This is a genomic window from Thermogymnomonas acidicola (assembly GCF_014646795.1).
Taxonomy (GTDB): domain Archaea; phylum Thermoplasmatota; class Thermoplasmata; order Thermoplasmatales; family Thermoplasmataceae; genus Thermogymnomonas; species Thermogymnomonas acidicola.
Window position 1 is genome coordinate 56,631 of sequence record NZ_BMNY01000001.1, and the last position, 112,312, is coordinate 168,942.

At 56.0% G+C, this 112,312-nt stretch carries 124 protein-coding genes and 2 tRNA genes (2 of these 126 only partly in view); 75 read left to right on the forward strand and 51 right to left on the reverse strand.

Features of this window, described 5'->3' with window-relative positions:
* The 3 genes from IEW66_RS00300 to IEW66_RS00310 all read right to left on the reverse strand — a co-directional run.
* Nucleotides 1-338: the 5' end (the start) of a hypothetical protein gene (locus tag IEW66_RS00300; protein ID WP_188679319.1), read on the reverse strand. The gene continues 709 nt to the left of window position 1, outside the view; only the first 338 of its 1,047 coding nucleotides appear in the window; the start codon lies at nt 336-338; its stop codon lies beyond the left edge, outside the window.
* Nucleotides 331-1,683, reverse strand: coding sequence for an FAD-dependent tricarballylate dehydrogenase TcuA (gene tcuA / locus IEW66_RS00305; protein WP_188679322.1), 1,353 nt, complete (start codon nt 1,681-1,683; stop codon nt 331-333). Before tcuA ends, IEW66_RS00300 begins: the two co-directional genes overlap by 8 nt.
* Before the next feature lie 448 nt (nt 1,684-2,131).
* The gene (locus IEW66_RS00310) at nt 2,132-3,244 is read right to left on the reverse strand and encodes a site-specific DNA-methyltransferase (protein ID WP_229657393.1); all 1,113 of its coding nucleotides are present in this window, start codon (nt 3,242-3,244) and stop codon (nt 2,132-2,134) included.
* A gap of 740 nt (nt 3,245-3,984) precedes the next feature.
* Between IEW66_RS00310 and IEW66_RS00315 the strand changes: the two genes are divergently transcribed.
* From IEW66_RS00315 to IEW66_RS00345, 7 genes are all read left to right on the forward strand, one after another.
* A tRNA-Leu gene (locus IEW66_RS00315) sits at nt 3,985-4,069 on the forward strand.
* A gap of 163 nt (nt 4,070-4,232) precedes the next feature.
* Complete coding sequence (locus tag IEW66_RS00320; protein WP_188679323.1) at nt 4,233-4,511, forward strand: hypothetical protein; 279 nt, start codon at nt 4,233-4,235, stop codon at nt 4,509-4,511.
* Between the two features lie 106 nt (nt 4,512-4,617).
* The gene (locus IEW66_RS00325; protein ID WP_188679325.1) at nt 4,618-5,010 is read left to right on the forward strand and encodes an Lrp/AsnC family transcriptional regulator; all 393 of its coding nucleotides are present in this window, start codon (nt 4,618-4,620) and stop codon (nt 5,008-5,010) included.
* Between the two features lie 95 nt (nt 5,011-5,105).
* The gene (albA, locus tag IEW66_RS00330) at nt 5,106-5,375 is read left to right on the forward strand and encodes a DNA-binding protein Alba (RefSeq protein ID WP_188679327.1); all 270 of its coding nucleotides are present in this window, start codon (nt 5,106-5,108) and stop codon (nt 5,373-5,375) included.
* Nucleotides 5,376-5,488: 113 nt separating this feature from the next.
* The gene (locus IEW66_RS00335) at nt 5,489-6,481 is read left to right on the forward strand and encodes a polyprenyl synthetase family protein (protein ID WP_229657394.1); all 993 of its coding nucleotides are present in this window, start codon (nt 5,489-5,491) and stop codon (nt 6,479-6,481) included.
* Nucleotides 6,482-6,486: 5 nt separating this feature from the next.
* Complete coding sequence (locus tag IEW66_RS00340) at nt 6,487-7,647, forward strand: ArsA family ATPase (RefSeq protein ID WP_188679329.1); 1,161 nt, start codon at nt 6,487-6,489, stop codon at nt 7,645-7,647.
* A gap of 2 nt (nt 7,648-7,649) precedes the next feature.
* Nucleotides 7,650-7,853, forward strand: a complete 204-nt coding sequence (locus IEW66_RS00345) for a hypothetical protein (RefSeq protein WP_188679331.1) — start codon at nt 7,650-7,652, stop codon at nt 7,851-7,853.
* Nucleotides 7,854-7,859: 6 nt separating this feature from the next.
* On the opposite strand, the gene IEW66_RS00350 is transcribed toward IEW66_RS00345, so the two are convergent.
* Complete coding sequence (locus IEW66_RS00350; protein ID WP_188679334.1) at nt 7,860-8,192, reverse strand: winged helix-turn-helix transcriptional regulator; 333 nt, start codon at nt 8,190-8,192, stop codon at nt 7,860-7,862.
* A complete protein-coding gene (locus IEW66_RS00355; RefSeq protein ID WP_188679336.1) occupies nt 8,189-8,674 on the reverse strand; it encodes a hypothetical protein in 486 nt (161 codons plus the stop codon). Before IEW66_RS00355 ends, IEW66_RS00350 begins: the two co-directional genes overlap by 4 nt.
* Nucleotides 8,675-8,930: 256 nt before the next feature.
* Here IEW66_RS00355 and IEW66_RS00360 point away from each other — a divergent pair, with 256 nt between their 5' ends.
* The 13 genes from IEW66_RS00360 to IEW66_RS00420 all read left to right on the forward strand — a co-directional run bounded on the left by IEW66_RS00360 (nt 8,931) and on the right by IEW66_RS00420 (nt 19,931).
* Nucleotides 8,931-9,653, forward strand: a complete 723-nt coding sequence (locus IEW66_RS00360) for an isopentenyl phosphate kinase (RefSeq protein ID WP_188679338.1) — start codon at nt 8,931-8,933, stop codon at nt 9,651-9,653.
* On the forward strand, nt 9,650-10,696 hold the full coding sequence (fni, locus tag IEW66_RS00365; protein ID WP_188679340.1) for a type 2 isopentenyl-diphosphate Delta-isomerase: 1,047 nt from the start codon (nt 9,650-9,652) through the stop codon (nt 10,694-10,696). The genes IEW66_RS00360 and fni overlap by 4 nt, the downstream gene beginning before the upstream one ends.
* Nucleotides 10,693-11,223: a ZPR1 zinc finger domain-containing protein gene (locus IEW66_RS00370; protein ID WP_188679342.1), complete on the forward strand. Its 531-nt coding sequence runs from the start codon at nt 10,693-10,695 to the stop codon at nt 11,221-11,223. Before fni ends, IEW66_RS00370 begins: the two co-directional genes overlap by 4 nt.
* 202 nt (nt 11,224-11,425) lie before the next feature.
* Nucleotides 11,426-11,656: an ATPase gene (locus tag IEW66_RS00375; protein WP_075056789.1), complete on the forward strand. Its 231-nt coding sequence runs from the start codon at nt 11,426-11,428 to the stop codon at nt 11,654-11,656.
* A gap of 6 nt (nt 11,657-11,662) precedes the next feature.
* The gene (locus IEW66_RS00380) at nt 11,663-12,229 is read left to right on the forward strand and encodes a V-type ATP synthase subunit E family protein (protein WP_188679344.1); all 567 of its coding nucleotides are present in this window, start codon (nt 11,663-11,665) and stop codon (nt 12,227-12,229) included.
* Nucleotides 12,230-13,291, forward strand: coding sequence for a V-type ATPase subunit (locus tag IEW66_RS00385; RefSeq protein ID WP_188679346.1), 1,062 nt, complete (start codon nt 12,230-12,232; stop codon nt 13,289-13,291).
* A 2-nt stretch (nt 13,292-13,293) separates the two neighbouring features.
* Nucleotides 13,294-13,623 (forward strand): V-type ATP synthase subunit F, encoded by a 330-nt coding sequence (locus tag IEW66_RS00390; RefSeq protein ID WP_188679348.1) that lies wholly within the window; start codon nt 13,294-13,296, stop codon nt 13,621-13,623.
* 7 nt (nt 13,624-13,630) lie between these two features.
* Complete coding sequence (locus IEW66_RS00395; protein ID WP_188679351.1) at nt 13,631-15,385, forward strand: V-type ATP synthase subunit A; 1,755 nt, start codon at nt 13,631-13,633, stop codon at nt 15,383-15,385.
* A 1-nt stretch (nt 15,386) separates the two neighbouring features.
* Nucleotides 15,387-16,769 carry a V-type ATP synthase subunit B gene (locus IEW66_RS00400; RefSeq protein WP_188679353.1) on the forward strand — a complete coding sequence of 461 codons (1,383 nt, stop codon included), beginning with the start codon at nt 15,387-15,389 and terminating at the stop codon, nt 16,767-16,769.
* A 5-nt stretch (nt 16,770-16,774) separates the two neighbouring features.
* Nucleotides 16,775-17,422, forward strand: a complete 648-nt coding sequence (locus IEW66_RS00405; RefSeq protein WP_229657395.1) for a V-type ATP synthase subunit D — start codon at nt 16,775-16,777, stop codon at nt 17,420-17,422.
* A complete protein-coding gene (locus IEW66_RS00410) occupies nt 17,406-17,585 on the forward strand; it encodes a hypothetical protein (RefSeq protein ID WP_188679355.1) in 180 nt (59 codons plus the stop codon). Before IEW66_RS00405 ends, IEW66_RS00410 begins: the two co-directional genes overlap by 17 nt.
* A 1-nt stretch (nt 17,586) precedes the next feature.
* Nucleotides 17,587-17,910 (forward strand): hypothetical protein, encoded by a 324-nt coding sequence (locus tag IEW66_RS00415; protein WP_075056704.1) that lies wholly within the window; start codon nt 17,587-17,589, stop codon nt 17,908-17,910.
* Nucleotides 17,911-17,915: 5 nt separating this feature from the next.
* Nucleotides 17,916-19,931 (forward strand): V-type ATP synthase subunit I, encoded by a 2,016-nt coding sequence (locus IEW66_RS00420; protein WP_229657396.1) that lies wholly within the window; start codon nt 17,916-17,918, stop codon nt 19,929-19,931.
* A 9-nt stretch (nt 19,932-19,940) separates the two neighbouring features.
* Here IEW66_RS00420 and IEW66_RS00425 read toward each other — a convergent pair whose 3' ends face one another.
* Together IEW66_RS00425 and IEW66_RS00430 are read right to left on the reverse strand one after the other, a co-directional pair.
* Complete coding sequence (locus IEW66_RS00425) at nt 19,941-20,495, reverse strand: YceI family protein (protein WP_188679357.1); 555 nt, start codon at nt 20,493-20,495, stop codon at nt 19,941-19,943.
* 127 nt (nt 20,496-20,622) lie between these two features.
* Nucleotides 20,623-21,297: a hypothetical protein gene (locus IEW66_RS00430; RefSeq protein WP_188679359.1), complete on the reverse strand. Its 675-nt coding sequence runs from the start codon at nt 21,295-21,297 to the stop codon at nt 20,623-20,625.
* A 9-nt stretch (nt 21,298-21,306) separates the two neighbouring features.
* Between IEW66_RS00430 and IEW66_RS00435 the strand changes: the two genes are divergently transcribed.
* Nucleotides 21,307-23,130, forward strand: coding sequence for an alpha/beta hydrolase family protein (locus IEW66_RS00435; protein ID WP_188679361.1), 1,824 nt, complete (start codon nt 21,307-21,309; stop codon nt 23,128-23,130).
* Nucleotides 23,131-23,132: 2 nt separating this feature from the next.
* Here IEW66_RS00435 and IEW66_RS00440 read toward each other — a convergent pair whose 3' ends face one another.
* Entirely contained in the window at nt 23,133-24,074 is a 942-nt protein-coding gene (locus IEW66_RS00440) for an NAD-dependent epimerase/dehydratase family protein (RefSeq protein ID WP_188679363.1), read from the reverse strand.
* A 109-nt stretch (nt 24,075-24,183) separates the two neighbouring features.
* On the opposite strand from IEW66_RS00440, the gene IEW66_RS00445 reads away from it, so the two are divergent.
* On the forward strand, nt 24,184-25,335 hold the full coding sequence (locus tag IEW66_RS00445; protein WP_188679365.1) for a M20 family metallopeptidase: 1,152 nt from the start codon (nt 24,184-24,186) through the stop codon (nt 25,333-25,335).
* Nucleotides 25,332-26,261: a S66 peptidase family protein gene (locus IEW66_RS00450; protein WP_188679367.1), complete on the forward strand. Its 930-nt coding sequence runs from the start codon at nt 25,332-25,334 to the stop codon at nt 26,259-26,261. Before IEW66_RS00445 ends, IEW66_RS00450 begins: the two co-directional genes overlap by 4 nt.
* Nucleotide 26,262: 1 nt before the next feature.
* Here IEW66_RS00450 and IEW66_RS00455 read toward each other — a convergent pair whose 3' ends face one another.
* The gene (locus IEW66_RS00455) at nt 26,263-26,919 is read right to left on the reverse strand and encodes a winged helix-turn-helix domain-containing protein (RefSeq protein WP_188679369.1); all 657 of its coding nucleotides are present in this window, start codon (nt 26,917-26,919) and stop codon (nt 26,263-26,265) included.
* A 68-nt stretch (nt 26,920-26,987) separates the two neighbouring features.
* Between IEW66_RS00455 and IEW66_RS00460 the strand changes: the two genes are divergently transcribed.
* From IEW66_RS00460 to IEW66_RS00470, 3 genes are all read left to right on the forward strand, one after another.
* The gene (locus IEW66_RS00460) at nt 26,988-27,800 is read left to right on the forward strand and encodes a metallophosphoesterase (RefSeq protein WP_188679371.1); all 813 of its coding nucleotides are present in this window, start codon (nt 26,988-26,990) and stop codon (nt 27,798-27,800) included.
* Between the two features lie 357 nt (nt 27,801-28,157).
* A complete protein-coding gene (locus tag IEW66_RS00465; protein WP_188679373.1) occupies nt 28,158-28,760 on the forward strand; it encodes a sulfite oxidase-like oxidoreductase in 603 nt (200 codons plus the stop codon).
* 85 nt (nt 28,761-28,845) lie between these two features.
* Nucleotides 28,846-29,418 carry a hypothetical protein gene (locus IEW66_RS00470; RefSeq protein ID WP_188679375.1) on the forward strand — a complete coding sequence of 191 codons (573 nt, stop codon included), beginning with the start codon at nt 28,846-28,848 and terminating at the stop codon, nt 29,416-29,418.
* A gap of 1 nt (nt 29,419) precedes the next feature.
* On the opposite strand, the gene IEW66_RS00475 is transcribed toward IEW66_RS00470, so the two are convergent.
* The gene (locus IEW66_RS00475) at nt 29,420-29,713 is read right to left on the reverse strand and encodes a DUF4364 family protein (RefSeq protein WP_188679377.1); all 294 of its coding nucleotides are present in this window, start codon (nt 29,711-29,713) and stop codon (nt 29,420-29,422) included.
* A 253-nt stretch (nt 29,714-29,966) separates the two neighbouring features.
* On the opposite strand from IEW66_RS00475, the gene IEW66_RS00480 reads away from it, so the two are divergent.
* The 9 genes from IEW66_RS00480 to IEW66_RS00520 all read left to right on the forward strand — a co-directional run bounded on the left by IEW66_RS00480 (nt 29,967) and on the right by IEW66_RS00520 (nt 41,680).
* The gene (locus tag IEW66_RS00480; protein WP_229657516.1) at nt 29,967-31,028 is read left to right on the forward strand and encodes a glycosyltransferase family 4 protein; all 1,062 of its coding nucleotides are present in this window, start codon (nt 29,967-29,969) and stop codon (nt 31,026-31,028) included.
* On the forward strand, nt 31,003-32,469 hold the full coding sequence (locus tag IEW66_RS00485) for a hypothetical protein (protein ID WP_188679382.1): 1,467 nt from the start codon (nt 31,003-31,005) through the stop codon (nt 32,467-32,469). Before IEW66_RS00480 ends, IEW66_RS00485 begins: the two co-directional genes overlap by 26 nt.
* Nucleotides 32,436-33,797, forward strand: a complete 1,362-nt coding sequence (locus IEW66_RS00490; RefSeq protein WP_188679384.1) for a hypothetical protein — start codon at nt 32,436-32,438, stop codon at nt 33,795-33,797. The genes IEW66_RS00485 and IEW66_RS00490 overlap by 34 nt, the downstream gene beginning before the upstream one ends.
* Nucleotides 33,798-34,397: 600 nt before the next feature.
* Nucleotides 34,398-37,400 (forward strand): thermopsin family protease, encoded by a 3,003-nt coding sequence (locus IEW66_RS00495; RefSeq protein ID WP_188679385.1) that lies wholly within the window; start codon nt 34,398-34,400, stop codon nt 37,398-37,400.
* A 101-nt stretch (nt 37,401-37,501) separates the two neighbouring features.
* Complete coding sequence (locus IEW66_RS00500) at nt 37,502-38,248, forward strand: glycosyltransferase (RefSeq protein WP_188679387.1); 747 nt, start codon at nt 37,502-37,504, stop codon at nt 38,246-38,248.
* Nucleotides 38,249-38,338: 90 nt separating this feature from the next.
* The gene (locus IEW66_RS00505) at nt 38,339-39,280 is read left to right on the forward strand and encodes a hypothetical protein (RefSeq protein ID WP_188679389.1); all 942 of its coding nucleotides are present in this window, start codon (nt 38,339-38,341) and stop codon (nt 39,278-39,280) included.
* Nucleotides 39,281-39,325: 45 nt separating this feature from the next.
* The gene (gene gmd / locus IEW66_RS00510; RefSeq protein ID WP_188679391.1) at nt 39,326-40,378 is read left to right on the forward strand and encodes a GDP-mannose 4,6-dehydratase; all 1,053 of its coding nucleotides are present in this window, start codon (nt 39,326-39,328) and stop codon (nt 40,376-40,378) included.
* 277 nt (nt 40,379-40,655) lie between these two features.
* A complete protein-coding gene (locus tag IEW66_RS00515; RefSeq protein WP_188679393.1) occupies nt 40,656-41,333 on the forward strand; it encodes a hypothetical protein in 678 nt (225 codons plus the stop codon).
* A gap of 56 nt (nt 41,334-41,389) precedes the next feature.
* On the forward strand, nt 41,390-41,680 hold the full coding sequence (locus IEW66_RS00520; protein WP_188679395.1) for a hypothetical protein: 291 nt from the start codon (nt 41,390-41,392) through the stop codon (nt 41,678-41,680).
* Nucleotides 41,681-41,955: 275 nt separating this feature from the next.
* Here the strand turns inward: IEW66_RS00520 and IEW66_RS00525 are convergent, their stop codons facing one another.
* Both IEW66_RS00525 and IEW66_RS00530 read right to left on the reverse strand, forming a co-directional pair.
* Nucleotides 41,956-42,786, reverse strand: coding sequence for an alpha/beta fold hydrolase (locus tag IEW66_RS00525; protein WP_188679397.1), 831 nt, complete (start codon nt 42,784-42,786; stop codon nt 41,956-41,958).
* Nucleotides 42,787-42,949: 163 nt separating this feature from the next.
* A tRNA-Thr gene (locus IEW66_RS00530) sits at nt 42,950-43,022 on the reverse strand.
* 330 nt (nt 43,023-43,352) lie between these two features.
* On the opposite strand from IEW66_RS00530, the gene IEW66_RS00535 reads away from it, so the two are divergent.
* The 3 genes from IEW66_RS00535 to IEW66_RS00545 all read left to right on the forward strand — a co-directional run bounded on the left by IEW66_RS00535 (nt 43,353) and on the right by IEW66_RS00545 (nt 46,592).
* Complete coding sequence (locus IEW66_RS00535) at nt 43,353-44,786, forward strand: APC family permease (protein WP_188679398.1); 1,434 nt, start codon at nt 43,353-43,355, stop codon at nt 44,784-44,786.
* A 216-nt stretch (nt 44,787-45,002) separates the two neighbouring features.
* The gene (locus IEW66_RS00540; protein WP_229657397.1) at nt 45,003-46,310 is read left to right on the forward strand and encodes an MFS transporter; all 1,308 of its coding nucleotides are present in this window, start codon (nt 45,003-45,005) and stop codon (nt 46,308-46,310) included.
* 57 nt (nt 46,311-46,367) lie between these two features.
* On the forward strand, nt 46,368-46,592 hold the full coding sequence (locus tag IEW66_RS00545; RefSeq protein WP_188679401.1) for a hypothetical protein: 225 nt from the start codon (nt 46,368-46,370) through the stop codon (nt 46,590-46,592).
* 12 nt (nt 46,593-46,604) lie between these two features.
* On the opposite strand, the gene IEW66_RS00550 is transcribed toward IEW66_RS00545, so the two are convergent.
* Entirely contained in the window at nt 46,605-47,276 is a 672-nt protein-coding gene (locus IEW66_RS00550) for a GntR family transcriptional regulator (RefSeq protein WP_188679404.1), read from the reverse strand.
* A 112-nt stretch (nt 47,277-47,388) separates the two neighbouring features.
* Nucleotides 47,389-48,522 carry a cation:proton antiporter gene (locus tag IEW66_RS00555; RefSeq protein ID WP_188679406.1) on the reverse strand — a complete coding sequence of 378 codons (1,134 nt, stop codon included), beginning with the start codon at nt 48,520-48,522 and terminating at the stop codon, nt 47,389-47,391.
* Between the two features lie 137 nt (nt 48,523-48,659).
* Here IEW66_RS00555 and IEW66_RS00560 point away from each other — a divergent pair, with 137 nt between their 5' ends.
* Nucleotides 48,660-49,022, forward strand: coding sequence for a hypothetical protein (locus IEW66_RS00560; protein ID WP_188679408.1), 363 nt, complete (start codon nt 48,660-48,662; stop codon nt 49,020-49,022).
* A 5-nt stretch (nt 49,023-49,027) separates the two neighbouring features.
* Here the strand turns inward: IEW66_RS00560 and IEW66_RS00565 are convergent, their stop codons facing one another.
* Nucleotides 49,028-49,384, reverse strand: a complete 357-nt coding sequence (locus IEW66_RS00565; protein ID WP_188679410.1) for a DUF6015 family protein — start codon at nt 49,382-49,384, stop codon at nt 49,028-49,030.
* Between the two features lie 109 nt (nt 49,385-49,493).
* Entirely contained in the window at nt 49,494-50,420 is a 927-nt protein-coding gene (locus tag IEW66_RS00570; protein ID WP_188679412.1) for a nucleotidyltransferase family protein, read from the reverse strand.
* Nucleotides 50,421-50,685: 265 nt separating this feature from the next.
* Here IEW66_RS00570 and IEW66_RS00575 point away from each other — a divergent pair, with 265 nt between their 5' ends.
* From IEW66_RS00575 to IEW66_RS00585, 3 genes are all read left to right on the forward strand, one after another.
* A complete protein-coding gene (locus tag IEW66_RS00575; RefSeq protein ID WP_229657398.1) occupies nt 50,686-52,017 on the forward strand; it encodes an MFS transporter in 1,332 nt (443 codons plus the stop codon).
* 327 nt (nt 52,018-52,344) lie between these two features.
* On the forward strand, nt 52,345-53,193 hold the full coding sequence (locus IEW66_RS00580) for a CBS domain-containing protein (protein ID WP_188679414.1): 849 nt from the start codon (nt 52,345-52,347) through the stop codon (nt 53,191-53,193).
* The gene (locus tag IEW66_RS00585) at nt 53,183-54,640 is read left to right on the forward strand and encodes a glycine--tRNA ligase (RefSeq protein WP_188679416.1); all 1,458 of its coding nucleotides are present in this window, start codon (nt 53,183-53,185) and stop codon (nt 54,638-54,640) included. The genes IEW66_RS00580 and IEW66_RS00585 overlap by 11 nt, the downstream gene beginning before the upstream one ends.
* Here the strand turns inward: IEW66_RS00585 and IEW66_RS00590 are convergent.
* From IEW66_RS00590 to sufC, 6 genes are read right to left on the reverse strand one after another with little or no spacing between them, the layout of a single operon-like run.
* The gene (locus tag IEW66_RS00590) at nt 54,637-54,849 is read right to left on the reverse strand and encodes a ferredoxin (protein WP_188679418.1); all 213 of its coding nucleotides are present in this window, start codon (nt 54,847-54,849) and stop codon (nt 54,637-54,639) included. The two genes, IEW66_RS00585 and IEW66_RS00590, sit on opposite strands and share 4 nt — an antisense overlap.
* The gene (sufU, locus tag IEW66_RS00595) at nt 54,850-55,227 is read right to left on the reverse strand and encodes a Fe-S cluster assembly sulfur transfer protein SufU (RefSeq protein WP_188679420.1); all 378 of its coding nucleotides are present in this window, start codon (nt 55,225-55,227) and stop codon (nt 54,850-54,852) included.
* Nucleotides 55,224-56,480 carry an aminotransferase class V-fold PLP-dependent enzyme gene (locus IEW66_RS00600; protein ID WP_188679422.1) on the reverse strand — a complete coding sequence of 419 codons (1,257 nt, stop codon included), beginning with the start codon at nt 56,478-56,480 and terminating at the stop codon, nt 55,224-55,226. The genes sufU and IEW66_RS00600 overlap by 4 nt, the downstream gene beginning before the upstream one ends.
* Nucleotides 56,473-57,702: a SufD family Fe-S cluster assembly protein gene (locus tag IEW66_RS00605; protein WP_188679424.1), complete on the reverse strand. Its 1,230-nt coding sequence runs from the start codon at nt 57,700-57,702 to the stop codon at nt 56,473-56,475. The genes IEW66_RS00600 and IEW66_RS00605 overlap by 8 nt, the downstream gene beginning before the upstream one ends.
* 3 nt (nt 57,703-57,705) lie before the next feature.
* The gene (gene sufB, locus IEW66_RS00610; protein ID WP_188679426.1) at nt 57,706-59,148 is read right to left on the reverse strand and encodes a Fe-S cluster assembly protein SufB; all 1,443 of its coding nucleotides are present in this window, start codon (nt 59,146-59,148) and stop codon (nt 57,706-57,708) included.
* Nucleotides 59,149-59,892: a Fe-S cluster assembly ATPase SufC gene (gene sufC / locus IEW66_RS00615; protein ID WP_188679428.1), complete on the reverse strand. Its 744-nt coding sequence runs from the start codon at nt 59,890-59,892 to the stop codon at nt 59,149-59,151.
* Between the two features lie 102 nt (nt 59,893-59,994).
* Between sufC and IEW66_RS00620 the strand changes: the two genes are divergently transcribed.
* A complete protein-coding gene (locus IEW66_RS00620) occupies nt 59,995-60,663 on the forward strand; it encodes a helix-turn-helix transcriptional regulator (RefSeq protein ID WP_188679430.1) in 669 nt (222 codons plus the stop codon).
* An 8-nt stretch (nt 60,664-60,671) separates the two neighbouring features.
* On the opposite strand, the gene IEW66_RS00625 is transcribed toward IEW66_RS00620, so the two are convergent.
* Entirely contained in the window at nt 60,672-61,280 is a 609-nt protein-coding gene (locus IEW66_RS00625; protein ID WP_188679432.1) for a MarC family protein, read from the reverse strand.
* A gap of 113 nt (nt 61,281-61,393) precedes the next feature.
* On the opposite strand from IEW66_RS00625, the gene agl3 reads away from it, so the two are divergent.
* The gene (gene agl3 / locus IEW66_RS00630; RefSeq protein WP_188679434.1) at nt 61,394-62,593 is read left to right on the forward strand and encodes a UDP-sulfoquinovose synthase; all 1,200 of its coding nucleotides are present in this window, start codon (nt 61,394-61,396) and stop codon (nt 62,591-62,593) included.
* Here agl3 and IEW66_RS00635 read toward each other — a convergent pair.
* Nucleotides 62,563-63,297, reverse strand: coding sequence for a sugar phosphate nucleotidyltransferase (locus tag IEW66_RS00635; RefSeq protein WP_188679436.1), 735 nt, complete (start codon nt 63,295-63,297; stop codon nt 62,563-62,565). The two genes, agl3 and IEW66_RS00635, sit on opposite strands and share 31 nt — an antisense overlap.
* 154 nt (nt 63,298-63,451) lie before the next feature.
* On the opposite strand from IEW66_RS00635, the gene IEW66_RS00640 reads away from it, so the two are divergent.
* From IEW66_RS00640 to ftsY, 3 genes are read left to right on the forward strand one after another with little or no spacing between them, the layout of a single operon-like run.
* Nucleotides 63,452-64,699: a phosphoglycerate kinase gene (locus IEW66_RS00640; protein ID WP_188679437.1), complete on the forward strand. Its 1,248-nt coding sequence runs from the start codon at nt 63,452-63,454 to the stop codon at nt 64,697-64,699.
* Between the two features lie 2 nt (nt 64,700-64,701).
* Complete coding sequence (gene pfdA, locus IEW66_RS00645; protein WP_188679439.1) at nt 64,702-65,109, forward strand: prefoldin subunit alpha; 408 nt, start codon at nt 64,702-64,704, stop codon at nt 65,107-65,109.
* Between the two features lie 2 nt (nt 65,110-65,111).
* Nucleotides 65,112-65,999 (forward strand): signal recognition particle-docking protein FtsY, encoded by an 888-nt coding sequence (ftsY, locus tag IEW66_RS00650; RefSeq protein WP_188679441.1) that lies wholly within the window; start codon nt 65,112-65,114, stop codon nt 65,997-65,999.
* Here the strand turns inward: ftsY and IEW66_RS00655 are convergent.
* From IEW66_RS00655 to IEW66_RS00670, 4 genes are all read right to left on the reverse strand, one after another.
* Nucleotides 65,988-66,662, reverse strand: coding sequence for a helix-turn-helix domain-containing protein (locus IEW66_RS00655; RefSeq protein ID WP_229657399.1), 675 nt, complete (start codon nt 66,660-66,662; stop codon nt 65,988-65,990). The two genes, ftsY and IEW66_RS00655, sit on opposite strands and share 12 nt — an antisense overlap.
* A gap of 103 nt (nt 66,663-66,765) precedes the next feature.
* Nucleotides 66,766-67,968: a DUF1015 family protein gene (locus IEW66_RS00660; RefSeq protein ID WP_188679443.1), complete on the reverse strand. Its 1,203-nt coding sequence runs from the start codon at nt 67,966-67,968 to the stop codon at nt 66,766-66,768.
* Nucleotides 67,965-68,831, reverse strand: a complete 867-nt coding sequence (locus IEW66_RS00665) for a deoxyribonuclease IV (RefSeq protein WP_188679446.1) — start codon at nt 68,829-68,831, stop codon at nt 67,965-67,967. Before IEW66_RS00665 ends, IEW66_RS00660 begins: the two co-directional genes overlap by 4 nt.
* Before the next feature lie 47 nt (nt 68,832-68,878).
* Nucleotides 68,879-69,589, reverse strand: coding sequence for a TrmB family transcriptional regulator (locus tag IEW66_RS00670; RefSeq protein ID WP_188679448.1), 711 nt, complete (start codon nt 69,587-69,589; stop codon nt 68,879-68,881).
* A gap of 235 nt (nt 69,590-69,824) precedes the next feature.
* On the opposite strand from IEW66_RS00670, the gene IEW66_RS00675 reads away from it, so the two are divergent.
* The 3 genes from IEW66_RS00675 to IEW66_RS00685 are packed head-to-tail and all read left to right on the forward strand — an operon-like array spanning nt 69,825 to nt 72,164.
* Complete coding sequence (locus tag IEW66_RS00675) at nt 69,825-70,238, forward strand: PaaI family thioesterase (RefSeq protein ID WP_188679451.1); 414 nt, start codon at nt 69,825-69,827, stop codon at nt 70,236-70,238.
* A complete protein-coding gene (gene coaBC, locus IEW66_RS00680; protein ID WP_188679453.1) occupies nt 70,225-71,421 on the forward strand; it encodes a bifunctional phosphopantothenoylcysteine decarboxylase/phosphopantothenate--cysteine ligase CoaBC in 1,197 nt (398 codons plus the stop codon). Before IEW66_RS00675 ends, coaBC begins: the two co-directional genes overlap by 14 nt.
* Nucleotides 71,418-72,164: a carbon-nitrogen hydrolase family protein gene (locus tag IEW66_RS00685; RefSeq protein WP_188679455.1), complete on the forward strand. Its 747-nt coding sequence runs from the start codon at nt 71,418-71,420 to the stop codon at nt 72,162-72,164. The genes coaBC and IEW66_RS00685 overlap by 4 nt, the downstream gene beginning before the upstream one ends.
* Here the strand turns inward: IEW66_RS00685 and IEW66_RS00690 are convergent.
* The gene (locus IEW66_RS00690) at nt 72,143-72,853 is read right to left on the reverse strand and encodes an alpha/beta fold hydrolase (RefSeq protein ID WP_188679458.1); all 711 of its coding nucleotides are present in this window, start codon (nt 72,851-72,853) and stop codon (nt 72,143-72,145) included. The genes IEW66_RS00685 and IEW66_RS00690 overlap by 22 nt on opposite strands.
* Nucleotides 72,854-72,998: 145 nt before the next feature.
* Here IEW66_RS00690 and IEW66_RS00695 point away from each other — a divergent pair, with 145 nt between their 5' ends.
* Nucleotides 72,999-74,429 (forward strand): menaquinone biosynthesis decarboxylase, encoded by a 1,431-nt coding sequence (locus IEW66_RS00695; protein WP_188679460.1) that lies wholly within the window; start codon nt 72,999-73,001, stop codon nt 74,427-74,429.
* 3 nt (nt 74,430-74,432) lie between these two features.
* On the forward strand, nt 74,433-75,299 hold the full coding sequence (locus tag IEW66_RS00700; protein WP_188679461.1) for a UbiA-like polyprenyltransferase: 867 nt from the start codon (nt 74,433-74,435) through the stop codon (nt 75,297-75,299).
* Here IEW66_RS00700 and IEW66_RS00705 read toward each other — a convergent pair.
* From IEW66_RS00705 to IEW66_RS00715, 3 genes are read right to left on the reverse strand one after another with little or no spacing between them, the layout of a single operon-like run.
* Nucleotides 75,276-76,508 (reverse strand): MDR family MFS transporter, encoded by a 1,233-nt coding sequence (locus tag IEW66_RS00705; RefSeq protein ID WP_306789762.1) that lies wholly within the window; start codon nt 76,506-76,508, stop codon nt 75,276-75,278. The genes IEW66_RS00700 and IEW66_RS00705 overlap by 24 nt on opposite strands.
* 19 nt (nt 76,509-76,527) lie before the next feature.
* Nucleotides 76,528-76,839, reverse strand: a complete 312-nt coding sequence (locus IEW66_RS00710) for a hypothetical protein (RefSeq protein ID WP_188679463.1) — start codon at nt 76,837-76,839, stop codon at nt 76,528-76,530.
* Entirely contained in the window at nt 76,832-77,380 is a 549-nt protein-coding gene (locus IEW66_RS00715; protein ID WP_188679464.1) for an inorganic diphosphatase, read from the reverse strand. The genes IEW66_RS00710 and IEW66_RS00715 overlap by 8 nt, the downstream gene beginning before the upstream one ends.
* A 160-nt stretch (nt 77,381-77,540) precedes the next feature.
* Between IEW66_RS00715 and IEW66_RS00720 the strand changes: the two genes are divergently transcribed.
* Nucleotides 77,541-78,746: a methionine adenosyltransferase gene (locus tag IEW66_RS00720; RefSeq protein WP_188679465.1), complete on the forward strand. Its 1,206-nt coding sequence runs from the start codon at nt 77,541-77,543 to the stop codon at nt 78,744-78,746.
* Nucleotides 78,747-78,768: 22 nt separating this feature from the next.
* Here IEW66_RS00720 and rimI read toward each other — a convergent pair whose 3' ends face one another.
* Complete coding sequence (gene rimI / locus IEW66_RS00725; protein ID WP_188679466.1) at nt 78,769-79,230, reverse strand: ribosomal protein S18-alanine N-acetyltransferase; 462 nt, start codon at nt 79,228-79,230, stop codon at nt 78,769-78,771.
* Between the two features lie 525 nt (nt 79,231-79,755).
* Here rimI and IEW66_RS00730 point away from each other — a divergent pair.
* Nucleotides 79,756-79,932 (forward strand): hypothetical protein, encoded by a 177-nt coding sequence (locus IEW66_RS00730; protein WP_188679468.1) that lies wholly within the window; start codon nt 79,756-79,758, stop codon nt 79,930-79,932.
* 31 nt (nt 79,933-79,963) lie between these two features.
* On the opposite strand, the gene IEW66_RS00735 is transcribed toward IEW66_RS00730, so the two are convergent.
* The 4 genes from IEW66_RS00735 to IEW66_RS00750 form a co-directional block, all read right to left on the reverse strand.
* Complete coding sequence (locus IEW66_RS00735) at nt 79,964-81,766, reverse strand: chloride channel protein (RefSeq protein WP_188679470.1); 1,803 nt, start codon at nt 81,764-81,766, stop codon at nt 79,964-79,966.
* A 375-nt stretch (nt 81,767-82,141) separates the two neighbouring features.
* Entirely contained in the window at nt 82,142-84,004 is a 1,863-nt protein-coding gene (locus IEW66_RS00740; RefSeq protein WP_188679472.1) for an ATP-dependent DNA helicase, read from the reverse strand.
* 5 nt (nt 84,005-84,009) lie between these two features.
* Nucleotides 84,010-84,708 carry a tetratricopeptide repeat protein gene (locus IEW66_RS00745; protein WP_188679474.1) on the reverse strand — a complete coding sequence of 233 codons (699 nt, stop codon included), beginning with the start codon at nt 84,706-84,708 and terminating at the stop codon, nt 84,010-84,012.
* A gap of 110 nt (nt 84,709-84,818) precedes the next feature.
* Nucleotides 84,819-86,183: an acetyl ornithine aminotransferase family protein gene (locus IEW66_RS00750; RefSeq protein WP_188679476.1), complete on the reverse strand. Its 1,365-nt coding sequence runs from the start codon at nt 86,181-86,183 to the stop codon at nt 84,819-84,821.
* A gap of 156 nt (nt 86,184-86,339) precedes the next feature.
* Between IEW66_RS00750 and IEW66_RS00755 the strand changes: the two genes are divergently transcribed.
* The 9 genes from IEW66_RS00755 to IEW66_RS00795 are packed head-to-tail and all read left to right on the forward strand — an operon-like array spanning nt 86,340 to nt 90,974.
* Nucleotides 86,340-87,326, forward strand: a complete 987-nt coding sequence (locus tag IEW66_RS00755) for a VIT1/CCC1 transporter family protein (protein WP_188679478.1) — start codon at nt 86,340-86,342, stop codon at nt 87,324-87,326.
* Entirely contained in the window at nt 87,323-87,889 is a 567-nt protein-coding gene (locus IEW66_RS00760; protein WP_188679480.1) for a class I SAM-dependent methyltransferase, read from the forward strand. The genes IEW66_RS00755 and IEW66_RS00760 overlap by 4 nt, the downstream gene beginning before the upstream one ends.
* Nucleotides 87,890-87,909: 20 nt before the next feature.
* Nucleotides 87,910-88,488: a class I SAM-dependent methyltransferase gene (locus IEW66_RS00765; RefSeq protein WP_188679482.1), complete on the forward strand. Its 579-nt coding sequence runs from the start codon at nt 87,910-87,912 to the stop codon at nt 88,486-88,488.
* A 36-nt stretch (nt 88,489-88,524) separates the two neighbouring features.
* Nucleotides 88,525-88,980, forward strand: coding sequence for a 30S ribosomal protein S19e (locus IEW66_RS00770; protein WP_188679484.1), 456 nt, complete (start codon nt 88,525-88,527; stop codon nt 88,978-88,980).
* A gap of 10 nt (nt 88,981-88,990) precedes the next feature.
* A complete protein-coding gene (locus IEW66_RS00775) occupies nt 88,991-89,338 on the forward strand; it encodes a DNA-binding protein (protein WP_075056793.1) in 348 nt (115 codons plus the stop codon).
* Nucleotides 89,338-89,493, forward strand: a complete 156-nt coding sequence (locus tag IEW66_RS00780; protein WP_075056771.1) for a 50S ribosomal protein L39e — start codon at nt 89,338-89,340, stop codon at nt 89,491-89,493. The genes IEW66_RS00775 and IEW66_RS00780 overlap by 1 nt, the downstream gene beginning before the upstream one ends.
* A 10-nt stretch (nt 89,494-89,503) precedes the next feature.
* A complete protein-coding gene (locus IEW66_RS00785; protein ID WP_075056794.1) occupies nt 89,504-89,776 on the forward strand; it encodes a 50S ribosomal protein L31e in 273 nt (90 codons plus the stop codon).
* 2 nt (nt 89,777-89,778) lie between these two features.
* Nucleotides 89,779-90,432: a translation initiation factor IF-6 gene (locus IEW66_RS00790; protein WP_188681117.1), complete on the forward strand. Its 654-nt coding sequence runs from the start codon at nt 89,779-89,781 to the stop codon at nt 90,430-90,432.
* Nucleotides 90,433-90,479: 47 nt separating this feature from the next.
* Nucleotides 90,480-90,974 carry a hypothetical protein gene (locus tag IEW66_RS00795; RefSeq protein WP_188679486.1) on the forward strand — a complete coding sequence of 165 codons (495 nt, stop codon included), beginning with the start codon at nt 90,480-90,482 and terminating at the stop codon, nt 90,972-90,974.
* Here the strand turns inward: IEW66_RS00795 and pyrE are convergent.
* Nucleotides 90,948-91,484 carry an orotate phosphoribosyltransferase gene (gene pyrE / locus IEW66_RS00800; protein WP_188679488.1) on the reverse strand — a complete coding sequence of 179 codons (537 nt, stop codon included), beginning with the start codon at nt 91,482-91,484 and terminating at the stop codon, nt 90,948-90,950. The genes IEW66_RS00795 and pyrE overlap by 27 nt on opposite strands.
* A 185-nt stretch (nt 91,485-91,669) precedes the next feature.
* Between pyrE and IEW66_RS00805 the strand changes: the two genes are divergently transcribed.
* Nucleotides 91,670-92,935: a cobyrinate a,c-diamide synthase gene (locus tag IEW66_RS00805; RefSeq protein ID WP_188679490.1), complete on the forward strand. Its 1,266-nt coding sequence runs from the start codon at nt 91,670-91,672 to the stop codon at nt 92,933-92,935.
* Here the strand turns inward: IEW66_RS00805 and IEW66_RS00810 are convergent.
* Nucleotides 92,929-93,261, reverse strand: coding sequence for a hypothetical protein (locus IEW66_RS00810; protein ID WP_075056774.1), 333 nt, complete (start codon nt 93,259-93,261; stop codon nt 92,929-92,931). The genes IEW66_RS00805 and IEW66_RS00810 overlap by 7 nt on opposite strands.
* Nucleotides 93,262-93,542: 281 nt before the next feature.
* On the opposite strand from IEW66_RS00810, the gene hisS reads away from it, so the two are divergent.
* The 5 genes from hisS (at nt 93,543) to rpsB (ending at nt 97,152) form a co-directional block, all read left to right on the forward strand.
* A complete protein-coding gene (hisS, locus tag IEW66_RS00815; RefSeq protein ID WP_188679492.1) occupies nt 93,543-94,871 on the forward strand; it encodes a histidine--tRNA ligase in 1,329 nt (442 codons plus the stop codon).
* Nucleotides 94,872-94,901: 30 nt separating this feature from the next.
* Entirely contained in the window at nt 94,902-95,135 is a 234-nt protein-coding gene (locus IEW66_RS00820; RefSeq protein ID WP_075056775.1) for an Lrp/AsnC family transcriptional regulator, read from the forward strand.
* A gap of 13 nt (nt 95,136-95,148) precedes the next feature.
* Nucleotides 95,149-95,466: a hypothetical protein gene (locus IEW66_RS00825; RefSeq protein WP_188679494.1), complete on the forward strand. Its 318-nt coding sequence runs from the start codon at nt 95,149-95,151 to the stop codon at nt 95,464-95,466.
* Between the two features lie 49 nt (nt 95,467-95,515).
* Nucleotides 95,516-96,451 (forward strand): glutamine-hydrolyzing GMP synthase, encoded by a 936-nt coding sequence (guaA, locus tag IEW66_RS00830; protein WP_188679496.1) that lies wholly within the window; start codon nt 95,516-95,518, stop codon nt 96,449-96,451.
* Between the two features lie 89 nt (nt 96,452-96,540).
* A complete protein-coding gene (gene rpsB, locus IEW66_RS00835) occupies nt 96,541-97,152 on the forward strand; it encodes a 30S ribosomal protein S2 (protein WP_188679498.1) in 612 nt (203 codons plus the stop codon).
* Nucleotides 97,153-97,280: 128 nt separating this feature from the next.
* On the opposite strand, the gene endA is transcribed toward rpsB, so the two are convergent.
* Both endA and IEW66_RS00845 read right to left on the reverse strand, forming a co-directional pair.
* The gene (endA, locus tag IEW66_RS00840; RefSeq protein ID WP_188679500.1) at nt 97,281-98,183 is read right to left on the reverse strand and encodes a tRNA-intron lyase; all 903 of its coding nucleotides are present in this window, start codon (nt 98,181-98,183) and stop codon (nt 97,281-97,283) included.
* The gene (locus IEW66_RS00845) at nt 98,176-98,706 is read right to left on the reverse strand and encodes a GTPase domain-containing protein (protein WP_188679502.1); all 531 of its coding nucleotides are present in this window, start codon (nt 98,704-98,706) and stop codon (nt 98,176-98,178) included. Before IEW66_RS00845 ends, endA begins: the two co-directional genes overlap by 8 nt.
* 96 nt (nt 98,707-98,802) lie before the next feature.
* Between IEW66_RS00845 and IEW66_RS00850 the strand changes: the two genes are divergently transcribed.
* Both IEW66_RS00850 and IEW66_RS00855 read left to right on the forward strand, forming a co-directional pair.
* Entirely contained in the window at nt 98,803-100,008 is a 1,206-nt protein-coding gene (locus IEW66_RS00850; protein ID WP_188679504.1) for an aminotransferase-like domain-containing protein, read from the forward strand.
* A gap of 1 nt (nt 100,009) precedes the next feature.
* On the forward strand, nt 100,010-100,996 hold the full coding sequence (locus IEW66_RS00855) for a pantetheine-phosphate adenylyltransferase (RefSeq protein ID WP_188679507.1): 987 nt from the start codon (nt 100,010-100,012) through the stop codon (nt 100,994-100,996).
* Between the two features lie 23 nt (nt 100,997-101,019).
* Here the strand turns inward: IEW66_RS00855 and IEW66_RS00860 are convergent, their stop codons facing one another.
* Nucleotides 101,020-101,667, reverse strand: coding sequence for a phosphoribosyltransferase (locus tag IEW66_RS00860; protein ID WP_188679508.1), 648 nt, complete (start codon nt 101,665-101,667; stop codon nt 101,020-101,022).
* A 159-nt stretch (nt 101,668-101,826) separates the two neighbouring features.
* Between IEW66_RS00860 and IEW66_RS00865 the strand changes: the two genes are divergently transcribed.
* The 3 genes from IEW66_RS00865 to IEW66_RS00875 all read left to right on the forward strand — a co-directional run bounded on the left by IEW66_RS00865 (nt 101,827) and on the right by IEW66_RS00875 (nt 103,629).
* Nucleotides 101,827-102,342: a zinc-ribbon domain-containing protein gene (locus tag IEW66_RS00865; protein WP_188679510.1), complete on the forward strand. Its 516-nt coding sequence runs from the start codon at nt 101,827-101,829 to the stop codon at nt 102,340-102,342.
* Between the two features lie 46 nt (nt 102,343-102,388).
* Nucleotides 102,389-102,694: a metal-sulfur cluster assembly factor gene (locus IEW66_RS00870; RefSeq protein WP_229657401.1), complete on the forward strand. Its 306-nt coding sequence runs from the start codon at nt 102,389-102,391 to the stop codon at nt 102,692-102,694.
* 380 nt (nt 102,695-103,074) lie between these two features.
* Nucleotides 103,075-103,629 (forward strand): TATA-box-binding protein, encoded by a 555-nt coding sequence (locus IEW66_RS00875; RefSeq protein WP_188679514.1) that lies wholly within the window; start codon nt 103,075-103,077, stop codon nt 103,627-103,629.
* Here IEW66_RS00875 and truD read toward each other — a convergent pair.
* Nucleotides 103,626-104,879, reverse strand: a complete 1,254-nt coding sequence (gene truD / locus IEW66_RS00880; protein ID WP_306789763.1) for a tRNA pseudouridine(13) synthase TruD — start codon at nt 104,877-104,879, stop codon at nt 103,626-103,628. The two genes, IEW66_RS00875 and truD, sit on opposite strands and share 4 nt — an antisense overlap.
* The gene (gene mqnC, locus IEW66_RS00885) at nt 104,870-105,964 is read right to left on the reverse strand and encodes a cyclic dehypoxanthinyl futalosine synthase (RefSeq protein ID WP_188679516.1); all 1,095 of its coding nucleotides are present in this window, start codon (nt 105,962-105,964) and stop codon (nt 104,870-104,872) included. The genes truD and mqnC overlap by 10 nt, the downstream gene beginning before the upstream one ends.
* A 100-nt stretch (nt 105,965-106,064) precedes the next feature.
* Here mqnC and IEW66_RS00890 point away from each other — a divergent pair, with 100 nt between their 5' ends.
* Complete coding sequence (locus IEW66_RS00890; protein ID WP_188679518.1) at nt 106,065-107,180, forward strand: radical SAM protein; 1,116 nt, start codon at nt 106,065-106,067, stop codon at nt 107,178-107,180.
* On the opposite strand, the gene IEW66_RS00895 is transcribed toward IEW66_RS00890, so the two are convergent.
* The 7 genes in view from IEW66_RS00895 to IEW66_RS00925 are tightly spaced (at most 4 nt apart) and all read right to left on the reverse strand, a layout consistent with a single transcriptional unit that may run on beyond the window.
* Complete coding sequence (locus IEW66_RS00895) at nt 107,164-107,919, reverse strand: HesA/MoeB/ThiF family protein (protein WP_188679520.1); 756 nt, start codon at nt 107,917-107,919, stop codon at nt 107,164-107,166. The two genes, IEW66_RS00890 and IEW66_RS00895, sit on opposite strands and share 17 nt — an antisense overlap.
* Nucleotides 107,906-108,355: a molybdopterin-guanine dinucleotide biosynthesis protein B gene (locus IEW66_RS00900; protein ID WP_188679522.1), complete on the reverse strand. Its 450-nt coding sequence runs from the start codon at nt 108,353-108,355 to the stop codon at nt 107,906-107,908. Before IEW66_RS00900 ends, IEW66_RS00895 begins: the two co-directional genes overlap by 14 nt.
* The gene (locus tag IEW66_RS00905) at nt 108,343-109,995 is read right to left on the reverse strand and encodes a molybdopterin molybdotransferase MoeA (RefSeq protein WP_188679524.1); all 1,653 of its coding nucleotides are present in this window, start codon (nt 109,993-109,995) and stop codon (nt 108,343-108,345) included. The genes IEW66_RS00900 and IEW66_RS00905 overlap by 13 nt, the downstream gene beginning before the upstream one ends.
* The gene (locus IEW66_RS00910; RefSeq protein WP_188679526.1) at nt 109,988-111,166 is read right to left on the reverse strand and encodes a molybdopterin molybdotransferase MoeA; all 1,179 of its coding nucleotides are present in this window, start codon (nt 111,164-111,166) and stop codon (nt 109,988-109,990) included. The genes IEW66_RS00905 and IEW66_RS00910 overlap by 8 nt, the downstream gene beginning before the upstream one ends.
* Nucleotides 111,167-111,169: 3 nt before the next feature.
* On the reverse strand, nt 111,170-111,655 hold the full coding sequence (locus IEW66_RS00915) for a MogA/MoaB family molybdenum cofactor biosynthesis protein (RefSeq protein WP_188679528.1): 486 nt from the start codon (nt 111,653-111,655) through the stop codon (nt 111,170-111,172).
* Nucleotides 111,639-112,088: a cyclic pyranopterin monophosphate synthase MoaC gene (moaC, locus tag IEW66_RS00920; protein WP_229657403.1), complete on the reverse strand. Its 450-nt coding sequence runs from the start codon at nt 112,086-112,088 to the stop codon at nt 111,639-111,641. Before moaC ends, IEW66_RS00915 begins: the two co-directional genes overlap by 17 nt.
* Before the next feature lie 4 nt (nt 112,089-112,092).
* On the reverse strand, nt 112,093-112,312 hold the 3' portion of the coding sequence (locus IEW66_RS00925) for a MoaD/ThiS family protein (RefSeq protein ID WP_188679530.1). Its footprint extends 26 nt past the window's final position; the window shows 220 of its 246 coding nt (coding positions 27-246); the start codon falls outside the window, past its right edge; its stop codon occupies nt 112,093-112,095.

Consider the following 112,312-nt stretch of genomic DNA (forward strand, 5'->3'; position numbering starts at 1 on the left):
ATGGCCAGGCTGGACAGTGCAAAGGCCCAGGGGTGATCGATCAGCCTCACCATCGAGGGAGGCCAAACACTTTCCCTGTAGCTCCTGAGCCTGGACTGGCCCAGTACCCTGGGGATGTTCAGCCTGTACTCATGCAAAGGCTCGTTGAACGGACAGGCGTAATAGCAGTCCCTACAGTCGTGGCAGAGGTTCGCAATATAGGGTATCTCCTCCAGCCGGAGTGTGTGCCTGAACTCTATGGCATCCCAGACGGCACAGAAGCCCTCACAGTAGCGGCAAGCATTGCAGATGGTCAGCTGCCTCAACGCCTCACCGTAGACCCCGGGTACTTCACTCACCTTCCCACCCCCCAGCTATCCTGCCGAGCACAGAACCTATGGTAAGGCCAAAGCCTGCAAGGTAACCCGAACTGAGGACGTTTCCAGACGCTATCTCACCTGCCGCAAAGCCGTTCTCGATCTCGCCGTCCTGCGAGAGGATCATGGCTTCACTGTTGATCGCGACCCCCTGGTACGTGAAGGTCAGTCCAGGCCTCACCGGGAAGACCATGTACGGTGGGGTGTTGATGGGTACCGCCCAGTGGGACTTTGGCGGTTCTACGCCAGTGGTGTGCCACATGAAGGGATCGTTTCCTTCCATCACGATGCCCCTGTTGAAGCGATCAAGCGTCCCGATCAGACCGTCCCTATCTATTCCGAAGGCATCCGAGACCTCGGAAAGCGAGTGTGAGGTGAATGGAGGGTAAGCGGTTGGCATATACCTCCCGACAGTCTTTTTGTCTGTGATGACATAGGCAGTGCACCCCTTCTGCTCTGCAACCAGCCTGCCCCATATGGCATACCTCTTGGGCCAAATGTCCTCACCCTCGTCGTAGAACCTCTCCCCGCTGGAGTTGACCGCCACACCCCAGGGGATCGCATCTATCCTTGTCACAATACCTCCATCGTAGTCTGGGCCCCTGGCGTCCACCGCCACCATGTGTCCAGACCTCTCCAGCCCAGCGGGAATGGCTCCAGCATCGAGCAGTGCCCTGAGCGGGAGGCCAGTGTTGTACCTGCTACCCCTGACCTTTATGAGTTGCGATGCCTCGCCCCAGAACTCAGAGAGCCATTCCCTGTTGGCCTCGAAGCCACCGGAGGCAAAGACAAACCTGTCTCCTTCAATATTTACACTGCCACCGGGGACTGTTGCCCCGACATGTGTGATCCTGTTCCCCCTTATACCGACAGACACAACCTGTGTCTCGTAGAGCACCCTGACCTTCAGCTTGGAGAGATAACTATAATAGGTGTCGACAAGGAACTTACCGCCACCCATGAAAAAAGCGTTGGTCCTGTTGAGGTCAAGGGTACCCCTGATCTCCCTCTTGAACCTCACCCCGTGCCTGTGCATCCACTCTGGTATTAACTCGGAGCGCTCAACCACCATTTCCGCCAACGATGAACTGAAAGAGCTGCCTGAAACCTTTCTCAGGTCTTCCAGCAGTTCCCTCCTCGGATATTCACCGCTGGTGAACCTGTCCTCACCGTGGGCATACCTGATATCCCTTGTGTACTTCGAGTTGCCTCCCCTCAGCGCCTCTGGGGAGGCCTCGATGAGGATCACCTCAGAACCCCTCTCAGCGGATTCGATAGCTGCACAGAGCCCGGCGTTACCCCCACCTATTACAACAACCCTTTCCATCTTGCCCCCTAAGTCACTTCAATTCATTTATTTCTGATCCTGTATCTGTGCACTCAGTACTGGCACTTGGCTGACCAGCCATGAGATCAAGATTCATGGCCACCTCTGAAGAGAATTGTTCTCCTGGACCACCCAATCGTGACACCTGAAAATGGCTGACAGTCTCATGCCCAGAGGTGCCTCGCTTACAGCCGCAGCAGAAATGTAGGCTGGGCTGGTTGGAGCGTTCGGGCTCTAGTAACTGGGCATGGAGGGGAAAATGGAGACCTGTTCCGACCTCGTCCCGGAATGCAAGCAAAGCTTTCGGTTGGGCTGAGGACAGTAGGTGCATACTTTGCAAAGCTACAGGTCCAAGGGCGAGAACTACCCTGTGGGGGCGAACCAGTTAGATGCTGATACTTCCTTCTGTGTTACTTATCCCATATGCCGTCTGGTGGTGAGCGGCCATTCATGCCTGTTGTGGAGGTTCACCCCCATCCCTGATGGCACGTTGCCTGAGCTCGTCTATGCTCACCATGGTGCCTTCCCTCTCCACGAACCAGAAGTGCCAGCCGTTGTTCGCATCCTTGCCTAGGAGCTGGGCACTGACCCTGTGGATCGAGCCAGTTAATCCACCACAGGTCACTGTGGCGTCTGCCATCACAGTGGCCCGGTAAGTCCGGTCAGGTGAGTAAATGAACTCACCTGGTAAGATGTAGCCACGCTCTATAAGTTCGCCGAATGGCACCCTCCTTGGCCTCTCCTCCAGCCGGTTTGGCAGAATATCTTCCGGGTATGGCACTGTCCTGCGCAGCCTCTCCTCACAGACCCTGAGGTAGGCCTCGTTCTTCTCTATGCCTATGTACCTCCTGCCAAGCCTCTTGGCCACGGCCAGAGTCGTCCCAGTCCCTGCAAAGGGATCTAGAATGATATCACCTGGCTTTGTGCATGACGTTATGACCCTGTAGAGCAGTGCCTCGGGCTTCTGTGTCGGGTGCGCCTTCCTCCCACCTATCCTGACCCTTTCCTTCCCCTGGCACACCGGGATGTGCCAGTCGCTCCTCATCTGCAGGTCGTCGTTGTAGGCCTTCATGGTCCTGTAATTGAATGTATACCTCGATTCCCTGTCCCTGGCAGCCCATATCAGCGTCTCGTGCGCGTTGTTGAACCGTGTGCCCCTGAAGTTGGGCGTGGGGTTCGCCTTGATCCAGACAACATCGTTGAGTATCCAGAAGCCCAGGTCCTGCATTATCTTGCCGACCCTGAATATGTTGTGGTAAGTGCCGATGGCCCATATGGTACCGTCTTCCTTCAGTAGCCTCCTGCACTCCCTGAGCCAGCTTTCGGTGAACGCATCGTACTCCCCAAATGACGCGAACCTGTCCCATTCCTCGGAGACGCCCTCGAACCTTTCCTGGTTGGGCCTGTAGAGGGGGTCCTGGAGCATTAGGTTATAGGGTGGGTCTGCGAAGATCATGTCCACGCTTCCGCCCGGGATGCGCCTCATCACCTCCAAAGCGTCGCCTAGGAAGACCCTGTTGACGAACTCGACCTGTGAAAACCGGGCATTGCCTTCCTTCATTGGGAGAGCACCCTCTATTGCCATTCACCTGTATGTCCAGGCAGTATGTATACTACACCCCACAGGTCACCCTGCCAAGCCAGATCGGATTGCGTACAGTCCCACCCGGATAAGCGCCCCTCTGTTCGCCTGAATTTCCGACGCTCAAGATCGGGGTTCCACGCCCTATTTAAACTGGCAGGCACCGTGGGGCCTCGGATATAGCGAATGGTGCATGGGAGGTGTTGTTTCATGGGCTTCAGCAGGTGCGGTCTTTACGGGCACATGACTCCATACCGGCCTGAAGCACAGCATGCCGGAGTCCGGGCATTTTTTGTACCCCTGGAGCCACAGGGCCAACATGCGGTTTCACTATGGCATGCCATGGCCACCGGTTACCTGCAGTACTCTGGGAGGGGCGGGTGTCCTCCCGGTCTAGAGGCACCCGGTCACGGCTCGGGTGCGTTCGGCCCAGGTTGGAGGTGGCAGCATGTGCCAGTTGGCCCTGGAGGCCACCCATATCAGGCCGCAAATGTATTCACATAACTACCGGTACAAGGGGTCCAGTATCCGCATCCCGTGTTTTCCCTGTGATCGGGGAGGCATGGTGATGGATAGACACCAATGCTTTGAATCAGGATAGCCGTGACATATTGTCTGGGAGGAGTGGAAGAGTCAAACAAAAGGCACCGGCTACCCCCTGAAAAACCCAGCACCGGGCGGGTCTGAACCTTTAATACACGATTCATATTATCCTCTGGGCGAGGGTAACTAAGCCTGGCCAACAGTGCAGGACTTAAGATCCTGTCCCGAAGGGGTTCGTGGGTTCAAATCCCACCCCTCGCATAGCCGCCTAGGATCGATGCGCAGTCGCACCTGGTATCGGCGGACATAAAATGAGTATTGCAGGAGCAAAAGGTATTGCTGCCGTACCACTCCCTACGTGTGCGATCCCAAAGGCGCTGCGTGAAAGACATAGTTTTATAACTCACAGGTAACTTACAAGACTATGGCATTTCCCGGTGGGTTCCCTGCGGGTGGAGAACTTGTGGAGTTCGAGACGGAGAAAGAGCCTGAGTGGATAACGGTCAAGCTGAAGGACGGCTCTGTGATACAGATTAAGATGGAGATCGTGGCCATAATGAGAAACGGGAACGACATGAACACAGGTCTGCCGATCTACATGGTGCAGGCCACAAACATAATAAGGATGGTTAAGGTCCCGCCGGAGCTGATACAGAGAAGGAGGCCACAGGACGACAGCAAGGGGCCCACGATGTACAGGTAGGAAGTGCAACTGCAGGTATCGGAAAAAATACTCCAGATTTAAATATGCATTCGCATTTTCCGTGGAAATTCTTTTTAATTCTATGTACATCTATGCATGAAGTTCTTTGGACGACAAGGACTGGCAGATAATCAGGCTGCTTCGTGAGAATTCCCGCCTCTCAAACTCAGAGATAGGCCGCATCCTGAACGTTTCCGAGGGTACAGTGAGGAAGAGGATATCAAGGATGCTGGCCACAGGGGCCATAAAGAAGTTCACAGTCGTTACAGGGAACGAGGGGGTCGACGCAATAATCCTCGTGAGGCTGGAGTCGAAGAAGACCAAGAACGTCATAGAGGAGATCAGGAAGAGGTTCGATGAGATATACGAGTACTCCGGCAGGGTGGACCTGGCAGTCAAGATAAACTGCTCCTCTCTCGATGAGCTCAACAGCATAGTGGACAGCATAAGGGCGATTGACGGGGTCAGGGGGACAGATACCCTGATAAGGCTGAAGTGAGTGGCCGCAGTGCGCTTTTTTTCCGCCCGTCCAGTCCAGAGAGCACTGGCTAAGGGTTATATACATTTTTAAGATAGGGCAAAGGAGGTACAACCATGGCAGAGGAGAACGTGATCTTCGTCGGAAAGAAGCCAACAATGAACTACGTGCTGGCCGTTGTCACACAGTTTAACAACAATGTGGACAAGATAATAATAAAGGCCAGGGGCAAAGCCATCAGCAAGGCCGTGGACATAGCTGAGATCACAAGGCACAAGTTCATACAGGATGCAAAGTACGCGGAGATCAGGATCGACACCGAGACCCTCCACGGGGAGAGGGGAGAGAGCAACGTCTCCTCCATAGAGATAACACTCACGAGGTGATCTGGGCACCTTCATCCGGGTGGCCCAATATATTTTATTGTATCAACGGGCAAAAACACAACCATTTTGTTACAAAGGGTTAAATTGGCATTGGTAATATTAAAAGTGTTAGCATGAATGGCCTGGGTGACTTCCTGGAGTGGCAGAAGAACCTTTCCACAAAGATCGAGAAGATAAACGCCAGGCTCCTGGAAACTGTTTATTGCGAGCAGGAGGAACTCTACAGCTGGGCCAGGTACACAATTGAGGCGGGCGGAAAACGTTTCAGGCCACTTCTCACGATACTCGCTTACGAGATAGGCTGTGACAGGCCATACGAATCCATACTTGACCTTGCAGCTGGCTACGAGCTGATACACACGGCCAGCCTCATACACGATGACATAATTGACAATGCTTCCTTCAGGCGTGGCCTGCCCACGCTGAACGTGAAGATAGGAGTGAACAACGCCATCGTTGTCGCTGACTACCTGTTCGCAAAGGCTTACGAGCTGGGCTCGAGGTACGGGCCCGTTGTGTCGAAGGTCATGGCCGATGCATCTACGAAGCTAGCCGAGGGCCAGATACTCGAAGCAATAAACCTAGGAAACCTCTCGCTACCGGAGGAGACCTACCTGAAGATCATAGAGAACAAGACTGCCAGGTTCTTTGCGGCCTGTGCACTGGGCGCAACGATAGCTGCAGGTGCCCCGGAGAACGTCAGGAAGAACCTCACTGACTTCGCCTACAACCTCGGGATGGCATTCCAGATAACCGACGATATACTCGATATAGTGGGCGACCAGAAGAAGATAGGCAAGCCAGTGCTCACCGACATAAGGCACAGCGCCATAACCCTTCCCATCATCGTGGCGCTGAGGAACGCCAGCTCTGCCAAGAGGAAGGTCCTGACGGATGCCCTGAGGGGTGCCCAGGACATGATAGAGCCAGACCTGCTCAGGTCCGTGTTCATAGAGACGAATGCCATAGACTACTCCTTCGACATGGCTAGGAAGTACACGGAGAAGGCCATGGAGAGCCTCAGGGGTACAGGCAAATCGCCTGACCTCAACCTCCTGATGGAGCTGGCCATGATAGTCATAGAGAGGATAGAGGCAATGAGCTGATTGCCATGGCGAGGATAATACTCTATACGGGAAAGGGCGGCGTTGGCAAGACGTCCATAACAGCCTCAACGGCTGCGCTCATGGCGGAGATGGGGAAGAGGACCCTGGTCATATCCACAGACCCTGCACACAGCCTGTCTGACGTCCTGGCGATGGATATCGGCCCGGAGATTAAGGAGGTGGACACCAACCTATACGCCCAGGAGATAAGCGTCAACGATGCCATAAACCACCACTGGCAGGAGCTGAAGGGCTACCTGACCGGCCTCTTCCAGTCCCAGGGGCTTGACCCTGTTTCCGCTGAGGAGATAGCTACCCTCCCAGGGTTTGACGAGGCGGCCCAGCTGCTCTACGTGAAGGAGTACTTCGAATCGGAGAAGTACGATTACATCCTCATGGACAGTGCACCGACCGGTGAGTCGCTGAGGCTCCTCTCGTTCCCGGAGGCCATGACATGGTACATGGAGAAACTCTTCCCCATAGGCAGGACAACTGCCAAGGTCTTCAGGCCCATTGCAAGGCCCCTCGTGAACATACCCCTTCCCGAGGACTCGGTGTTCGAGAGCCTGGAGAGGCTGTACAGGAGCCTGCGTGAGGTCAGGAACCTCCTCACAGATCCTGAAACAACGAGCATAAGGCTGGTGTGCAACCCTGACAGGATGTCTCTAAACGAGACAAAGAGGGCCTACACGTACCTGATGCTCTACGGCTACCCGGTGGATGCCCTTGTCGTTAACAAGATATACGGGGAAGACACGGGCGAGTTCTTCAAAGGATGGAGGGAGCTTCAGGCACAGATGCTGGCAGAGATAGATTCTTCCTTTGCGGACCTGAAGGTGTTCAGGGTGGAGCTCGAGAAGGAGGAGCCCATAGGCCTGAAGAGCCTGAGGGCGTTCGCCAGGAAGATCTACGGGAGCGAGGACCCTTCAAGGCAGTTCGGGGTAAGGAAGAGCATAGAGTACGAGAAGGTCGGGGACGAATACCTGGTCAAACTGAGCCTGCCATTCGCTAACAAGAACAGGCTGAACCTCTACAACAAGGGCGGGGAGCTTGTCATTGAGGTGGACAACTGGAGGAGGGTGTTTTACCTCCCGCAGGCACTGGCCGAAAAGAGACCGGTGGCAGCAGAGTTTATTAACGGCAAACTTAATATAACGATGGGATAGGCATGGCCAAGGAAGATAGGGAAACCGGAAGGACAATAACAATCGAGATAAACCTGAGGATGCCACAGATGCCTTCCACCCTGATGCGGGTTGCAAGGCACCTGATGAATGCCGCGGAGGAGATCATGAAGGCCGGCCAGGAGGTCTCGCCCGTGAAGATAAGGAGCTCAGGTGAGGGAGAGGTCAGGAAGATAGAGATAAAGTGATGCACATCACAGGACCATAATCAACCTGATGAGGGCCTCCCTCACAAGCCTCCCCTTTTCTGTCAGGCTGTACTGGATGTGCCCGCCCTCCGCCCGCCTCTCGATGAGGCCCTGCTTCTCGAGGTCCCTGAGGCGTGAGGCCAGGAGCACCCTTCCCGCCTCCGGTATGTCCCTCGAGATCTCGTTGAAGTTCCTTATGCCTATGTCCTTTCCTAACAGGATCAGGATCTGTGCGCTGTACTTCAGGCCGAGCACCCTTAGGCCCGGCAGGAAAGGGTCTATGCACACCTGGGTGCCCTCGAACTCGACATAGCATGACTTCTCCCTGCTTCCCCTCACCTCTCACCCCTCCTTCTCAGGATCTGGAACATGTCGGACAGCGTGAGGACACAGAATATGAGGCCCACAAGCAGTGAGAGGAAAAGGAATATCATGAGGTATGTGAAGTACCTGGTCTGCTCAACGTTGCTCACCCCCACGGTGAAGGTGGTGAGCATGAGCACTATGCCCACTATTATCGTGAAGGAGAAGAGCCTGTTCACCTGCGAGAAGATGGGCTGCCTCAGGCTCTCATGGTGGAAGTTCGGTATCATGGTCACGAAGACGGCGTACGCTGCCAGTAGAAGCCCTATTATGCTGCCATAGAAGCTTATGAGGGACGTCTGGGAGAAGAATGCCTGGAACCTCTCGACTATGATGAGGCCACCGAAGGCATCTATGTACCTATTCACTATCAGTACGGTGGCCGCTGCCGATATTATTATCACCGTCCTGGTCTTGTAGACGCTCTCGAGCCTGCCCTTTATCCTGATCTGTGCCACGGTGTATAGGCTCGTGCAAGTATAATTAACTTCTCAGGCACAGGCAGGTGTGCACAGAAGCAAGGATCCACTGCCCGGAGGGCCAGAGCCTGTTGTGGCAGAGCCCGCCACTGGAACTCCGCAGATGGTTTCCCTTGCAGTACCTGCACCGTGTCCCTGGCAACACGCACCCCTCCTGAGAGAGGGCAAGCAATCGGATCTGCACCTAATGTGGAGAGACTAGCAAAGATAAATTACAGGAAAAGATAACAGTCCATTGAAGATCTTCAAGATCGGTGGCAGCGTAATAACGGACAAAGCCATATACAGGAAAGCGAAAATGGAGACGATAGAGAGGATCGCCGGTGTCCTCTCAGGCATGGGTGAGATGGTCATAGTACACGGGGGTGGCTCCTTCGGGCACATAAAAGCGAGGGAGTTTGGCTTTCCAGGCCGGCTGGACGAGGGGAACAGGATGGGTGTGGCCATAGTTCACAGGGACATGGTGGACCTCAACTCGCTGGTTTCCAGTGCCCTGATTAAGAGGGGCGTACCGGCAGTCCCATTTTCCATCATTGAGCACTACAGGGACGGCGCGGTAGATTACTCCATCCTGCCGTCCCTGCTAAGGGCCGGGCTCACGCCTGTCCTCTTCGGGGACACATACGTCTCCGGGGACTACTGCGGCATATACAGCGGGGACAGGATAATGAGGGACCTTGCGGAGATGCTGAGGCCGGAGGAGGCCGTTTTCATGACGGATGTTGATGGCATATTCGAGAGCGACCCCAAGAGGGACAGCAGGGCCAGGCTGATACCGCGCTTCTCGGGCGAGGGGGCATTGCTGGGCGGGAGCGGGGACGTCACCGGCGGTATGAGGGCCAAGGTTAAGGAGGCCCTGGAAATTAAGAGGTTCTCAGGCAGGGTGGTCATAATGAACGGTAATTTCCCCGAGAGGCTGCTCCAGAACGGAGCTTTTCTGGGAACGGTGATAGAATGATATCGAACAGGAAGGAGGAGCACATAAGGATCGCGGAGAACGAGAAGGTGGAATCGGAACACAACTTCTGGGACGACATAAAGATCATACACAGGGCAATGCCTGAAGTAAACTTCGATGAGATCGACCTGAGCGTGGACTTCCTGGGTAAGAAGATAGGCGCACCAATGATAATATCATCGATGACAGGGGGCGTAGAGGTAGCGAAGAAGATAAACAGGAACCTGGCAGCGGCTGCGGAGAAATTCAACATACCCATGGGGGTCGGCAGCATGAGGGCTGCGGTTGAGAAGAAGGAGCTGGCGGATTCGTTCTCCGTTATCAACGATTTCAACATACCCGTGAGGTTCGCTAACATAGGCGCGCCGCAGCTCATAGACCAGGCCAAGCCGGCCTTCAGGGACGCCGACATAGACTACGTCATGGACCTGATTCACGCTGACTTCCTGATAATACACTTCAACTTCCTGCAGGAGATGATACAGCCAGAGGGTGACAGGAACGGGAAGGGAGTGAAGAAGAGGGTCAGCGAGATCGCATCAAGCTACCCGGTCATTGTCAAGGAGACCGGGAACGGCTTTTCGAGGGAGGACGCACTTGAGCTTAAGGATGCCGGCGTGAGGGCCATCGACGTGGGGGGCCTAGGCGGCACATCCTTCGCGGCAATCGAGTACTACAGGGCCCTGAAGGCCAACGACGAGGAGAAGGCTAACTCTGGCCTCTCTTTCTGGAACTGGGGGATCCCGTCCCCTGCCGCCATAAAGTACTGCGACGTCGGAATTCCGGTGATAGGCTCCGGGGGCCTCAGGACGGGCCTTGACCTCGCAAAGGCCCTGATGCTAGGGGCAGTTGCGGGCGGCTTCGCCAGGACGCTCCTCAGGAGCGCTGACGACTCCCAGGAGAGCATATTCAAGAGGGTGTCATTCATCCTAAGGGACCTTAAGATAGCGATGTTCCTCACCGGCCAGACAAGGCCGTACGGGCTGAGGAGGGTAAAGTATTTTGTCCTGGAGCCGCTGCGGTCATGGATGGAGGCCGTATGAACCCTGACGATGAGCTGCCGGCTGATGAGGAGACCGAGATAGAGTGCCCGCAGTGCAGGACCCACCTTCACTTCATAAGGTACACGACCAGGATCGCTTTCGAGGGAGAGATAACCATACAGACCTACTACTGCCCTTCCTGCCAGTACAGGCACACCGATACGATCAGGAAAGTGGACAGCAGGCCCAAGAGGACGTGGATAAGCGTGAGGTCCTCGGATGACCTCCGCATCATAGTCTACAGGTCACCTGAGGGGAAGATAACTATACCGGAGATGGGCGCGGAGATAGAGCCAGGGATAGCGTCCACGGGAGAAATAACGACAATAGAGGGTATCATGGCCAGGATAAGGGAGCACATGTGGATCGCCTTCAGGGACTACGGGGAATCGCAGGCCGAGAGGGATCTGGACGACATACTTGCAGGCAGGGTGAAGCCATTCACACTCGTCATTGACGACCCTACGGGAAAGAGCACGATCAGGAGCAGCAGGGCTGTGGAGGTAATGCTCACAGATGGGCCATGATGGCCATCAGCGAGCCCTGTGGCGTGGTTTCCTGCCATACACTCGGAAAACTCTGCAGCCTCCCGGTATTATACGTATTATGACCGGAAGAGATATATATAAAACTTTTTAATATATACGGTTTGAGAGGCAAGTTAGAACACATAAACGTGTTAAAAACATCTTTAAATAATACTCAAGAATGATCGTTCGGTGGATTTTAATGGCCATTGACTATACTTCAGCGTTACTCGCTATTGCTGCCTCGATTTCAATAGCAGGTGGCTTAATAGGCACAGGTATGGCACAGCAGGGCATCGGAGCGGCAGGAATGGGGATCATAGCGGAGAAGCCGGAGAAGTTTGGTCAGGTCCTTATATTCTTCGTCATACCGGAGACGCTCTGGATCATAGGCTTTGTTCTTGGTCTGATACTGCTCCTGCACATCATATGATCGAAGATGACAGTTGAAGACATCATAAGGGAAATCGAGGAGAGGAAGAACAGGCAGATAGAGCAGATTAGGTCTGAGTACGAGGGCCTCCTCGAAAAGGCAAAGCAGGAGAACGAGGAGAGGAAAAGGAGGGCCGTGGAGGAGTACGAGAAGAGGAAGAGCCAGCAGGGCAGCATGAAGAGGGAGCAGATCCTGGACGAGGCCCTGGTCCAGGCCAGGAGGATGGTCTCGGAGAAGAAGGACGAACTGGTCAAACAGGCCCTGGCCAGGGCCCTCTTCTACGTGGACAACATCAGGGCATCCAGGGACTACCCCAAGCTCCTGAGGAAGATGGTGGACATTTCCAGGTCCCTGATCGGCCCGGATGCGGAGGTCCTCTGTGCCAGGGAGGACTTCGCACTCCTCAAGGGCGTTGTGACAGGCAAGCTCACCGAGCACCCCGGTATAAGTGCAGGCATAATCGCGAGGAGCCCCGATGGGAGCCTTGAACTCAACCTGACTGCCAGCAGGATCAGGGAAGACCTGAAGCCTGAGATAGAGAAGCATCTCTTCATGAGGATAAGCGGTGAATAGATGGATTCCACATACTCTGGCACCTACGGAAAGCTCAAGGCCTATTACCCTGATTTCCTCTCCCGGCAGTTCATTGATGACCTCATCTCCTCACCGAACCTCGACGATATCCAGGGGAGGCTCGCAAGGACTGTGTATGGGGAGCACATCAACCACCTGGCCTCGCTCTACAGAAACCCTGAGCTGCTTGAGATAGCGGTGAACAGGGAGCTGGTGAGGAAGAACCGGATCGCTCTGTTCGCCGTGCCACCTGCCTCCAAGAACAGCGTCCTCGCATACCTTGCCAAGTGGGACATCGAGAACATAAAGTCGATACTCTCATCCAAATTCATGGACTACCCTCTGAGGGAGAGCGACGCTTTCCTCATAAGCTTCAGGGACGTGCCCATGGGTATATTCGCCGGCACGCTGAGGGACGAGGACTTCAAGGCCATGCTGTCCAGGGGCTCCGTGGAGGACGTCATAAACTTTCTCTCGCCAACGCCTTACGGCACAGCAATGCTCTCGCAGATTGACCAGTACAGGAAAACTAAGGACCTCTCGGTACTCTTCTTTGCTCTTGATGTGTACTATTACACAAACCTCCTGAACACCATACTCTTCTACAATGGCGATGAAGGGCCGGTGCTCAGGCTCGTAAGGGAACTGATAGATGTGCACAACCTCGATGTCCTGATCAAGGGCAAGTCCATGGAGGTTGAGTTCAGCAGGATCATAAGGGGCCTCATAGCCGGTGGGAACATAGGCGTGGAGAGGCTGAGCGACCTCTACAGGTCACAGGATGTCGAGCAAATAGCGAAGAACAACGGCCAGTTCGACCTTGGCCCGGCTGTGGAGAGCTTCAGGCAGGACGGGAACATGCTGCACTTCGACCTGGAGATGAGGAGGCAGGTCTACTCAAAGTACATGCCGGTCATATCCTCAATGTCGCTCTCCCTCGGTTCCATGTTCCACTTCATGATTATGTCGGAGGTAGAGAGGGAGAACCTCAGAACTATAATACTCGGAAAGCACTACGGTCTGAGTGAGGAGAGCCTGAGGAAACTGATCCTCCGGTGGTAGGCATGCCGTTAAAGGATTCTTTTTCAGGCAACATTGCGATCGTGGCTGAGAGGGAGATAGCACTGGGCTTCAGGCTGATAGGCATAGAGGACTCCTTCATAGGGACAGGGGAGGAGGGAGTTAGGAAGTTCGAGGAGCTCTACAGGAGCGGCAAGTACTCACTCATAATGCTCTCCGAGAACCTGCAGAGGTTCATGGACAGACGAATGCTCAACATGGTCAACATGTCCACCAGGCCACTGGTGGTATTCATCCCCCTGCCGGGGGGGAAGGAGGAGGAATCCGTGGCGGAACTGGCCAAGAGAGTTCTTGGCGTGGAAATAGGAAGGTGATGGGGTTTTGGGCAAGATCGTTAGGATTTCCGGTCCTGTTGTGATCGCTGAGGACGTAGAGGACGTGAAGATGTACGATGTGGTCAGGGTAGGTGAACTGGGCTTGGTGGGGGAGGTGATAAGGCTCTCCTCCGGCAGGGCCACCATCCAGGTCTATGAAGATACCAGCGGAATAAGGCCAGGGGAGAGCGTTGTCACGACCGGGAGGCCGCTCTCGGTTGAACTTGGCCCAGGCCTCCTGACCTCAATATACGACGGCATACAGAGGCCCCTGGACGTCATAAGGGCCAAGACTGGAGACTTCATAAGGAGAGGGTACACGGCACCCCCACTGGACGAGAACAGGGAGTGGGAATTCGTTCCCCTGGTCAAGAAGGGCCAGAAGGTCTCCCAGGGCCAGGTCATAGGCGAGGTCCAGGAGACTGGCATAATAAAGCACAGGATCATGGTGCCCCTGGGCGTCAGTGGTGAGGTCAAGGACATATCAGGTGGCAAGTTCAGGGTATCCGACACAGTGGCTTACCTGAACGCGTCCGGGAAGCAGGTGGAGGTGAAGCTGAAGCAGAGCTGGCCAGTGAGGGTGCCAAGGAGGGTGCTGAGGAAGCTGCCTCCCGAGATACCCCTTGTGACCGGCCAGCGCGTGGTCGATACGTTCTTCCCCGTCGCAAAGGGAGGCACAGCGGCGGTACCGGGGCCCTTCGGCTCAGGAAAGACTGTGATACAGCACCAGCTCGCAAAGTGGGCCGATGCGGACATTGTTGTCTACATAGGGTGCGGTGAGAGGGGCAACGAGATGACGGAGATACTCACCACCTTCCCGGAACTCACTGACCCGAAGACAAGGAGGCCACTGATGGAGAGGACGATCCTCATAGCGAACACCTCCAACATGCCAGTGGCAGCCAGGGAGGCAAGCATCTACACGGGCATAACGATAGCAGAGTACTACAGGGACATGGGCTACGACATAGCGCTCATGGCGGACAGCACATCAAGGTGGGCAGAGGCCCTCAGGGAGATATCTGGAAGGCTTGAGGAGATGCCCGGAGAGGAAGGCTATCCCGCATACCTTGGCAGGAGGATCTCCGAGTTCTACGAGCGGGCGGGAAACGCACAGGTCATAGCGGACGAGGAGAGGTACGGGTCGATCACGATAGTGGGTGCGGTGTCTCCGCCCGGTGGCGATATATCTGAGCCGGTCTCGCAGAACACCCTGAGGGTAACGAGGGTGTTCTGGGCACTTGATGCTTCGCTTGCCTCCAGGAGGCACTTCCCTTCCATAAACTGGCTCAACAGCTACTCGCTCTACAGGAACGACCTGAGGAAGTGGTTCGACACCAACCTCGCCCCTGACTTCAACCTCATCTACTCAGAGGCCATGGGCACGCTGCAGAAGGAGGCAGAGCTTCAGGAGGTCGTCCAGCTGGTGGGCTATGACGCACTTCCGGAGAGGGAGAAGGCGGTGCTCGACACGGCCAGGATGATAAGGGAAGACTTCCTCCAGCAGAGCGCGTTCGACGAGGTCGACCAGTACTGCTCTCTGAGAAAGCAGTACCTGATGCTCAAGGCGATAATGAAGATGGGCAGGGCACAGACAGAGGCCATAGAGAAGGGAGCACAGATGAGGCAGCTGCAGTCACTGCCTGTGAGGGAGAAGATCTCGAGGATGAAGGAGGTAAGGGAGGAGGACTTCGAGAAATACTATTCGGAGTTGGAGAAGGAGATAGAGGAAGAGGTTAGACCCCTGGCGGAGGCTGTGTGAGATGGTGAAGGTTACCTACAGGTCCATATCCCAGATCTCAGGGCCCCTCCTCTTTGTGGAGAAGGTCGGGAACGCAGCATACAATGAGATGGTGGAGATCACGCTCCCGGATGGGGAGACCAGGCAGGGCCAGGTCCTGGACACAAGCAAGGACATGGCCGTCGTGCAGGTCTTCGGGCCGACATCCGGAATGGACATCAAGAACACGAGTGTGCGCTTCCTGGGCTCCACTGCAAGGATAGGCGTCTCCGAGGACATGCTCGGCAGGATCTTCAACGGCCTGGGCCAGCCCATTGATGGTGGCCCCGAGATTGTGAGCAAGGACAGGGTGGAGATCGTTGGTGACGCAATAAACCCCTACTCCAGGGAAGAGCCCTCGGAGTTCATCGAAACCGGCATCTCCACCATAGACGGCATGAACACCCTGGTCAGGGGCCAGAAGCTACCTATATTCTCGGGTTCTGGCCTGCCGCACAACGTGCTGGCCTCACAGATAGCCAGGCAGGCGAAGGTCAAGGGCAGCGACGAGGGCTTTGCCGTTGTCTTCGGGGCCATGGGCATAACCAGCGAGGAGGCCAACTACTTCATAAACGAATTCAGGAACACAGGCGCAATTTCCAGGGCCATAATGTTCCTGAACCTCTCGTCTGACCCCTCGATGGAGAGGATCATACTCCCGAGGGTTGCCCTGACGACTGCAGAGTACCTTGCCTATGAGAAGGAGATGCACGTCCTCGTTATACTCACAGACATGACGAACTACTGCGAGGCCCTCAGGGAGATTTCATCTGCAAGGGAAGAGGTGCCGGGCAGGAGGGGATTCCCCGGCTACATGTACACGGACCTGAGCACCATCTACGAGAGGGCCGGGAAGATAAGGGGCAAGAACGGCTCCATAACGCAGATACCGATCCTCACCATGCCAGGAGACGACATAACCAACCCGATACCTGACCTGACGGGTTACATAACAGAGGGGCAGATCGTCCTGTCCAGGGACCTGCAGAGGAAGGGCATATACCCGCCTGTGGACGTGCTGCCCTCCCTGTCTAGGCTGATGAACCAGGGCATAGGCAAGGGCAGGACAAGGGAGGACCACAGGGGTGTGGCGGACCAGCTCTACTCCGCCTATGCCAACGGCAAGGACCTCCGCTCTCTCAGTGCCATAGTTGGCGTTGAGGCCCTCGGCGAGAACGACAGGAAGTACCTTGAGTTCGCTGACATGTTCGAAACCAGATACGTAAACCAGGGCCTCTACGAGGACAGGAGCATAGAAGAGACCCTGGACCTGGGCTGGGAGCTCCTTTCATCACTGCCGGAGAGCGAGATGAAGAGGGTGAAGAAGGAGTTCATACAGAAGTACGGAAGGTGGAAGAGGGAGTGAGCTGAATGCCGTCACTGGACGTCAGGCCCACCAGGATCGAGCTCATCAGGATGAACAGGAGGATCAAGCTGGCCCGCAGGGGCCTTGACCTCCTGAAGATGAAGAGGTCGTCCCTGGTGATGGAGTTCTTCAACATAGCCCGGACAGTGCGCGGGATGAGGGAGAACCTCAGGGAAGAGGTCGGTAGGGCCCTGGAGACAATAAGGATGGCGGAGCTCCTCTCTGGGACGATGACCCTGGAGAGGATAGCGTACATGTCTGCAAACTCCACTGTAGGTGTTGGCCTGAAGAACGTGATGGGCGTTAAGGTGCCGGAACTCAACGTGAACTACAGCCAGACCCTGCTCACCAGAGAGTACAGGGCAGTATCCGTTCCAACCGCAGTGAACGATGCAATAGTGAGGTTCGAGAGGGTCTTCATCCTCATGACGGAGATAGCGGAGAAGGAGAACGCCATGAGGAGGCTCCTGTACGAGATAGAGAGGACGAAGAGGAGGTCAAACGCCATAGAGAATATACTGATCCCCCAGCTCGTCTCGACGGCGAAGATGATCAGGATGCACCTGGACGAGATGGAGAGGGACACGTTCACCACGCTCAAGTTCATAAAGAGGAAAATGGGAGAGAAGGAGAGGGATGGCCCAGCAGTTTAAGCCGTGGGAGAAGTGGAAGAGGTACCAGGTGCGGATCCCCAGTGATAAGGTTCAGGCAAACAGGGCCCTGCGCAGCTTCATGAAGATCAGGACAGCCGTTTTCCTGGTCAACCTGGTGGCCACAGCCACGGTGATCGGGTTCATACTTGCAAGGGTGATCTGAAATGCCGGATGACCTGGAGATACTCAAGATGCTCAGGGAGAGGGAGGAGGAGGCGGACAGGGATGTGGAGAACTTCAGGAAGGAGAAGGAGGCCGATTACGCCGCCCTCGTGAAGTCCCTGGAAGAGGAGTACGAGAAGCTCAAGAACAGGCTGGAGGCAGAACTCAAGGACTACCTTGACCAGGTGGAGAGGGAGGCCAGGGAGAAGGCATCCCAGATAATCGACGGTGCGAGCATAAGGGCATCTTCGCTGAAGCTGGACATCTCAGACCGCGAGCTTGAGGCCCTGGTAAAGGACCTCATAGAAAAGTACCTGGAGGCCTGATCACGTTGGTCCTGAGGCCCGTCAGGATGGCGAAGGTGCGCATCATCGGCTCCGTTTCAAAGAGGGATAGGATACTCAGCGCCCTCCACGACCTCGGCGTCATGGAGGTGGAGGAGGTCGGGAAGGAGGTCCTCTCCGTACTAAGGCCAGGGAGGAACCCGGAGATATACCAGAAGGTCATAAACACGCTCTCCAGGTTCAGGAGCTATGAGGCACAGCTCCCTGCCAGGGAAGTGAGGGGAAGGAAGAGGTTCGACAGTGTGGAGCAGGTGCTTGCAGAGGCGGATTCCCTGAACATTGACCAGGACCTTAAGATACTGAAGCAGCAGGAATCTGACATACTGGGGAACATAAGGGACATTGAGAGCAGGATCGAGCCGGTCAGCGCCATAAGCGACCTGAACTACGACCTCGGCATTTTCAACGGTGCGCGCATATCTTCCTACATAGCGGTGCCGCAGGGGAAGGACTTTGATCCTTCACTTCTCAGGGAGACGCTGAAGGACTCGGTCATAAGGGAGATCAGCGGTGGCAGGATACTCATCTCCATACCCAGGGAGCAGGAGGCCTTCCTCGGGAGGGTTGCTTCCGAGTCCGGCATCAGGCTAATGCACATACCCGACATGATGGGTAAAACGCCTTCACAGTACCTGGAGGAGCTGAACAGGAAGCTCGGCGAGAACAGGGAAAGCCTTGAAACTGTCAGGAAGGCACTGATCCAGTTGTCGGAGAACTACTACGAGAGGGTAGTGCAGATCAGGGAGCAGCTTGAAATAGAGGCCAGGAAGATGGAGGCCATGGAGAAGCAGGCCGCGTCCGGTGACATCTTCGTGCTCGAGGGCTGGGTGCCGGAGAGGGACATGGCCAGGGTGGAGAGGGTCCTCGACCGGGTCTCGAACGGGTCGGTGATCGTGAGCAGGGTGGAGACTGACGAGGTGCCCCCAACGCTCATGGACAACCCCAGGAGGTTCAGGGCCTTCGAGTTCTTCGTCAGGTTCTATTCAATACCGAAGGAGTACGAGGTTGACCCGACCCTGATATTCGCCCTCATCTTCCCCGTCTTCTTCGGCCTGATGGTGGGTGACTGGGGGTATGGCCTCGTTATACTCTCGATTTCGCTGTGGCTTCTCCACAGGCTCGACCACCCACCGAAGAAGAGCCACATACCCAGATCCCTCTCCAGATTCGCCCTGACGGTCTTCGGGCCCAATGCGCTGAGGACGCTAGCGAGGGCGCTCATACCCGGCGCGGCGGTTGCGATAGTGGCGGGCCTGCTGTTCAACAACTTCTTCGGCTTCCCGCTGCTGCCTCACACGGTCTTCGCCGTGAGCACAGGCTTCGGTGGCGCGAAGATACTGGGCTTCCCGCCCACACCATCGGAATCGTTCTCCGCTACCGTCGTGATACCCAAGATACTGCTCCTGGCTGGCTACATCGGCCTTGCAATGGTCACCTTTGGCCTGCTGCTCGGCATAGCCAACTCGCTCTTCATAAGGGAGAGGAGGCACGCGGTGGGCAAGGCGGGCTGGATCCTGCTGGCATGGGGCATTGCTGTCATTGGCCTCGACCTCATACACCACAACCTCTCCTTCTCCCTGCCCACCGGCCTTGTCAACATAATCTGCCTGGGGCTCATAGTGGTAGGCCTTGCACTGATAATAGTGTTCGAGGGCGCGCTCAGTGCAATTGAGCTCCCGTCCATCATAAGCCACATACTCTCCTACACCAGGCTCGTCGGGATACTCCTCGCTTCGGTCATACTGGCGCAGGTCATAGACATAATCTTCATCAAGGGCGTGGACAAGTCCGTGGGGCTCGCTGTTGCAGGCGTGATTATACTTGTCCTAGGCCAGATATTCAACCTTGCCATCGCGATATTCGAACCAGGCATACAGGGGGCAAGGCTCCTGTACGTGGAGTTCTTCTCGAAGTTCTTCCAGGGCAACGGCAGGGTGTTCAGGCCCTTCGGGATAAAGAGGAGGTACACGCTCAATCAGGTGGATGAGGCGGAGGCAAAGTAAAAAAAAGGTTCAGTTGTTCTTTTTCTCCATGGCCTCTATGCTCACGTTGAACTTCACGACATCGCCCACCAGGACACCGCCACCCTCGAGAGGCATGTTCCAGCGCAGGCCGAAGTCGTACCTGTTGATCTTTCCCTCGACGGAGAAGCCGAACCTCTGATTGCCCCACGGATCCTTCTGGATGCCCTCAAAGGTGCCGTCCACCTCGATCTCCTTTGTCACATCCCTGATCGTCAGCTTGCCCCTGATCTTGTACTCCGAACCGGAGACCTTCTTTATGGACGTGGTCTCGAAAGTTATGTACGGGTACTTTTCCGCGTTGAAGAAATCGTCGCTCCTCAGGTGCGCATCCCTCTGCTTGTCCCTGGTGCTTACTGAGTTCACGTCCACCCTTATGACTGCATGGGCGTTCTCTATGTCGTTCACGTCCCCCTCGACCTCGCCCTCGACCCTGTCAAAGACACCCTTCACCGTGGCTATCATAAGGTGCCTCACAGAGAACTCCACAGTCGAATGGGAGGCATCCAGAACCCATGTCTTCTTCTGTGTCTCCACGTTTTCCATGTGGACTGCATTTTGTTCTACTATTAAAATATTTCTACACTAATTTGTATACATAATGGGCTCCCACGTGCGACCGAGCTGAACGCGTGGGGGCAAACAAACGCCCCTGGTGGGGCGGTGGTTCACCCTATGCTCCGCCTGAAGTTTCGGCCTGGGCCAGTGTGCTCTCCGGTGCCTCCTCCTCCACCGGAACCCTGATGAAGTTAATGAGCCAGAAAGGCCTCCTCAGCGCAAAGGGCCTAGATGGCATGGGCCTGATCGTCACAAGGATGCTCCTCCCAAGCCCTGCCCTGAACCCCCTGACCAGTGATGCCAGCTGCCCGGCAGCCTGCCACTTCCCGGAGGCCATGGTCACAGAGGCGGACATGTTGAATGTGCCGGCAAGCGATCGCCTGATTGTGAAGCAGTAGACTATGTCAAGGCCCCTGAGTACCATCGGTATGTCGAGCGTGTTCTTCAGGAACGATGGCTCGAACCACTCCCTCACGGCCACAGGCGTTATGAACACCGCAGGGTCGACCCCCGGGGGGTCAGCCTCCACCGTGAAACATGGGTAGAGCCGGGTAAAGAAGAGCTCCATGGAGTTGAGGCCTTCCACACAGGATGACGATATAAAGAAGCGTCTGCTCCTGGCCTCTGATAGCACAATGAACGCATTCTCCGCGCCCCTGCCGGGGAGGAGCAGCGGTGCCCTGTGGCGGTACCTGACAGGGTCTGTCCTGCCGACATCCTCCTTGAAGACCAGTTCCCTGGCGAACACCGGTGAGGAGTAAGCGGAGAACGATATATATGGTGTGCGCATGGTGTTCCCATGGACGCGTCAAGAGCAGCAACGCTGGACGACATGTTCATGCTACTGAACCCAAGGGATGTGTCCCTCAGCCCATCTGGATCGAGGGCCCTCTTCAGCGCCTCGAAGACGTTCAGGGAGAAGGGAAAGCAGATAGAGAGCGGCATATTCGTCGTGGATGTGAAGGAAAGGAAGGTGGTTAGGAGGATATGGAGGGAGGGACACAGGCTCTTCTCGCCCTGCTTCAGGAGCGACTCGGCTGTTGTGTATGCCGACGCTTCTGACGAGGGCATGTTCCTTGTAATCGAAGATACGGAAAAGGGCCTCGCGGAGGAGGTCAGATTCCGTGGTGAGATCGAGAGTGTCCTGTGCAGCGGCGGAGAGGTCTTCCTGATCGGCAGGCCAGAGGACGTGGAGAAGAAGAGGAGGGAAAAGGAGGGAGACGATGCGTATTTCTTTGAAGAGGAGGAGGTGGGGAGAAGGCTGTACAGGTACGTGGCAGGTACAGGGTTCGTTGAGGTCGGGAGGGGCCTGAACATCTGGGAAGCATCTTTATCGGGAGGAGAGGTCTACGCAGTGGCCTCTGACTGCCCGCACGAGTGGTGCTGGTACTCATCGAAGCTGTACAGGCTGGATGGAGATGAGTGGAGGATGGCCTACAACCCGGGGTGGCGCCAGATAGCCATGCCGGCCGCATGGCCTGGAGGGGTGGCATTCGTTGAATCGCTCTGGAGCGACAGGGGCGTCACTGCCGGGGACATCCTGGTGCTTGACAGGTCCAGCGGAAAGGTGAGGAATGTAACGGAAGGATCAGGCGGGAGCCACAGCTCTCCCGTATGGGGCAAGCAGGGAGAGCTGTTCTGCGTCTCGCAGTACGAGGACGAGTTCGCACTGGAACAGGTCCTGCCCGAGAGGAGGGTAATATGGAAGAGCCACGGGACTGTCTTGCCAGCCTTTGCACCCTCCGTCTCCCTGGTATCAGGAAAGTTTGCCTTCGCTTTTGAGACACACTCGGAGCCGCCCGAGGTGTACGTGCTTGAAAGGGGGCGCCTGACCAGGGTGAGCGAGATCAACTCCGCCCTCAGGGGGCTGCAGGAGATAAGGTGCGAGAAGGTAGAGTGGGAAGGTGAGGACGGCCTCTCCATCTACGGCCTCCTGAGGTACAGGGAAAGGTCCGACCCCCTCATAGTACTTGTGCATGGCGGGCCGACCTCCTCATCCAAGGATACTTTCCTGGACATGTCCAGGCTCTACATATCCAGGGGATTCTCTGTGTTCCTCCCGAACTACAGGGGGAGCACGGGGAAAGGGAGGGAGTATGCAGAAGCTAACCTCGGCGACATGGGAGGCATGGACTTCAGAGACATTGTGAGGGGAGTTGAGAAGGTACTCTCCATGGGCTTTGCTGACAGGGAACATGTATACATCACGGGCGGGTCTTACGGGGGCTTCATGACAGCGTGGGCAGTGACGCAGACAGATATGTTCAGGGCTGCCGTTGGCCTATTCGGTATTTCGGACTGGGTTAGCTTCCACGGGGTCAGCAACCTCCCGCTGTGGGACAGGATACACTACAACCAGGACCCTTACGAGTTCGACAGGTTCGTGAAGTTCTCCCCCCTCTACCATGCGGCCAGGGTGAAGACGCCGGTGCTCCTGATGCACGGTGTAGAGGACCCGTACGTGCCCGTTGGCCAGTACATGCAGTTCTACAGGGCACTGAGGGAAATGGGCAAGGAAGTGAGGCTACTGCTGTTTCCCAGGGAGGGCCACGGGTTCCGTGAGAAGGAGCACAGGAAGAGGGAGTTTGAGGAGACGGTGGAGTGGTTCAAGAGCCACTCCTGACCTCAGGCCATCTGGGAAAGGGTCTCCCTTATGGCCACCCTCACGCTCTCGTCGCTACTGTACCTGTTCTTCCAGCCCGTGGAGAAGAGCTTTTCAACATCCAGGTGGGCATACTTCACGTCGCCTGCCCACCCCCTCCCGTCCTTCCCCCCAGTGAGCCTTATCCTGACGTCTTTTAGGCCCATTTCCCCTATCACCATCTCCGCTATCCTCATGACAGACGTGACCTCCCTGTTGCCCAGGTTGAATATCTCAGTCCTTGCAGCCCTCTCTGCCAGGTACTCCATGGCCCCGGTGCAGTCGTCCACGTGCATGTAGGACTTCTTCTGTGTCCCGTCCCCGAGTACCTCCAGTTCTCTCGGGTTCTTCATGAGCTTGTGGATGAAATCGTATATGACGCCATGCGTGGAGTTCCTGCCCACTATGTTGGCAAAGCGGAAGATAAGGCCCTTGAAACCGTAGTAGTGTGAATATGCAGATACGAAGCCCTCGCCGGACATCTTCGAGGCACCGTAGCTCGATATTGGCATGTATGGGCCGTAGTTCTCTGGAGTCGGTATCTTCTCGGCTTCCCCGTAGACTGTGGAGCTGGAGGCGAAGCAGAAAACCGCGGCATCACACTTCCTGGCAGCCTCGAGCACGTTCACAGTGCCCATGGCGTTCACCCTGAAGTCTAAGAGTGGGTCGGAGATGCCTCCCCTCACGTCTGAGTTGGCGGCCAGATGGAATATGATATCGAAGTGGCCCACCGGCAGTTCCTCCGGCCTCGTGATGTCGCCCCTCACGATCCTGATCCTGTCCCTGAGGTGCCTTATATACCTGTCGTCCACGGAGGAGAAGTTGTCAAGAACCGTGACGGAGTTCCTGGCGCTCAGCAGGTTAACGAGGTTAGAGCCGATGAAGCCTGCGCCACCTGTAACAAGGATTTCCTTGCCCTGGAGCATGGCCCAAAAGCGGGTCTCCTTATAAATTGGTTTTCTCCACTGGCAGGTAAGGTAAGCGATCAATAAAATAGAGGATGGATGCTTACAGTGGTTGTGAGGTAGGTACATCTTGAATCCGAGGCTGTCTGATGAGGTCGTTGACCTGTCAGAGAAGATATACAGGTACGCGGAGCTCGGGAGCGAGGAGTTCAGGTCTGTGAAGGCAATCACAGAGATGCTCTCCAGGTATGGGTTCAGGGTCGAGGCCCCGTACAAGGAGATAGAGACTGCATTCCATGCGGTGAAGGGGCAAGGGAAGGTGGCTGTGGGTTTCCTCTGCGAGTACGACGCCCTCCCAAACGGCCATTCCTGCGGCCACAACCTGATAGCCGCGTGGTCTGTGGGCGCAGCAATAATGCTCGCCGAGGCGGCGAGCGATGTGAGGGTTGAGGTTTTCGGGACGCCGTCGGAGGAGGGAATAGGGAAGTACGCCGGGGGAAAAGTCCTTCTGGCAAAGAGGGGTGCGTTCACGACCGTCGACTTCATGGTCGGCATGCACCCCAGCGATGAGTGGTGCGTGGGCACAACCGCACTCTCCGACATAACGTACAGGTTCACGTTCAGGGGGCGATCTGCCCACGGTGCTGCCTCGCCTGAGGCCGGGAACAACGCGCTGGACGCTGCTGTGTCTTCCTACGTGGGCATCAACTCGCTCAGGGGGGCTTCCAGGCCATCAAACAACCTAGTGGTTGGCATGGTGTTCAGGGAGGGCGGCAGAGCGACCAACGTGATACCGGACAGGGCGGTGCTCGACGTCGAGATAAGGTCCACCTCAGCCCCATTCCTCAGAACCTTCGGGGAAAGGGTGAAGAAGCTCGTTGAAGGCATAGCGTCCGCCTACGGGTGCACTGTGGATGGTGAGGAGATAACGCCCCTGTACGAATCTTATTTGAACAACTCAGTGATAAACCGGGTGCTGAGGAAGTACCTGGAGGCCCTCGGCTACACCGTGAGGGAGGTCGACGAGGGAGAGGTGCCCAGCGGGAGCACGGATGAGGCCAACGTGAGCCGCATAGTCCCGACGGGGCACATAGATGTGGGGATAGCGCCCCTGGGTACGCCGGGGCACTCTGACGACTTCAGGGATTATTCCGATCCAAGGAAGAGTAGGAAGGCCCTCATGGATTCCATAGAGGCCACCGTGAGGGCATGCCTTGAGATAGTGTCCAGAAGGGAGCTGATCGATGAAATAAAGGAGGAGTTCAGGAGGAGGTCAGAATGAACGTGATAAGGCCGCCTGCGCTAAGGGAGGGCGACGAGATAAGGATTGTGGCGCCTGCCAGCGCGCCCGACATGAACAACCTGTCAAAGGGCATATCCAGGCTGAGGAAGATGGGCTACAGGGTAACCCTAGGGAGGAACATAAAGAAACTGGTGCAGAGGAACAGCCTGGCTGCCCCTGACAGGGAGAGGATGGAGGAACTTGTCAACGCCTTCAGGGACGACAACGTGAAGGCCATATTCTGCGCCAGGGGTGGATACGGCTCCATACACATATTGCCCCTCATAGACTATGATGTGATCAGGGACCACCCGAAGATCTTCCTGGGTTACAGTGACATAACTGCGCTGCACCTTGCCATAAACAAGATGACTGGCCTCGTGACGTTCCACGGCCCCATGCCCGCCTCTGATCCGAACGAGATGGCGAAGCCAACCTACAGGCACTTCCTGGACATACTCTCCGGGAGGTCGAACGACATAAACCCTTATACTGAGAGGGTCATAAAGTACATAGTCTCCGGCAGGGCAGAGGGCAGGAGCATGGGCACTAACCTCTCCGTAACTGCTTCACTCATAGGTACTTCTTACATGCCCGACCCGGAGGGAAGGATACTCTTTGTGGAGGACACAGGTGTCACCTCGGGTGATGTGGACAGGTACTTCTTCAGCATGAAGCTGGCCGGTATGCTCCCAAAGTTCGCCGGTTTCGTATTTGGTGAGTTCGAGAGCATAAAGGACATAGAGGAGCCCATGCCCTTCGTAGAGGACGTGATACAGATATTCATGAACGAGGTCCAGAAGCCTTCCCTGTACGGCATGCCCTTCGGCCACGGGGATGACCAGATGCTCATACCGCTGAACTCCAGGATCAAGATATCCACAGACGAGCCCTACCTGGAAATGCTTGAGGACGTTGTTGACTGAATCACACTATTGGCAGGAGAAGTTCTATGAACATATTGCCCCTTTCTGATATCTCGTAGTAGATCTTGCTACCGTTCTTCACGGAAAGGATCAGTCCGTCCCTGGCCATTTCCTCCAGTATCCTCTTGCTTATGGAATGGTTCAGGTTGCAGGCGTCGGTTATCTGCGTTATCGAAACGGCCCTCCCTGCGTCCCTGATGAATGAGAGTATGTCCAGCACCACCCTGGTCCTGCTCCTCTTTAGCCTGACCGCCCTTGCCCTGTCTTCCTGTGAGGAGAGAATTAAGTCCCTGGCAATGCTGTACGCACCCCTGCCCCTATCACCGTGGTGGCACATCGGTTCAGGCACCCTTATGGCGATCAGGCTCATTCCTGACATCGCCCTCTCCTCCTCTTCACTGATGCCGCAGCAGCATATGACCAGGCGTCTGTAGGCCATTATATCCTGAGAGACGTATGCGAACTTTGCTATCTTTCTCCTGTCGTTCACCGGATCTGATACCACCAGGATCGTGATCACCTGCCTCATCCTTCTGTTGACGAGTGCGGTGCCCAGCCTGTAGAGCCTTCCGGAGTAGCCCCTGACGGACAGGTTCCTCACCAGCGACCACTGGGAGAGGTCACCCGCTATGTGCGATAGATCCGGTGCCGGCTGCATATACCTGATCAGCTGTGGAATGGATATAAAGTCAGCTTAAATGCCACTTAACAATTCGGGAAGCTGGGATGTACCGTTACCTCATTGTAAGGGAGTTGCTGGAAGATACCCTAAGGAGGTTCTCTGAGAGGGAGAGGGAGGTGGAGGTACTGGATGTGGATGGGCTGGTGGCCGTGGGCGACACGCACGGCGCACTGGACGTGTCAGCCTTCGTGGTCTCCAGGTACCTTCACAGGAAACACATAGTCTTCCTCGGCGATTATGTGGACAGGGGCAGGTACCAGTTTGAAAACCTCCTGTTCCTCATCGAGCTGAGCCTGGTCTCCGGGAGGGTACACCTGCTGAGGGGAAACCACGAGGACCTGGGCCTGAACGCCATCTACGGCTTCCGCGCTGTCCTGGACCGCATGGGCATCGCAGACCTTGAAGAGATATTCCAGAGGGCTTACTCTGCAATGCCACTTGTTATCAAGGTCCCGGGGCAGGCCCTGTTCGTGCACGGTGGCGTTCCCCACGGTGCACCGGCTGTGGATGGTGGCATATCCTCCTACGCTGAGGAGATACTGTGGAACGACCCATCTGAATCCGTTCACGATTTCGGCCCCAGCCCCAGAGGCGATGGCGCGTACACATTCGGCGTGCAACCGCTGAGGGCCTTCCTCCAGAGGAACGGTTGCCGGCTGCTGGTCAGGGGGCACGAGGTGCAGAGGGAGGGATACAGGGTCATGTTCGGTGGCCTCCTTGTATCGGTCTTCTCCTCCAGGTACCACGGTGGCAGGGCAGCGGTATGCCACCTTAACTTCAGTGGCGCTCCGCTGCTCCAGTTCGAGGTGCTGCCAGATTCCATAGACCCCTCCGACCCTGTCCCACAGGTACAATAGACCTAATGAAGCGCGCCCTCCTGAAATGGCCACACCCATCTCTTGCCACGGGATCTCCCCTCCCAGGGCACACGGCAACGCCCCACTCTTTCTCATGCAACCCTGCTCTGGGCCACCGGGGAACCACATAGGGCAGCATGATGCATTGTTTGCGCGCTGACGTTGCATGGCTGCCAAGGACCCTGGACAGCCCTGAGGCTACACGCCACGCCTGTGAACAGCAATGGGCGCCCCATGGCAGGAGGGCAGGGGTGAAGAGACCCCGTGGCTCTGTGGTGGCTGTTGCCGACCACTGTCAGTGGACATGTCTAAAAAGCGTTTATCCAAGCTTATATGCTACCCGGGTATGCACCATGGATGCTTAAGAAGGAGGGCCTGCCCCCGGGGCAGAGGTATGGCAGGAAGTTCATAATCTACGCGGACCTCGGCATTCCCGATGTTGATATTGAGAGGTACAGGCTCAGAGTCAACGGTCTGGTGGAGAGGGAGCTGGAGTTCACCTACGATGAGCTCAAGCAGAAGGCAACCATGGAGTACGTCAGGGACTTCCACTGCGTGACCAGGTGGAGCATAAAGGACGTGAGGTGGAAGGGAGTCCCGATGCTCGATATAATCAGGGAAGCTGGCGTGAAGGGAGAAGCGAAATGGGTAATGTTCCACTGCATAGACGGATACACCGCGCCTGTGCCCATGGAGTACGTAACTGACGGCCAGGCTATGGTCGCCCTTTACATGAATGGCGAGCCCCTGAGCCTTGAACAGGGCTTCCCGGCAAGGCCATTTATGCCCAACCTGTACGGCTGGAAGAGTGCAAAGTGGCTCAACGGGATAGAGTTCATAGCGGACTACGAAGACGGGTACTGGGAGGAGCGCGGCTACCACGAGGTGGGTGATGTGAACAGGGAGGAGAGGTTCAAGGACTTCAGCGCCAGCAGGCAGAAGAAGAGGCCGGTACTGTGAGCAGTGTGATGGCCTGGGGGAGATATAAGTTTTCCTTAGTAAATATTAATAACGTTTATTTATAACCAGGCCCTGAGATAGCAGGATGCTGGCCTTCGTCTACTTTATACCAGTCATAGGCATAGTCACAACCATCATAGTCTATCTGCTGATCGACAGGGGGGCCGGGGAATACATAGGGAACCTGACTGCAAGGGTGGAATACATAAACAACATAGCATACCTTGAGTTCATCAAAGACCTGCTGGAGTTTCTCAAGGAGGGTGAGATCGGCACCATCCTCGGCGCGCTGGAGAGTGAGGATGACCCGAAGAAGGCGGAGTCGACCATATTCGGGAAGTATGAGGAGATAATGAAGCAGGTGGCCCCGATAAGGAGGTCTCTGAACAAGATCGAGGAGACGAACAGCCAGCTCTCCAAGATAAAGACGGAGATCTCACTACTGCCTGTGCTTACCGTTATCTACGGGGGTGGGACATCCATAGTCATGGGCATAATCATATGGATAATGCGCGCCCAGAGCACCCATGTCGGCAACCTGATCCTCCAGTATTTCCTTGGGTCAACTGTTGTATTCGCAATATTCATAACAGTCATATGGGCAGACGCACTTAAAAATGAGAGGCACATTCAGTTCACGCTGGATATAGATAAGTGAATCAGAAGGGATTCCTCTTTGAACCGAATATGCCGTATTTTTCAAGCAGTTCCAGGACCTGCAGGCCCTTTGAGGTTGGCCTGTAGTAGGCGTGCCCTTCGGATTCCACGACTTCGACGAGGTTCTTCTCTATCAGGTCATCCAGTATATCCTTTGCTATCCTGTAGTTGAGATTCGCCTTGTATATGAGTCTGGTGATCTTGGCCCCATCTTGCTCTTCCTTCGCTATTCTCAGTATATCCATGATTATCTCGCTTCTGTCTCTATTCTTTTTAGTGGAAAGAGAGCGAGCCATGAAAAAGATAACTGCTGTATATAGATAATTTTTACCTACATACATAAGCGACAAATCCTGTCTGACAAATATAGGCAATCACCGGAAAACTTGCCAAAATGCAGGGTTTTTTACACATCCGTGGTGTGCACTGCTGTCTCTGCTGCCGTTACACCACTGGCACTGCGCTGGAACAGCCTGTGGATCAGTATTCAGTAATTATTTTTCATAATGTATTATCGGTAACTACGTATGACTTGAAACATTGGTCAGGATGAGGGTATCTGTTGCTTGCAGCCAGTTCCCTCCCACTAGGAGCGGGTACGCCAGGGTTGCCTACGAGACGGACATGGGCCTGGAGAGGCTCGGCTACGATGTTTCAGTTGTTACAGAGAACTCCGGGTGCCGGAGGATCTGGAACCTCCCATACCTGGATGGAGAAGGGAGGGAGATAATAAGGAAGAGCGACGTGGTGGTGGTCATAGGCCCCTCTCCGCCTTTCACGGAGCAGGTCTGCAGGTATGCCGCATCTCACGGGATACCTGTGATATACATCACCAACGCCTTCGTAGGCCTTGCCTCTTACCTCGACAATGTCCTCTTCAGGGCACTTGATGCCATTTACGAGAGGCTGTTCTACCGCAGGATGCTGGAGAGGTGCAGGATAGTCTTTGCCCAGACCTCCAGCTTCGCCAGGCACCTGGGCCTGAAGAGGACGGTTTACGTATGCCCTTTCGGCATAAGGTCACTGCCGAAGCCCCCTGCGATGAGGAGGGAGAAGAGAGCCCTGTTCGTCGGACAGTTCAGGGACTACAAGGGCATAAAGGTACTGCTGAGGGCTGCCAGGGAGATGAAGAGGTCGGGCACTGTGGTCCCCATAGACATAGCCGGCTCCGGCCCAAGGCTCGAGTGGATGCTAAAATATATAGCAAGGAACTCCCTTGACTTCGTAAGGGTGCACGTGTCGCCCGATGATGAGGAGCTGGCCGCCCTGTACGCCCTTGACTCAGTTTTCGTTCTCCCGAGCGTGAGCGCCGAGAGCTTCGGCTTCGTAGTCGTCGAATCGGCAAGCATGGGCATGAAGGTCGTGACCTCAGACCTGCCTGGCCTTGAAGAGGTGTGCAGGAAGGTTGGAGGTACGGTGGTGAGGAGGAGGGATCCGAAGGCACTGGCCTCCGCCATACTCAGGGCCGTTAACGACCACGTGCCCACTGTGGTTGACATTTCGGAGTTCTCATGGGAGAGGAACATCCAGGTGCTGAGCAACGCCATAACAGCGGTGGCCAGGGAGATGGGCAGGGAGGTGGAGAATGTACCAGTTTCAAACCCAGAGTGAGGGAGTGCACATAAAGCTCCAGAGGGGCAGATACACTCCCCTTATCGCCTCGGTCACCATATACGTGGCCCTGGCAGCACTCTCCTACGTCTTCGTCGGCGACCGCTCTCCCAGACCGCTCTCCCCACTGACAACGGTTGTGGACTGGGCCTCATGGTATTCGGTGATCGTTGCTTTCCCGATACTAACGGCCCTCTCGACCCTGCCTTTCGTGGGGAACCGGAGCGCATACATCATAGTGCCCGTGGCCCTGATAACCCCTACCTACCTTGTTCTGTACTCCTTCTTCCTCGTTTACGGGCTACCGCCCCTGGGTCTCCTCCTGTTCGTGATACCGCTGGCGGCACTGGTGCCCGCCTTCATAATACTCTCCGTTTACGCCGTGCCACTCATAATGGCACTCACAGCGTCCGCCAACGTTGAGAGGTCAGAGGTTGGAATGAGGAGGATGCCGTCCTGGTTCTACTTCACCATTATAGGGGTGGCAGTGGGCCTCACGATCATAGACATTGTATCGAGGTACCTGGCACTGGGGAAGGATCCAAGTTCCCTGATCTCGGTGGTATCTGATGTGGGCTGGGCCGCACAGGTCGGCGCCAGGGACCTGATCCACGGCATAAACCCATACGCTGCCAAGCTACCGCCCTGGGGAGGGCCAGCACCCCTGAGCTACGGGCCCATGGAGTTCGTCCTCCTGGCCCCGTTCGCACCCCTGTCCATAGATGCAGGGGCGCACGTTGCCTCCTTCTTCTACGCCTTCCTGACAGCGCTTGGCGTGTTCATGACTGTCAGGCTGTACAGGAAGGACCTTGCGCTCCCCGCGGTGGCCTTCTTCGTAGCACTGCCTGTCACATACTACGTCATAGAGGCCGCGTTCACCCAGCACATAATAGCAGCAGCACTGCTGGCCTGGACGGTGTACTTTTACCTCTCAGGGAGGACGAGGCTCTCGGGCCTCTTCATGGGCCTTGCTGGCCTGACAATAGGCATACCGTTTGCTCTGGTCATTCCCTTCTTCTTCGGTGCAGGGAAGAGCGAGAGGCTGCGGCTCCTAGAGGGCTATGTGCCTGTGGTGCTTGCCCTTGCGGGCGGAGTTTTCCTGATGTTCGGGAACCATGCACTCAGTTCCATAAACGCCTTCACGGGAGTGATAAACTTCTACGGCCTCTCGCAGTACCTGACGGCCTACGCGAACAGCATCCTGAAGTGGATCCCGACGGCAGCGATATTCGTGTGGTTCGTGGCTGCGTCCGTCAAGGTGAGGGCCAGGGAGGAGGCGGTGAAGGTGTCCGCCATATTCACGCTCCTCCTCCCGTTTGCCGTGGGCTACTTCTACCCGTTCTTCTTCATCTGGCAGGGCCTTCTCCTGATAATATATATGTTCATGAGGATGGAGGTAGGTGAACCTTGGAAATCAACATATTCAGCAGGAAGTCAATAAAGTCGCTCAAGACAAGGATCTTCACTCTCGCCTTCGGCTCAACCGGAAGGGCCGTGGCAACCTTCACAGTGATAGCGATAGTCGTGACCATGGGTATACTTGGGGGCTCAGGCAAGCTTCTCCAACCTGTGCCGTCAGCCGGCCCGTTCGTCGGTGATGCCACGTACCACGTCATGGTTACGCCAGCCGCCATACCTGTGGGCCACACTACGACGATAATAGCAAGCGTTGATGCATTCATAGCGAACACAGTCCTGGACGTGGAGGTCACCGTGGTAGGCCCACACGGCTCAGGCATCCTTGGAATCGAAAATACGACCATAAGTACTGATTCTCACGGTAACGGCTACGTGATGCTTGCCTACCCGGGTTCATTTAAGCCATCAGCATCCACTAATGCCGTTGGAACCTATTTGGTGTCCGCTACCTTCACATACGGCTACACGACAGCCTACGCGTATTCCCACTTCGTGGTCTTCAAGAACGCAGTATTCGCCGCCCCGCAGCTCTATATAACTCCAGGTTTTGGCCCGGTTGGCACCACCGTGGATGTCTACGGTTACCACTTCGCCCCTGACGCTAATATCACCCTATACTATGACGGTATCGCGGTCTCGAATGGTTCAGTCCCAAAGACAAACGCCACTGGCTTTTTCTCCCTCACGTTCACCGTGCCCACGTCCACGGGCCTCAACAAGGTAACAGCAGTCGACCAGTACAACAACACAGCCACCGCGTACTTCGAGGTCCAGCCATCCTCACAGCCAGGGCCGCTAGAGAGCACAGCCACACAGGCCCTTGTGATCAACGGTTCCGCCATAGCGAACTTCACTCAGACCATTGGAATGGAGGTACTGATCACAGGCTCGAACCTGAGCAATGGCACGAGCATAGGCATAATAGGCTCCATATACAGCGAGATGCCCCTAAACGTGGTCAAACCTAAGACAAGTGACAGCCTCTTCTACGACGTGAAGGTGCTCAACGTGTCTAGCGGCAACGCTACCGTTTCGATCACCGAGAGCTTCGTGAAGACGGAGCACATGAACACCATGGAGTACTGGAACGGGACGGCATGGGTCCAGGCCTCCTCAATCGTCGTGGTCAACGACACCATACAGGGAGTGATACCTGTAAAGGAACTCCAGAAGACACCCATAGTCATAGGGTACATAGCACCGCCGTCGCACCTTGTCGTCTACCTGGTCGTGGGCCTTGTTGTTGTGGCGGTTGCCATAATACTGCCACTCATAATACTGAGACGCAGGAGGCTGCCGCCACAGCCACCGCAGGAGGGTGAACAGAGGGAACAGGCAGGGAACCAGTGATACTGCCATGTAACTGACTACACACCTTAATTTTCCTGGGCCATCCCCTTGTTTTCCCTCCAACACAGGCCCAGAATTCAAAATACCCTACCTTTTGGAGAATGCAGTGGTGATCGGCCTGTACCCCCTGAAATCAGTTACCGGAGAACCGCTGACCCTCCCGCACGCCACCCATGGATTCGTAACAGACAGGCCCCACACCGGGATGGCTATACGCTTTCAACCTGCAGATGTGTGCCACTTGGCAAATTCAAGGTACCGAGGGAGGCGCGCTGGGAATGACACGCACCGGCACGGCCAACCACTGTTCTCCACAAGCACTGTGCCAGGGGCCGGTAAGTTTGTTACCCTTCACTTTGGCCGTATAACTTTTCTGAAACTTGTATACGTAATATTGTTTCATTATCATTTATTCCAGTCTTGCAATTTATAATGGCCTAAAAGGCAGGGGAGATGATGAATCGCAAAGGATGGCTAGCGTTGGCCATAGTGCTGGCGATGGCTCTGTCTGTCGCTGTTCCACTTGGCCTAGGGAGTACAAGTGCCGGGACAGATTCCGCCTTACACACACAGCAAGCAGCGAGTGTTGTTTCTCCTTCCGTGCAGGCGCCACCTTCTGTTGCAGCGAATTCTCTGCTCGCTAAACTGGAAAAGAGCGGCGTTAACCCCAAGTATGTCTACCTTCCGAACCTGAACCACGATGAAAAGATGGTCAACGGGGTCGTAACACCCCTCTACAAGGCCGCGCCTGCGCCCATGGGTATCGGTGACATAGGCGTCATGATGGAGAACGGCCACCTGGTGGCATACAATCTGACGACGCCCAGCATCGCCGGATCAGCCAGCTTCAGCTCTCTCTACACAGTGAACATGCCCAGCAGTTCCACAACCGGCCTCACAGTGCAGCTGAACGCTGTCATAAAGAACGTGACGCTGTTCAACGTCACAGGCTATTCCTACTGGACACAGAACGTGATATTCTACAACGCCAGGATACACGAGATGCAGTTTGTCCTGAACATATGGAACTTCTCCACCCCCACCTTCGCGTTCCCGCCGAACGGCATACTGAGTGGCAGGGGACAGGTCTACTCTGACGAGGTCTACATAACGATCGGGCCCACGATAACCATAGCCCCACCCTTCTCCGTGGAGCTGTACCTGAACTCAACAGTCATCGACAATGAGAGCACAGTGTTCTTCAACTACACCGTGACACACAACGGTGTGAGCATGTCCGGGTCCTACGATGAGGTCATGTTCAACTCAACCGGCGGCATGGGTGTGATGCCTCCAATGCCCACGCCTGCACCCTACTACCTCATATCCGGCAACACCATAACGCCAACAGGTTTCCTGCTCTACGACGCCGAGATCATGATAGGTGGCCCCGGTGGCGGTTCAACGACCACGGCATACCAGCTGAACGGCACAATGAACCTTTACTACATGAACACAACAACGATGTCCTACCAGAGCGTCCCGAGTGCCTATGACTTCGGGACCGACACGGGCGAGACCTCTGAGGGCGTGAACGTCTACTGGCACGGCACAACTGCCTACCTGGGCGTTGGGCCCTCGCTGCTCTACGGCATGTGGGGTCTCAACGACGCGAGCCTGCACACCTTCAGTGGGCAGATAACGCCGCCCAACACGTTCATGTTCGTGAACACAGGCAGCACGTTCAACGAGACGTCAGCGGCCTACGTCCCGCTCACTGTCAACGGAGACTACAGGTTCACAGTGCCGAGCACGGAGATAACAGGCCAGCTCCTCCTCTCAGACTACACCCCGGTGAACTTCACAGTACAGTCGATGACAACACAGTCAGTGCAGTTCAGTACACAGCTCACGATGAACATGTCCGCTGGCATATACACGCCACTCATAGCGATGACGAACTCACAGCTGAAGTACATATCGATATCCGGTAACGGCACGCTGAGCAACCCGTACGTGCTGTTCAACAACCCGATGTACATGGTGGGTACCACACCGTACACAGTCATCGACCCGATATTCGGAGAGAGCAATGACTACTTGTTCCCCGTGTTCCCGGGAGTGTTCCTATGGGGCACAACTGACTACGTCGACATGAACATGATGCCTGTAATGCTGCTGAACTACAGCCTGGTCAATGTACCCATAACTACGCAGATGAACTACCAGTTCTTCATGGCCTCAAACTTCACCCTCTACGACTCGATGGCCAACGGCCTGTTCCTCGACAGCTTCGTGCCCTTCAGCATATACGGCGAGAACGTCACGCACGCACTCTTTGATTCGAACTACATATACACGAGTGGAGTACTGTTCTACAACCCTGACCCGTACGCAAGCGGTGGCCTGTACCTGCTCAACTCCACCGACAACGTCATATGGCACAACGTGTTCCTGCCGTTCTCAGGCCTTGTGGGCCTCTGGCTGCTCTCCTCCGGCAACCTGATCTACAACAACGGCTTCCTGTCATACTTCACCGCAATTAACCCCGCACCCTACATGAACACCTGGAACGTGACGCTAGAGCCCGCATCGGCAGTGATGGTGTTCAACGGCTACACCCTCACCGGGAACATAGACGGGTATGGCCTCCAGGGAGGCAACTGGTGGTGGAACTACAACGGGACTGTGCCGTACAACGACAATGGCCTGATAGCAATAGGCGGTGACTACTACCCGACGAACGCGATGCTCGAACTCTCCACGCTGAACGCCTTCCCTGGCCAGCTGATCCAGTTCACAGAGTGGACGAACATATCCATGAACGCTCCGCAGGCGAGGTTCCTCAACGCCATAGTGCTGTTCAACGGCGTCCCGCTCACCACAGCCCTGGTCACGGTGCACGGCAACGAGGCCATGGGGTACATAACCATGCCTAACGACCAGCCAGGGACCACGTTCAACGTCTCCGTGATCCTCGAGTACGGGCCGCAGATGTACGCGCTTCCGACCTTCATACTGCACCTCACCCTCGTCCCAGGCAACGGAGCCCTCATAACGTCAATGAACGGCAGCGACTCGGTTGAGATCAGCACACTGCTCGGACAGGTCAACGCGACGCTGAGCGAGCTGAACGCCAGGATCATAGGCCTATCGGAGCAGGAAAACGGCACCTACGTGCTCCTCCAGACTGACTTCGGCATAATGAAGGCAGACTACACTGCGCTGCAGGCAAGGATATCTGGCATAGAGGGCAACATAGCCACCATACAGACTGCACTGGGCAACACCACAGCAACCCTGTCGCAGCTCTCGGCCAGCATACAGAGCATAAATGGCCAGGTGGTGACGCTGCAGACAGCCCTCGGGCAGGTGCAGACTGGCCTGGCTTCCCTGAACACCCAGATAACTGCAGTGAGCAACAATGAGGTGCTGATAAAGACGAGCATAGGCACCATGATGGGTCAGATATCGAGCATAAACGGGCAGCTCGCGGAGATCCACACGCAGTATGGAAACATAACTGCGGAGCTGAACCAGATCAGTGGCTACCACGCACCCGCTGGCTCCATAGTGCCTCTCGGCTACCTGGTGATAGGCCTGATAGCAGTGGTCGCTGTTGGTGTCGGTGCAAGCCTGGCTGTGAGGGTCAGGAAGAGGTGAGCAAACAGGGAACAGGCCAAGGATCTGTTGAGGGAAGAGAGTAAAATTATTACCTATTTCTTTTTCACACCCGTTTAATCTCTTTCAACATTTCATTTTCTGTGCACTCGATCTCAGTCGTAGTACCGGTGCTCAACGAAAGGGAGAACGTCTGCCCCCTCCTCAGGAGGATCGATTCGGTTGCGAAAGACGCCCCTGTGGTCGAGGTCATCTTCGTGGACGGCGGAAGCACAGACGGGACCATTGAGGAAATAGAGAGGCAGAGCGGGAGGCACCTGTTCTCCGTGCGTACCGTAATGCAGAGGGCCAGGCTCGGCCTGGTGCACGCAGAGCTCCTCGGGGCCAGGGAGGCAAGGGGCGAATATGTCACGATACTCGACGGTGACCTCCAGCACCCGCCTGAATACATAGTGGATATGTCAAGGTACCTTGGCGCATACGATGTGATAGTTGCCTCAAGGTACGTGAAGGGAGGTGGCGCGAGGAGGGACCCGGTAAGGGGCATAATAAGCCGCACAGCTGTGCTAATATGCCACACCATCCTGCCCGTGTCGAAGAGAATACGAGACCCGATATCCGGGTTCTTCACAGCAAGGAGGGAAATGTTCGCCGGCATAGACTTCATGCCCGGTTCATATGAAACCCTCCTGTACGTTCTGGCCTACAACCCACTGTGTACGGTTAAGGAAGTGCCGTACACATTCGTGGAGAGGGAGAGGGGCTCTTCGAAGATCGTGGGCAGGGGGCTGAGCTTCGTGAAGAACTACATGGGGCAGAACCTGTTCCTCAGGAAGGCAAGCAGGAGGATAGCGACCGCAGTCCGGCAGCCTGACATTGCCCTGAAGTAATCCTTTTCCAGACTGTGGCCGAAGCGAAAAGGTACGTTCCAAGCGGTTAAAGGTGAGGTACGTGGAAGCCATGCGTTGGATCGGTCTGCCTTGGACAAATCACAGCTGGTCGTGTATTCAGTCAGCGTGGCATACTCCACAGCCCTCGTCCTATTACTGTATCCCTACATAGCAGGTGCGGACCCATCGCAGCTCGCCTACATACAGGGGGTTGTCTCATACGGTTTCAGGGTGACCCCGCAGGACACCAGGCCCATAGACATAAGTTACCTCTTCTACCTTGCCCTGATACCCGTGTACTATGTGTGGCACTCGTACATCTTCATGCTCATCTTCCAGTTCATCTTCGTGACCATGGGGATAGTCCCCCTGAGCCTCCTTGCCTTCAGCCGGAACATGGGCACCAGGGAGGTGCTGGCCCTGGACCTCCTATACCTCACGACTATGACGGTCTTCACCTCAGACCTGACTGTGTTCAGCCTCAGCTACTTCTTCCCGACCCTGTTCCTGATATCCGTATACCTGAAGGGCCTCGGATACCCCAGGTCTTCCATGCTCTTCCTGGCCGCATCGATGACAACTGGCACCATTCCTCTCATCGTAACAGCCATGTACTCCTATTACACTTACATCTACCGGTTCTACAGGCGCCTCCCCAGGGACTACTACCTGGTGGCGGTGATGTTCGCACTCTTCCTCCTCATGCTGACAGCCATATACTACAACTTCAACCTCCACTACATATTCAACGGTGCCTTCGGGCACAGCGACATAAACGCCTCCATACTGTACGTCACCGGCGGTGAGTTCCTCTCGGTCGGTGTGGCACTCACCATACTGGCCTCTATGGTGCTCTCGCCAAGGGGAGCGGCCGTCCTGCTTGTCCCCATAGTCCTCTCCATAGTCTCACTGAGATCCGGTCTTTCCTATTACCTGTTCACGTCTGTACCAATCCTCCTCGGGCTCCTCTGCTCTGCAGCCCTCTCACTTGGCGGCAGGGGAAGGGAAGGGGCGGTGGCGGTACTTTCATAAGTGTTTTTTCATAAATGTTTTAGATTGATTCCAATATAGCCCAGCATGAAGAAAGCGCTCATCACCGGAGTGTCCGGCCAGGACGGCTATTTCCTGACACAGTTCCTGATGGACAGGGGTTATGAGGTCCACGGGACTGTGAGGAGGAACAGCAGGATGAGCCAGGGAACGCTTGAGAGGATGCCCAGGCAGTACAGGGAGAGGCTCCAGGTACACTACGGGGACATAACTGACGGAACCTTCCTCAGCCTTCTCATAAAGGAGAACCAGTACGATGAGATATACCACCTCGCGGCCCAGAGCTTCGTGGCGTACAGCTTCCAGAACCCAGCGTCCACATACGACATCAACATAGGTGGCACACTGAACGTCGTGAACGCGATAAGGGACTATTCGCCTTCCAGCAGGCTTTACTTCGCTGCCACTTCAGAGATGTTCGGCCAGCCAAAAACTACCCCGCAGAACGAGAACACCCCGCTCTATCCCAGGAGCCCCTACGCGATATCGAAGCTCGCAGGCTTCTGGACGGTGAGGGTGTACAGGGAGGCCTATTCCCTCTACATGTGCAACGGCATACTCTTCAACCACGAGAGCGAGGTCAGGGGCCCCGAATTCGTCACCATGAAGATAGCGAGGGCGGTGGCTAGGATAGCCAACGGTGACACAGAACCTCTCGTCCTGGGCAACCTGGATGCCAGGAAGGACTGGGGCTACGCGAAGGACTATGTGGAGGGCATGTGGATGATGCTCCAGAAGGAGAGGCCTGACGACTACGTGCTTGCCACGGGGGAGATACACACTGTCAGGGAGTTTGCCACTGAGGCCTTCGGTGTGGCCGGCATAGATGTGGAGTGGAGGGATTCCGGCCTGAACGAGGTGGGCATCGACAGGGACAGTGGGCAGGTGATAGTGCGGGTCAGCAGGGAGTTCTACAGGCCACTTGAATCCGACAATTACAGGGGGGACTATTCCAAGGCCCAGCAGTTGCTCGGCTGGAGGCCAAAGACAACCTTCAGGGAACTCGTAAGGATCATGGTGGAGAGCGAGATGAAGAGGTACGCGCAGGGAAAGGTCAGGGTAGACAGGGAAACCACGTGACTCTGGGGGCCGGAACCATGCCCTGAGGCCCGAGGTGTGCCACCGGCGATACTGGCACCTCAACCCCCCACCGGACATAGCCAACGCGCAGGGGCACCCCGGGGAGAATGGTCGGAAAATTTTTATATATAGACCCGCGATTAGCCGGGCACGTGGATTGGCGTCTCCACGGAAAATCGCCCTTTGAAGGGATGATGACGCCTACTGCATCGGTTATACCCACTACATTGCCCTGCTATTCCTGATAGCAGGAGGTGCCTCACTGGTCTTCGCCCCCATGTATGCGTACATCCCAGACAGTCCGAGAGCTCTGTCAGCCTTCAGCACAATCGAAAACCAGGCAGCGATACTTTCAGCCTTCGGCCTTTACCTGCTCAGCACGGACACGATCCTGAGGGCATTTGTCCTGACAGCCATTGTTCTCTTCTCGCTGGCCCATTCCCTGGGGAAGACAGGGCTCTTCCTCTCCCTGGGCTCAAATACAGGAGATGGAGAGGCAGCCAGTGAAGCTGACAGCCTGGCAACCCTTGGAGGGACACTGTCATTCCTGTCACCCTCAGGCCTCTTTCCCACACTGTGCGGCCTTGCAACATGGATGCTTCTTGAATCTTTCTTCATGGAGGCCTACGCCGGCGGCTATAAGGGGATTGTTGCAATGGTATCCGGGTCGGTCCTTGCCATATCGGAGGGTATGGCCACCGGTGCCATCTTCAAGGTACTCTCGTTCAGTGGAGTCTTCAGGAGGATCAGAGCAAGGCGACACGGCCTGGAGGGTGCCACCGTGCTGGCTACCGGCATACTCCTGGTCGTGCTCTTTGCCTTATCTACAGCATTCGTCCCGGAAACCTTCATCGGTGGCCTGCCACAGGTCCTTGTGGCGAGAGGCCTGATGATCGAGTCGAGTTCTCATCAGCTGACTTTGGCCTGCTGTCCCCAATTTACGTCCTCGCCCTGACTGTAGCATTCTCCTGCATTGCGGTTGTCTCGTTCCCCAGGACACGGGCCAGGGCCGTGGAGGTGTGGAACGGGGGCTCAGGGCCAACCGATGGGTTCTCTTCTTCGGCATTCGCCGGCAACGTCAGGCTCATGCTCAGGAGGATACTCAGGACGAGCGCAGAGCCCGGTGGCCCGTCCAGCAGCTTGGTTGACAGGCTTCTGACCATCATAGTATCATCGGTGAGGGCCTTCAGGAAGGCCTGCGGCTGGGTTTCATGGAACTTCATGAACAGTTCAATGGCCTACTACATAGCCTATGCGGCGGTCTCGTTCCTCCTGGTCATTGTGGTCGCCTCCCTGTTCTGAGAAAGCCGTGTTATGTCCTACCAGCAAGGTTAAAACGGGATTCCATAGCATTATCACTAAACAGGGAGGTTCACGAGAGACACCAGCGCTTGCGTGCGGTGTGGAAGAGGCTGTATGGCTACAATTTCCGGGCCCTGAGCGCCTCCCGCAGATCCTGTACCGGATATGGGCCCTGTGGAGGGATAATCGGCGGACCTGGTTAGTGGGTCACATTTTGATCATCACCCTGCTACCATGCCTGGAAGTCCGCCTCATGCAATGGCAGTGCCCAAGGGTTAAACCATTACCGGGCCCTCCCTCCTGAAAATGCCGTTGCGAAACATATCCATGTGTTCTATAACCCGCCTGTTGAATTCGTAACACCTTTCTATGTGGATCGCGTGGCCGGCACCCCTGAAGACCAGGAACCTCGATCCAGGTATCATTTCGAATAGCCTTCTGCCGCTGGATTGTGGGACCAGCCTGTCGCTGTCCCCGTGAAATACAGTTGTGGGCACGCTTATACTGCCTATCTTCTGAGACAGATCTGTCTGCATTGACATTAGCTGGTTCAGGTAAGCATGTTGCGGCATCCTGAGCTCATACCGTAGCCTGCCGAAGTTCTCATACACGTCCCTGTTTGACTCTATCCAGTGCTCGCTGAACGCTATATTGACCTGCGTGGAAAGGAATGTGCCGTAATCATCGTACATCTTCATCACGCCCTCAATGTACCGGGCATCGATGCTCTGGGATGTCTCAAGCCTTGGCATTGTGGATACAAGTACCAGAGAATCAACCAGGTCGGGATACCTTAATGCAAGGCTCTGGGCGATCATGCCACCCATGGAGAAACCGAGCACGCTGGCAGAGGCTATGCCCTCACTCTCAAGGACTGAACGAACATCATCAGCGAATGCCTCCATGGTGTATGGTGCTTCGGGCTTATCGGACCTTCCCACACCCCTGTTGTCTATGAGGACAAGCTTGTAGCGGTACGCCAGTTCGAGCTGAAAGTGCCAGGCAGTGAGGTCCCAGCTGAAGCCCTGTATCATGATCAGCGGTTCACCCTCACCTATGGATACGTAGTGTATCCTCGTCCCGTCAGAGGAGCGGCAGAACGGCATGGTACATAACATGCCTGTAGTCTATTAATACATTGCCGGTACGGTGGAAGACAGTTGGACTGGCCCTTTGCGTGGAGAGCCTTGGGAGCACCAGGTTCCTGCCAGTATCCTTGAAGACATAACCCTGCAGAGAAACAGTGTGTCAGACCAGGCTGGGTGTGAGAGCCACCGGAGGGATTTGAACCCCCGACCTGCTGATTACGAATCAGCTGCTCTACCTGCTAAGCTACGGTGGCATGGCAGGGATCCTCATCTCCCCTGAATCCACAGCCCTGTTGCCGTGGGATAGTTCAAGATTCACAAAAACATTTCTCTTCAGTAACATATACGATCCAAAGCGCACAGCAGACCGGGAATGCTGTGGAGGACATAGCCCTGATTCCGCGTCAACCATAACTGGATACCTGTGCATTTATGCCCCACCATGCTAGGTGGATCCGGAGACCTTAACTGATGCAAGGACACTAAATTCATCGATTAATTCTAGTGAATATTATTTATTACGTATTTTATTAAGATGCATATTAACATCTTCATTTATATACAAGGATGCAATTTTTCACTGGATGGATGGCATTTCCGAAGCGCAGACACTGAAGAGAGGAGCAGCCGGGTTCTACTCCCTCCTCGGCCAGTCGATAGCGATGATAGCCCCACTGGGTGCGGTCGCCGCAACGCTCACAGGAGCGGCCCAGTTTGCCAGGGGATCACTACCCCTCGCCTACATCATATCCATATTCGGCGTGCTCGTGTGGATCAACACACCTTACCAGTTCTCCTCAAAGATAAACGGTGCTGGCGGCTTTTACACCTTCAACGCGAGAGGGGTTGGGCCGAGGTACGGCCTGGTCATAGGCTACATGATGTGGTTCTCTTACTTCATGGTGATAACCAACTCCATCCTCTTCACCTCAGGGGTTTTCATTCCAGGGACGATAGCGTACTTCCTTCACATAAACATCGGGACATACACATGGATCCCGATAATGACGGCGTTCATTGCAATACTCACTGTGATAGCCTACCTGGGAATAAAGCCGTCCCTGGCTTACAGCTTCACGGCCTCAGCCATAGAGATAGCACTGCTCATAGTGACATCGGTGGTGATAATAGTGGAGCTAGGCCCAAGGAACTCGGTTGCGCCTTTCACCCCCGCCCCTGCAGGAGGTTTCGCCCCCGTGGCAGTAGGCATGGTCCTTGCCATATTCTCCATGTCTGGCTCATCCGCCGTTGTCACGCTAGGGGAAGAGGCACAGCAGCCCAGGAGGAACATAAGGAGGGCCCTCCTCATAAGCTTCCTCATAACAGGCGTTGTGTTCGTCCTCACGTCCTACGCACTGACCGTGGGGTGGGGCATATCGAAGATGTCAAAGTTCTACCAGTCCAGCGTGCCTGGCCTCATCGTCGCTGACAGGTTCCTTGGCCTGCCCTTCACTGTTGTCCTCTTCGCCTTCATCGTGAACAGCCTCTTTGCGGGCTCCCTGGCCCCACTCAACACAAGCTCGAGGATGCTCTTCTCCATGAGCAGGGATGGCCTTGGGCCCTCGGTGTTCGCCAGGGTCCACCCGGTACACAAGACACCCTACGTCTCCATAATAACACTGGCAGCGGTGGGCTACATTGTATCCCTTGTCACTGGCCTCATCATGGGGCCCAGCAACGGCTTCCTATACCTGATCAGTGCATCTTCCGTTGCACTGTTCATAGGCCACATACTGAGCAACGTTGGCCTCGGTATCACGTTCAGGAAGGCAGGAGAGATGAGCCTGGCCAAGCATGTCATACTGCCAGCCATAGCCACAGCCATCCTGCTCGTCGCCATGTTCTACAGCCTCTATCCTCCCGTGTTCCCTGTGGACTATTCGATAATAACTGCGGTCGTCTTCATAGCCATATCGACTGTGGCAATAGCCATATATGCCAGGAACCACCAGGACAGGATCAGGAGGGCCGGACTCACGGACGTGCTTGTCCAGGAACAGATTTACGGGGAGAAGTGAGCGCGGGCCATGGCCCTTGACCCCACCTGACATTGGATGCTGACAGGTTGTTGCCATGGCCATTCGGCAGGATGCACAGGCAGGTGGCTGCAGGCCATGCACCACCCTTGCAGCCCGGCCGTGATCCTCCCTGCCCCGCAGTGTAAAGCTGGGAGGCAGGGAAGCCCCGTGGCACCGGCCCCGGAAGACTATTATGTGGCGTGACAATGACACTCCGTGGAGTACGTAAAGTTTGACAGCCTGCGGGTCACCAGGCCACTCGGCATAATCACAATCCTCTCCTCAATGGGCGTCCTCATGGACGGTTATGCCCTGTCCATATTTTCCACAGCATACATATACTTGAAGCACACCATACTCTCGGCAGCCATACTGGTCTCCCTGGGCTCGTCCGCCATATACATCGGCATGCTCCTGGGCAGCCTTGTCTTCGGGAACCTGTCGGACAGGTACGGAAGGAAGACCATCTACACCTACGACCTGGCACTCACTGCGGTCTTCCTGCTCCTCACAGGGCTATCGCATAACTTCTATGAGTTCTTCGCGTTCCAGGCACTTGCCGGCGTGGGTATAGGCGCAGACTACCCCATAAGCTCCTCCATACAGGCAGAGTTCTCGCCACTGAGATCCAGGGGCAGGTTCCTTGTCTTCAACATATTCTCATGGACCATAGGCTCCATCATATTCTATGCCATCTCGATACCGATAGTGCTGTTCACGGGCAGCCTGGCGTGGCGGGTGATGTACTTCACCGGTGCCGTGATACCTGTCCTGGTGATCCTGAGCCGCAGGGGCATACCTGAGAGCCCTTACTGGCTCGAGGGGGCGGGCGAGGAGGAAAAGGCGAGGGAGGTCGTCAGGGACTTTGGCAAGTACGCGGGCGTGGAGAACGTGAAGCCGCCAGAGGTGGACAGGAACATCGGTGTCGGTTCCCTCAGGAACATGACGCTCCTCGTGCTCTTCACATCACTGGCATGGTTCTGTTACGATGTATCGAGCTACGGGGTCTGGAACTACACGCCTTCAATATTCATATCATCAAGCGGCACTTATGTTTCGAGCATCGTGGGCACACTCCTTGAAGAGATTCCGGTCATCGCCGGCACCCTGGTGTGCCTTGCGCTCATCGAGAGGGTGGGAAGGAGGAGGCTCGAGTACACAGGCTTCCTCCTCGCTGGGGTCTCCCTCCTCGCCTTTGCACTCACGAGCCTGAGGACGGGCATACCATTCCTGGCCACGTTCTTTGCGTTCGCCCTCATGCACCTGTTCCACAACATTGGGCCCACGAACATAACGTACCTATACCCTGCGGAGTTATTCCCTACCAGGTCCAGGGGCACAGGCATGGGCCTGGCAACCTCGGCCTCAAGGGTCGGGGCAATACTCGGAGTCTTTGCCTTTCCCCTCCTGACATCTTCCCTCAACATCTCCTATGGCCTCCTCTTCTTCGCGGTCTTTGAGTTCATAGGCTTCGGGGTAACGTTCGCCCTGGCCCCGGAGACCAGGGGGAGGCCCCTGGCCTGACGGAGGTTAAAACGGATCTCCGAAAGAATTTATTTAACAACGTGGTATGGGACTCACATGGCAATGACAACAGTACAGAAGCTGGTGATGGTGCTGGTTGGCATCATCCTGGTAATAGTTGGCGCTTACATAGGTTGGGTTGATTTCTTCGTTCCGGTGGGCCACCTGGTGGCTGGAAGGGTAGACTACCTAATAGTCTTCTTCGTCCTTGTACTCATAGGCATAATACTCCTGGCAGTGGTCGGGGGCACGTTCAGGAGGAGGGAACAGAAACAGAATTGAAAATTCTCCTTTTCAGACCAGCCTCGGTATCACCTTCTCAATCACGTACTGCATTGTCTTCGTCTCATGTTCGTACATCTTCTTCCATGCTCCCTCCGAGTCCCTCTCCTTCAGGCTCTGGAATATCTCCGTGTGTTCCTTCAGCTCGTCGTTCATCCTGTCAAGGCTTGTGAACAGGCTCACCCTAACGACCCTCAGCTTGAGCCTTATGTCGTTGGCATACTTCTCCACGTACCTGTTGCCACTGCCGGCGGCGATGGTGGAGTGGAATCTGCTGGATACATCTGCAAGCACGTATGGCTCAGGGTTCTTGCTCTCGTTGAGCTTCCTCAGTTCATCAAGAACCGCAGCCAGGGCCCTGAGGTTGTCCTCCGTGGCGTTCTTGGCAAATAGCCTGGCAGCCTCCGCCTCCAGTATTACCCTTACCTGGTACATCTCCTTGATCTCCTCTGCGGACAGGAAGAGCACGGAGAATGAACGGCCGGTCCTGAACAGGAGGCCCTCGGTCTCCAGTGCGATCAGGGCCTCCCTGATCGGGGTCCTGCTCATTCCGAGCAGCTTTATCAGCTGCGTCTCCGTCAGGGTCTGGCCCATGTGGATTTCCCCGTACACTATCTTGTTGATCAGGGACCTGTAGGCAACCTCAGAGAGGTTGTCCTTCTCACGCTGGGATTGTGCGTCCATATGATCCTCCGCCTAGAGATAAGTATTACACTAGATATAAACACTTGTTTATTATTTAACATTTGTCCAAAAATTGGTGTGGGGAGCCATTCCATATGACCTTTGCCCTGTTCTAAACTGCCTCCTCCTGGGTCCTTAAAGATTCTTCCATCTCCCCTCTCTTTATGAACAGTGGCATGACCAGGGCCTGCAGCACCGTGGCGAGCAGGACTATCGCGTACAGCCCGCCGCCTATCAGGCCCTTCTGGAGCGACAGGGTGGCTGCGACAACACCCACCGCACCCCTGCCACCCAGGATCCCAACAGTTGTCCTGGGCATGACCGAGTGGTTCACTTTCCTGGCTGTGAGGTAGTTGAGCAGGCCCCCCACGCCTGAAGAGAAGGCAAGGGCAACTGCCAGGTACATCATGAAGCTCACTGGTGGCCTCGTGGCCTGGAGGGCCGCTATGCTGAAGTAGAGGGGGATGAAGAAGCCGTTGTTGAACCTCCTGATTGTCCTTGTAAGTATCCCGTAGAACCTCTTCCCTATCATGTCTTCGCGTATTATCATGCCTGCAAAGAATGAGCCGAGGATGAAGGAGATGCCCAGCTGTGAGAATATCTCAGAGACCAGGAGGCCGAGGATTATGACGAACACCACTGCCACGTCCTCGCCCCTCTCCTCTGACGTTATCCTGTCGAAGAAGTTGCTTATCCTCTCAGTGTTCCTCCTGAGCACCAGGTCCAGGAGGAAGAGGAGGATGAAGAACAGGAATATTATGAGGAGGAGGAACACTATCTGTATCCCGTTCCTCCCTATGGCACCTATCACTATGAATGTGGCCATGTCGGAGAGCACAACGCTCAGTAGAATGATCTGGCCGTCCGCGGTGTTCTGGTACCCTCCCTTCAGTATGAGCACGGATATGATGGATATTGACGGCACTCCAACGGAGACGGAGTATGCTATTGCCGTGTAGGTGCTGACGTGCATCAGCTCAGTTATGAAGAAGACCATGATCAGCACGGGCACAGCGAAGCTTGTGAAGGAAAAGAGCACCCCCTTCCTCATGTGGGCCCTGAAGAGGTCGGTTGTGACCTCAACGCCTATGAGGAGAACTATGAAGAAGAGCGAGATGTCCTCGATCCCGCTCATGGCAGGGTCAGGTGTTATCAGGCCGAGGCCGAATGGACCGAGTATGAGGCCTGTGGCAAGTGCACCCACAACATCCGTTATATTGTACCTCTGCCCTGCCAGGCCTAGCACTATTGAGACGAATATGAGCAGGAGCAGCGAGGCAAAGATGTCCAGAAAACATCACCTTCCGGGTGCCGTTGCACAGTCCATTCTGCGGTACTCCTGAGACGCCAAACGGATAAATACTATTCTGATCATTCACAAATGTGCTCACCAGTTACCCTGATGCCTGGAACACGGCCATAGCCCTTGCACTGGCAATGGGATCGGTAAAGATTCCCAAGGATGAGTTCCCCTGTGGCCCGGAAGAGAGTGGCATGTTTGAGAGGTCTGTTGGGGAGCCCCACGGGCAGCGCTCCGACTGGAGGTGCTCCATACCGTCCTCCGGCATGGGCGCACACGTCAGGGATTTCGGCACATACTACGAAGTTCACATTGACAGGCACGATGCACTGAGGATGCCGGTCAGGCACTTCTTCCTGGACAGCAGGACGGGCAAGGCTGTCCTGGCAGCAGGGGCCATCACTGCGCTGGCACTTGCGCTGAGGGAGAGGAAGAAAATGGGGTGAATTGATTACTCCAGCTCCCTAAATATCTCGTCGTATATGTTTTCCTCCTTCTTGCGCTCGTCCTCGCCTTTGAGTATCCTGTTTATGTTCTCCCTGTTGTAGGTCCACTGGTTGATCCTCCAGGTCTTCCCCTTGATGATGTTCACCTCCTCCCTGTAAGTTGTCAGGATGCCGTACTCCTCCAGGTTGTAAAAGACATCCCTCTCAGGCGAGGTGAGGACGTTGTCCAGCACATAGTCCTCGTAGCCGAAGAACGAAAGTATGAAGTCACACAGTTCCTCTATGTCCTTCTTCCCCATGCCTCTCTTTCCGTAGACCTTGTCCAGAGCGCTAATCAACACCTCTCTGGTCATCACGGGCATCGAGTTCTTGGTTTGATTAAGACACCCTAGTTAAACTTTGCCCTGTCTGTATAATCTGATATTCGCGCTCACCTGGGACCCCTCAGAGCTAACGCTGAAGTGCGTGCGCTCAACGGGTGCAAATGACCTCCACCTTCGTGTCTTCATACGCTGTGATCTCGGCCTTTCCCTCCTCCAGGATCACATCCCCCGTGTGCACTGCCTTGCCGTTCACCTCCGCCAGGCCACTTATAATCCTGAGTATCGATTCGCCGTCATCCACACTGGCCCTCTCGCCGGTCCTCACGAACACCTCGCTCACAGTCCTCCTGCCGTCACTGAAGATCACCTTCCTGTAGCCCCACTCCATGTCCTCCCTGTTGCTGTACTCCTCCCTGATCTGCTCCAGGTCCTTCTCGCTGTCTATTCCCATCCACAGGGTGTCCTCGGTGTAGGCGCCCACCATCTTCCTCCTGGCCATTCTCGGGAAGACAGTGGTCTCCAGGTCCTTGCCGTGGTAGTCCTCAAAGAAGATGTCCAGCGCCTCCCTCTTTATGTAGTAGAACCCAGCGTTTATGAAGTGGTTCAGGAATGGCTTCTCCACGAAGTTGAGGACCTGGTCGCCAAGCGTCTCAACTATGCCGTACGGGCTCTTCATCTTCACCACGAACATGAGGAGCTGGTAGTTCGAGTTCGCAGCGTATTCCAGGAACCTCTTCATGTTCATGTCGGTTATCGTGTCCCCGTTCCTGAGGACTATGTCGTCCCTCACATGAGATATAAGGTTCCTCAGTGAGAAGAGCGTCCCCATGGGCCTCTCCTCCCTCAGGTACCTCATCTTCAGGCCCATGTACTCATCGCCGTACCTCTCCTCTATCTTCTGGCCAAGGTAACCGGAGAGGATATAGACCTCCTCAATGCCCATGACCCTGAAGTCGAAGAGCTGCCTGTCCATGATGGTGTAACCTTCCTTTATGGGGACAAGGGCCTTAGGTATCTCATCAGTTAAAGGCTTAAGGCGCTTACCGTAGCCACCGGCCAGTATGGCACCTATCATGCAACGTGGATCGTAGTTTAGGATTAAAAAGTAACCAGCCTGGGCCGTGGATGGGAGTGGGCAGAGGGCGCAGCACTCCCTTTCTGTATGTCACGGGTGAATTGCGTACTCGAGGCCATATGCCTTCGGCGATCAGCGTTGAGGGCTGTCCAAAATGATATATACCATTGAATGAATACTTGCATATCACCCTCAAGGTGTGGAGTTAAAACAGTGCCTGCTTGTAACCGTGCCTGTTTAATGGCCGGTCCCTGACTTGAGAGAGGTGATTGAGCTGGAAGGTTTTGAGGTGCTTGACAACTCCAGGATGACGTCCACACACAGGGGCCTGTTCATACTCTCCTCTATGGGGCTGTTCCTGGATGGCTACGACCTGTCCATAATAACGCTCGCCATGCTCGTGATCCCGGCCCAGCTATCGCTCACGCTCACAGAGCACGTGCTTGTGAATGTGTCTTCATTTGTGGGCATGGCCATAGGTGCCCCCCTGTTGGGCTGGTTCGCGGACAGGTTCGGCAGGAAGGTAGTTTTCGGGATGGACCTCATTCTGTTCGTCGTTTTCGCCATACTCTCGGGCCTATCCGTCAACTTCTACATGCTCTTCGTTTCACGCCTGTTACTCGGCGTGGGAATAGGCGGTGACTACCCGATAAGTTCCACCATGCTCTCCGAGTTCGCGCCAGTACGGAACAGGGGCAGCCTGCTGATCGGCATGGTTGGCCTCTACTGGGTGGGCTCCCTGATGGCGTCCGCCATGAACTACGCCTTCGCCCCGTTCACCGACTTCTGGAGGTACACCTTCGTGATAGGCGGCCTGATGGCAATACCTATCATACTCCTGCGCCTGCGCATACCGGAGAGCCCCAGGTGGCTGGTATCCAGGGGCAGGTACAGGGAGGCTGAGGAGTCCATAGAGAGGATAACGGGCAGCAGGGGTCTGAGCATAGCCAACGGGAGGCCGCAGAGGAGCAAGCTGAGCGAGATAATGAGGGGCAGGTACGCACTCATGGCCTTCTTCGTCTTCACGGCCTGGTTCTTCTTCGACGTAGCTGCATACGGAATAGGCTTCTACTCACCTGTAATACTGAGCGAGCTGGGCTTCGACAGGCACATCAGGCTCATAGCCGAGGGCGGCATGATAATAGCAGTGGGCGCGATTGTAGGTTACGTGGTCGCCTTCGGCCTCGCAGAGAACATAGGGCGGAGGTACCTGACCATAGTGGGATTCCTTGTCATGACAGTCCTGCTCTTCCTGGGCTCATTCGTCAGGATAAGCGGGCCGCTGAAACTCATACCCTTCTTCTTCCTGTTTGTCCTGTTCGAGCAGTGGGTTGGGGCCGTCACCCTCTTCTACCCGGCGGAGCTGTTCCCGACAAGCGTCAGGTCCACAGTCCAGGGAACCTCCACAGCCATATCAAGGATAGGTGCGATAATGGGCGTTGTACTTTTCCCCTACTTCAGCGTGTTCAGCTCCCTGGAGGTATTCGCATTCTTCTCCCTGGTCGGGCTGGTGATAGCCATAGCGCTCGCGCCGGAGACGAAGAGGAAGAGCCTGGAAAAGATAGTGCAGAGCATGGACGTCAACGCAAAACTCTGAACCCTCGGGGCCTACCGCAGGCTTACGGGACAGTGGTGCACCATGGAAAGGCTTTATAACACAGAAACCATAGTATTTCCCAAACCTGGGCCAAAAGCTCCTGGTCAGAACTCGCTGGGGCATGGGGTACTGCGGCCTGCGGAGAGAAGGCCAACTGGAATATATATATTCCAGAGTGGCCGCTGAGAGAGTGTTCCCCGCGGCGGAACCTCATGTGCGGTGAGAGGGGTCTGGGCCTCCCTGGCAGGCAGGGACCCCCAGGGGCGGGGTGGGCCGTGTGAGGGCTGGTGCATGTCCATGCACGTCTTTCTGGAAAGGGTGTGAACGATGGAGGTAAGGGTCAGGGACATAATGACAAGGGATCCGATCAGGTACCGGGTGCCTAGCAACATACAGGAGGTAGTGAGCGTCCTGATAAGGAACAACATAACCGGCCTGCCGCTGGTGGACCAGAGAGGAAAATACGCAGGCGTGATAAGCAGGAGGGACATATTCGAGCACCCTAACGAGAGCCAGACTGCCATGGTCATGAGGAGGGCAAACACCGTCCTGGAGGATGACAGCATTGAGACCGCGGCAAGGGAGCTCTTCAGGCAGGGAAGGAGGCACCTGACTGTGACGAACAGGGATAACGAGGTTGTCGGCATGCTGACGCCGCAGAACTTCATGAAAATAGTGGTTGAGAGGTTCTCGGGCGTCAAGGTAAAGGACGTCATAAGGAGGACGGCGTTCCCCATATGGGAGAACACGCCGATCAGCGTCCTGCCAACGATATTCAGGGTATCCAAGACATATGCGTGCCCGGTGGTCGATGAGAACGGGGACTTTGTGAGCCTCATAACTGACAGAGACATATTCGACCACGTGGACCTGAAGAGCACCAGGACTCCAACAGAATCCGGCATAGCAGACGATGAGGACCCCTGGTCCTGGACGGGGATCAGGAACGTTGTCACGTACGTGATAGAGAGAACTCATGTGTCACTCCCCAAGATACCTGCCAAGGAGATCATGGTGAAGGACCCGAAGGTGGTCTATGTGAACGATTCCCTCTCACATGCAGCGAAGATCATGATGGAGGGGAACTACAACCAGCTCCCCGTCCTGGAGAGCAGCGAGAGGCTGGCAGGCATGCTCTACGATATAGACATAATGGGTGTCTTCAATGATATATGAGGAAGTCATAGAACTGGCGAAGAGGCGGGGCTTCTTCTGGCCTTCCTTTTCTGTTTACGGCGGTACAAGGGGTTTCTACGATTACGGCCCGCTGGGCGTCCTCATGAGGGACAACATCGTCAGGGTCTGGAAGGAGGAGTATATGAGAGAGGGGGCCGTGTTCATAGACACGCCTGTCCTCGCACCGCAGCCTGTGTTCAAGGCATCGGGCCACATAGACAGGTTTAGTGACCTGGCTGTGGAGTGTCCCTCGTGCAGGAGCAAGTTCAAGCTGGAGAGCGTGCTGAAGAGGAACGGCATAGGAAAGGTGCCACTGAACGTTGAGGAGGCAAACGGCGTCCTCACCTCTGTGGAGGTGAAGTGCCCGGAGTGCGGTGCCAGGCTGAGGGAAGCCTACGACTTCAACCTCATGTTCCCAGTTCAGGGGAAGGAGGAAACCCTGTACCTGAGGCCTGAGACCGCACAGGGCATCTTCGTGAACTTCAGGCTCCTGAACAACGTGGCCAGGAACAGGCTCCCGATGGCGGCCGCACAGCTTGGCAAGGGCTTCAGGAACGAGATATCGCCAAGGCAGGGCCTCATAAGGATGAGGGAGTTCACCCAGGGCGAGGTGGAGGTCTTCCTCGATCCAGAGAGGAAGGAGTGGAAGGAGATACCGGATTATGAGGAGATCCTCTTCGTCCCCAACACAGGTAGGCCAGTGAGGGCAACGCCAAGGGATGCATTCGAAACAGGCATAGTGAAGAACAAGGCCCTGGCATACTTCATACTCAAGACCCACAGGATCCTCACATCCGTGGGCATAGAAAAGGGGAAGATCAGGTTCAGGCAGCACGAGAAGGAGGAGCTGGCCCACTACGCCAGCGACAGCTGGGACGCTGAGGCCAACCTTGATGACGAGTGGATTGAGGTGGTTGGGATAGCTGACAGGGGCACGTACGACCTCAGCAGGCACCAGCAGTTCTCCGGGCAGCCCCTAACGGTAACCGTGGACGGCAGGGAGATCCTGCCTTGCGTTGTGGAGCCGTCATACGGGATCGACAGGATCTTCATGGCAGTGCTCATGACCTCCCTCTACACCAGGAGCAACGGCTTCAGGGTGCTGCGCCTCCCGCCCCACGTGGCGCCGTACCACGCAGCTGTCTTCCCCCTCCAGAAGAAGGGGCTTGAGGAGAGGTCGAGGCAGCTTTTCGAATCACTGCAGGCGAAGGACCCTTACATATACTACGACGAGAGCGGCTCCATTGGGAAGAGGTACGCCAGGCAGGACGAGATAGGTACGCCTTTCTGCATAACTGTGGACTACCAGACGCTGGAGGACGACAGCGTGACTGTGAGGTTCAGGGACACCGCGGAGCAGGTGAGGGTGCAGGCAAAGGACTTGCTTGAGAGCAGCGACCTCCTATCTTTCCTTGAAGGGCTTTGGAAGAGCAGGGAGGCAGTCTAGGCCTGCCCCTCCCTCTCGACACTTATGATGCCCGCCGGGCAGGACTTGCTGGCTTCCATGACACAGCCCAGTTCGCTCTCCTGCACGACTTCCCTGCTCACCGCCGCCTTGCCCTCGTCGTCCATGTAGAAGAACTGCGGGCATATCGCGGTGCATATGGCATCAGACATGCACTTCTCCCTGTCGATCCTTATCCTGTACTTGACCATTCAGCCTTTCCTCCTCCTGATTATCTTCTGGAGGGCATTGTAGGCCAGGAGGGCACACTTCTCCCTGTTTGGCCCAAGGGAAACGCCGAGGTTTCTTAAAATATCTTCCTCAGTGATCCTTGATATTTCTGACACTGTCTTCCCCTTCACTGTATCCGTGAGTATGGACGCGGAGGCCTGGCTTATGGAACAGCCGCGGCCCACGAACTTTATATCTGAGAGAACGTCACCCTGGAACCTGACCGTCAGCCTCACCGCATCTCCGCACACCGGGTTGTACTCAAGTATCTGGTCATCCGGGCTCTCGATCTCCCCGTAGTTGTGCGGGGAGCGGTAGTGGTCCAGTATTATCTCGATGGCCTCATCCTCATCCCTCATCCGTACACCTCCATTGCCCTCTCTATGGCCTCGAAGAGGGCATCCACGTCACTCCTGTCATTGTATATATAGAATGACGCCCTTGATGCCGCCACAAGACCAAGGCGGTGTATCAGGGGCATCGCGCAGTGGTGGCCCGACCTGACCGCGACGTTATGCCTGTCCAGGGATGACGCGACGTCATGGGGGTGTATCGCCTTTCCCAACGCTATCTCCTTGCCTGAGTCCAGAGGCGGGATCTCCCCAAGGTTGAATGTGTAAACCCCTCCCCTGCGCTCCACATCCCTCGGGCCGTAGGAAACCAGCGACGCCAGGCCGAGGTCCCCTTCCCTTTCCAGCACATACCTCATGAGGCCCCTTTCGTGTTCCCTCACGTTAGCCATCCCTATCCTTTCAAGGTAGTCCACTGCGGCGCCCAGGCCTATTGCAGCCTCCACGTCGGGCGTGCCAGCCTCGAACCTCAGGGGAGGGTCAAGGAACGTTGATTGCTCAGTGCTGACGGTCTGTATCATCTCGCCTCCGCCCAGGAATGGAGGGAGAGACCTCAGCATCTCGTACTTCCCGTAAAGCACACCTGAACCGTTGGGCCCGAGCATCTTGTGGCCAGAGAAGGCCATGAAGTCGCAGTCGATCCTCGAGACGTCCACGGGCATGTGTGGCACACCCTGGGCACCGTCCACTATGAATACTGAACCGTTCTCGTGCGCCATCTTTGATATCTCCTGAAGGTCGTTTATAGTGCCCAGGACGTTGGACACATGCGTGACGCTCACCACCTTTGTCCTCCTGTTCAGCTTGCTCTTGAGGTCCTCCATGTCCAGGAGGCCATGCCCGTCTATATCCACATACCTTATCCTGAACCTACCGCCGGATACGAGCTGCCACGGCACTATGTTGGAGTGGTGTTCCATCACAGTCAGGAGGATCTCGTCCCCGGGAGAGAGCGAGCGAGAAAGGGTATAGGCCAGGAGGTTCAGGGATTCCGTCGCGTTCCTCGTGAAGACGATCTCGTTCTCCTCAGCCCCTATGAAGCGGGCCACCTTTTCCCTTGCGCCCATGAACTCTTCCGTGGCCCTCTCACTGAGCCTGTATATGCCGCGGTGGACGTTACTGCAGTAGTTCTCGTAAAATTCCCTGACCGCATTTATTACCTGCCTTGGTTTCTGTGTGGTTGCTGCGCTGTCCAGGTATACGAGGTTCGGGTTGTTCTGAAAAATCGGGAAGTCCTGCTTGATCCTTGCGACATCAAGCATTTATATCCAGTTCCTTCACGAACCTCTCCACTGCGCTCCTGAACCTGGGGTGGCTTGCCCTGTCGGCCACTGAGGCTATGAAGCCCTCAGCCACCATGCTCTTGGCCTCCCCCGCAGGTATGCCCCTGGACCTCAGGTAGAAGACCTGCTCCTCGTCAAGGCTGCTGATGGCAGAGGCATGCTTGGACCTGGTGTCGTTGTTCTTTATCATGAGGCCTGGCTTGGAGTTTGCATAGCCCTCCTTGGAGAGGAGGAGTATCTTGGAGTCGTAGAAACCCGAGGACTTCTTTGCCACCTCCTCCAGGTCAACGTTCCCCCTGTGTATTGTCACGCTCTGCCCTGAAACTACGCCCCTCACCTGTATGTCAGATGTGGACCCTATACCGAGCTGGAAACTGCTGTCCCTGATGTCCATCTTCTGGGTGCCTGCGCTGAAGCTTATCCCGTTGACCCTGAAGTCGCTGTAGTCGCCTGCCTGCTGGGACTCGTTGCTGAAGAGCACCTTGGCTGAACCGTAGTTGATGTGGTAGATATTGAAGGCAGAGTACCTGTCCTGGAACGACTTCACGTATGTGATGTCCGTTGTCGTCTTCTCCTTCTCTTGGAGGTAGTTGAACTCCACCTTGGAGCCCTGCCCCATTATGAAGTATATGGTCTTGCCGTGTACACCGTCGCCCTGGCCTGTGCTCATGTCATGCTCAAAGAGCCTCAGGTTCGCGTCCCTGCCCACTATGACCACATTCTTCAGTGCATACGAGATGCGTGAGTCCCATTCGACGTGTATGTCGACCTGCGCAGTGGCGCCGTCGGCCACCTCTATGAAGTAGCCGTTCTGCCAGGCAGAGTTGATCAGGAACTCGATCTTGTCGTCCCCGAACTTGTCAAAGACCTTTGCCCTCAGCGTCTCCAGGTGCTCCTCCATGGCACCGCGCATGTCCGTTATGATGACCCCGGGCTGCACCTTCCCCACTGAGAAGTTCAGGCCGTACAGGGCCGCGTCCTCACCGTCCTCACGGGTCGCAGTGGATAGCTGGGACGATGAGGCGTCCTGGTAGACCAGTGCCTCGACCTCCCTCTTCCCTATCTCAACGTAGTCCTTTACCGTCGGGCTCTCCTTGTAGTCCCTCACCGGGGCCCTGAGGAAGGCCAGGAAGGCATCCCTCCTGTACTCATATGCACTGTCGTTGAGCCTTGTCTTCAGTGTGTCCAGGTAGTTATCCATGTCTCATCCCACTGCGCCCAGCTTGTTCATCTCCAGCTTTATGAGCCTGTTCATCTCCACAGCAAACTCCATGGGTATTTCCTTCATGACGTCGTCAAGGAAGCCCAGCACTATCATGGAGCTTGCCTCGTCCTCGCTGAGGCCCCTGGACCTCAGGTAGGTGAGCTCCTCCGTGCCTATCCTGCCCACCGTGGCCTCGTGCGCAAATGTAGCCGTTGGCTCGTAGATCTCATCGTGCGGGAAGGTGTAGGAAGTGCTCTCGTCGTTTATCAGGAGCGCATCGCACTGCACGTGTGCCTTGGAGTAGACAGCACCCTTGTTCATCCTCAGCAGGCCCCTGTATATGGCCTTACCGTCCTCTATGCTTATGCTCTTGGCCACTATCCTCGAACTGGTGTATGGGGCCAGGTGGAGGGCCTTCGCGCCCGTGTCCTTCACGGTGCCAGGGCCTGCAAGGGAGATGTTGAGGTTGTGCGTGCTTGAGTACGGGCCCCTCAGGTACGATGACGGGTATATCATTGTGACTTTGGAGCCAAGGGAGCCGCCGACCCACTCCATCTGTGCGCCCTCGTCGACCCATGCCCTCTTCGTAGGCATGTTGTAGACGCTCTTGGACCAGTTCTGGACGCTCGTGTACCTCACCTTCGAGTACTTCTTTGCGTATATCTCAACTATGGCGCTGTGTAGCGAGTTCCTCTCGTACCTGGGTGCAGTGCACCCCTCTATGTAGTGAGCGGAGGCGCCCTCGTCCACGATAACAATCGTGTGCTCGAACTGGCCCGTGGACTCGCCGTTCATCCTGAAGTAAGTCTGGAGTGGCAGGTCTATGTGCACACCCTTGGGAACGTAGAGGAATGAGCCACCGGACCAGACTGCACCGTTCAGTGCGGCGAACTTGTTGTCCGTGAACGGGACAGCCTTGCAGAAGTAGTCCTTCACAAGGTCAGGGTACTTCTTCACGGCCGAGTCTAGGTCCATGAAGACGACGCCCTTCTCCTCCCAGGTCTTCTTCAGGTGGTGGTAGACGCCCTCACTGTCGTACTGTGCCACTGAGCCCGCCAGGTACTTCTGCTCCATCTCCGGTATACCGAGCTTCCTGAACGTCTCCTTTATCTGCTCTGGCACCTCGTCCCAGTTGTTCACCTTCCTGTCATCCGGCTTCGAATAGTACTCTATGTTGTCCCAGTCGATGCCCGAGAGGTCTGGACCCCAGGTGGGCACGGGCTTGGACTGGAAGATTTCAAAGGCCTTCAGCCTGAGCCTCCTCATCCAGTCCGGCTCCTTCTTTATCTCCGATATCTCCTCTACCACCTTCCTTGTCAGGCCCCTGCCCGTAGAGTAAACAGGCTTCACGGGATCGCTGAACTCCCAGTCAGCGCCCTTTATGCTCTTCAGTTCCTCCAGCAGCCTCTCGATCTGCTCCTCCTTTGACACTTCAACTTCCATTTACGCCACACTCCTCAACCAGTCATAACCCTCTTCCTCGATCTTGAGGGAGAGCTCTTTATCGCCATCCTTCACGATCCTTCCATCTATAAGCACGTGAACGAACTCAGGTTCGATGTTCTTCAGTATCCTCTGGTAGTGAGTGATGATCAGGAAGCCCACGTCCTGGCTGTAGTACTCCCTTATCTCATCGGCCACCAGCTTGAGGGCATCAACGTCCAGGCCCGAGTCGATCTCGTCAAGCACCACTATCTTGGGCCTCAGTATTATCATCTGCAATATCTCGAACCTCTTCCTCTCGCCTCCGGAGAAGCCGTCGTTCACGGCCCTTGAGAGGAAGCTCTCGTCTAGGCCGACCTTCTTCAGGTGTTTCTTCACGTTGTCAAAGAACTCGTTCACACCGGTCTTGTCCTCTGGGTGCAGCTGCTTGAATGCGGTCCTAAGGAACGTTGATATCTTGACGCCCGGAATCGATATGGGGTTCTGGAATGCCAGGAAGAGGCCTGCCCTTGCCCTCTCCTCGGGCGTTGCGTAAGTTATGTCCTTCCCGTCCAGCAGTATCTGCCCCCCAGTCACCTGGTAGCTCGGGTGACCGATCAGCACGCTGCCGAGGGTGGTCTTGCCGGCCCCGTTGGGCCCCATGAGTGCGTGTATCTCGCCACCCCTCACTGTCAGGTTAACTCCCTTGAGGATCTCTTTGTTTTCCACGGTCGCCCTGAGATCCCTGATGATCAGTTCGCTCATCTTGATAGCACCAAATAGAGCATCAGTTTAACATATTTAAACACTTTGAAATGTCTAAAGTGACCAAAGTATAAATACAAAGTTTGTATACATTCCATGTAAATGGACAACCAGGGATTCGAGGATTCGCTAACTACGCTGTTCGGCCCTGTGAAGGCCGAGATACTGAGGGAGCTGAGCACCTCAGAGAGGAGCGCAGGCTCCCTATCGGAACTCCTGGGAATAAACAAGACAGCAGTGAAGGAACACCTGGAGACGCTTGAGAAGAAAGGCTACATAAGGTCCTACTTCAAACACCAGAGCTCCGGAAGGCCAGGCAAGTTCTATGAATTAACAGAGAAGGGAATGGAGCTCTTCCCCAAGAGGTATGCTGAGTTTTCTGCGCTCCTGCTCCAGGAGGTCGAGAGGGAGCTGGGGCAGGAAAGGCTCAACGCCATACTCTCAAGGATGGCGGACAGGCTTGTTGAGAGCGTCGGGTGGAGCGGCAACCTGGATGAGGGGACGACCAGGGAGGGCAAGATCAGAAAACTCGGAGAGTTCGTCTCGATGCTCAACAGGCTTGGCTACTACGCCAGGCTGGAGATAGGCGAGGACTGCGTCAGGATAGTGAGGCACAACTGCATCTTTTACGAACTGGCGAAGGCGAGCAACAGGTTCATATGCAGTTCCCTAGAGAGGGAGGTAATATCCAAGGGCCTGAGCAGCAAGGCGAGGATAAGCGAGACCTTCTCTGACGGCGGAAAGAGGTGCGTTGTCGAGATCGACCTATGAGCAGCCCATTACTTCAGGACCTGTAAGAGTATAAGCGCATCTATCATGTACTGTATGGCGAAACCCGCCACAAGGAGTCCGAATATCCTGGTTATCGCCTTAATGAGCCTCGGGCCCATCATGGTGGCTATCCGCACAGAGTAGTGGAAAAACAGGTAGACGAGTGCGAACAGTATGACGATGGAAACCAGGGTGAAGGCCTTGGTCACCACAGAGCCCTTCATGAGGATTATGACGAGGGAGATGGCACCAGGGCCAGCAAGCATGGGCGTGGCCAGTGGTACTATACCGACGTCCTCCACTGAGCTGCCGCCAGCCGATGGCGGTTTGTCTCCCTCCCTCACCATCTCTATCCCCATTATCAGTAGTATCAGGCCGCCAGAGATCTCAAGTGCTGCTATTGATATGCCGAAGAAGTAGATTATGTACCCACCCACAAGCGCGAAGAACACGAGGATGGCGGCACCGTAGAGTGAGGCCTCACGGCTCACGCTCTCCTTCTTTTCCGCGCTCAGTGTACCTGTCACGGCTACAAATATGACGAGACTCCCGAACGGGTCGATAACGACGAACAGCGGTATGAACACCTTCAGGAACTCTATGGTGGGGGATGCCATGTCCGGGAGTTATCGCTGGTTAGGATTAAATGTTCCCAGATAATCGCAAAAACTTATGTACCTAAAGGTTTAGAGATAAAACATTTTAAATTAGTAATGAATGGAGTTTCATCATGAACGTCCTGATACTCGGTGTTGACGGTTACATAGGCTGGCCCCTCGCACTGAGGCTCCTGAAAAGGGGGCACATGGTATACGGTGTGGACAGTTTCTTTACCAGGAGGCGTGTGAAGGAGGTACATTCAGATTCCGTGCTGCCGATTGAGCCCTTCAGCATAAGGAACAAGAAGCTGCACGCCAGGATGCAGAAGCAGGTCACATTCTTCAGGGGTGACGTGAGCGATGCCAAGTTCATGTACGACGTTGTTGAGGCCAGCAGGCCAGATGTCATCGTGCACCTTGCGGAGCAGAGGTCTGCACCGTACTCCATGATTGGCCTCAAGCAGGCGACCGAGACCATGGTGAAGAACATCGTGAGCACCCTGAACCTGATATACGCGGTGAAGGACATCGTGCCTGAGGCCCACATACTGAAGATGGGGACAATGGGTGAATACGGCACCCCCAACATAGACATACCTGAGGGTTTCTTCGAGGTTGAATACAATGGAAGGAGGGACTACCTGCCGTTCCCCAAGTTCGCCAGTTCCTGGTACCACTGGACAAAAGTGCACGACTCTAACAACCTCATGTTCGCGAGCAAGGTGTGGAACCTCTCAGTGACCGATGTGATGCAGGGGGTCGTATACGGCACGAGGACGCCAGAGATTGTCGAAACTGGCCTCTACACAAGGTTTGATGTGGACGAGGTGTTCGGCACCGCCCTCAACAGGTTCTGCGCGCAGGCAATTGCAAACCTGCCTATAACGCCCTACGGCAAAGGCGGGCAGACCAGAGGGTTCATATCCCTTGAAGACAGCGTGCAGTGCCTGACCCTCCTAGCGGAGAACCCCCCGGACAGGGGAGAGTACAGGGTGTTCAACCAGTTTGACGAGCACTACTCCGTCCTCAAGCTCGCCACAATCGTGAAGGAAGTTTATGAGGAGGAGTTCGGAGGCATTGCGGAAATAAAGCACGTCGAGAACCCCAGGGTGGAGAAGGAGGAGCACTACTACAACCCTATCCATGAGAACCTGAAGAAGCTGGGCTTCAGGAGGACGAAGGAGCTGAGGGATGAGGTTGAGCTCATGCTCCAGGACCTATCACAGTTCAGGGACAAGATACTCTCGATGAGGGAGGTCATAGAGCCCAGGACGTTCTGGAAGGAGAGCAGGGGCCTGGTTCAGGGGGAGAAGGTGGTGGAGGAATCGTAGCTCCTCCTGAGCACATCAAGGTAGCTCTCCTTTGTGCCAACACTTGCCCAGTCCTCCCTTTCCACTCTGACGTATGTGCAAGCCAGGCCCCCGCGTATGGCCTCGTCAATTGCAGGGGTGAGCTCCTGCCTTCCCGCAAGCTTCGACCTTATTGATGTGGGCAGGACATAGACAGCGCACATGGCCAGTTTGCTCTTTGGGGTGTGCGGCTTTTCCTCCACACCCGTCACCCTTTCGCCATCCACAACCGCAACCCCGTACCTCCTCGGGTCGTCCACCTCCATGAGGCACAGGGCCATGTCAGCCCTTGAGCCTGCCTCCATCAGTGATGCCAGGGATCTAGTTTTCAGGAGGATGCCGTCGCCCGCGTTCAGGAGGAACTTGCTTCCCTTCACCCTGGAGAGGCCTATCCTGACAGCCTCCCCGTAACCTGTCTTTTCCCTCTGGAACACTATTTCGCACTCGGGGAAGTTCCTGCTCACGTAGCTCTCTGTGCACGTATCGTTGGGATCGAGGACGCAGACAACGTGCTCACAACCCACCTGGAGCATCCTCGTTATGACGCAGTCGATCATGGGCCTGAGGACGAGCCTGCCATCCCTCCTGTCGTACACCGGGAGGAGTTCCTTCCTGAGCTTACCGTCAAGGCCAGAGCGTGTCCCGAGGCCAGCCGCGGTCACCAGGCCGTACATGCTTCCCGTCATGGGGCACGACCTAAAAATAGCATGTGCCTGGCGGCATTGGAGAAGCACTTTCCCTGGCACCAAGTGGATGGGAGGTTTTGCGGAGGCCATTTCACTATGATAGGTGGTGCCCCATGTGGCTATCTTTATAATCGAACCGTGAGATCAAGGTAGCATGGAAGGTTACGATGGCCAGTTCCTCACCATGGACGACTACGAGTTCGATGGCAGGCGGGTATACGTCAGGCTGGACATTAACTCACCCATCAACCCCATAACCGGCGAGATCATAGGTTCCTCGAGGTTCCGCTCCCATGTGGAGACTGTAAACCTCCTAAGGCACTCCAAGGTTGTCCTTGTAGGGCACCAGAGCAGACCTGGGAAGGAGGACTTCACCTCGCTGAGGCAGCATGCCATGGAGATGCAGAGGGTTCTCGGCCGGAGGGTACAGTTCATCGACGAGCTATTCGGAGAGAGGGTGAGCAGGGAAGTCCTCTCTATGTCCGACGGAGACATAATCATGCTCGAGAACACCAGGTTCTATTCGGAGGAGGCCAACCTTGATACAGAGGATATCGAGGTCATGGAGAGGACCCATATCGTGCAGAACCTCTCGAAGCTCTTCGACTATTATGTGATAGACGCCTTTCCGGCCATACACAGGGCACAGACCTCGCTTGTTGGCTTCAGGAGGATCAGGCCAAACGTTGCGGGGAGGCTGATCCAGAGGGAGGTGTCCATGCTCGACAGGTTCCTGAGGAGCAGGGACAGGCCAAAGTACGCCATACTGGCAGGCGCGAAGATCGACGATTCCATAAAGGTGGCGAGGTCGTTCCTCAGGTCAGGCCTCGTTGACAGGGTCATCACCGGCGGCGTGGTCGCAAACGCTTTCCTCTGGGCGGCCGGCAGGCACATAGGGAAGAAGAACATGGAGTTCATAAAGAAAAACAACAAGAACTATGAGGAGCTCCTCGAGACCTGCCGCTCGCTCCTTAGGGACTACGGCGACAGGATCGTGATGCCCGTGGACGGTGTCCTGAGCCCCTCAGGGAAGAGGCACATACTGACGGAACCGGTGCCCGATGACCAGATCCTGGCAGACATAGGCGTGGATACAATAGTGCAGTACTCCGAGATGGTTGCATCCGCAAGGGGCATCTTCATGAACGGCCCCATGGGAATGTACGAGATAGAGGAGTACTCCGCCGGCACCTTCGAGGTCTTCAGGGCTGTTGCCTCCAGCGACGGCATAACCGTGGCAGGTGGTGGGCACACACTGAGCGCTCTGGAAAAGCTGGGCGCAATCAACAGGATAACACATGCGTCCACGGGTGGTGGCGCACTGATAAGCTATTTATCCGGTGAGAAAATGCCAGTACTGGAAGCGCTCAAGGAGAGCCGTGCAATTTTCAAGGGTAGGTGAACATGGCCGGGGAAGAGCAAGTCGATGTGGCAGAGCAGATACAGTACATCAAGGGCCTCATAGACACAACGGAGGCACAGATACAGGTACTCAGCAGGGCGCTGGAAGACATGATCAGGGCAAGGTCGATCCTTGAGGATGCCAGCCTCAGGTCATCGAAGAGCCTGCGCGTATCCATAGGTGCCGGGATATATGTGGACGCTAAGCTCAACCTTGAGGAAAAGGTCATGGTGCCCATAGGCTCTGACACGTACATACAGGAGAGCGCAGAGGACGCCGTGAAGAGGCTGAAAAGCAACGAGGAGGAGGTAAAGGACAGCCTGGGCAGGCTTTACGCCCAGAGGGATGAGCTCACGATAAGGTACAACAACCTCCTGGCCCTTGTGCAGGCATCCGCTCAGGGTAGATAGAGATGTTTGATGGCCTCAGGAAGAAGTTTGCAGCACTCTTCGGCCGGGGCGGTGGCAGCGAGGAGGTAGTCAAGAGGGCAGAGGTGGAGGAGAAGATCCTGGAGATCCTCCTCGAGGCAGACGTCTCTCTGGAGACGGCGGAGAAGATCGTGAAGAGGATGGAGGAAAGGGTCAGGGCCATGGGCCGCAAGGTCGGCATGAACGACCTCAGGGAGGCCCTGCGTTCCGTCGTTGTCGAGATGCTCCAGGGCGCCAGGCCACCGGTGGACATAATGGAGCAGGCCAAGAAGCCATACGTGATCCTCTTCCTAGGCATAAACGGCACAGGGAAGACAACGACCATAGGCAAGATGGCGCACCTCATCAAGAAGAGCGGCAGGAGGGTCGTGATAGCCGCAGGGGACACGTTCAGGGCAGGTGCCATAGAGCAGATAGCGATACTGGGGGAGCAGGTGGGCGTCAGCGTCATAAAGCACAGCTCTGGCGGTGACCCGGCTGCGGTGGCCTACGACGCAATAGAGCACGCTGCTTCCAGGGGCATAGACTTCGTGCTCATAGATTCTGCAGGGAGGATGCAGACCAACAGGAACCTGATGGACGAGATGAAGAAGATAAAGAGGGTGGCAAAGCCAGACCTCACCCTCCTGGTCATAGACGCCGTCGTTGGCCAGGACGCAGTGAACCAGGCCAGGGCCTTCGCAGAGGCTGTGGGATTCGACGGCGTGATACTGACCAAGCTGGATACAGACGCACGCGGCGGTGCTGTCATAACGGTCGCAGAGGAGGTCGGCAAGCCCATATACTATCTAGGCGTGGGACAGGGCATGGACGACCTCATGCCCTTTGACCCTGTGTGGTACGCGAACAGGATAGTGCCGTCACCTGAGTGACGACATTATCTGCGACACTGTCTTGACGTCCAGGTCTGTGTTGAGAAGGGGTATGTTCTCTATGTTGGCCAGCTTTATTGCCAGTTCGTCCACCCTGTCAGGCTGGATGTAGACAACCGCTGCCGGCTTGAGTGGGTGCACCCTTATGGCAATCATTGGGCTCCTCCCCATCTTGACGCCTGTGAAGAATATGATCCTCTGGCTTGACCAGCCGTATATTTTTGAGTATTCCGAGTATGAGAAGGAGAGTATGGCCTTGACCCCGTCCAGGATCGTGTATCCCCTGATGTACCTGTTGAGGCCCACGGAGGAGCAGTTGGTTCCGCTTATGAGCCTCATGACCCTCTCCAGGCTTATGTCATGGTTGTAGTCCTTTATGTCTATCAGGGCGTCGGAGGGCACTCCTGTGCTGTACCGCCTTATCACCGGGCCTCCCCTGGCCTTGTCTATCTCTATGAGGGCGTTAACTATCTTCCTGATGGATGCGACACCCGGCGACTTCCTCCTGCCCTTCTCATAGTCGCTTATCACCGATGGCGTGATCTTGAGGTATTCCGAAAGCTCCAGCTGCGAGATCCTGAACTCTTCCCTCCACTTCTTTATGGTCTTGCCCGGGTTGTCGGACATCGTTATTTCTCCGGCTATTTTCTCCTCGAGCTCCACGGATCGCTAAGAGCTTTATTATTTAAAAATTTGCCGTATGCAGAATCGTCTTTTGACGATTCCAACACGCAGGCCATGGAAATGGCTGGACCCAACTGGAGGTCTATGGGAGGCCGCACCTCAGTGTGTCGGCTTCCTGCGGCCCGTTTATCGCAATGCCTGACGGTATCTTGGGGTAGAAGTAGGTGGACTTCTGCGGGAGCAGGTGGCCTGACGATACGACGGCCATGAACTGCTCCTTGTTCCATGGTGGCATTATGATTGAGAAGGAGGCCCTCTTGCTGTCCACGCTTGATATTGCTGCCGAGAGGTCATGGGTGTAGCGCACAGCCCCGGGCTGCCTTTCCTCATCTATGGAGAGCACCCTCTTCATTATCACCTGGCTCAGCAGCTCAATGGGAGTTGCCTGCCTCCCCAGGGATTCGATTATCTGCAGGGCTGCCGGTGTAGGCTCAAGTGAGTGGAACTGGCCGTCATAAACGTACATTATGTCCTGCCTCTGCACGCTACCCTCCGTGCCCATCCTGAAGAAGTCCGACATCCTCTTCCTGTACTGCGAAAACGGCCCTGCGTCAACTATGACCCTGTGTATGCCCGATATGAGGAGGCCCCTGTCATATATTGTGGTCACGTAGGCCATCACCCTTGACCAGAAAGACCCGCAGCCTGTGCCGGCCCTGGCCGCGAGCCTGCGTGTGGCCTCCAGCCTGTGGTGCCCGTCTGCGACCACAGCCCTGTCATGTTTCAGCGTCTCCTGGATCTCCCTGATCATGTCAGCATCGGTCACGAAGTGGACTGAATTCATAACCCCAATGGGTTCCTCGAACTCCCTTGGGTCAGACGCCTGCATTGCCCTGCGCAGCACCCTCTCAAGGTTCCTGTTCTGGACGGTGAGGAATATGGGTTCCAGATGGCTCCCAGTGGCCTCCATTACCCTGAGCCTCTCCTGTACTGCCCATTCGAATGTCCTCTCATGCGGTATTATGTCGCCCCTGTCCGGGAAGACCTCAACGTTGCATATCACGCCCGTCCTGGATATCCTTTCGTGGCCCATCCTGAAGGACTGCTGCAGCACAATGACGGCATCGCTGGCCATCCTTACAAGTACGCCCTCCCTTATCCACTCCCTCAGGAGCCTCGCAGACTCCCCGGGGCCGTCAGGGCCAGGAAGCGTGAGGTGAGATATGTTGTGGGGATTTGATTTCAGCTGCCTCTCCTGCTCCGGAGAGATCGTGTCGAATGGTGGCGATGTGACCGCACTGCCGATGTCCCTGAAGACCAGGGGCCTGAAAGGCTCAATCCTCATTCCGGATCACTGAGCACGCCCTGTATGGCCTCAATATCCATCCCGTATCCTTCCTCCCCCAGTGGCGTCTCCAGGATCATGGGTATGTCGGAGAACCTCCTGTCGTTCACGAAGTTCGATATCCCCTCGAGGCCAAGTGTTCCCTGGCCTATCTGCTCATGCCTATCGACCCTGCTCCCGCGCCCCTGCTTCGAGTCGTTCAGGTGGAAGCCCATGAGCCTCTGGAGGCCCACTTCGCTCTTGAACTGGTCCATGGTCTCCATGTAGCCCTCCCTGCTCCTTATATCGTAACCTGCTGCCCACACGTGGCAGGTGTCGAAGCATATGCCCAGTACCTCCTTCCTGGAGGAACTGTCGATTATCTGGGCCAGCTGCTCAAACGTGTGGCCCACTGAATTTCCCTGGCCTGCAGATGTCTCTATGAGGATGTGGGCACTGAAGCCCTCTGGCACGCTGGCGTCGATGGCCTCCGCGATGAGGCCTATGGCCTTCTCCACAGACGTGCCCCTGGATGAGCCCGGATGGAATGTAAGGAACTCCGCACCTATCTGGGCCACCCGCCTGCACTCATCTGCAAATGAATCCAGGACCTTGGCCCTGAGGTCCGGATCTGGGGAGCCAAGGTTCAGGAGGTAGGAAGCGTGGACCATGACGCCCTTCATGCCCATGCTCCTCACGCCCTCTCTGAAGGCAGAGACGTCGCTATCTTCAAGGGGCTTGCTCTTCCACTGCCTCTGGTTCTTCGAGAAGATCTGGAAAGTCCTGAACGAGAACCTCGAGGCCCTCTCCGGGGCAGTGCTTAGCCCCCCTGCCGTGGAGACGTGCCCGCCGAGGAGGATCGAATCGGTCACACTGCGAGCCACGTCAATCTGAATGCGGTGTTTTATAAAAAGTTGAGCAGGGGCACACCTCAGGATACACCGTCCCGCATCATCATCGTTATGAACTGGTAGACGTGCAGGGCCAGGGCTGGGTTGTCGGTGTAGCCACAGGCATCGAGGTCCGCCCCGGCCAGGAGCGCCCTGGTCTTGTCACTCACTATATCTGTGGCTATGAGCCCTTCCTTCCTGTATACTGTTATGTTCGGGGGCACCCTCTTGTTCGGAGGGGTAACAAATATCAGCTTTACCCCCCTCTTGATGGCATTCTCTATCTCCTTCCTCATCTCAGTCCTTATCTCCTTCACCTTAGGTGTGCATATGAATATCTCCGATTCTGTGAGGTTTATCATCTCCCCTATCTTCATCATGACGTTCTGCCTTCCGTAGATCGTGTAGACCAGCTGCGGCTGGCCCTTGGAAGGCTGCAGCGCCCTCACCTGCCTGAGGTCCTCGAACAGTGACCTGACCTTGCTGGAGATCTCGTCCTCGAGCTTGTTCAGGTCCTCTGGCTTGAACATCTTGGGCCTCCCCTCTGTCTCCCTGACAAAGCCCTTCTTCACCAGGGATTCCATGACCTTGTAGGCGGAGGTGCGCGGGATCTGGGCAGTGTCCGCCACAGTGTCCGCGTTGGCCACACCGTGGTAGACCAGTGCTATGAACCCCTGGGCTTCATAGGCGGACAACCCTAACATCTTGAGGTTTTCCTGGATCCTGGACACCTGTTCCGGGTCAAGGGGCATGTTTGGAAAGATAGTGTATGTGCTTAAATCATTTTTCCAGGGCAGTGGGGAAAACCTGCACCGTTTAACGGGCCCTCCACCGCATGAGGGGCCATCAACAGCATCTGGCAGTTGGCCCGGTGCAACCTGGCAGCCACCATCTGAACAGGAATGCCTGTGACTTGGTGGGCGGCCTGCCATTCATGATTGCATGGCTGTGCTAAAGTTAAGTGCACGAAGCCATGTCCCATAACATATGATCGATGTGGAAATGGCGCAGGCCATAGTGGATAATGACGCTTACCTTTCCAGGTTCGGCATAAGCGTTACCGCGCTGGAGAAGGGGTACGTCTCCCTCAAAGTCGAACTTGGCGATGGCCTGAAGAGGTTCGGTGGCATGATGAACGGCGGGGCCGTGTGCTCCCTGATGGACGCTGCGGGCGGAATATCCGCAATGTGTGATGATGGCGTGGTCAATGAGTTCACCGTCAACCTGAACGTTAACTTTCTGAGGCCGGTTTCCACTGGCCCGGTTTCCGTTGAATCGAGAGTGCTGAGGAGCGGGAAGAACGTGGCCTTCTGCGACATCAGGCTGGTAGACGGCGATGGGAAACTCTGCGCAACTGGAACCGGTGTCTGGTTCCTGGTGAGGGAAGATGGGGGTAGATGAGCCGGCCCCGAGGAGAGGCATCAACACAGGGTGCCTGGAGGGCAGGAGGATTCTCGTTGCCACCGGGGGTAGCATATCCATATACCGCGTCCCCGACATAATAAGGGAGATGAGGAGGGAGGGGGCCAAAGTGAAGGTAGCCATGGGGAAGGCGTCGCAGGCCCTCATCTCCCACGAGGTCTTCAGGTGGGCATCTGGAAACGATGTGATAACCGAGGTTTCTGGGAGGCTTGAACACATCTCTGATGTGGAGGGCTCTGACGCCCTGGTGCTCATGCCAGCCTCCTTTGACACCATAGGGAAGTGTGCCAACGGGATAGCGGACGAGGTGCAGCCACTCATGTTCAGTAACGCAGTGGGGAGTGGTGTGCCCGTGCTGTTCGTCCCGGCAATGCACCAGGGCATGTTCAGGTCTCCGGCACTGCGCAGGAACACAGACATACTCCGCTCGATGGGTGCACTGTTCGTTGAGCCTGTGGTTGAGGAGGGCAAGGCCAAGCTGGCCGGGCCTGCAGAGGTCATAGACGCTGTCGCCAGGGCGCTGGCGGGCCAGAGGGGCGGGAGGTACCTCGTTGTGTCCGGCAGGGGAGAGGAAGTCATCGACCCAGTGAGGGTTGTTACCAACAGGTCAACTGGTCTCATGGGGTACTGGATATCCAGGTGGCTCTACAGGCTCGGTGCTGGTGCGATCGAATACGTTGGCAACTGCTCCAGGCAGCTGCCATCATACGTGAATTTCAGGCCAGCCCACACGGCCGAGGAGTTTGAGGAGGGGGTGTCAGAGGCGATGAGATCGGCCCAGTTCGACGGCGTGTTCCTGTGCGCGGCCCTGCCCGATTTCACACTGGACAGGCACCATTCAAAGATACCGAGCTCTTCAGAGGTAACACTGAAACTCACCCCCAGGAGGAAGATGGTCGAGGCCCTGAGGCCCTTGCAGGCCAGGAACCTTGTAGCCTTCAGGCTGACAGATTCAGGCGACAGCGACGTCTGGGGCCATTTCGCAGGGTACGAGCCGGATGTTGTCGTGTCCAACTACTATGACGCACAGGACGGTGCCTTCGGTGATGTCAGTAACAGGTACGTGATACACACAAGGCATGGTTCCTTCGACCTGGGCGTCATGCCAAAGGAGCTGGCAGCCAGGCGGATAGTCGAGCATGTCATGGGTGTGATTCCATGAGGGCCAGCATTGTCCAGGCACCTCTCATGGACATGGAGAGGGCCATGGGGTTCCTTGAGGAGAACGAAGAGAGGATATTCAGCGGTGCTGACCTGGTGGTCTTCCCGGAGAAGTGGATAACTGACAGGATGGACCAGGATGGCCCGGAGATGTCCTCACTCCTCAGGTTCTATGGGGATATGAGCGCAAGGCACAGGGTACTGCTCTGCCCCGGCAGCCTGAGTGTCTACAGGGATGGGAGGCTCTTCAACAGCTCACCGCTGATCGATATGGGCAAGCTCATAGGATGGCAGGACAAGGTCTCACTGTTCAGGTCCGAGAAGAAGAGCTACACGCCGGGGAGCGAAGTGAAGGTCTTCGACACGCACCTGTGCAGGATAGGTGTGTGCATATGCTATGATGTGGACTTCCCGTACTACTGCAAGATGCAGGCCGGAATGGGTGCCAGGCTGATACTGAATCCGTCCCTCATAGATAGGGACTTCAGGGACATGTGGCACATATACGTCAGGGCCAGGTCGCTGGAGAACAGGCTGCCCTTCATATCGGTCAACTCCAGCTCTGAGATGTTCGGCTCCGGGTCCATGGTTACATGGATGGAGAGGGCAGGGAAAGGGGTGCTGCTAAGGGAACTGCAGGCAGGCGATGTGTTCACTCTGGTTGAGCTGAGCACGGATGTGGCCGACCTGGTGGACACCAGGGCGGAGGAGGACCCGGGCCACTACTCCCTGAGGACGAAGTGATTCACAAGGGCCGCAACCACCTGGGGAGACGAGTGGTGCGGCGTGTGGCCGGCACCATGTATTTCCGAGAACTGTGCCCTGGGCAGGCAGGAAGCCATCCTCCTCCCGTAGTCTATTGGAATCACATCGTCCTCGGTGCCCCATATAACGAGCACTGGCACACCTATTCTCCCAAGGTCCTCGCATGTGAGCTTCCTCTCCCTGGTGGCGTTCCAGAAGACGTACTTCCTCATGGTCTCCTCGTCGTTCCTCCTGTCGATCGAGACGAGTCTCCTGACAAACCTCTCCCCCTCCTCCCTGCCGAGTTCTGCCACAGTTGGGTTCGTCCCAGCACTGTCCTCGAGCACCATCTTTTCGGGGAGCACATAGCCGAGGGCCAGGCGCAGCGCAACCCAGCCACCGTACGAGTTGCCCATGATGGAAAAGTGATCGATGCCGACCCCCTGGATGAACTCCTGCAGTATCCTGCACTGGACATCGATTGATGGTTCGGGGACATCCCTTGTGGAGTAACCGTGCCCGGCCATATCTACCATGTAAAGAGCCAGGTCCGTGTCCAGGAACGGTTCCATCCGCATCCAGTTGTTCCCCGACCCGCCGAGGCCGTGAAGCAGGATGAGCGGGTGCCTGCCAGCCCTGTAGAGGTATGATACGGTCCCATAGGAACTGCTGAAAGAGCGCCTCTCCATAATGGGTGATGGCAATGGCCGTGATATCGCTTGTGCAGCATGTGGTTAGATAGGGCCTTGGGCCCAGGCCTGCAGGTCGATGGGCAGGCAAAATCCCAAGGCAGACTTCACAAAAAACGATAACCTGCATCGCATTAGAGGTCGCATGGTGTTTGAGGACCTCCGTGAGTTCGTGGAGTACGCAGAGCGGTCATCCAGGCTGGCCAGAATCAGGGAGCAGGTTGACCCGGACCTGGAGCTCACCCACATAATGAGCGAGGAGCTCAGGATAGGGAAGAGGAGGACGCTGCTCTTCGAGAACGTGAAGGGCTCGGAGGTGCCTGCCCTTGGAAACATATTCACCTCACCGGATGTCATGAGGGAGATCCTCGGTGGAGACCCAATGGATATAGGCATGCACCTGCGCTCCATAGTGAAGCCTCCGGATGACACTGAGAGCCTCATCGGTAGGGGCCTGTCCATGCTCAGGGAGCTGGGCGGCCTGAGGCCGAAGGTCGTTGATGGCTTCGGTTCATCCCACAGGGTGCTGGAGGAGGTCGACCTATACAGGTACCCGATATGCAGGACGTGGCCACAGGACGCGGGGCCATTCATAACCTTACCTCTCGTGATAACCAGGAACCCGGAGACGGGCCAGAGGAACGTCGGCATGTACAGGATGCAGGTCTACGATTCAGAGACCACGGGCATGCACTGGCACATCCACAAGGGGGGCGCAGAGAACATGGGTGCCACAAGGAAGGAGATGGATGTGGCAGTGGTCATAGGGAGCGACCCGCTGACCATATTCAGCGCAGTGGCACCTTTGCCAAACGGCATAGATGAGTTCTCCTTCAGGGGCCTCCTGGCCAGGAGGCGCTTCGAGCTCGTGAGGGGGCAGACAGTCGCTCTTGAGTACCCTAGGAACGCAGAGATAGTACTTGAAGGCTATGTGGACCCATCAGAGACCAGGGTCGAGGGCCCGTTCGGCGACCACACTGGCTACTATTCACTGGAAGACCAGTTCCCGGTGTTCCACGTGAGGAGGGTCATTGAGAGGAAGAACCCTGTATATCCAACCACCATCGTTGGAAAACCTTGGCACGAGGACGTGGTGATCGGGAAGGCCATAGAGCGCATGTTCCTGCCGATCATACAGGTGCAGGTGCCGGAGATAGTGGACATGAACACCATGGAAGAGGGGGCCTTCCACAACATGGTCGTTGTGTCCATCAGGAAGCGCTACCCGGGGCAGGCCAAGAAGGTGATGTTTGCGCTCTGGTCCATGGGCCAGCTCATGTTCTCGAAGATAGTGGTTGTTGTGGATGCGGACGTGGACGTGCACGACAGGTTCCAGGTCCTCTGGGCAATGTCAACGAGGATCGACCCGCAGAGGGATGTGGTGATAATACCGGGCACAGTAACCGATACGCTTGACCACGCTTCAGTCCTGCCGAACTACGGTTCAAAGATGGGCATTGATGCCACCAGGAAGGGGCCTGAGGAGGGGTACCAGAGGAGGTGGCCTGACGTGCTTGAGATGAGGAGGGACATAGAGGAGAAAGTTAGAGAAAAGTGGAAGTCATACGGGCTGTAGGGCATGAAAGCCAAGGACATAGTGGACTACATAAAGCTGGAGCACACAGTCTTCGACCTGCCGTTCGTCTTTGCTGGCACCGTCATAGCATCTGGCCCCCATGTCTACCCAGTCAAGATACTCCTTGTACTTGTGGCGACCACGTTCGCCAGGGCCACAGGAATGTCAGTGAACAGGATACTGGGGAGGCGCTACGATGCGATCAACCCCAGGAAGAGGGACTGGGCCCTGGTCTCAGGGAAGATAAGCATGCGCGGGGCAATAGCTCTCACCGTGGCGTTCGCCCTGATCTTCGAGCTGGCCACCCTGGCGCTCAACCGCCTCGTGCTCCTCCTCTCCCCTGCAGTCCTGGCGCTGTTCATAGCGGACCCAATAATGAAGAGGATCACGGCCTGGAGGCACTACTTCATGGGCTCCACCATAGGCGTTGGTGTCCTGGGCGGATACCTGGCAGTGAGGCCTGTATTTCCAGCGGACCCAGTGCTGTACCTCACCTTCATAGCGTCCTCTCTCTGGATAGCCGGGTTCGACATAATCTACGTGATCCCTGACAGGGAGTTTGACATAAGGAACGGCCTGAAGACACTGGTCACAAAGTACGGTGTGCGAAAGGCGCTGAGGATCTCCGAGATCACGCACGCTGTGACCTTCCTGGACCTTGTGGCAATAGCCTTCTACTACCCTACATGGGCATACGTTGCAGTCCTCGTGCCAATACTCTTCCTTATAGTGTTCCAGCACGTGAGCCTTGACCCAGGGGACCCAAGGAGCGTCAGGCGCTCCTTCCTCGGTGCGAACTCGTTCATAGGCATACTCTTCTTCATCGGGCTGGTAGTATCGACATGGCTACTGAACCTTGTAGCCATATGATGGGCTTGATAAACGGTCCCTCCTGAGCAGCATTGCCCGGAAGGCCGTGAAGAGTAGCACGGATGTTAGGGCGAAGATGTCCACGCCCACCCACACCAGTGGCCTCTCGAAGGAGAAGATGAAGAGGAGGAAGGAGCCGACGGATGGCCCGAGGGCCCTGCCTGTGGAGTTCATCATGCCCAGGAAGCCCATGTACCTCCCGACCCTGTCCGGTGGCGCTATCCTTGATACTATTGTGTTCATGATGGGCGATGTCATGTCCTCGCCAACGGTGATTATGGCCATATCGAGCATGAGCTGGTAGAATGAGCCCGAGAACCCCACAAGCAGATAGCCCAAGGCGTAGGCAGCTGCCCCTGCCATCATGGTGGTTACGTCATCGAACCTCTTCATCAGCGAGGTGATGGGCATCTGCCCCAGGACAACAACCGTGCCGTTGACCGCATAGACCAGCCCCAGCCTGAGGCCAGTGATGCCCTCATAAACAGACGAGTAGACAGGCAGTGTCACGGAAAACTGTGAAGTCACGATGGTCAGGAAGAACGTCCCGAGGGAGAAGGTGAGGAGGTACCTGTCAAACACGAGATATCCGGACCGCTTCTTGGCCGTGTTCTGCCTCGCCTTCACATTCCTCACGAAGAACACGATTGTGAGGAACTGCATGAGCGAGGTCACCGAGACCATCATGAATATGAGGGAGAAGTGGTACTCGTACAGGACTCCGCCGGCTATGGGGCCGATGGCCCAGCCCAGGTTGGACATGATCCTGTATATGACGTAACCGTCCGTCCTCTCGTCCTCTGTGGTCACGTCTGCCACCAGTGCTGATGCAGAGGGAAAGACGAGCGCCCCTGAGATGGCGGAGAGTATGAAGAGGGCAACAATGGAGGCTGCCTGCCTGGGCCCGATCAGGTCAGCGAATATGGCAGCATATATGAGGACGCCTGATAAGGAGCCTGTGAGCAGTGTCCCCTTCCTGCCTATCCTGTCCGAGAGGGCGCCGCCGACGATGCTGAACACTATGGAAGTCGCCGAGTTCAGGGTGAAGATTATACCCACCAGGTAAACCGGGATGTGCAGGCCTTCCTCGAAGAATATGGCCGCGAATGGCCAGGTGGCGCCGAAGCCAATGGACCTGAATGCAGATGCAAGGCTGACTGCCCAGAGGTTCCTGTTATGCAGCAGGAAGCGAGAACCTATCCGCGTAATGGATCACACCTTCACAGGGTCATATGCCTGAAACCCTGATTTTCCCTGTGATGCTCCTCTTTATGATAACGTTTCTCCTCCCTTTCCTTATCTCCTCCGCCACCTCAGGCGTCAGGCTGAGTTGCACCCCATCCACTTCGAGGTTGACGAGCCCCCTGGCCCCGGCTGTGGAGGCGGTGCACACCGCCCTCCTAATAGGCTGGCATGTACCGTCCCTGCACGGGCCTGGAGAATAGGCGAATCTCAGTACCATGGGCGTTCCTGACAGTGACCTGTCAACCAGGATGCTGCCAGGGCTAAGGGAGAGAACGGCGTACCTGCCTTCACTCATCCTCTCCGAACTTCTCCTTATACATCTTTATCGATCTCTCGATCTCTGCCAGGGCCCTGTCCCTGTCCTCCCAGCCCTTCACCTCGGTCTTCTTGTTTTCCAGGATCTTGTAAGTTTCGAAGAAGTTTGCAATCTCCTTCAGCCTGTGTTCGTTGACCTCCCTGTAGGACCTGAGGTTCCTGTGCACCGGGTCGCCCTTGGCCACAGCGAGCACCTTGTCGTCAACGTCGCCCTGGTCCACCATCTTCATCAGGCCTATGGGCCTGGCCTCAACGATTGTACCGGGAAACAGCGGTTCGCTTGTGAGGAGCAGCACATCAATGGGGTCACCGTCAAGGTAGTAGGTCTGCGGTATCATGCCGTAGTCCACGGGATACATGACAGAGGAGTGCAGGACCCTGTCCAGTACTATGCCAGCATGGTCCTTTGCCACCTCGTACTTGTTCTTGCTCCCCCGTGGCGTCTCTATGACCACATAGATCTCCTCAGGAGGCTTAGGTCCAGGTGGTAGCATGTGCCAGTAGCTGCCGTTCTTCACCATACCTGCTTATCCCATACAGTTTATTTAGAATTGTGCATCTATGAGTGATAATGTTTTGCACTGTTTCTATTACTGTAGATAATATTTTCTCAACGCCAGGCATTTATGGGGACCTGCTAAGAAGGTTTAATATTTAACCTCCAATAGTCGCTGGAAAGCTATGGAGAGAAACATCACGGTTGAAAAGATAAACCAGACAAAGACATCTGCAAGGGAAGTCGAGATCGTTGAGAGGAAGGGCATCGGGCATCCTGACAGTGTAGCCGATGGAATTGCTGAGGCCGTCAGCAGGGCGCTCAGCAAGTACTACATCGAGCACTATGGGAGGATACTGCACCACAACACCGACCAGGTGGAGGTGGTTGGTGGCCAGGCAGCACCCAAGTTCGGAGGCGGAATGGTGCTTGAGCCCACATACATCCTGCTCTCAGGCAGGGCAACAACAAAGGTCAATGAGGACAGGATACCGTACAAGTCCATAGCAACGAAGGCCACGAAGGAGTACTTGAGGAGCAACTTCAAGCACCTCGACATGGACGCCGACGTGATGATAGACTGCAGGATCGGGCAGGGCTCTGTGGACCTGAGGGCCGTCTACGACACACAGAGGCTTAAGGCCAACGACACCTCCTTCGGTGTGGGATTCGCGCCCTTCACGGATACCGAAAACCTTGTGCTCGCCACTGAGAAGTTCATAAACGGCCCGGCTGTGAAGAGCAAGCTGCCAGCAATAGGCTACGACGTGAAAGTCATGGGCTTCAGGCAGAGGGACGTCATAAACCTGACCATAGCGGCGGCCTTTGTGGACAAGTATGTGAGGGACAGCAGCGAGTACTTCTCGATAAAGGAAGAACTGAAGACCATGGTGGAGGACAACGCGTCAAAGATAACTGACAAGGAGGTCAGGGTGTATATCAATACAGCGGACAAGGACGAGACTGGAATTGTGAGCCACTACCTCACCGTGACAGGCCTATCCATGGAGAACGGTGACGACGGCTCCGTGGGAAGGGGCAACAGGGTCACGGGCCTGATCACGCCTTACAGGCCCATGAGCATGGAGGCGGCAGCGGGCAAGAACCCTGTCACGCATGTTGGCAAGCTCTACAATGTCCTCGCGAACCTCATCGCCCAGGACATAATCAAGGAACACGGTGGGGACGTTGAGGAAGTGCTGGTCAGGATCGTGTCGCAGATAGGCAGGAGGGTGGATGACCCGCACGTGGCTAACATACAGGTCATATACGACGACAACGTAGATCCGTCCAAGCACAAGAACGACATAAGGAACATAGCGGACCAGAGGCTTGAGAGGATTGGCGACCTCACGCAGATGTTCGTTGAGGGCAAGATAAGTGTCTTCTGAGGGTGTACTGGCCCTCTCTTTTTCACTCAAGTATTTTCCACATCACGTACGCATCTGATGCGTCGCTGTAGTAGGACTTCAGGGTTGATGTTATCGAAAAGCCATAGCGCCTGTAGAATGAAATCGCCTTCTCGTTGTCCGTCCTGACCTCGAGCCTCACGCTCCTGATGCCGCAATCCCTGCAGAGCCTGAGGAAAGAGTCCATGAGCGCTGACCCGCACCCCTGGTTCCTGTAGCGCGCATCCACGGCGAGGAGGAGTATCCTTGCGTCAATGTCTGACTGCCTTGAGCCGACAATGAAACCCACAATCTCGGAGCCCACACAGTAAACCATGAAGGATTCTGGCCATGACCTGTAGAGGTCCATTATCAGGCTTGGTGTGTAATACTCCGTGAGGGAGGAGTTCCCTATATCTACGACCCTGTCCAGATCCTGCTTCCTGAAGTTCCTCACGTACCTCACAGGTACAGTGTGAAGCGCCATTTAACGCTCATATTGAGGTTCTGCGTATTACCGTTTCGGTTCCGGCAGGCATGTTGCATAACTTCCCTGTACAGTGATACCCAAGTAGTGCCTTTAACTGTCAATGATTGCGCTTGCAATTCATCTAAAGTGCTGTATCTCTGGTGTTCTAGACTCCTTTATATCCCACTTCAAGGCCCATGGTGCCACTCTTTCCTTCAAGCATGGAGAGCTTGGTAGGATGTGTTGGGCCTGCGGGTTCAGGTAGATCACACCTCCTGAATTCATGAGGACGGGCACGGGCGGCAAGGGGCTTCCACATTTTCCCGGATCAGTCAGGCCGACAGTGTCACGGGTTCAGTGTAAGGCGTTCGTGCAGTGGCCATAGGGTTGGCCATGCGGCGCCACCGGGAGACCAGGATGGCCAGGAACCCTGGGTGTGTCAGGCCAGAGCGCTTGTGAATGGATGTGGGTGCATGACATCAGTAGCAGATGGGGGGTCGCTTGGCCCCAGGGAGGTGTGATTTCTTGGGAAGATAAGGAAAGATGGCAGACGACACAGCGGGCGAGGCTAACAACAGATCCTATGGACAGATAGTTCAGGTGGCCCTGGCCGGACAGAACCTGTTCTTGAATGGCGGTGCGCCTGGTCACATGGTTCTGGATGCACTCAGGGTGCGGCATCACAGCACTCTGAGGGAGGGCACATGCCCCGTTGGATAGTGCAAGGCACTCCCTGCACTGTATCAGGCCTCTAACCCTCGCCCTGCATCAGTTCATGCTTGATGCGCCTTATCTCCCTGTTGTACGCCTCTGCAATGTCTGGGAGCCCGATGATGCCCTTTACCGTTGTGTTGTCCTCATCGATCACCGCCAGGATGCCACGGTCTGAACGTATAAGCCTGTCAAGGGCCTCGTGAATATTCGCATCGTACCTTATGGTGGGTACATCTGTGCTCATCACGTCAGATACCTTGAGTGAGTTCACATCCATGCCAGACTTTATCATGTCCAGTGAAAGTATCCCCTTAAGGCTGTGGCCATTCATAACGAGGAGATTCTTGGTCCTTGTTTCCCTCAACTTCGGGAGCGCACTGCGCAGGTCGTCATCCGGGGTGACGTAGTTGAACTCCGTCCTCATCGCCTTGTAAACCGGGACCTGGTCCATTATTGGCCTCTCGTACTCCGCAGCATGCGCTGGTGAATGTGCCCTGTCCAGCACCTGGGCCCTGTAGATTGAGGTGTTCACTCCTGACGCGAAGTATGAGAGCGTCGTGCTGAGCATGAGGGGCAGGAAGAGTGCGAAGCTGCCGGTCATTTCCGTCCCCATTATGAGAACCGAAATCGGTGCCTTCGACACCCCGCCGAAGAAGGAGATCATGCCCACTATGGTGAACTCCACAATGTTTAGGTAGGGGAACAGGGGGTGCAGTATGATGCCCATGGCTGCGCCGAAGAAGGAGCCTATCACTATTCCTGGCGCGAACACTCCACCTGAGCCGCCTGAGCCTATTGTCAGCGACGTGGCCACGATCTTCACGAAGATCAGGATGATTAGGATGTAGAGTGGCATCAGGTAGAGGTTCTCGTTGAGGAGTAGCTGCACCCAGCCGTACCCCAGGCCGAGAACCTGGGGGAACTTTATGGCTATCAGGCCCACAAGAAGGCCGCCGATGGCCGGCTTTGCAAACCTAGTTATGTTCCACTTCCTGAACAGGCCCTGGATGCCGTAGAACACATTTACATAGACCTTGCCAAGCAGGCCTGCCAGGATGCCCACAAGGGCGTACGCGAGCAAAGATTCCGGCCTCTCGAAGAAGAGGAATGAGGGGTCAGTGTAGAAGATTGGCCTGTACTGAAAGAGGTAACCGAAGATGGAGTAGCCGACCACTGACGCTATTATTGAAGGTATGAGGGCCTCCACCTCGAAGTCGCGCCTGTAGAGTATCTCGGTGCTGAGAAGGGCCCCACCCAGGGGTGCCATGAATATGCTGCCTATGCCCGCGCCGATCCCAGCTGCCTCTGCGATCCTCCTGTCGTGGTCGTTGAGACTGAAGACATCTGCTACGAATGAGCCGAAGCCAGCCGCTATCTGTGCTGTCGGGCCCTCCCTGCCGGCGCTGCCACCTGAGCCTATGGTTATTGCAGAGGCCACCAGCTTTACTATTGGCACCCGCCTCCTTATCTTTCCGTTATTGTTATGGAAAGCGCTTATTGCCGCATCCGTGCCGTGCCCCTCGGCCTCAGGAGCCAGGTTGTAGACTATCAGCCCGCTCAGGATGCCTCCTGCGGCCAGTGAAATTGGAAGCAGGTACCACCTGTAGTGGCCAAGGGTGTATGCCAGGCTCCCACCTTCGCCCAGGGGCTCCGGTGGCACGAACCCCGTTATGCCGGTCAGCATGAGTCCAGTCATCAGCTTGATCAGGAAGTAAAAGGCTATAGAGCCCACGCCGGCAACGATCCCTATCAGGATACCCAGAAAGACCCACTTTGTCACATCGTTCCTGAGTATCCACTGCAGGCCTTTACGGGATGCAGCTCGTGCCGGCTCAACCATACGTTATGCACTTTCCAGCGTTTAAGCATATCGATTGATCATTCTTAAATCTCTGCTCGCCAGGAATGCTCCTGTGCTGCGGGGCCATGGCCACCGTCCATATGAAAAATGCACCTGCGACGTTTCTGGGATCATTGATCCCAGGGAATGGCATTACCAGCAGATGCGCCTCCGGTGCCTGACCATGGGCTGCGCTGCATAACCATCATGGGAAAGCAGGTGGATCCTGGCAACCTTTCAGCAACCGGTTCCCTGACTGTACATTGGCCGCAGGCCCTCGGCAAGGCAGGCGAGGGGCCGCGTGCACCAGTCACCCTTCATGCGAAAAGCCAGGGACGGGCTGGGTGGTGAATGCGCCTGCATTCTACAGATTGCCTAGTTCCTGGACATCGTGAAGAAGGCCTCTGCATCCCTCACTGGGTCCAGGCTCTCCCTCATGTCAGGTATGTACTTCCTGAACATGCTCGCCCTCCTGTCCAGTATCACGGCCATCCCAACGTCGTCCTCCCTCCTTATGAGCCTGCCTATCTCCTGCTTCAGCTTGATCACCGTCGGGAAGACGACTGCGTATTCCCACCCGCGACCGTACTTGCGCTCATAGTACTCCTGGAGTGCCCTCTGCTGTGCCGTGGGCTTTGGAAAAGGAAGGCCTGCTATGATGACCATCTCCAATTCGGAACCGGGGAAGTCCATCCCCTCTGCGATCCTACCCCCTGTGACCGCGAAGAGTGGCAGCCCCCCTTTTCTGAACCTGTTCACCAGGTCCATGACCTCGATCTGGCTCATATCCCTCTCCTCGTTCAGGTAGCGCATACCATCGAGGTATCCGCAGACCTTCTGCTTGACGTTGTATGAGGGGAAGAAGACAAGCGTGTTCCTTGCCACCGTCGATATGAGGTCCCTTATCATCCGGGCCATCCTCTCTGCAGTCTCCTCGTTGAACTCACTGAACCTCGTGCTCAGGCCGCTATAGTACACGATCGACCTGTTCTCGCGCGGGAACATGTATGGTACTGAGAGGAAATTCATATCCTCGAAGCCTGTTAGATCCCGGTAGACATCAAATGGGGCCAGAGTGCCCGACATGTGTATTGTCTTCGATACCTTCAGCGGCGTGAGGAGCGAGGAGGGGTCAAGGCACGCCGCTATCAGCTTTCCGCCCCCTTCAGAGGAGGCAACAGCAACGTACCTATCCTCATCCACGTTTTCCCATGCGGACAGGACGTTGTAGAGGTGCAGTATCCTGCTCCTCGGCACCTTCCCCGACTTTTCCTTCTGCTCGGCCACGAACTCGCCCATTATCTCCAGGTAGCGGAGCAGGTCATCGTATGTCTCGCCTGAGATGTGGTTGCCCACCATGATGTACTCCCTGAGGTCTGAAAACGGTATCCTGACCTCCTCGCTCTCTCCGACCTTGTCCCTGACTATGTCGTATATGGCGTTCCTCACCATCTCGCACAGATCGGAGGTCCTGTAGCCAGGCATGAGCTCGAAGTCGCCGTACTCCTGGGCCTCGCGCTCTGAGGCGTTCACTGAACCGACAGCAATCTCGAATGAGGCCAGCTCTCTTGCTATTGTGGGAATGTTGTGCGCCTCATCCAGCACAACCACAAGGTCCTCCCTCTCCACACCCCAGCTGTACAGGAGCCTCTGCGCCGTCACGGGGTTCAAGTAGAGTGCATAGGGCACTATGACGATTTCAGCGTCCCTCAGTGCCCACTTGAGGGCCTCGTACGGGCACACCACGTTGTCCAGGCCGTAGTTGTAAATGGAGTCCACATCCGGGACTGTGCTGTATATGTACGAGGAGACCTCGGGCGAACTGACCTTCTCGTTGTAGTAAATGCACGCGCTCTGGTCACCGTTCAGCACCTTTTTCTTCCTGAGGGAGCAGAACCTTGAGAGGGATTCCGAGGTGAAGTCCCTGGACTCCTCGATCTCGCCGTAAAGCAGGCAAAGGTTGGCCCGTCCCTGGAATGGCACTGCCCTGATCTCCTCGCCCCTTTTCAGGAGGCGGAGCTCCTTTATCACCTGCTCCTGCTGGCTGTTTGTCCTGGTTACATAGAGGACCTTCTTCCCCTTCCTCCTTGCGAACTCGATGGCGGCGACCAGTGCAGTTATCGTCTTGCCGGTGCCGGTTGGGGACTCAAAGGCAACGCTGCTGCCACCCTCAAGCTTCGCGTGTATGAAGCGTATGATCTCTTCCTGATAGGTTCTGAGCGTGTATGGCAGGTTCAAACTGTCTACACCTGCTTCTCCGATAAGCTCTCGTATTTATCCCTGAGTTCCTTTGAGTCCGGGTATGCCCTGATGCCTTCCTCTAGCACCTCTATGGCACTCTCCCTCATACCTGCCTTTATGAAGAGGTCCGCAGCGTCCACGTAGTATGCAGGCACCCCGGGCGTCAGCTTTATGATCTCCAGCATGTCGCGGGCCGCTTCCCCGTACTTTCCCATGTATGCGAGGAGCTCGTGCCTGCGGTAGAGAAATATTGGGTCCTGTGAGTTGAGCTGCACTGCCTTCGTGTAGTCGGCCAGAGCGTCCTGGAACCTCTGCATCTTCCAGTAGACGTTTCCCCTGTTGTAATAGTAGTCTGGCACGTCGCCCTCCAGTTCAATTGCCCTGTTGAATGCCTTCAGTGCTTCCTCAAGGTTCCCCATGTCCTCGTAAACGGAGCCAAGTGCATTGTGGTAGTCCGCGTGCTCCGGGTATAACTCTATAGCCTTCTTGTAGTCCTTGACGGCCTGTTCCAGCATCTTCATCGAGTAATATGCCAGGCCCCTGTTGTAGTAAAAGTCCGGCTCGTTGTCCAGGATCTTTATGGCCTTCGTGAATTCCTTTATTGCCTCAGGGTACTTCTGTATGTTGAAGTATGATATCCCCCTCTCATTGTAATCGTCCGCAAGTTCGGATCGGTCCAGAGGTTTGAAGTTGCTTGACACGATATCCACATGTCTAGCTAGTGTTAAACGTTTCCCCACCTTCTCCAGATCCATAGGGGGTGGTCGTTTGGCCACGAAAAATGGTGAGGGTTACCTGTCACCCTAAGAGATCAGATGGAGGCCTTGATGGCCCTCTCCAGGGCCTCAACACCCATGTCTGCCTGCTCCTCCGTTATTATGAGTGGAGGTATTATCCTTATGGCGCTCTGGCCTGTGGAGAGGAGTATCAGGCCGTTCTCGAATGCCTTGTATTCCACCCTGTCCCTCAGCTCCCTGGCCGGCTCCTTTGTCTTCCTGTCCCTCACGAAGTCTATGGCCAGCATCAGGCCGATGCCCCTCACATCGCCTATGCACTCGTACCTCTCTGACAGCTCCTGGAGCCTCTTCTTCAGGTATGGCCCCACCCTGTTCACATTGTCAAGGACCTTCTCCTCCTTCATGACCCTGATGGTCTCTATGCAGGCGACAGAGGCCAGCACGTTGCCACCGAACGTGTTGGAGTGCAACCCCGACTCTGGGAAGTCCAGCCTCTCGTGCACTATTGCGGCTCCCATGGGTATGCCCGATGCGATTGCCTTGGCCACTGTAAGCACCTCAGGCTCTATGCCAAAGTGCTCTGATGCGAAGAACTTCCCTGTCCTCCCGAACCCGGTCTGGACCTCGTCCACCATGAGGAGGATCCCGTTTTCGTCCGCCAGCTTCTTCAGTGACCTTAGGAAGCCCTTCGGCGGAACAACGTATCCCCCCTCTCCCTGTATGGGCTCCACCAGGAACCCCGCCACGTTTTCCGGCGGCAGGTAGGTCTTGAGGACGAAGCGGTCGATGTAATCGATCGTCCTGTTCACCAGCTCTTCTGGCTCCTCGTACCCGTCTATGCCGAACGGGTTCCTGTATGGGTCAGGGAAAGGCACGTGCTCCACTCCAGGCATGGAGGGGAAGAAGCCCTTCTTCTGGATGGGCTTCGATGCAGTGAACGACAGCGAGCCCTGGGTCCTGCCATGGAACCCGCCTATGAAGCCTATAAACTGCTGCTTCCCTGTGGCGGCCTTGGCGATCTTGATGGCAGCCTCATTGCTCTCCGTCCCGCTGTTGGTGAAGAAGACCTTCTTCCTGAAGCTCCCTGGCGTCACTGACACCAGTTCCTCTGCGGCCAGTACCTGTTCCTCGTAGTAGAAGTCCGTGCCGGCAAAATGCCATAGCTTCCTGAGCTGCTCCTCCACCCTTGCGGTGACCCTGGGGTGCACGTGGCCCAGGTTGGTGACGCTGATCCCGCTCGCCATGTCAAGGTAAACGTTTCCGTCGACATCCTCCACAAAGACGCCCCTTGCCCTCCTCGCGACTATTGGGAGTGACTTTGTGCTCTTTGCCAGCACATCATGGTCTCTCTTCACTATCTTCTTGGCCTCCGGCCCTGGCGGAGTTACCCTGATCTGTATCCTGTTGAGCTCGGCGGATGCCTTTGATTCCTTCATCATGTGTATCGGAAAAATTATACAAACTAATAATATATATTTTATTCAAACATAATCGTATGGTTATTACGAGATTCGTAATGCCAGGGGTAAGGGTGGCTTTACAGGAATGATAAACTTTGAGGAAAGTTTTAACCACAGCACAGGCATAGTAAAGGGATGAAGGGTCAGGCCACCGCCGCTTACGAGGAGTTCTACAGAGACGAGATAACGGACATGGAGTTCTACAGGAAACTCTCTGGAACCATGAAGGGCACCGACCTTGGAGACAGCCTCGCCAGGCTCTCCGATGTCGAGAGGGAACACTCCGACTTCTGGAGGAAGGCAATAGAGAGTAGCGGGGAGAGCGTATCGCACATAAGGCCCAGGTATGGCAAGATCTCGCTCCTACTCTTTCTGAGGCGAATACTGGGAACGGTGCTTACGGTTAGGATGCTGGAGCACGGGGAGATATCAACTGTGAAGATGTACAGGGAATACGCTGACAGCCTGCCGGACGGTGACCCGATGAGGCAGGGCCTGGAGAAGATAATAAGGGAAGAGGTGAGCCACGAGGAGATATTCCAGAACAGTATAGAGAGGACGAGGAAGGATGTCCAGAGGAGCAGGGACATAATCTACGGCATGAGCGACGGCCTTGTGGAGGTCCTGGCCGCACTGGCCGGGCTCTCCGCCATAATAGTCGATCACTTCATAATCGCTCTGGGTGGACTGGTGGTTGGAATAGGTGGCACGATAAGCATGACTGTGGGCGCGTACCTGTCACAGAGCACAGAGAGCCAGTACAGGATAAACGAGGAGATGAAGAAGAGCCTGTTCAGGATGGACGGCAGGGCCGAGAGTAAGATAGCGAGCATAGAGGGTGAGAGTGCAGAGTCGGCCCTAACCGTGGCCTACTCCTATATCATAGGCGCACTGGTGCCAATAGTTCCATTCCTTTTGCTGCCCAGGATACCTGCCCTCGCAGTGTCAGTGGTACTGGTTGCGGTGGCAGAGGCTCTCTCAAACTCAATAGTCTCGCTCTCTATGGGGCTGAGCATAGGCAGGAATGCCATAAAGGCCACAGCGCTCTCGCTCATAGCCTCAGCTGCCACATACACGGTTGGTGAACTCTTTCATATCTTCCTGCACATTACTGTCCTATGACTGAAGACAGGCACCTTCCGCCCTTCATACTCTCGAACCCGCTCCGGGTACTGGAGCCATCACCGCTGAGGATCGTTGCACAGTACCTCCCTGAGTCCGGCGTGATCTGCGACTTGGGCTCTGGCCCTGGCTACTTCACGGAAAAGATCGCGAAGATGAGGCCAAAAGCCAAGGTCATTGCAATCGACCCTGACAGCAGGGCGGTTGACGTGCTCAGGCGGAAGGTGGAGGCCAGAGGGTTGAAGAACGTGGAGGCCCATCTCTCAAGGGCCTCGGAGCTGGGCTTCATTCCCGACGGTTCTGTGGACTTCATATTCTCTCACCTCATGCTCTGCTGCGCGGTCGACCACAGGGGAGCGGTGGCTGAGGCCCTCAGGATACTCAGGGGTGGTGGCATGATCTTCATGAGTGTCACTGGCAGCGGGAGGAAGAGCCGGGACGTCAGGGACGTGGATAGTGAGGAGTGGGAGGGCATAATGCACCTCTTCAATGCCTTTGCCTCCGGCAGGTCGGTGGCCTACAGGTGGTTCCTGGGCAGGAAGGGTGCTGGAAAGGATTATTGACCTTTCACCCATGCCTGGATATGGAGGGCCAGCACAAGTTCGACTACGCCAGGATATCGGAGATGCGCTCAAGGTACGTCCCGGACGCTGCCGTCCTCTCCGCTGTGCTGCCAGGGCCATCAGACACGATAATAGATGTGGGGTCAGGTGACGGTTACTACTCGATCCTGTTCTCAAGGTTTGCGTCCAAGGTATACGCTGTCGAGAGGGACAGGGACGCAGCCAGGTACATTGAGGACAGAGTGAAGGGAGGTGGCGTGAAGAACGTGGATGTGTGGAACACGGACATATGCGAGGTCTTTCCCGAGGTGCAGTTCAACAAGGTGTTCTTCAGCAACAGCTTCCACGACCTCAGGTGCCGTGAGGGCCTGATCGATGTCCTCCTGAACAGGTCACGCCCGGGCCTCCAGGTCACCTTTGTAGAGTTCAAGAAGGTGGAGAGCATAGGGCCGCCCCTTGAGGTCAGGATAGCGGATAACGAACTGGCAACGCTCATGACCGGTAGGGGATTCAGGCTTGTCAGGAAGGCTTACCTGGAGATACACTACATCCACACATATGAATTGCAGGGCCACGGAGACAACAAGAAAACATTATAAGACCCGTTTAAATAAACCCACCGATTGTGATGGTCCATGACTGATCCAAGGAAAGTGCCGCCAGACGCATTACTATCTGCATTGGCAGAGAAGCTGAAGCTTGATGACAGGATAAAGGAACCAGAGTGGACAAAGTACCTGAAGGCAGGGATACACAGGGAGAGGCCTTGGCAGAACGATGACTGGTATTATGTGAGGCTCGCCTCCACGCTCAGGAAGGTTTACCTGAACGGGCCTGTGGGCATATCCAGACTCAGCGAGGAGTATGGGGGGAAGGTGGACAGGGGGTCGAAGAGGTACCACCCGGCAAAGGGGAGCAGGTTCATAGTCAGGCACATGCTCCAGACCCTTGAATCGCTGGGGTATGTGAGGAAAGACGGTACAAAGGGAAGGGTGATATCACCACAGGGCCAGTCCCTGATAGACAAGGTGTCAAGGGAGGTGCTGCAGAAGCTCGCTGAAAAGGAGCCATCGCTTGCCAAGTACATCTGAAGTGGTAGAGATGGATGATGATGAGGAACTGGAGGCGCTGAGGCGCCGTAAGCTTGAGGAGATGCAGAGGAGCCTGGCCGAGCAGCAGATAGTGCAGGAAAGGCAGAGGCAGATAGAGGCTGAGAGGGCCAGGAGACAGCAGATCCTCCGCCAGATCCTTGATCCTGAAGCCAGGGAGAGACTGGCAAACGTGAGGCTCGTGAGGCCGGACCTGGCAGACAGCGTTGAGAACCAGCTGATCCAGCTTGCGTCAATGGGCAGGATCAACAGGGTCCTGACTGATGCAGACATAAGGCAGCTGCTCGAGAGGCTGAGCGAGAACAAGAGGGAAACGCACATTGAGAGGAGGAGTAAGTAATGAGCAGGAATAAGGGACTCGGAAGAAAGATCAGGCTTCTGAAGAAGGTGAAGCAGAACAGCAGGGTACCAGCCTGGGTAATGATGAGGACGAACAGGAAGGTAATACAGAACACCAAGAGGAGGAACTGGAGGAGGTCCTCGCTGAAGCTGTGAGGTGGATGGCATGGTGGAGACACAGCAGGCCACTGACGAGATTGTGCTGAACGTCCCCCTTAGGGATGCCAGGGTCGTTTCAAGGACGAGAAAGGCTGATACCGCAATAGAGGAACTCAGGCGCTTCATAGCAAGGCACACTAGGACCGAGAGGGGTAAGATCTGGATCGACAACAAGGTGAACGAGAAGGTCTGGGAGAGGGGCAAAAAGAAGGTCCCTGGGAAGCTCACGGTGAAGGTCGTGAAGCTCCAGGACGGCACAGTCGAGGTAATAATGCCTTGAGCATGATAAAGAAGATATCCATTCTCAAGAACAATTTTATAGGCCTCTACGCCAGGGTGTGGGAGGACATTGCATTCTTGCCTTTGGGCGTTGAGCAGGAGACTGTAAGGGAGTTCGAGGAGAGCATGGGTGTCAGGGTCGAAAGGGTTCTGATCAACCAGAGCTACCTCATAGGATCGCTAATGGTCATGAACTCCAACGGCATAATTGTGGCCAGGAACGGAACAGACGAGAGGCTTCCAGAGGACCTCAACGGCAGGAACGTCCTCTTCCTGAAGGACAAGATCAACGCCGTCGGCAACGACATCATAGCCAATGACCGAGGGGCCATAATACACAGGGGTTTCAGCGCGTCCTCAAAGAAGAAGATAGAGGACACGCTCGGCGTTGAGGTGATCAAGGGCACCATAGGGAAGATAAAGACCGTGGGAAGCGCTGCCGTGATCTCCAAGAGAGGGATGCTCGTGACGCCCGAGGCGGATGAAGATGAGATGAAGTTCCTGTCAGAGTTCTTTGGTGTGCCAGTGAAGTCGGGCACAGCGAACTTCGGTAACATATACGTCGGTTCCTCCGTGCTGGCCAACAGCAGGGCAGTCTTTGTGGGGAAGGAGACCACACCGATAGAGATAGGAAGGATAGACGACGTCCTCTCGTGACAGTGGCGCCATGATTAAGTATTTATAAGGAACACAATGGCAGTCATGTGAGTGGCATCGGTGCTCCTGCTGTCCAGATCCCACCATCTTTTCTCCCAATAGTCCTCATTCTGGTAGTCTGGCTTGTTTACAGGCTCTACAGGGGGCTCCACGGCTCAAGGTTCAGTGTATCGAGAATCGTCGTCAGGACGGTGATATACGTCCTGCTATTCCTTACCGTTGTCGATGCCGGGATATTGAGTGTACCTTTCCTGATAGTTGCCCTGATCGCCGGCCTTGTTGCGGGCCTTGTCTACGGAAGGGGCGTTTCCTTCAGCCTTGTGGAGGGGAGGCAGTACTACAGGCGTTCCACCGTGGTCATGGCTATCTGGCTGGTGGGCTACATCTTCAGGCTTATGGCCCTGTTGCTCTACCCCACCTCCAGGGTCGCACTACTGGCCTCTGACCTCACGCTCACCGCAGTGACCGGTCTTGTCATAGGTGAAGCGATGGCCATAATTGCCAGGTACAGGGAATCAAAGGGGCTTCCCGAGGATATCTGAGCTACCCTTTGCCCCCAGGAAGTCCCTGGCCTTTACAAGGCTTATGAGCTCCACGCCGTTGTTGCACAGGAGCTGGCTGCCACCCTCTTCCCTGTCCACCACGCACACTACCCTCCTTACCGTTGCCCCCTCCTCTCTGAGCATGTTGACGGCGCGCATGACAGAGTTACCGGTTGTCACAACATCCTCCAGGACTGTGACCTCTGCGCCCCGCTCCACGTTGCCAACTATGAGCTTCTTCGTTCCGTGGTTCCTCTCCTTCCTTATTATTATGTACCTGAGGCCCAGGGAAAGGGATGTGGATACGACGAGGGGGACTGCGCCAAGCTCAACGCCGGCCACAGCGACCCCTCTAACGTGCGGCTTCATCCCCTCAGTTATCTCCCTGAGCACGGAAGGGTCTGTGCAGGCGTCCTTTATGTCAACGTAGTAATTTGATCTCTTCCCAGAGGTGAGGACAAAGTCCCCGAACTTTATGGCACCGGCCCTGATGAGAACGTCTGAGAGCATCCATGAGGTATAGGCAGACAGTATAATACAGTTCCCGGTGGCTGTTGCAGACTGTGCGCGCATGACTCAATACAAGGGCTTTCGCCGATCTGCCCTGAGGGCTGATGCCACACGCCATGCATGCGATCCCTTGGCAGTGTAAATGCACCTGGATCCCTTTATCTCTACCTCACCGATCAGAAGGCGTGAAGCTGGTAGGAGTAACTGCCCCGACGACAGGATCAGGAAAGACCACGGTAACCCTGGCACTGCTGCACGGCCTTGGAAGGGCGCTCCCGGTGAAGATCGGGCCAGACTACATAGACCCCATGCTCCACACGGAAATCTCCGGCATCAGGGCGGTCAACATGGACCGGTGGCTTCAGGGAAGGGCATACAGGAAAGCCATATGCAGGCAGGGAGAGGTTGCGGACTATGCGGTGCTCGAAGGCGTCATGGGCCTTTATGATTCCGGCTCCCCGATCAACGCGAGCACAGATTTCTACTTTCGGGCCCTCGGCGTTAAGTACCTTCTTGTTGTGGACGTCTCAAGGGTGGCCGAATCTGCATATTACATATCCAGAGGCTTCATGGGAAAGAGGTGCCTGGGTGTCATAATAAACAACTACAGGTCCCAGAAACACCTGGAGATGGTTGAAAGGCCTTTCAGGGAGCATTCCATCAGGATCTGGGGGGAGATACCGTACAGCGAGAGCCTGAAGATCCCGGAGAGGCACCTGGGCCTCTACACGCCCTCGGAAATCAGCAGGCTCCACGAGATAGCCAGGGAGGCTTCAAGGTACATAGACTTCTCGTTCACCGACCTGCTTGAGGATAGCCGCTGCACCGGCGTGGAATCAAGGCCAGCGGGCGGTGGCAGGAAGGTATACGTTGCAATGGACGAGGCGTTCTCGTTCTACTACGCCTCAAGCCTAGACTTCCTCTCCACGCTGGGCACAGTTGCCTACTTCTCCCCCCTGAGGAACGAGGCGCCGGATGACGCCTCAATGGTGTACATCGGCGGCGGGTATCCCGAGCTGCACTACGCCGAGCTCTCCAGGGCAGATAGGACCAGGAGGTGCCTCAGGGACCTTTCTGAGGCCGGCGTGCCCATAATGGCCGAGTGCGGGGGACTGATGTACCTTGAGGATCACGCCTGGGACGGGAAGACGAAGTACGGCCTTGTTGGCATCTTCGGGGGGGAGGTCACCTTCAGCAACAGGCTGACACTGGCCTACACCGAGCTCCTGTGCACAAGGGACAACTTCCTCTTCAGGAAGGGTGAGAGAGTGAGGGGGCACGAGTTCCATTACAGCTCGGTCTCGGATGCAGGGGAGAAGGTGTTCAGGAACCTCATCGGAAAGGGCATAGACGGCAGCGACGGCCTTGTCAAGGGTAACACCATAGCGTCCTACTCGCACATAGACCTATCGAGGTACGGTAGGAGGCTTGCCAGGGCGATCGGTCACTGATCCTGGCCGTCCGGGTCATACTTCACTTCCAGGGTGACAGGCTTCCTGGAGAGGAGGTCATCAATCGTTGCCGTCAGCCTGTACACAAACGTCGTCCTCCCACGCCCAGGCCTGGCCTTCACTGCCATCCTCTGCACCACAGCCAGGCGCATCAGGCCGTGCACTGCGCTCGTTGCCCTGGACTGGGTTATACCGAGGAGCCCGACTATCTCCGCCATTGAAGCGCTATTGACCTGCTCGAGAAGTGCAAGGATCTTTGCCTGGTTCTTCGTGTAGTTTGCACGCCTCAGCATCTCATAAACCGTGTTCGCCCTTCCCACGTCCACGCCTGTATAATTGAGTAAAAACTACTTAACCATGTCGTATATCTTTTACATATTATTTTTCCTCATGAACCTCCATCCATGCACAGCCATGCCCCACCCCCATGCGCACCCCTGGCCCGGGTATGATGGTATCGGAGTTCTGACCTCTTCACACCACGAAGGGCGAGGGCTCTCATTCTCCTGTCAGGCCCTGGTACCATGGTTTGCTGAGCGGTGCCCGCACGTCTCCCGGAAAACGTGTGCAGTAGTGGTGATTTATACCACCTGAACATAGGGAATCAATGAAGTTCGAGCACGTCAGGGGTTTCCGCGACCAGTACCCGGAGGACTACGAGCCAAGGGAAGTGATATTTAGGACTGCATCCAAGGCTGCGAGGCTCTTCGGTTACAGGCATGTTGATGTCCCGAGCGTCGAGTACCTTGACCTATATAGGGTGAAGTCTGGTGATGAACTGGTATCGCAGACCTTCGCCTTCAAGGACAGGGGAGGCAGGGAGGTAACGCTGATACCTGAGGTCACGCCATCCGTTGTAAGGATGATAGCATCGAGGAAGGATCTGCCAAGGCCTGTGAGGTGGTTCAGCTTCCCCAAGGTGTGGAGGTACGAGGAGCCCCAGTCGGGTAGGCTCAGGGAGCACTTCCAGTTCAACGCAGACCTTTTCGGGGCAAAGGGGCCAGCGGCGGACGCTGAGGTCATAGGCCTGGCAGCACACATCCTTGACCGCCTCGGCCTTGAGGGTCAGTACGAGGTGAGGGTCAACAACAGGAAGCTCATGGACAGCTTCCTGACCGGTGTGGGCGTGAAGGACATTGCTGGAGCATTCTCGGTGATAGACCGGTTCAGGAAGACCAGCAGGGAGGAGTTCCTGGACGGCCTGGAGGCCACAGGTGTGGACAGGTCCACGGCAGTGTCCATTGCTGAGGTGCTCTCGCAGAGGATCAGCTTCGATGACGTGGAGGAGAGGGTCTCCTCAATCATGGGGAGAAGCGAAACTGTGACGGAGATAGTGAGGGAACTGAGGGAAATGAGGAAGCTCATCTCATGCTTCACACGCAGCCCTGTTGTGATGGACCTCTCCATAGTGAGGGGCTTGTCTTACTACACAGGCACGGTATTCGAGGCCTTTGACACTGCTGGGGAACTGAGGGCAATACTGGGCGGTGGCCGCTACGATTCGCTCGGGGAACTCCTTGCCGGGATCGACCTGCCTGCGGTGGGATTCGGCATGGGCGATGTCGTCATAGAGATACTGATGAGGAGGGTAGGTGCCTGGCGGGTTGAGAAGAAGGAGCCAAAGTTCTATGTCTGCATTGCCTCGAGCATGTTCCAGGAAGAGGCATTCTCCGTCGCTGCGGAGATAAGGAAGAGCGGTGGCTCTGCTGTGTGTGAAGTGAGCGAGCGCTCGCTTTCCGCCCAGCTGAAGAGCGCCTCTTCTGAGGGCTGCGACTTTGCTGTGATCCTGGGAGAGAGGGAAATCGAGGCGGGAGGCGTAACCATTAGGGATCTGGCCTCAGGGGAGCAGGTGTCAGTAATGAGGGTCGATCTCCCAAGGTACGTGGCTGAAAGGGCCGCATCTCTGCATGGCCGTGGGCAGGGCAAAATTTATTAATGCTCTGCTCTATTACTTGACGGGATAACTTTGTCCATAGCGTTTGTGCTGGTGAGTACTGCTCCCGGTAAGGAACACGAGGTATACAATAAGATATCCAAGATCAACTACGTTGTCGAGATACACCCGCTGTTCGGAGAGTACGACCTGATCGTGAAGATAGACGCGAAGGACTACAGTGAACTTGGCAAAATTGTAATTGAGCAAATTCGTACGATCGAAGGAGTTATAGATACTAAGACGCTCACCGGTATAAAGCTGTGAGGTGCATAAGTTCATGAGCGTCGTCAACCCGTGGGATCCGTGGAACTGGGATATTTTCCTGCTCGTGATCCTGGCCCTGCTGGCACTATCCCTGATCATCCTGGGGATACTGACCACATACTTCGGCAGCGGGAAGAGCAGGACTGTGGGCGTAGTGTTGCTCGTGGTAGGCATAGTTGTCGGTGTTCTCGACATATACACCGCGCACCCGTACTTCGGTGTTTCCTGGGTCCAGGAGGTCCTCATAGGTACCGTCTACTACGTTGTAGCGGCGATCATAGGTGCCGTGATAGGCCTCCTGATATTCCTCGGTGCAATAATGAAGACCTAAATGCAACACTATTTTTTACAAGGTGCGCATAAACCTTTAAGTGTTTTTCATGATCTCACCACAGAAGTTCATAGAGGAAGCGGTAGAGAACATAAGGTCGAACCTGAGCGGCAGGGGCATACTGGCGTGTTCCGGTGGGCAGGACAGTTCACTCCTTGCCGTCCTGGCGAACATGGCCGTCGGTGACAGGGTATTGAGCGTCTTCGTGGACACAGGCCTCATAAGGGAAGGGGAGAAAGAGAGGGTTGAGGCGTTTTTCAGGGAGCACAGAATAAACTACAGGATCATCGATGCATCCCGCCTCTTCCTCGATAGGCTGAGGGGTGTGACAGACCCGGAGCAGAAGAGGAAGGTGATAGGGAAGACATTCATCGATGTCCTGGAGGGGGCTGCCAGGGAATTCGGCGCTGACACACTCCTGCAGGGCACCATCGCACCGGACTGGATCGAGAGCGGAGGGAGCGTCAGGGACACCATCAAGAGCCACCACAACGTGGGCGGCCTCCCGGAGAAGATGAACCTCAGGCTGCTTGAGCCGCTCCGTGACCTGTACAAGGACGAGGTGCGCTCCATGTCCAGGCACCTGGGGCTGCCCCACCAGGTACAACCATTCCCCGGCCCGGGGCTTGCTGTCAGGGTCATAGGGGAGGTCACGGAGGAGAGGCTGTCCATCCTGAGAAAGGCCACACAGATAGTGGAGAGAGAGGTTGAGAGCAGGCTTCCCGAGGGGCAGAGGCCATGGCAGTACTTTGCTGTCCTCCTGCCTGTCAGGACAACTGGCGTCAAGGGCGACCGCAGGACCTATGGGTACACGGTTGCGGTGAGGATGGTCGATTCCATAGACGCGATGACCGGGACCTTCTCCAGGGTGGAGTGGGATCTTCTAGCTTCCATAGCCAGGGAGATAACGAACAGCATCCCCGAGGTCAACAGGGTAGTCTACGACATAACGGACAAGCCGCCTGCCACCATAGAATGGGAGTGACAACCTTTATTTATGGGCCGATAATTAGGTGCAAGAATTCCGGCGCTGCCCTGGGGCAGTCGCTATCGCGTGTAAAGGTGGTCTTGGTTATGCCAGAAGAGGTCACAGAGGAGCTCCTGATACCGGAGGACGAGTACCAGAAGTCAGGGGTGCATATAGGGACACAGGTCAAGTCAAAGGACATGCAGAGGTTCATATTCAAGATAAGGAACGACGGCCTGTACATACTGGACATAAGGAAGACGAACCATGCCCTGATAACTGCAGGCAAAATGCTCAGCAGGTACGAGCCACAGGAGATCATGGTTGTTGCACAGAGGCAGTACGCCTTCAGGCCCGTGAACAAGTTCTCCGAGGTGGTGGGGGCAAGGGCGATAATCGGCCGGTTCATCCCTGGCACGCTGACGAACCCGCAGCTGCCCACGTACCAGGAGGCGAAGGTCATAGTGGTAACGGACCCCCTGGCCGATACACAGGCCATGAATGAGGCCAGCAAGATAGGTATCCCTATAATAGCCCTGTGCGACGCAAACAACAAGACCGACTTCGTTGACCTTGTAATACCGACAAACAACAAGGGAAGGAGGTCGCTGGCAGTTATATACTGGCTCCTGGCCAGGGAGATACTGAAGAACAGGGGCATGATAAGCAGCTATGAGGACTTTAAGTATACCATAGACGACTTCGAGGCCCAGATCTGATATCTCTCAGCATTTCTTCCCTATTGAATGGGGCAGCCTTTCTAACTGTCCTCGGGCCTGCGGGCATCGCATGACCTGATTCCAGGAACCCCCAGCATTTATGGCATTCTTCTCTTTATTGCACGCTCTCAGGGCCCTGCTGTGCTGAAGTAGCTGCCTATGTCCCTGAGCCTCATCAGCTTCATGTAACTTATCTTCCCTGGCCTCACGTAAGCGAAGAGCATCTCCTTCCTGACAGCGTGGGCCACGCGGACAGCCCTGCTGATCCTGTAGAACTCGTCCCTATCCCCAGTCATGTGTATGAGGTAGTCCGCGTGCTCCTCTATGCTGCTCCTATATGCCCTGAAGCTGGCACCGTACTTGAAGCCGGACTTCACTATCATGCCCCTCTCCACAAGGTCCCTGAAGACCAGGTCCTGATCCTTTGTGCACTTCCCTGAAACGAAGGCACTCTCCTCCTCGTTGAGGAGCTTGAGCCCACCCACGGGCTCGCCGAACCATGGGGGCACGCTCCCTGGATCACAGAGCAGGCGGCCATCAAAGAGCTCAGTGCAACCTCCGGCGTCGGTGCTGAAACTGTTCGAACCGGCCGGTTCCTCCACTGATGATGAGAAGAAGGTTATGTCCCCATCACCGTCTATGGCAGCCACTATGCACGGCGAGTGCTCGATCAGGAAATGCATGTCAACGGTGGAGCTCTCCTTCTGGACGACCACCTCTGTGCTCCCGACCCTCAGGACAGGGCCGTCCCTCCTGACCCTCAGGCCACGTTCCTTGAGCTCCATGAAGACTAGGAACATGTCAAGGTCTGTGCCGCTCCCCAGCAGCCTGCGCATTAGCGTTGCTGTGTCCGAATAAGCGTCATTCTCAGGCCTGATCTTTCCCTTCAGGAACAGGTACATGGCCTCGAAAGGGTGGAGGTGGAGAGCCCCGTTGAAGAAGGTGCCTACCCTGTACCTGTTCACTATGAAGCTGGGACCCTTATCGTCCAGGATGAGGAAAGAGAGGTCACCGCTTATTGCCCTATGCATTGGCCTTCCTCTTCTGTGCTATCCTCGACACCAGGCCGTCAAGCAGAGAATTTATCAGGTTCTGGATTCCTTCCCCGTTCTTTGCAGCGACAAAGCAGTACTCGACACCATATTTCTTCTGGAGGCTCTTCATCTCGTCCTCCCAGACCACGGCCTCGTACTTCCTGTCAAGCTTGTTGCCCACAATGATGGTGAGGGGTCGCCTCTCGAGGCCGCTCACATACCTCACGATTTCCACCGCCTCTTCGTATGACGGCTGTTCCGTTATGTCCACAACAACCATCACGGCGTTTGAGTTCAGGATCGCGCTCGCTGAAGATTCCGAGCTGTCAAGCTCCTGGAACAGGAGCTCAGCTATGATCCTCCTGCTCCCCAGGCTTGCACTGAAACGCTTCCTGAAAAGTTCACGCTTCATGCCGATCGCCGCGTCTGAATCGTAGACTATCCTGGAAATCAGTGAAGTTTTTCCAGACCCCTTAGCCCCTGTGACCGAGACCTTCCACGTGACACGATCGGCATCCATTCCTGCTTCCATCAATAGGCTTATTTTATACTTTTTGCTGAAAATGCACGGCCCATCGAATATTTATTAGAGTATGTGGTATTACAGCACGGTAGTATGAAATTTAATTTCTCGTCCTACCTGGACTTCATGAGGCCCTCTGAGATCAGGGAACTGGCCAAGTATGCCACAAGCAAGGACATCATCTCCTTTGGGGGAGGTATGCCGAACCCCGCCACTTTTCCCAAGGATAGGCTGAAGGAGATCATGGTGGATGTCCTCGACCGTGACGGTGACGCTGCACTGCAGTACGGGAACACGGCCGGTCTCAACAGCCTTAGGGAGGAGCTGGTCGGGTTCCTGAAAAGGACTGAGGGCATAGACTGCGCGCCCGAGGACATAATAATAACCTCTGGCTCCCAGCAGGCTCTCTACGCCATCGGTAAGTTGCTCTGCAACCCGGGCGATGGCGTGATAACTGAGGACCCTACATATGTTGGGGCCATCTCCGCCTTCAACGCCAACGCCATCAGGATGCACGGTGTCCCCATGGACGGTCAGGGGGTTGTGGTTGATGTACTCGAGGAAAAGGTCAGGTCCTTAGTCTCGAAGGGGAAGGCGCCCCGGTTCATATACCTCATACCCAACTTCCAGAACCCGACGGGGAGGACGCTGACGGAGAAAAGGAGGCAGGAAGTCATCAGGATAGCGAGCGAGTACGGGATACCTGTGGTCGAGGACAACCCATACGGGGAACTCAGGTACAGCGGTGAAAGGGTCAGGAGCATCAGGAGCCTGGACGGCTCCGTGATATACCTGGGCACGTTCTCGAAGGTCATGACGCCTGGCCTCAGGCTTGGGTACATAGTGGCGCCCAGGGAGGTGACGGAAAAGGTCAACCTGCTGAAACAGGCCCTGGACCTTGCCACAAACTCCTTCTCACAGTACGTGGCCACAGAATACATCAGGAGGGGCATAATATACGAGCAGATCAGGTTCAACGTTGAGCTCTACAGGAAGAGGAGGGACGCCATGGTCAGGGCGCTCAGGGAGGAGATGGGCGACATGGCCGACTTCTCCGTCCCTGACGGTGGCATGTTCATATGGGTGACCCTTAACAACAGCGTAGACACCTCCAGGATGTTGATTGACGCCATCAAGGCGGGCGTAACGTATGTGAGCGGGCAGGCCTTTGCACCCAACGGTGGCCACGAGCACTCCATGAGGCTCAACTTCACCTTCCCGTCCGAGGAAAAGATATACGAGGGCGTGAGGAGACTCAGGTCGGTGATACTGAGCAGGGCACAGGAAGCGGTCAGCTGAGATGATAACGATAGTCGGGGGCACCTTTGCGTACATGCACAGGGGCCACAGGGCCATGCTCAGAGCCGCCGCGGAGTCCGGAAACGAAGTGATAGTGGGCCTCACCACCGATAGGTACCTGAGGGAACACAAGGCATACAGCGGCCCGAATTACGAAGAAAGGAAGAGGAGGATAGAGGAGTTCCTATCAACGTTCGGGATCAGGTTCACGGTACAGCCACTGGACACGCAGACGGGCAACTCCGAGACCTCGGAGCAGTACAGTGCAATAGTCGTCTCTCCGGAGACCCAGGAGAGGGCCATGGCCATAAACAAGAACAGGGAGAGGGCGGGCCTGAGGCCCCTCAGGATAATAAAGGTCCCGTACATTCTGGCCTCGGACCTGTTCCCAATATCCTCCACCAGGATATACATGGGGGAGATAGACACGGAGGGGCGGAGGGTATCCCCGCTCAGGGTGGGCATATCCACTGGCAACGCACTGAAGGAGCAGGTCACGAAGGCGTTCTTCGAGAGGATGGCCGGGAACGTGCAGGTCTTCAGGAACACAGAGTATTCCACTGGGAGCCAGCAGCCCATGGGTGAGGACACCGTGGCCTTTGCAAGGGACCGGGCCTTCGCAGCGCTCAGGTCCCTGGACTATGGCATCGGGATAGAATCTGGCTGCTTCTGGTCCCCGCTGACGGGGAAGGTGTTCGATGTGCACGTCTGTGCAGTTGTGGACCGATACGGTTACATTACCTACGGAATGAGCTCAGGCTTCGAGGTGCCGGAGCCCATCGTGGAAAGGATCAAGAGAGGCCAGACCACGTCCCAGGCATACTTCGAGCTGACAGGTGAGGAGAACATAGGTAACTCAGAGGGGATAGTGGGAAGGCTGAGCAGGTCCAGTGTCACCAGGGCCAGCCTCATTGAAGAATCGCTGAGGAACGCATTGATACCCAGGATGGACCCTGAGTTCTATGGCAGGAGGAGGTTCGCCACCTGAAACGCCCGATGCAGCCACTCCTCCTAAAGTCCGGTCAGGGTCTTGCCCGAGCTGAGTATGCTGAGCACCTCCTCATCCGAGACCTGCTCAAACCTCTCGTAGTACTGGCTTATTGCTATCATGTCGTCATATGATTCCACGGTGAGCACCTCGTCAACGGACTGCGCAACCTCCCTTACCACAGACCTCTGTGCCACGGGTACAGCCACCACTATTGATCTCGGCGACTTCTTCTCCAGGTACCGGACGGCTGCCATGACGGTTGCCCCCGTGGCCATACCGTCGTCAACTACGAAGACGTCCTTTCCGCTTACCTGCATCAGTTCCCTTCCTGACCTGTAGAGCCTCCTCCTTTCCTCCATCTCCCTCGCCTTTGCCCTTGCCAGGCCCTCTATGTACTTCTCATCTATGCCCAGTCCGTTTATGAGGCCCTGGTTCAGGTAAATATTCCTCGAGCTCTCGCAGATCGCGCCTACAGCAAGTTCAGGCTCCAGCGGAGCCCCGAGCTTGCTGCATATGATCACGTCCATGGGACAGCCGAGTCTCGCACTGACCTCCGCGCCCACCACAACCCCACCCCTGGGGATGGCGAGGACAATCGGCGAGGTTGCCCCGTACTTTATGACCACCTCTGCGAGCCTCTTTCCTGCCTCTGCCCTGTCCCGGAACACCTTTTACCGACCGTGTGTATGTACGGAAAAGGGGTATTTATTCTTTCATTGCATCCATTGGGCCAGGATAGCCGGCGCAGCATGCAAGGGTATTCCGTGGGGCGTGCCTATAGAAAGGATAATATAGAGTGGCACTGTCATGTGCAGGTGGCCCAGGGAATGCAGAGTTCGCAGGCGCAACCCCTAACCAGTCTCCTGATAATCCTCTCCCTCATAGGGGGCATCCTGATACTGATAAATGCCATCGTGTCGCTCATAGCGGCACTGGTCTACTTCAGGGTCTCGATCGGCGTGTTCACCGTGAACCCCTTCAGTACGAGCAGGGCTGCCCTGGTCCTGCTCGGGGTCATCCTCAGCGTGATTGGCCTGGCAATAGGCTTCATGGTGATCAGGCAGACAAACCGCGTGGCCGCCGATCGCCTCAACGGGAGGCTCTGGCTAACAATCACGGTACTTGCAGTGCTGGCGTTCATATTTGACAACGGATACGTGGTAGGTGCCATCCTGGCCCTGATCGCAGGCATAGTGGGGTACGTGATCAGCGCCGGCAACTTCAACCTCGGCTGGTTCTCGCCGGAGAGGAGGGTGTGCCTGAAGTGCGGTGCAATCGTCCCCTCCGACGCGAAGTTCTGCCCGCAGTGCGGCTCAGAGCTCCAAGGAAAGGGGGGTAACTGAGCGGATTCTGACCAGCAACGGTTAAGTACTGATGCTACATTAATACATGATAGGTATGGTAACCAAGGAACAGATCCTTGAAGCCCTCAAGGAGGTCTCTGATCCGGAGATAGGGATGGATGTTGTGAACCTCGGCCTGATATACGATATACAGATCAACGGGGACAGGGTATACATAAAGATGACAATGACTGCGCCAACATGCCCGGTCACGCCCTGGATACTGGCGGAGGCGCAGAAGGTGATTGAGAACCTTGAAGGAGTGGAGGCTGCGGACATAGAGCTGGTGTGGGACCCACCGTGGAACCCGAGCATGATGTCCCCAGAGGCAAGGGCAGAGCTGAACCTCTGAACGGGGCACCCGTGTTTTCCCTTTATCTGTGTGGTTACTGCTGATGCGGGTTTTCCTGCTTGATTTGGCCTCTTATTCGTTAGGTCGGTTGGGCTGCGATGGCTCCATGGGATGACGGGCCCACGCATGCGCTCTGATCGCCAGCCCATGCTGACCGTAAGAGATCGCGGGTTTACTGGTCTGGCAGTTACTCCAGGGAATCGTCCATACTGCCTGGAGCATTCCGGGCAGTGCGGCCTGCCTTTCGCATGTAACCGCAGGTTGTCCTTTCGCGTCCAGATGTACGGACTGCTGAGAACATATGTGCCTGCCGTGGCTCTCGACCAATCCTTAAATAGCCTTTATATAGTCAGTCAATATAAAGAACGAAAGGGTTATTTATGAGCGAGAGAGAAAAGATTACCATTGAGAATATTGTGGCCTCCACTTCTCTTGCGGAGCACCTTGACCTGAGCAGGATCGCGCTTGCACTGGACGGTTCTGAGTACGAGCCAGAGCAATTCCCCGGACTCATATACAGGCTCCAGGAGCCCAAGACTGCAGTGCTCATATTCAGGAGCGGGAAGGTGAACTGCACTGGGGCGAAGAACCTGGCAAACGTGAAGCTCACCATAGACACGATAATCCAGAAGCTGAAGAAGGCTGGCATAGAGGTCTACGACAACCCGGAGATCATCGTGCAGAACATCGTTGCAGTATACGACCTGGAGGCAAAGCTGAACCTCACCGACATAGCGATGTCGCTTGGGCTTGAAAACGTTGAGTACGAGCCAGAGCAGTTCCCCGGCCTGGTATACAGGGTTGAGGAGCCGAAGGTCGTGCTCCTCCTCTTCGGGTCAGGGAAGGTGGTGTGCACAGGCGCAAAGGAGGAGAGCGAGATCGAGCAGGCAGTTGTGAAGGTTAAGAAGGAGCTCCAGAAGGTGGGGCTCATCTAGCGACAGCCCTTGATTATTTCCCTGATCAGGGACGTGGCGTATATGCCACGCCCCAGTGCGAATTCCAACGTGTTGTCCCCGGAGAAAGAGAAGCCCACCGGGCTGGCTATCACAGGCCTCCTGCTCCCTGATGACGAGAGCTCCGGATAGCCCTTCACCCTGAAGTCGCCGGGTGACACACCCTCTGAATCGAGGATGTGCGCTTCCAGTTCCCCCTGGTACCCTCCTGCAGCCTCGTAAGAGTAGCCTGGCAGGAAGGCGGTTATCCTCACCCTGCCCTCGCCGCAGAGCCTGCCTATCTTCTCAATGTTGTACCTGTCCACCCTTATGAAGTTGCCAGATGGGTTCGAGTACCGGTCCACGGGCACGCAGATGTCACCTATCAATGGTTCTGTGAGGCTGCCCAGATCGCTCAGCCTCCTGGAGACTGCCAGGTTGAACAGGTATGACTGGTACGCGTGTACAAACATCATGGCCAGGTTCCTGGGCAGTGCGTTGAAGGCGCCAAGAAGGGTGCCGTGCTCCAGGGCATAGCCTATGATGGCCCTCTCGAACTTTAGGCCCTGCGGGTACTCAGCCATGGCCCTCACCATGTCGCCAGTCTGCCCGAAGGAGATACGGAACTCATCCGTGTCAAGCTCAGGGTCGTAGAGGTACCTCCTGGCAGCCCCTTCGTAGTCCCCGGCGACCAGGAGCTTTCCCACAGTGTGTGTATTGGTCCTGAGGGAGCCGAACCTCTGGAGGCCAAAGAAGTTTGGGAATCCCCCTTTCGAAAGCATCTCCCGCACGGTTTCTTCCACGTGGCCCCTGAGGTCCGAGGCAGATGATATCCTAACCCTGAACCTGTTTCCCACAAGGTCACCGAGCCTGAGCATCCTGTCCGTCCTGAACCACTCCAGTATCTCCGCATCCCTTATCCTGATCGAGCCAGGGTCTACGGGTGCATTGATGCAGAAGTACTGTGTTGTGATCCCGTGCTTGTCCTTCGTCCCGGCGTAGGTGATCCTCTTCCTGCTTATCCTGAGCCTGTCAGCCAGCTCGATGAGGAAGGCGTTGGTATCCCACGACCTCAGCCTCACCTTGAGCACCCAGTACCTGCCGGCCTCCGATGGCTCCAGGCCCAAAGGTATTTCCTCAACCACAAAGTCCTCTGGGCTCTCCTTTATCGATGCCACCACAGGGGGCGTGGACGTGATGTACCCGTATATGCCACAGGCCCTTTCGGCCCAGCACTCGTCCCTCAGGTGTATTCCCTTATCACCTCGTACCTGTTGTTCCTTTCCACAGGCACCATGCCTATCTGCTTTATTCCGGATATTATCGTCTCCTTCCTGAGGTTGCCCACCTGTTTTCCCGTGGCCGGTATCACCCTCTCGTCGTAAATTGTTCCTCCCCAGTCGTTGGCGCCGTAGAGTATGGCCATCTGCCCCATCTGGACACCGTTCGTGAGCCAGGAGCTCTGTATGGTATCCAGGTGGCCGCTGAAAACAATCCTTGAGATCGCAATGTTCCTCAGCACTTCCTGCCCACCGGCCCTGTAGGTGACCTTCCCCTCTTTCTGTAGCCTTGTGCCACCAGGCTCGAAGTTCCAGGGGGTGAATGAAAGGAAGCCGTGGTATTTCTTCTGCAGCTCCAGGATCGACAGGAGGTGGCGTGCCCTGTCCCTGCTCGTCTCCAGGTGGCCGAACATCATGGTTGCGGATGTCTTTATGCCCATGGAGTGTGCAGTCTCCATGACGCTGAGCCACTCCTTCCCGCTCATGGGCGGCCTCCCTATTTTCTTCCTCACCTCAGGGTCAAATATCTCCGCCCCTGCCCCCGGGATCGTTTCCAGGCCAGCCTCGCGGAGCCGGGATATGACCTCCCTTACACTCATCTTCTCTTTCCTCGATATGAATGAAATCTCAGATGTGGAGAGGCCGTGAATGCCAAGCTCCGGGAACCTCTCCCTTATAGCCCTGAAGAGGTCCTCATAGTACTCTATCCCGAGGCTGGGGTTCACGCCCCCCTGAATGAGGAGCTGCCTTATGCCGTACCTATCATAGAAGAGTGATATCCTCTCCAGGACCTGCTCCCTAGTCATCGTGTATGCATCGCTCTCCGTGCCTGTCCTGTAGAAGGCGCAGAAATGGCACCTGACGTTGCACACATTCGTGTAGTTCAGTATCATGTTCGACACAAACGAAATCCTGTTCCCGGTGGCCCTGTCTGCCAGCTCTCTGGCAAGGGCACCCAGGCTGTGCAGATCCGCCTCCTCATACATGTAGATGATGTCGTCCTCGGTGAGCGTATCTCCGGATCTGACACTCTCGCTGAGCCAGGCCAGGTCTTCCATCACCAGCCTATTTTAGATTCGCATTTAACCTTTGTTCAAGGAGTAAGTTACACATTGCCCCCTGATAAACGGTTATAACCGATAAAGCACTGCGGAAAGCATGCCCAGGCAGAGCACATACTCCATCGACTACTGGTTTGACACCATAACCTCGGGCCACAGGCTGAGCTATGAGGAGGCCCTCTCCCTGATGGACGAGCTCTCCCTCTACGACATGATGAGGCTCGCCAACCGCCTGACGTCGGTTCAGGTGGGTGACACCGTGACCTATGCCGTGTCCTACAACATAAACTACTCAAACTACTGCGCAGCAAGCTGCCCCATATGCGCCTTCTACGTGCCAGCGAAGCTGAAGGGCAAGACCCAGAGGGGGTATGAACTAACCGTCGATGACGTGAAGAGGGAGCTGGAAAAGGCCAGGGGCCTGGGGGCAACTGAAATACACATAGTGGGTGGCTTCAATCCCTACCTCCCCCTGGAGTACTACGAGGAGGTCTTCAGGACAGTGAAGAAGTACATGCCGGATGCCACCCTGAAGGCACTGACAATACCGGAGATAGACTTCATAGCGAGGACAACAGGCAACAGCCTGAAGGAGACTGTGCTTAGGCTAAAGGAGGCGGGGATGGAGGCTCACACCGGCGGTGGCGCTGAGATCTTCGACCCTGAGGTGAGGAAGCAGATAACAACAAAGGAGAAGATAAGCGGCGAGAAGTGGCTTGAGGACGCTAAGGTTATACACTCCCTAGGAGTGCCCGGGAACTCCACGATGACCTACGGGCATGTGGAGGAGTGGAAGCACATAGTGGACCACATAATCAAGATAAGGGAGAACCAGAGGGAGGTGCCCGGGTTCCTGTCGTTCATACCCCTCAAGTTCAGCCCCGAGAACACACCACTTAAAAAAATGGGAAAGGTGACCATGCCTGCCAGCGGTGACAAGGACCTGAAGGTGATAGCGCTGGCGAGGATACTTGCTGGCGAGGACCTGAGGAACATAAGCGTCTACTGGGTCTCAATTGGCAAGGAGATAGCGCAGGTGGCCCTGAACGGTGGAGGGAGCGACCTGGTTGGCACCGCATACAGCGAGAAGATATTCGGGGCAACTGACAGGCACGAGGCCACCACTGTGGAGGAGATGAACGAGATCGTGTGGCAGGCAGGCAAGATACCTGCGCAGAGAGACACGTTCTACAGGATCAGGGCCTACGCCTGAGGTGTATGTAATCCCCCCTGGCGCAGGCCCTGCAGTTCACGTTCCTCTCAACCCTCACCTTCTGCACTGACAGCTCTCTGGCGTCAACGAAGTAGAGTGCCCCGTCATCGCGCCTCCTCAGAACGTTTAGGAGCACTGAGAAGGCCATGGCGGATACCAGTGAGGGCACAGAGGCCAGGACACCGATCTGGGAGCATGTGGGGAGTTCGGGCAGGCTCTCTGGCATGAAGCAGGCAAGGCACGAGGTCAGGCCAGGGGTGTAGGCCTTTATCTGGCCGTACTCCTCTATGGCACTCATGTGCACCAGAGGTTTTCCGAGCTTCACGCATGCATCGTTTGCGACCATTGCAGCCTCCAGGCTGTCGGTGCATTCCACAACCAAGTCTGCACCCGACACGAGTGTCGTGGCGTTCTCCGGTGAGAACTCTTCAGGAATGCATGTGAGCTTAGTGCCTGAGCCTATGGCACTCAGCTTCCTTTCAGCAACCTCTGCCTTGGGCTCGCCCACATCCCCCGCAGTGAAGAGCACCTGCCGCTGGACGTTGGATATCGAAACATAGTCCATGTCCACCAGTGTAAGGGACCCGAAGCCTGACCGGACTATGAGCTCCGCCATCAGCCCCCCTGTTCCACCGGCACCGACCAGGAGCACCGACGTTCTGGAGACAAGGTCCTGCATCTCCCTGCCCCAGGAAGCCAGCCTGAGGTGCCTGGAGAATAGTGCCTCATTCTCCTGCAACCATGCCGCCCCCGAAGATCTCCCTGAACAGCTCACCGAGTTTCTCTCCGGTGACCTGGACTTCACCCGCACCGATCCTGGCCACCCTGGCATCCATGTCGATCACGATTCCGGCTTCACCTGGTACGAACGACCTGAAGCCCTCCACTATGAACATGTCAGCCTTCACGTGGCTGATTATCATATCCGGGTCCATACGCTCTGCAAAACTGGCGAAAGTCACGTCCCTCGACACGCCAAAGGATGCATAGGCTCCCCCGGAAAATACACGCCAGGTGTCCTTCCCCTCTGTATCCAGGGTCTCGTCCCCATGCGGTATGTTCTTGATGTAAACGCAGCGGAGTCCCCTCCTCCTGGCCTCCGCTGCCAGCCTCTCCGCGATCCATGTCTTGCCGGAGCCCGACCTCCCCCTCAGTACGACTATCAGTGGCCCCATGCTCCGTCACCCCTTGACAGAAGGTAGTGGCTCACCTTCCACCTGCCCTCACCGCCAGAGTAACGCAGGTATGAACACCCCATCCTCCTGGCCAGCGCAGCCGCTTCGTCCTCAGAGGTGGCGTGGAAGAGCGCCTTTCCCTGCAGGTACCTTGCGATCTGTTCCTCGTCCTCCCAGAGCAGCGGCGATATTATGGTTTCCGTGTTCCCGAACGAGACCATGTCAATGCCCTCCTCCACCACGGCGACCGTCCTGAACTCCCCGGTCTGTGTGCTCGCAACACACATTTCCGCCTCCCCCCTCCTCAGGGCGTCCAGCGCAGCCTGTTCCTCCATTGGGACGACCCTCAGGCCACCGATCTGGGCCGAGAAATGCTTCATGGCATGCCTCACGGAGCACGCCACTATCCCCTCTCCGCCTCCAAGGTTCTGCCTGTATAGCCTGACGCCCACGCTTTCACCCGCCCCCACGGGGCTGTCCAGTTCAACGAAGCCGTCCACGTCTGCAAGCCTGGATATGGACCCAGATAGGCCCTGGATGGGGTGCGCCAGCATACGGCCCGGCTTGCCGGTGACCTTCACCGGCACAAGCAGCGTCTTGCCCTCTGATGGCGATACGGCTCTGGCCATGGTAGCCTGCAGGAGCGGCTGGTTTGTGGAGTACCCTGCACACCTCAGGATGGGTTCGAGAAAGACTGCCGTCAGCATCATTGTCGATGATACGGGAAAGCCGGGGAGGCCTATCACCGGGTGGTCCCCGTTGAGTGCCAGGAGGGTTGGCATGCCTGGCCTCACACGGATGCCGTGGAACACTATTCCAGGTTCCATCCTGGCCACGATCTCCCTGACAAGGTCGTGCCTGCCCACCGAGGTGCCGCCGGAGACCACCGTTATATGGTTCTCCGCCATGCTCCGCTGGAGGGCCCTCCCTATCTCGTCCTCGCTGTCCCTGACAGGGCCGTAGTACCTCGGCAATATGCCCCTGTAACTGGAGAAAAGGGAGAAGAGTGCGGGGCCATTGCTATCGTATATCCCAGGCCCACTGTGCTCCTGGCCCGGTACCAACAGCTCGTCCCCTGTCGATATTATGCCCACCCTCAGCTGGGCTAACACCCTCACCATGTCGATGCCAATGGAGGAGAGGTGCGCCACGTGGCCCCACCCTATGAGGTCGCCCCTCCTCAGCACCAGCTGGCCAGGAGATGTGTCAGAACCCCTCATGGCAACGTTCTGCCACCTGGCAGGGGGCCTCCTGAAGTAAACTGTGCCGCCACTCTCCTCGGTTTCTTCGAGCATTACGACGGCATCGGAGCCGTAAGGCATCTGTGCGCCTGTGTCTATCCTGACGCAGTATTTCCCCTGGGGCAGGGTAACCGCTTCACGCCCAATCCTCTGTTCCGCATATACCTTCAGAGCAACCGGAGAATCGGGCGAGGCGGACTGCAGGTCAGCAGACCTCACAGCGAAACCGTCCACCGTTGACCTGTCGAACGGCGGTGTAGCGACCCCGGAAAACACGTGCTCTGAGGATATCCTGCCCACTGAGTCTAGGACGTTCACCTCCTCTGTCCCGACGCTGACCCTCAGGTACCTTGAGGCCAGCTCCCTGGCCTGGCCCAGCGATATCAGATCCCTAAACAATCGTCCTGTCAATTCCACCAGCCTCCATCAGGAAGGCATCACTGCAGGAACCATCCACATACAGTGTCCACATGGCCCTGCTCACCAGCGACAGCCTGTGAGTGCCCCTGTTATGCATGGGCATCATGGCAATCCCCTGCCCCGACCAGGCGAGGTCCAGTGGCACTGCCCATGCCTCGTCAGGCCCTATCTGAAGGCCAGCCAGCCTATCTACATGGAGTACCCTTGGCTTGGACTTCATGAGGGCCTGGAGGAGGAAAGCCACGAACGGGCGGAGTGACACTATGGCGGCCCCCGGGAGACCGGATATCACAAACACGGGCCTACCCTTTACCCTGTAGAGGGAAAGGGTCCTGCCCGGTTTGAGGCCTATCCCGGAGAAGACCTCCTCACCCATGGAGGAGACGCTCACCCTGCTGTGGTCATGTTCACCCACGCTTGAGCCACCAGTCACTACAGTGATGTTGTTCCTCTCCACAGAGCCGAGAACCGCTTCGTATATTTCAGATGGCCTGTCCCTTACAGGGCCTATGGCCTCCACCTCGGTGAAGCGTGAACTGAAAAACGAGACAATCTCTGGCTGTGTTGAGTTCTCTATGAGGCCCTCGAGCAGCTCGTCGCCGGTAGACACCACACCCACACGTATCCTGGAAAATGCCTCCACTTCCCTGACTCCGCATGAGAGAAGTGCGCCGATACTCTCCGGCCTGAGCACCTCACCTGCCCTCACTATCACAGTCCCTGCCCTCAGGTCCTCTCCCCTCACCGCAACGTTCTCCCATGGCATGTGCCTCCCCGGCAGGACCTTCCTTCCAGAGAGGGTTGCGTCTTCCTTCTTGACCACAAGGTCAAAGCCTTCGGGGAGAGGGGTGCCTGTGGAGACCTCTATGCACTCCGCACTGACAACCTGATGCACCTGCGCTGCGCTGAGGCTAAGCCCCACTTCAAGCTCCTCGGATCCCGAGGTGCCCCTGCCGTGCGTCCTGATGGCGTATCCGTCAACGGCGCTCCTGTTGTACGGTGGGAAGTCATGGCCCGCTGCTATGTCTCTGTAAGCAACCCTGCCCGCTGCGTCCTGTGTGCGTAGCCTCTCCGCAGGCAGCCTTTCCCACCCGGTCTCCAGTGTCATGCGAAGGCAGGAGGTGAACCTGCCCCTGCAGCCCTCCTGCATCCCTCACCTCCTGAGCTCATGGATGAAGTGGTCTATTTCCCTCACTATTATCTCCTCAGTGCCCAGGGCTGCAGCCCCAGGGGACCCGGGGAGACAGAACACCGGCTTCCCAGCAACATCGAAGGCTGTCGAGCGGGAGAGTGCCGCAGAGGTGCCTATCCTGCTGTAAGAGAGTATTGCGAACACGTGGGCGAAGCCCGTGAGCTCCCTCCTGGATATCCCGGAAACTGCCTCTATGGTGACGTCTCTGGATGTTATGCCCGTGCCCCCTGTCACAATCACAGCGTCTGCCCCGATAATAGCCTGGAGGACGCTGGCCCTTATCGCCTCTATGTCGTCCTTCACCACTTCGTAGTAGCCAACGCTGTGGCCTGCGGCTTTCAGGATCTCCTGAACCCTGTGGCCTGAGGTGTCCGTCTCCTTCGTCCTTGTGGAGCTTGCTGTGATCACACCAAAGGAGAACCTTGCGTTGCTAATCCTGTGCTCCATGCTTCACCTTCCTCACGACCCTTATCCCCTCTATCCTGGTGTTCGGGTAATTCCCCGTCTCGTCCTTCTCCAGGTACTTGGTCATGTCCCATATGTTGAGGAGTGCGGATGATACGCAGGAGAGGGCGTCCATTTCCACCCCTGTCCTGTAGTGTGCCCTGACACTGCACCTGACAGTTATTCCTCCCTCCGTGGCCTCCATCTCCACATCGACCCCCTCTATGGGCACCTGGTGGCAGAAGGGCAGCCTCTCCCAGGCCTCCTTGGCACCCTGTATCCCTGCGATCTTCGTGGCCTCGAAAACGTCGCCCTTGGTGACCTGTCCCTTTCTGATGGCCTCCATGGTCCTCTGAGAAAGTACTATCCTGCCCTCCGCAGTCGCCTCCCTGAGCACGCTCTCCTTTTCAGATATGTCCACCATGCCGCCCTTCATTGCATCAGCCCCCGGACACCATGGGCATGATGGCCACCTCATCCCCATCCCGCACTATGTCCTCCGGCCTCCTGAACTCAGCGTTTATGGAGAGGAACGACCTCCTCGGGTCTACGTTCAGGCCCGGGTGCATCTCTCCAGCAATGCGGATGACATCGGCCAGGGACGCCCCGGCCGGTACCTCGACCTCTTCCCTCTCCGTCCCTGCAGCCTCCCTGTAGTCC

Coding starts and splice junctions, on each gene's coding strand:
- tcuA (WP_188679322.1), bottom strand. CDS start 1,683: ATGGAAAGGGTTGTTGTAATAGGTGGGGGTAACGCCGGGCTCTGTGCA.
- IEW66_RS00310 (WP_229657393.1), bottom strand. CDS start 3,244: ATGAAGGAAGGCAATGCCCGGTTTTCACAGGTCGAGTTCGTCAACAGG.
- IEW66_RS00320 (WP_188679323.1), top strand. CDS start 4,233: ATGGCATTTCCCGGTGGGTTCCCTGCGGGTGGAGAACTTGTGGAGTTC.
- albA (WP_188679327.1), top strand. CDS start 5,106: ATGGCAGAGGAGAACGTGATCTTCGTCGGAAAGAAGCCAACAATGAAC.
- IEW66_RS00335 (WP_229657394.1), top strand. CDS start 5,489: ATGAATGGCCTGGGTGACTTCCTGGAGTGGCAGAAGAACCTTTCCACA.
- IEW66_RS00340 (WP_188679329.1), top strand. CDS start 6,487: ATGGCGAGGATAATACTCTATACGGGAAAGGGCGGCGTTGGCAAGACG.
- IEW66_RS00345 (WP_188679331.1), top strand. CDS start 7,650: ATGGCCAAGGAAGATAGGGAAACCGGAAGGACAATAACAATCGAGATA.
- fni (WP_188679340.1), top strand. CDS start 9,650: ATGATATCGAACAGGAAGGAGGAGCACATAAGGATCGCGGAGAACGAG.
- IEW66_RS00370 (WP_188679342.1), top strand. CDS start 10,693: ATGAACCCTGACGATGAGCTGCCGGCTGATGAGGAGACCGAGATAGAG.
- IEW66_RS00375 (WP_075056789.1), top strand. CDS start 11,426: ATGGCCATTGACTATACTTCAGCGTTACTCGCTATTGCTGCCTCGATT.
- IEW66_RS00380 (WP_188679344.1), top strand. CDS start 11,663: ATGACAGTTGAAGACATCATAAGGGAAATCGAGGAGAGGAAGAACAGG.
- IEW66_RS00385 (WP_188679346.1), top strand. CDS start 12,230: ATGGATTCCACATACTCTGGCACCTACGGAAAGCTCAAGGCCTATTAC.
- IEW66_RS00390 (WP_188679348.1), top strand. CDS start 13,294: ATGCCGTTAAAGGATTCTTTTTCAGGCAACATTGCGATCGTGGCTGAG.
- IEW66_RS00400 (WP_188679353.1), top strand. CDS start 15,387: ATGGTGAAGGTTACCTACAGGTCCATATCCCAGATCTCAGGGCCCCTC.
- IEW66_RS00405 (WP_229657395.1), top strand. CDS start 16,775: ATGCCGTCACTGGACGTCAGGCCCACCAGGATCGAGCTCATCAGGATG.
- IEW66_RS00410 (WP_188679355.1), top strand. CDS start 17,406: ATGGCCCAGCAGTTTAAGCCGTGGGAGAAGTGGAAGAGGTACCAGGTG.
- IEW66_RS00415 (WP_075056704.1), top strand. CDS start 17,587: ATGCCGGATGACCTGGAGATACTCAAGATGCTCAGGGAGAGGGAGGAG.
- IEW66_RS00425 (WP_188679357.1), bottom strand. CDS start 20,495: ATGGAAAACGTGGAGACACAGAAGAAGACATGGGTTCTGGATGCCTCC.
- IEW66_RS00430 (WP_188679359.1), bottom strand. CDS start 21,297: ATGCGCACACCATATATATCGTTCTCCGCTTACTCCTCACCGGTGTTC.
- IEW66_RS00435 (WP_188679361.1), top strand. CDS start 21,307: ATGGACGCGTCAAGAGCAGCAACGCTGGACGACATGTTCATGCTACTG.
- IEW66_RS00440 (WP_188679363.1), bottom strand. CDS start 24,074: ATGCTCCAGGGCAAGGAAATCCTTGTTACAGGTGGCGCAGGCTTCATC.
- IEW66_RS00450 (WP_188679367.1), top strand. CDS start 25,332: ATGAACGTGATAAGGCCGCCTGCGCTAAGGGAGGGCGACGAGATAAGG.
- IEW66_RS00455 (WP_188679369.1), bottom strand. CDS start 26,919: ATGCAGCCGGCACCGGATCTATCGCACATAGCGGGTGACCTCTCCCAG.
- IEW66_RS00460 (WP_188679371.1), top strand. CDS start 26,988: ATGTACCGTTACCTCATTGTAAGGGAGTTGCTGGAAGATACCCTAAGG.
- IEW66_RS00465 (WP_188679373.1), top strand. CDS start 28,158: ATGCTTAAGAAGGAGGGCCTGCCCCCGGGGCAGAGGTATGGCAGGAAG.
- IEW66_RS00470 (WP_188679375.1), top strand. CDS start 28,846: ATGCTGGCCTTCGTCTACTTTATACCAGTCATAGGCATAGTCACAACC.
- IEW66_RS00475 (WP_188679377.1), bottom strand. CDS start 29,713: ATGGCTCGCTCTCTTTCCACTAAAAAGAATAGAGACAGAAGCGAGATA.
- IEW66_RS00480 (WP_229657516.1), top strand. CDS start 29,967: ATGAGGGTATCTGTTGCTTGCAGCCAGTTCCCTCCCACTAGGAGCGGG.
- IEW66_RS00485 (WP_188679382.1), top strand. CDS start 31,003: ATGTACCAGTTTCAAACCCAGAGTGAGGGAGTGCACATAAAGCTCCAG.
- gmd (WP_188679391.1), top strand. CDS start 39,326: ATGAAGAAAGCGCTCATCACCGGAGTGTCCGGCCAGGACGGCTATTTC.
- IEW66_RS00515 (WP_188679393.1), top strand. CDS start 40,656: ATGTATGCGTACATCCCAGACAGTCCGAGAGCTCTGTCAGCCTTCAGC.
- IEW66_RS00525 (WP_188679397.1), bottom strand. CDS start 42,786: ATGCCGTTCTGCCGCTCCTCTGACGGGACGAGGATACACTACGTATCC.
- IEW66_RS00535 (WP_188679398.1), top strand. CDS start 43,353: ATGGATGGCATTTCCGAAGCGCAGACACTGAAGAGAGGAGCAGCCGGG.
- IEW66_RS00545 (WP_188679401.1), top strand. CDS start 46,368: ATGGCAATGACAACAGTACAGAAGCTGGTGATGGTGCTGGTTGGCATC.
- IEW66_RS00550 (WP_188679404.1), bottom strand. CDS start 47,276: ATGGACGCACAATCCCAGCGTGAGAAGGACAACCTCTCTGAGGTTGCC.
- IEW66_RS00565 (WP_188679410.1), bottom strand. CDS start 49,384: ATGCCCGTGATGACCAGAGAGGTGTTGATTAGCGCTCTGGACAAGGTC.
- IEW66_RS00570 (WP_188679412.1), bottom strand. CDS start 50,420: ATGATAGGTGCCATACTGGCCGGTGGCTACGGTAAGCGCCTTAAGCCT.
- IEW66_RS00580 (WP_188679414.1), top strand. CDS start 52,345: ATGGAGGTAAGGGTCAGGGACATAATGACAAGGGATCCGATCAGGTAC.
- IEW66_RS00585 (WP_188679416.1), top strand. CDS start 53,183: ATGATATATGAGGAAGTCATAGAACTGGCGAAGAGGCGGGGCTTCTTC.
- IEW66_RS00590 (WP_188679418.1), bottom strand. CDS start 54,849: ATGGTCAAGTACAGGATAAGGATCGACAGGGAGAAGTGCATGTCTGAT.
- sufU (WP_188679420.1), bottom strand. CDS start 55,227: ATGAGGGATGAGGATGAGGCCATCGAGATAATACTGGACCACTACCGC.
- IEW66_RS00600 (WP_188679422.1), bottom strand. CDS start 56,480: ATGCTTGATGTCGCAAGGATCAAGCAGGACTTCCCGATTTTTCAGAAC.
- IEW66_RS00605 (WP_188679424.1), bottom strand. CDS start 57,702: ATGGATAACTACCTGGACACACTGAAGACAAGGCTCAACGACAGTGCA.
- sufB (WP_188679426.1), bottom strand. CDS start 59,148: ATGGAAGTTGAAGTGTCAAAGGAGGAGCAGATCGAGAGGCTGCTGGAG.
- sufC (WP_188679428.1), bottom strand. CDS start 59,892: ATGAGCGAACTGATCATCAGGGATCTCAGGGCGACCGTGGAAAACAAA.
- IEW66_RS00620 (WP_188679430.1), top strand. CDS start 59,995: ATGGACAACCAGGGATTCGAGGATTCGCTAACTACGCTGTTCGGCCCT.
- IEW66_RS00625 (WP_188679432.1), bottom strand. CDS start 61,280: ATGGCATCCCCCACCATAGAGTTCCTGAAGGTGTTCATACCGCTGTTC.
- agl3 (WP_188679434.1), top strand. CDS start 61,394: ATGAACGTCCTGATACTCGGTGTTGACGGTTACATAGGCTGGCCCCTC.
- IEW66_RS00635 (WP_188679436.1), bottom strand. CDS start 63,297: ATGACGGGAAGCATGTACGGCCTGGTGACCGCGGCTGGCCTCGGGACA.
- IEW66_RS00640 (WP_188679437.1), top strand. CDS start 63,452: ATGGAAGGTTACGATGGCCAGTTCCTCACCATGGACGACTACGAGTTC.
- pfdA (WP_188679439.1), top strand. CDS start 64,702: ATGGCCGGGGAAGAGCAAGTCGATGTGGCAGAGCAGATACAGTACATC.
- ftsY (WP_188679441.1), top strand. CDS start 65,112: ATGTTTGATGGCCTCAGGAAGAAGTTTGCAGCACTCTTCGGCCGGGGC.
- IEW66_RS00660 (WP_188679443.1), bottom strand. CDS start 67,968: ATGAGGATTGAGCCTTTCAGGCCCCTGGTCTTCAGGGACATCGGCAGT.
- IEW66_RS00670 (WP_188679448.1), bottom strand. CDS start 69,589: ATGCCCCTTGACCCGGAACAGGTGTCCAGGATCCAGGAAAACCTCAAG.
- IEW66_RS00675 (WP_188679451.1), top strand. CDS start 69,825: ATGATCGATGTGGAAATGGCGCAGGCCATAGTGGATAATGACGCTTAC.
- coaBC (WP_188679453.1), top strand. CDS start 70,225: ATGGGGGTAGATGAGCCGGCCCCGAGGAGAGGCATCAACACAGGGTGC.
- IEW66_RS00685 (WP_188679455.1), top strand. CDS start 71,418: ATGAGGGCCAGCATTGTCCAGGCACCTCTCATGGACATGGAGAGGGCC.
- IEW66_RS00690 (WP_188679458.1), bottom strand. CDS start 72,853: ATGGAGAGGCGCTCTTTCAGCAGTTCCTATGGGACCGTATCATACCTC.
- IEW66_RS00695 (WP_188679460.1), top strand. CDS start 72,999: ATGGTGTTTGAGGACCTCCGTGAGTTCGTGGAGTACGCAGAGCGGTCA.
- IEW66_RS00700 (WP_188679461.1), top strand. CDS start 74,433: ATGAAAGCCAAGGACATAGTGGACTACATAAAGCTGGAGCACACAGTC.
- IEW66_RS00710 (WP_188679463.1), bottom strand. CDS start 76,839: ATGAGTGAAGGCAGGTACGCCGTTCTCTCCCTTAGCCCTGGCAGCATC.
- IEW66_RS00715 (WP_188679464.1), bottom strand. CDS start 77,380: ATGGTGAAGAACGGCAGCTACTGGCACATGCTACCACCTGGACCTAAG.
- IEW66_RS00720 (WP_188679465.1), top strand. CDS start 77,541: ATGGAGAGAAACATCACGGTTGAAAAGATAAACCAGACAAAGACATCT.
- rimI (WP_188679466.1), bottom strand. CDS start 79,230: ATGGCGCTTCACACTGTACCTGTGAGGTACGTGAGGAACTTCAGGAAG.
- IEW66_RS00730 (WP_188679468.1), top strand. CDS start 79,756: ATGGCAGACGACACAGCGGGCGAGGCTAACAACAGATCCTATGGACAG.
- IEW66_RS00735 (WP_188679470.1), bottom strand. CDS start 81,766: ATGGTTGAGCCGGCACGAGCTGCATCCCGTAAAGGCCTGCAGTGGATA.
- IEW66_RS00750 (WP_188679476.1), bottom strand. CDS start 86,183: ATGATGAAGGAATCAAAGGCATCCGCCGAGCTCAACAGGATACAGATC.
- IEW66_RS00755 (WP_188679478.1), top strand. CDS start 86,340: ATGAAGGGTCAGGCCACCGCCGCTTACGAGGAGTTCTACAGAGACGAG.
- IEW66_RS00760 (WP_188679480.1), top strand. CDS start 87,323: ATGACTGAAGACAGGCACCTTCCGCCCTTCATACTCTCGAACCCGCTC.
- IEW66_RS00765 (WP_188679482.1), top strand. CDS start 87,910: ATGGAGGGCCAGCACAAGTTCGACTACGCCAGGATATCGGAGATGCGC.
- IEW66_RS00770 (WP_188679484.1), top strand. CDS start 88,525: ATGACTGATCCAAGGAAAGTGCCGCCAGACGCATTACTATCTGCATTG.
- IEW66_RS00775 (WP_075056793.1), top strand. CDS start 88,991: ATGGATGATGATGAGGAACTGGAGGCGCTGAGGCGCCGTAAGCTTGAG.
- IEW66_RS00780 (WP_075056771.1), top strand. CDS start 89,338: ATGAGCAGGAATAAGGGACTCGGAAGAAAGATCAGGCTTCTGAAGAAG.
- IEW66_RS00785 (WP_075056794.1), top strand. CDS start 89,504: ATGGTGGAGACACAGCAGGCCACTGACGAGATTGTGCTGAACGTCCCC.
- IEW66_RS00790 (WP_188681117.1), top strand. CDS start 89,779: ATGATAAAGAAGATATCCATTCTCAAGAACAATTTTATAGGCCTCTAC.
- pyrE (WP_188679488.1), bottom strand. CDS start 91,484: ATGCTCTCAGACGTTCTCATCAGGGCCGGTGCCATAAAGTTCGGGGAC.
- hisS (WP_188679492.1), top strand. CDS start 93,543: ATGAAGTTCGAGCACGTCAGGGGTTTCCGCGACCAGTACCCGGAGGAC.
- IEW66_RS00825 (WP_188679494.1), top strand. CDS start 95,149: ATGAGCGTCGTCAACCCGTGGGATCCGTGGAACTGGGATATTTTCCTG.
- guaA (WP_188679496.1), top strand. CDS start 95,516: ATGATCTCACCACAGAAGTTCATAGAGGAAGCGGTAGAGAACATAAGG.
- rpsB (WP_188679498.1), top strand. CDS start 96,541: ATGCCAGAAGAGGTCACAGAGGAGCTCCTGATACCGGAGGACGAGTAC.
- endA (WP_188679500.1), bottom strand. CDS start 98,183: ATGCATAGGGCAATAAGCGGTGACCTCTCTTTCCTCATCCTGGACGAT.
- IEW66_RS00845 (WP_188679502.1), bottom strand. CDS start 98,706: ATGGATGCCGATCGTGTCACGTGGAAGGTCTCGGTCACAGGGGCTAAG.
- IEW66_RS00850 (WP_188679504.1), top strand. CDS start 98,803: ATGAAATTTAATTTCTCGTCCTACCTGGACTTCATGAGGCCCTCTGAG.
- IEW66_RS00855 (WP_188679507.1), top strand. CDS start 100,010: ATGATAACGATAGTCGGGGGCACCTTTGCGTACATGCACAGGGGCCAC.
- IEW66_RS00865 (WP_188679510.1), top strand. CDS start 101,827: ATGCAGAGTTCGCAGGCGCAACCCCTAACCAGTCTCCTGATAATCCTC.
- IEW66_RS00870 (WP_229657401.1), top strand. CDS start 102,389: ATGATAGGTATGGTAACCAAGGAACAGATCCTTGAAGCCCTCAAGGAG.
- IEW66_RS00875 (WP_188679514.1), top strand. CDS start 103,075: ATGAGCGAGAGAGAAAAGATTACCATTGAGAATATTGTGGCCTCCACT.
- mqnC (WP_188679516.1), bottom strand. CDS start 105,964: ATGGAAGACCTGGCCTGGCTCAGCGAGAGTGTCAGATCCGGAGATACG.
- IEW66_RS00890 (WP_188679518.1), top strand. CDS start 106,065: ATGCCCAGGCAGAGCACATACTCCATCGACTACTGGTTTGACACCATA.
- IEW66_RS00900 (WP_188679522.1), bottom strand. CDS start 108,355: ATGGGGCCACTGATAGTCGTACTGAGGGGGAGGTCGGGCTCCGGCAAG.
- IEW66_RS00910 (WP_188679526.1), bottom strand. CDS start 111,166: ATGCAGGAGGGCTGCAGGGGCAGGTTCACCTCCTGCCTTCGCATGACA.
- IEW66_RS00915 (WP_188679528.1), bottom strand. CDS start 111,655: ATGGAGCACAGGATTAGCAACGCAAGGTTCTCCTTTGGTGTGATCACA.
- moaC (WP_229657403.1), bottom strand. CDS start 112,088: ATGAAGGGCGGCATGGTGGACATATCTGAAAAGGAGAGCGTGCTCAGG.